Origin of the sequence: Janthinobacterium sp. FW305-128 (assembly GCF_020858135.1) — a bacterium.
Classification (GTDB): domain Bacteria; phylum Pseudomonadota; class Gammaproteobacteria; order Burkholderiales; family Burkholderiaceae_D; genus Janthinobacterium.
On record NZ_JACYMK010000006.1, the window covers coordinates 168,901 to 282,059 of the forward strand.

General features: G+C 63.8%; 105 protein-coding genes and 1 riboswitch (2 of these 106 only partly in view). Of the genes, 65 read left to right on the forward strand and 40 right to left on the reverse strand.

From position 1 onward, the window contains the following. The 4 genes in view from ispD to IGS60_RS14490 are tightly spaced (at most 57 nt apart) and all read left to right on the forward strand, a layout consistent with a single transcriptional unit that may run on beyond the window. Positions 1-207, forward strand: the 3' portion of a protein-coding gene (gene ispD / locus IGS60_RS14475) for a 2-C-methyl-D-erythritol 4-phosphate cytidylyltransferase (RefSeq protein ID WP_230505139.1). It extends 507 nt beyond the left edge of the window; only the last 207 of its 714 coding nucleotides appear in the window; the start codon falls outside the window, past its left edge; its stop codon occupies positions 205-207. 16 nt (positions 208-223) lie between these two features. Then, complete coding sequence (ispF, locus tag IGS60_RS14480) at positions 224-724, forward strand: 2-C-methyl-D-erythritol 2,4-cyclodiphosphate synthase (protein WP_070224100.1); 501 nt, start codon at positions 224-226, stop codon at positions 722-724. Positions 725-761: 37 nt separating this feature from the next. Next, a complete protein-coding gene (locus IGS60_RS14485) occupies positions 762-1,925 on the forward strand; it encodes a PQQ-dependent sugar dehydrogenase (RefSeq protein ID WP_230505141.1) in 1,164 nt (387 codons plus the stop codon). Positions 1,926-1,982: 57 nt separating this feature from the next. Continuing rightward, positions 1,983-2,285 carry a hypothetical protein gene (locus IGS60_RS14490; protein ID WP_070224098.1) on the forward strand — a complete coding sequence of 101 codons (303 nt, stop codon included), beginning with the start codon at positions 1,983-1,985 and terminating at the stop codon, positions 2,283-2,285. A gap of 10 nt (positions 2,286-2,295) precedes the next feature. Here IGS60_RS14490 and IGS60_RS14495 read toward each other — a convergent pair whose 3' ends face one another. Next, positions 2,296-3,510, reverse strand: coding sequence for an MFS transporter (locus IGS60_RS14495; protein WP_230505142.1), 1,215 nt, complete (start codon positions 3,508-3,510; stop codon positions 2,296-2,298). 90 nt (positions 3,511-3,600) lie between these two features. Here IGS60_RS14495 and IGS60_RS14500 point away from each other — a divergent pair, with 90 nt between their 5' ends. Further along, a complete protein-coding gene (locus tag IGS60_RS14500; RefSeq protein ID WP_070224096.1) occupies positions 3,601-4,221 on the forward strand; it encodes a TetR/AcrR family transcriptional regulator in 621 nt (206 codons plus the stop codon). A 173-nt stretch (positions 4,222-4,394) separates the two neighbouring features. Here IGS60_RS14500 and IGS60_RS14505 read toward each other — a convergent pair whose 3' ends face one another. After that, entirely contained in the window at positions 4,395-4,733 is a 339-nt protein-coding gene (locus IGS60_RS14505; protein WP_046683867.1) for an MmcQ/YjbR family DNA-binding protein, read from the reverse strand. A 515-nt stretch (positions 4,734-5,248) separates the two neighbouring features. Between IGS60_RS14505 and IGS60_RS14510 the strand changes: the two genes are divergently transcribed. After that, positions 5,249-5,905: a CCXG family PEP-CTERM protein gene (locus IGS60_RS14510; protein WP_070224184.1), complete on the forward strand. Its 657-nt coding sequence runs from the start codon at positions 5,249-5,251 to the stop codon at positions 5,903-5,905. 94 nt (positions 5,906-5,999) lie between these two features. Here IGS60_RS14510 and IGS60_RS14515 read toward each other — a convergent pair whose 3' ends face one another. The 6 genes from IGS60_RS14515 to IGS60_RS14540 form a co-directional block, all read right to left on the reverse strand. Then, complete coding sequence (locus tag IGS60_RS14515; RefSeq protein ID WP_230505144.1) at positions 6,000-6,980, reverse strand: FHA domain-containing protein; 981 nt, start codon at positions 6,978-6,980, stop codon at positions 6,000-6,002. Then, positions 6,977-8,374, reverse strand: coding sequence for a serine protease (locus IGS60_RS14520; protein WP_121670062.1), 1,398 nt, complete (start codon positions 8,372-8,374; stop codon positions 6,977-6,979). The genes IGS60_RS14515 and IGS60_RS14520 overlap by 4 nt, the downstream gene beginning before the upstream one ends. Before the next feature lie 72 nt (positions 8,375-8,446). Then, positions 8,447-9,100: a GTP cyclohydrolase II gene (ribA, locus tag IGS60_RS14525; RefSeq protein ID WP_070224093.1), complete on the reverse strand. Its 654-nt coding sequence runs from the start codon at positions 9,098-9,100 to the stop codon at positions 8,447-8,449. Between the two features lie 220 nt (positions 9,101-9,320). Then, a complete protein-coding gene (locus IGS60_RS14530; protein ID WP_230505146.1) occupies positions 9,321-11,564 on the reverse strand; it encodes a PhoX family phosphatase in 2,244 nt (747 codons plus the stop codon). A gap of 156 nt (positions 11,565-11,720) precedes the next feature. Continuing rightward, the gene (locus IGS60_RS14535; RefSeq protein ID WP_070311373.1) at positions 11,721-12,107 is read right to left on the reverse strand and encodes a DoxX family protein; all 387 of its coding nucleotides are present in this window, start codon (positions 12,105-12,107) and stop codon (positions 11,721-11,723) included. Positions 12,108-12,134: 27 nt separating this feature from the next. Beyond that, on the reverse strand, positions 12,135-12,836 hold the full coding sequence (locus IGS60_RS14540; RefSeq protein WP_230505147.1) for a pirin family protein: 702 nt from the start codon (positions 12,834-12,836) through the stop codon (positions 12,135-12,137). A gap of 165 nt (positions 12,837-13,001) precedes the next feature. Between IGS60_RS14540 and IGS60_RS14545 the strand changes: the two genes are divergently transcribed. Together IGS60_RS14545 and IGS60_RS14550 are read left to right on the forward strand one after the other, a co-directional pair. Next, positions 13,002-13,928 (forward strand): LysR family transcriptional regulator, encoded by a 927-nt coding sequence (locus IGS60_RS14545; RefSeq protein WP_070224088.1) that lies wholly within the window; start codon positions 13,002-13,004, stop codon positions 13,926-13,928. 154 nt (positions 13,929-14,082) lie between these two features. Beyond that, positions 14,083-16,239, forward strand: a complete 2,157-nt coding sequence (locus IGS60_RS14550) for a bifunctional diguanylate cyclase/phosphodiesterase (protein WP_070288739.1) — start codon at positions 14,083-14,085, stop codon at positions 16,237-16,239. Between the two features lie 11 nt (positions 16,240-16,250). On the opposite strand, the gene IGS60_RS14555 is transcribed toward IGS60_RS14550, so the two are convergent. Both IGS60_RS14555 and IGS60_RS14560 read right to left on the reverse strand, forming a co-directional pair. Further along, a complete protein-coding gene (locus IGS60_RS14555) occupies positions 16,251-16,784 on the reverse strand; it encodes a DUF4256 domain-containing protein (RefSeq protein WP_070224084.1) in 534 nt (177 codons plus the stop codon). 64 nt (positions 16,785-16,848) lie between these two features. Then, positions 16,849-17,757 carry a LysR family transcriptional regulator gene (locus tag IGS60_RS14560; RefSeq protein WP_230505149.1) on the reverse strand — a complete coding sequence of 303 codons (909 nt, stop codon included), beginning with the start codon at positions 17,755-17,757 and terminating at the stop codon, positions 16,849-16,851. Positions 17,758-17,855: 98 nt separating this feature from the next. Here IGS60_RS14560 and IGS60_RS14565 point away from each other — a divergent pair, with 98 nt between their 5' ends. Then, positions 17,856-19,079, forward strand: coding sequence for an MFS transporter (locus IGS60_RS14565; protein WP_230505151.1), 1,224 nt, complete (start codon positions 17,856-17,858; stop codon positions 19,077-19,079). Positions 19,080-19,091: 12 nt separating this feature from the next. Here IGS60_RS14565 and IGS60_RS14570 read toward each other — a convergent pair whose 3' ends face one another. The 3 genes from IGS60_RS14570 to IGS60_RS14580 are packed head-to-tail and all read right to left on the reverse strand — an operon-like array spanning position 19,092 to position 21,144. Then, a complete protein-coding gene (locus IGS60_RS14570; protein ID WP_230505153.1) occupies positions 19,092-19,772 on the reverse strand; it encodes a hypothetical protein in 681 nt (226 codons plus the stop codon). Between the two features lie 5 nt (positions 19,773-19,777). Next, on the reverse strand, positions 19,778-20,557 hold the full coding sequence (locus IGS60_RS14575; RefSeq protein WP_230505155.1) for a MipA/OmpV family protein: 780 nt from the start codon (positions 20,555-20,557) through the stop codon (positions 19,778-19,780). Positions 20,558-20,565: 8 nt separating this feature from the next. Continuing rightward, positions 20,566-21,144 carry a porin family protein gene (locus tag IGS60_RS14580; protein ID WP_230505157.1) on the reverse strand — a complete coding sequence of 193 codons (579 nt, stop codon included), beginning with the start codon at positions 21,142-21,144 and terminating at the stop codon, positions 20,566-20,568. Positions 21,145-21,347: 203 nt separating this feature from the next. On the opposite strand from IGS60_RS14580, the gene IGS60_RS14585 reads away from it, so the two are divergent. Then, positions 21,348-22,025, forward strand: a complete 678-nt coding sequence (locus IGS60_RS14585) for a response regulator transcription factor (RefSeq protein WP_070224073.1) — start codon at positions 21,348-21,350, stop codon at positions 22,023-22,025. Further along, positions 22,022-23,323 (forward strand): ATP-binding protein, encoded by a 1,302-nt coding sequence (locus IGS60_RS14590; RefSeq protein WP_230505159.1) that lies wholly within the window; start codon positions 22,022-22,024, stop codon positions 23,321-23,323. The genes IGS60_RS14585 and IGS60_RS14590 overlap by 4 nt, the downstream gene beginning before the upstream one ends. On the opposite strand, the gene IGS60_RS14595 is transcribed toward IGS60_RS14590, so the two are convergent. Continuing rightward, positions 23,301-24,197: a DMT family transporter gene (locus IGS60_RS14595; protein WP_230505161.1), complete on the reverse strand. Its 897-nt coding sequence runs from the start codon at positions 24,195-24,197 to the stop codon at positions 23,301-23,303. The genes IGS60_RS14590 and IGS60_RS14595 overlap by 23 nt on opposite strands. Positions 24,198-24,274: 77 nt before the next feature. Here IGS60_RS14595 and IGS60_RS14600 point away from each other — a divergent pair, with 77 nt between their 5' ends. Both IGS60_RS14600 and IGS60_RS14605 read left to right on the forward strand, forming a co-directional pair. Beyond that, the gene (locus IGS60_RS14600) at positions 24,275-24,763 is read left to right on the forward strand and encodes an Lrp/AsnC family transcriptional regulator (RefSeq protein WP_230505163.1); all 489 of its coding nucleotides are present in this window, start codon (positions 24,275-24,277) and stop codon (positions 24,761-24,763) included. 10 nt (positions 24,764-24,773) lie between these two features. Next, positions 24,774-25,595 carry an APH(3') family aminoglycoside O-phosphotransferase gene (locus IGS60_RS14605; protein WP_230505164.1) on the forward strand — a complete coding sequence of 274 codons (822 nt, stop codon included), beginning with the start codon at positions 24,774-24,776 and terminating at the stop codon, positions 25,593-25,595. Positions 25,596-25,608: 13 nt separating this feature from the next. Here IGS60_RS14605 and IGS60_RS14610 read toward each other — a convergent pair whose 3' ends face one another. Next, the gene (locus IGS60_RS14610) at positions 25,609-26,151 is read right to left on the reverse strand and encodes a hypothetical protein (RefSeq protein WP_230505167.1); all 543 of its coding nucleotides are present in this window, start codon (positions 26,149-26,151) and stop codon (positions 25,609-25,611) included. Between the two features lie 107 nt (positions 26,152-26,258). Here IGS60_RS14610 and IGS60_RS14615 point away from each other — a divergent pair, with 107 nt between their 5' ends. Next, positions 26,259-26,642: a glutaredoxin gene (locus IGS60_RS14615; protein WP_070224062.1), complete on the forward strand. Its 384-nt coding sequence runs from the start codon at positions 26,259-26,261 to the stop codon at positions 26,640-26,642. Between the two features lie 8 nt (positions 26,643-26,650). Here IGS60_RS14615 and IGS60_RS14620 read toward each other — a convergent pair whose 3' ends face one another. Continuing rightward, on the reverse strand, positions 26,651-26,887 hold the full coding sequence (locus IGS60_RS14620; RefSeq protein WP_034749909.1) for a DUF3820 family protein: 237 nt from the start codon (positions 26,885-26,887) through the stop codon (positions 26,651-26,653). A 144-nt stretch (positions 26,888-27,031) separates the two neighbouring features. On the opposite strand from IGS60_RS14620, the gene IGS60_RS14625 reads away from it, so the two are divergent. From IGS60_RS14625 to IGS60_RS14710, 18 genes are all read left to right on the forward strand, one after another. Continuing rightward, complete coding sequence (locus IGS60_RS14625; RefSeq protein ID WP_070311386.1) at positions 27,032-28,243, forward strand: MFS transporter; 1,212 nt, start codon at positions 27,032-27,034, stop codon at positions 28,241-28,243. A gap of 85 nt (positions 28,244-28,328) precedes the next feature. Continuing rightward, positions 28,329-29,546 carry a YeeE/YedE family protein gene (locus IGS60_RS14630; RefSeq protein WP_230505169.1) on the forward strand — a complete coding sequence of 406 codons (1,218 nt, stop codon included), beginning with the start codon at positions 28,329-28,331 and terminating at the stop codon, positions 29,544-29,546. 47 nt (positions 29,547-29,593) lie between these two features. Further along, positions 29,594-30,232: an SMI1/KNR4 family protein gene (locus IGS60_RS14635; protein ID WP_070288728.1), complete on the forward strand. Its 639-nt coding sequence runs from the start codon at positions 29,594-29,596 to the stop codon at positions 30,230-30,232. A gap of 99 nt (positions 30,233-30,331) precedes the next feature. Continuing rightward, positions 30,332-31,810 (forward strand): sodium:solute symporter, encoded by a 1,479-nt coding sequence (locus IGS60_RS14640; protein WP_230505171.1) that lies wholly within the window; start codon positions 30,332-30,334, stop codon positions 31,808-31,810. 75 nt (positions 31,811-31,885) lie between these two features. Beyond that, a complete protein-coding gene (gene sppA / locus IGS60_RS14645; RefSeq protein ID WP_070224056.1) occupies positions 31,886-33,760 on the forward strand; it encodes a signal peptide peptidase SppA in 1,875 nt (624 codons plus the stop codon). Positions 33,761-33,849: 89 nt separating this feature from the next. After that, positions 33,850-34,383, forward strand: coding sequence for a GNAT family N-acetyltransferase (locus IGS60_RS14650; RefSeq protein WP_230505172.1), 534 nt, complete (start codon positions 33,850-33,852; stop codon positions 34,381-34,383). Between the two features lie 436 nt (positions 34,384-34,819). Further along, positions 34,820-36,181 carry an efflux RND transporter periplasmic adaptor subunit gene (locus IGS60_RS14655; RefSeq protein WP_230505174.1) on the forward strand — a complete coding sequence of 454 codons (1,362 nt, stop codon included), beginning with the start codon at positions 34,820-34,822 and terminating at the stop codon, positions 36,179-36,181. Next, entirely contained in the window at positions 36,178-39,294 is a 3,117-nt protein-coding gene (locus IGS60_RS14660) for an efflux RND transporter permease subunit (RefSeq protein ID WP_230505176.1), read from the forward strand. Before IGS60_RS14655 ends, IGS60_RS14660 begins: the two co-directional genes overlap by 4 nt. Continuing rightward, positions 39,291-42,542, forward strand: coding sequence for an efflux RND transporter permease subunit (locus tag IGS60_RS14665; RefSeq protein ID WP_230505177.1), 3,252 nt, complete (start codon positions 39,291-39,293; stop codon positions 42,540-42,542). The genes IGS60_RS14660 and IGS60_RS14665 overlap by 4 nt, the downstream gene beginning before the upstream one ends. Next, a complete protein-coding gene (locus IGS60_RS14670) occupies positions 42,539-43,960 on the forward strand; it encodes an efflux transporter outer membrane subunit (RefSeq protein WP_230505179.1) in 1,422 nt (473 codons plus the stop codon). Before IGS60_RS14665 ends, IGS60_RS14670 begins: the two co-directional genes overlap by 4 nt. 162 nt (positions 43,961-44,122) lie before the next feature. Next, the gene (locus IGS60_RS14675) at positions 44,123-46,693 is read left to right on the forward strand and encodes a chemotaxis protein CheB (protein ID WP_230505181.1); all 2,571 of its coding nucleotides are present in this window, start codon (positions 44,123-44,125) and stop codon (positions 46,691-46,693) included. Continuing rightward, the gene (locus IGS60_RS14680; protein WP_230505183.1) at positions 46,690-48,813 is read left to right on the forward strand and encodes a PAS domain S-box protein; all 2,124 of its coding nucleotides are present in this window, start codon (positions 46,690-46,692) and stop codon (positions 48,811-48,813) included. Before IGS60_RS14675 ends, IGS60_RS14680 begins: the two co-directional genes overlap by 4 nt. 87 nt (positions 48,814-48,900) lie before the next feature. After that, positions 48,901-51,054, forward strand: a complete 2,154-nt coding sequence (locus IGS60_RS14685) for a S46 family peptidase (RefSeq protein WP_230505185.1) — start codon at positions 48,901-48,903, stop codon at positions 51,052-51,054. Positions 51,055-51,202: 148 nt separating this feature from the next. Beyond that, positions 51,203-53,977 (forward strand): type VI secretion system Vgr family protein, encoded by a 2,775-nt coding sequence (locus tag IGS60_RS14690; RefSeq protein ID WP_230505187.1) that lies wholly within the window; start codon positions 51,203-51,205, stop codon positions 53,975-53,977. A 25-nt stretch (positions 53,978-54,002) separates the two neighbouring features. Continuing rightward, positions 54,003-56,060, forward strand: coding sequence for a phosphatidylserine/phosphatidylglycerophosphate/cardiolipin synthase family protein (locus IGS60_RS14695; protein ID WP_230505189.1), 2,058 nt, complete (start codon positions 54,003-54,005; stop codon positions 56,058-56,060). A 2-nt stretch (positions 56,061-56,062) separates the two neighbouring features. Then, complete coding sequence (locus tag IGS60_RS14700) at positions 56,063-57,655, forward strand: tetratricopeptide repeat protein (protein WP_230505191.1); 1,593 nt, start codon at positions 56,063-56,065, stop codon at positions 57,653-57,655. Between the two features lie 4 nt (positions 57,656-57,659). Further along, the gene (locus IGS60_RS14705) at positions 57,660-58,757 is read left to right on the forward strand and encodes a tetratricopeptide repeat protein (protein WP_230505193.1); all 1,098 of its coding nucleotides are present in this window, start codon (positions 57,660-57,662) and stop codon (positions 58,755-58,757) included. A 128-nt stretch (positions 58,758-58,885) separates the two neighbouring features. Further along, the gene (locus IGS60_RS14710; RefSeq protein WP_230505195.1) at positions 58,886-59,419 is read left to right on the forward strand and encodes a hypothetical protein; all 534 of its coding nucleotides are present in this window, start codon (positions 58,886-58,888) and stop codon (positions 59,417-59,419) included. A 3-nt stretch (positions 59,420-59,422) separates the two neighbouring features. Here the strand turns inward: IGS60_RS14710 and IGS60_RS14715 are convergent, their stop codons facing one another. Beyond that, positions 59,423-59,914, reverse strand: coding sequence for a hypothetical protein (locus IGS60_RS14715; RefSeq protein WP_230505197.1), 492 nt, complete (start codon positions 59,912-59,914; stop codon positions 59,423-59,425). Beyond that, entirely contained in the window at positions 59,896-60,543 is a 648-nt protein-coding gene (locus IGS60_RS14720; RefSeq protein WP_230505199.1) for a TetR/AcrR family transcriptional regulator, read from the reverse strand. The genes IGS60_RS14715 and IGS60_RS14720 overlap by 19 nt, the downstream gene beginning before the upstream one ends. 67 nt (positions 60,544-60,610) lie before the next feature. Between IGS60_RS14720 and IGS60_RS14725 the strand changes: the two genes are divergently transcribed. The 3 genes from IGS60_RS14725 to IGS60_RS14735 all read left to right on the forward strand — a co-directional run bounded on the left by IGS60_RS14725 (position 60,611) and on the right by IGS60_RS14735 (position 62,374). After that, positions 60,611-61,129: a DUF2867 domain-containing protein gene (locus IGS60_RS14725; RefSeq protein WP_086139281.1), complete on the forward strand. Its 519-nt coding sequence runs from the start codon at positions 60,611-60,613 to the stop codon at positions 61,127-61,129. 85 nt (positions 61,130-61,214) lie between these two features. Further along, on the forward strand, positions 61,215-61,826 hold the full coding sequence (gene pnuC / locus IGS60_RS14730; RefSeq protein ID WP_070224181.1) for a nicotinamide riboside transporter PnuC: 612 nt from the start codon (positions 61,215-61,217) through the stop codon (positions 61,824-61,826). Beyond that, a complete protein-coding gene (locus IGS60_RS14735) occupies positions 61,826-62,374 on the forward strand; it encodes an AAA family ATPase (protein ID WP_230505335.1) in 549 nt (182 codons plus the stop codon). Before pnuC ends, IGS60_RS14735 begins: the two co-directional genes overlap by 1 nt. Here the strand turns inward: IGS60_RS14735 and IGS60_RS14740 are convergent. Together IGS60_RS14740 and IGS60_RS14745 are read right to left on the reverse strand one after the other, a co-directional pair. Beyond that, a complete protein-coding gene (locus tag IGS60_RS14740; RefSeq protein ID WP_230505202.1) occupies positions 62,371-64,518 on the reverse strand; it encodes a TonB-dependent siderophore receptor in 2,148 nt (715 codons plus the stop codon). The two genes, IGS60_RS14735 and IGS60_RS14740, sit on opposite strands and share 4 nt — an antisense overlap. A gap of 85 nt (positions 64,519-64,603) precedes the next feature. Next, positions 64,604-64,701: riboswitch (TPP riboswitch) on the reverse strand. Positions 64,702-64,767: 66 nt separating this feature from the next. Beyond that, the gene (locus tag IGS60_RS14745; RefSeq protein WP_230505203.1) at positions 64,768-65,925 is read right to left on the reverse strand and encodes an iron-containing alcohol dehydrogenase; all 1,158 of its coding nucleotides are present in this window, start codon (positions 65,923-65,925) and stop codon (positions 64,768-64,770) included. A 142-nt stretch (positions 65,926-66,067) separates the two neighbouring features. Between IGS60_RS14745 and IGS60_RS14750 the strand changes: the two genes are divergently transcribed. Both IGS60_RS14750 and IGS60_RS14755 read left to right on the forward strand, forming a co-directional pair. Continuing rightward, positions 66,068-66,373 (forward strand): hypothetical protein, encoded by a 306-nt coding sequence (locus tag IGS60_RS14750; protein WP_034750230.1) that lies wholly within the window; start codon positions 66,068-66,070, stop codon positions 66,371-66,373. A gap of 93 nt (positions 66,374-66,466) precedes the next feature. Continuing rightward, positions 66,467-66,946: an Imm26 family immunity protein gene (locus IGS60_RS14755; RefSeq protein WP_230505205.1), complete on the forward strand. Its 480-nt coding sequence runs from the start codon at positions 66,467-66,469 to the stop codon at positions 66,944-66,946. Positions 66,947-67,096: 150 nt separating this feature from the next. On the opposite strand, the gene IGS60_RS14760 is transcribed toward IGS60_RS14755, so the two are convergent. Together IGS60_RS14760 and ompR are read right to left on the reverse strand one after the other, a co-directional pair. After that, a complete protein-coding gene (locus tag IGS60_RS14760) occupies positions 67,097-68,455 on the reverse strand; it encodes a sensor histidine kinase (RefSeq protein WP_099410924.1) in 1,359 nt (452 codons plus the stop codon). Positions 68,456-68,468: 13 nt separating this feature from the next. Further along, complete coding sequence (gene ompR, locus IGS60_RS14765) at positions 68,469-69,170, reverse strand: two-component system response regulator OmpR (protein WP_223278807.1); 702 nt, start codon at positions 69,168-69,170, stop codon at positions 68,469-68,471. Positions 69,171-69,433: 263 nt separating this feature from the next. Between ompR and IGS60_RS14770 the strand changes: the two genes are divergently transcribed. Continuing rightward, positions 69,434-69,823, forward strand: a complete 390-nt coding sequence (locus IGS60_RS14770; protein WP_070224012.1) for a hypothetical protein — start codon at positions 69,434-69,436, stop codon at positions 69,821-69,823. A 269-nt stretch (positions 69,824-70,092) separates the two neighbouring features. Continuing rightward, entirely contained in the window at positions 70,093-71,952 is a 1,860-nt protein-coding gene (locus IGS60_RS14775) for a flagellar assembly protein A (protein WP_230505207.1), read from the forward strand. Positions 71,953-71,955: 3 nt separating this feature from the next. On the opposite strand, the gene arfB is transcribed toward IGS60_RS14775, so the two are convergent. Then, positions 71,956-72,354: an alternative ribosome rescue aminoacyl-tRNA hydrolase ArfB gene (gene arfB / locus IGS60_RS14780; RefSeq protein ID WP_034749850.1), complete on the reverse strand. Its 399-nt coding sequence runs from the start codon at positions 72,352-72,354 to the stop codon at positions 71,956-71,958. 193 nt (positions 72,355-72,547) lie between these two features. Here arfB and IGS60_RS14785 point away from each other — a divergent pair, with 193 nt between their 5' ends. Beyond that, the gene (locus IGS60_RS14785) at positions 72,548-73,048 is read left to right on the forward strand and encodes a chemotaxis protein CheW (RefSeq protein ID WP_230505209.1); all 501 of its coding nucleotides are present in this window, start codon (positions 72,548-72,550) and stop codon (positions 73,046-73,048) included. A 41-nt stretch (positions 73,049-73,089) separates the two neighbouring features. Here the strand turns inward: IGS60_RS14785 and IGS60_RS14790 are convergent, their stop codons facing one another. The 10 genes from IGS60_RS14790 to dapC all read right to left on the reverse strand — a co-directional run bounded on the left by IGS60_RS14790 (position 73,090) and on the right by dapC (position 83,517). After that, positions 73,090-75,084 (reverse strand): ATP-binding cassette domain-containing protein, encoded by a 1,995-nt coding sequence (locus IGS60_RS14790; protein ID WP_230505211.1) that lies wholly within the window; start codon positions 75,082-75,084, stop codon positions 73,090-73,092. Between the two features lie 138 nt (positions 75,085-75,222). Beyond that, on the reverse strand, positions 75,223-76,113 hold the full coding sequence (prmB, locus tag IGS60_RS14795; protein ID WP_230505213.1) for a 50S ribosomal protein L3 N(5)-glutamine methyltransferase: 891 nt from the start codon (positions 76,111-76,113) through the stop codon (positions 75,223-75,225). A gap of 56 nt (positions 76,114-76,169) precedes the next feature. After that, positions 76,170-77,306 (reverse strand): succinyl-diaminopimelate desuccinylase, encoded by a 1,137-nt coding sequence (gene dapE, locus IGS60_RS14800; RefSeq protein WP_230505215.1) that lies wholly within the window; start codon positions 77,304-77,306, stop codon positions 76,170-76,172. Between the two features lie 69 nt (positions 77,307-77,375). Next, on the reverse strand, positions 77,376-77,732 hold the full coding sequence (locus IGS60_RS14805; RefSeq protein WP_070224002.1) for an ArsC family reductase: 357 nt from the start codon (positions 77,730-77,732) through the stop codon (positions 77,376-77,378). A 138-nt stretch (positions 77,733-77,870) separates the two neighbouring features. Next, a complete protein-coding gene (locus IGS60_RS14810) occupies positions 77,871-78,479 on the reverse strand; it encodes an RES family NAD+ phosphorylase (RefSeq protein WP_230505217.1) in 609 nt (202 codons plus the stop codon). Between the two features lie 11 nt (positions 78,480-78,490). Continuing rightward, a complete protein-coding gene (locus tag IGS60_RS14815) occupies positions 78,491-79,183 on the reverse strand; it encodes a hypothetical protein (RefSeq protein ID WP_230505219.1) in 693 nt (230 codons plus the stop codon). A 115-nt stretch (positions 79,184-79,298) separates the two neighbouring features. Beyond that, on the reverse strand, positions 79,299-80,846 hold the full coding sequence (locus IGS60_RS14820; RefSeq protein ID WP_230505221.1) for an FAD-dependent oxidoreductase: 1,548 nt from the start codon (positions 80,844-80,846) through the stop codon (positions 79,299-79,301). Positions 80,847-80,901: 55 nt separating this feature from the next. Beyond that, positions 80,902-81,342 (reverse strand): toxin-antitoxin system YwqK family antitoxin, encoded by a 441-nt coding sequence (locus IGS60_RS14825; RefSeq protein ID WP_230505223.1) that lies wholly within the window; start codon positions 81,340-81,342, stop codon positions 80,902-80,904. A gap of 100 nt (positions 81,343-81,442) precedes the next feature. Beyond that, positions 81,443-82,270, reverse strand: coding sequence for a 2,3,4,5-tetrahydropyridine-2,6-dicarboxylate N-succinyltransferase (gene dapD / locus IGS60_RS14830; protein WP_070223998.1), 828 nt, complete (start codon positions 82,268-82,270; stop codon positions 81,443-81,445). Between the two features lie 17 nt (positions 82,271-82,287). Further along, positions 82,288-83,517, reverse strand: coding sequence for a succinyldiaminopimelate transaminase (gene dapC, locus IGS60_RS14835; RefSeq protein WP_230505225.1), 1,230 nt, complete (start codon positions 83,515-83,517; stop codon positions 82,288-82,290). Positions 83,518-83,703: 186 nt separating this feature from the next. Here dapC and tsaB point away from each other — a divergent pair, with 186 nt between their 5' ends. Genes tsaB through IGS60_RS14855 form a run of 4 tightly spaced genes read left to right on the forward strand, consistent with a single transcriptional unit; the run spans position 83,704 to position 86,720 of the window. Beyond that, positions 83,704-84,429: a tRNA (adenosine(37)-N6)-threonylcarbamoyltransferase complex dimerization subunit type 1 TsaB gene (gene tsaB / locus IGS60_RS14840; protein WP_230505227.1), complete on the forward strand. Its 726-nt coding sequence runs from the start codon at positions 83,704-83,706 to the stop codon at positions 84,427-84,429. After that, entirely contained in the window at positions 84,426-84,917 is a 492-nt protein-coding gene (rimI, locus tag IGS60_RS14845) for a ribosomal protein S18-alanine N-acetyltransferase (RefSeq protein WP_230505229.1), read from the forward strand. Before tsaB ends, rimI begins: the two co-directional genes overlap by 4 nt. Further along, the gene (locus IGS60_RS14850) at positions 84,914-85,789 is read left to right on the forward strand and encodes a uracil-DNA glycosylase (protein ID WP_230505231.1); all 876 of its coding nucleotides are present in this window, start codon (positions 84,914-84,916) and stop codon (positions 85,787-85,789) included. The genes rimI and IGS60_RS14850 overlap by 4 nt, the downstream gene beginning before the upstream one ends. Continuing rightward, complete coding sequence (locus tag IGS60_RS14855; protein WP_230505233.1) at positions 85,782-86,720, forward strand: DUF1853 family protein; 939 nt, start codon at positions 85,782-85,784, stop codon at positions 86,718-86,720. Before IGS60_RS14850 ends, IGS60_RS14855 begins: the two co-directional genes overlap by 8 nt. 36 nt (positions 86,721-86,756) lie before the next feature. Here the strand turns inward: IGS60_RS14855 and lplT are convergent, their stop codons facing one another. Further along, positions 86,757-88,019, reverse strand: a complete 1,263-nt coding sequence (gene lplT / locus IGS60_RS14860) for a lysophospholipid transporter LplT (RefSeq protein ID WP_230505235.1) — start codon at positions 88,017-88,019, stop codon at positions 86,757-86,759. A gap of 259 nt (positions 88,020-88,278) precedes the next feature. On the opposite strand from lplT, the gene alr reads away from it, so the two are divergent. The 4 genes from alr (at position 88,279) to fliD (ending at position 92,886) form a co-directional block, all read left to right on the forward strand. Beyond that, entirely contained in the window at positions 88,279-89,370 is a 1,092-nt protein-coding gene (gene alr / locus IGS60_RS14865) for an alanine racemase (RefSeq protein ID WP_230505237.1), read from the forward strand. A 73-nt stretch (positions 89,371-89,443) separates the two neighbouring features. Further along, positions 89,444-90,820 (forward strand): DNA repair protein RadA, encoded by a 1,377-nt coding sequence (gene radA, locus IGS60_RS14870; RefSeq protein WP_046683923.1) that lies wholly within the window; start codon positions 89,444-89,446, stop codon positions 90,818-90,820. A 131-nt stretch (positions 90,821-90,951) separates the two neighbouring features. Continuing rightward, positions 90,952-91,272, forward strand: coding sequence for a PilZ domain-containing protein (locus tag IGS60_RS14875; protein ID WP_071650264.1), 321 nt, complete (start codon positions 90,952-90,954; stop codon positions 91,270-91,272). 228 nt (positions 91,273-91,500) lie between these two features. Continuing rightward, a complete protein-coding gene (gene fliD, locus IGS60_RS14880; protein WP_099410908.1) occupies positions 91,501-92,886 on the forward strand; it encodes a flagellar filament capping protein FliD in 1,386 nt (461 codons plus the stop codon). A 69-nt stretch (positions 92,887-92,955) separates the two neighbouring features. Here the strand turns inward: fliD and IGS60_RS14885 are convergent, their stop codons facing one another. After that, positions 92,956-93,756 (reverse strand): helix-turn-helix domain-containing protein, encoded by an 801-nt coding sequence (locus IGS60_RS14885; RefSeq protein ID WP_162995742.1) that lies wholly within the window; start codon positions 93,754-93,756, stop codon positions 92,956-92,958. A gap of 100 nt (positions 93,757-93,856) precedes the next feature. Between IGS60_RS14885 and IGS60_RS14890 the strand changes: the two genes are divergently transcribed. From IGS60_RS14890 to IGS60_RS14900, 3 genes are all read left to right on the forward strand, one after another. Then, positions 93,857-95,092, forward strand: coding sequence for an MFS transporter (locus tag IGS60_RS14890; RefSeq protein ID WP_070311415.1), 1,236 nt, complete (start codon positions 93,857-93,859; stop codon positions 95,090-95,092). Between the two features lie 32 nt (positions 95,093-95,124). Next, on the forward strand, positions 95,125-95,619 hold the full coding sequence (gene rraA / locus IGS60_RS14895) for a ribonuclease E activity regulator RraA (RefSeq protein WP_070223974.1): 495 nt from the start codon (positions 95,125-95,127) through the stop codon (positions 95,617-95,619). A gap of 136 nt (positions 95,620-95,755) precedes the next feature. Next, positions 95,756-96,397 carry a choice-of-anchor C family protein gene (locus tag IGS60_RS14900; protein ID WP_070311416.1) on the forward strand — a complete coding sequence of 214 codons (642 nt, stop codon included), beginning with the start codon at positions 95,756-95,758 and terminating at the stop codon, positions 96,395-96,397. Between the two features lie 108 nt (positions 96,398-96,505). On the opposite strand, the gene IGS60_RS14905 is transcribed toward IGS60_RS14900, so the two are convergent. Then, positions 96,506-96,889, reverse strand: coding sequence for a MerR family transcriptional regulator (locus IGS60_RS14905; protein ID WP_070224176.1), 384 nt, complete (start codon positions 96,887-96,889; stop codon positions 96,506-96,508). 82 nt (positions 96,890-96,971) lie between these two features. On the opposite strand from IGS60_RS14905, the gene IGS60_RS14910 reads away from it, so the two are divergent. From IGS60_RS14910 to IGS60_RS14935, 6 genes are all read left to right on the forward strand, one after another. Further along, a complete protein-coding gene (locus IGS60_RS14910) occupies positions 96,972-97,409 on the forward strand; it encodes a hypothetical protein (protein ID WP_230505239.1) in 438 nt (145 codons plus the stop codon). A gap of 89 nt (positions 97,410-97,498) precedes the next feature. Further along, the gene (locus IGS60_RS14915; RefSeq protein ID WP_230505241.1) at positions 97,499-99,316 is read left to right on the forward strand and encodes a DUF4153 domain-containing protein; all 1,818 of its coding nucleotides are present in this window, start codon (positions 97,499-97,501) and stop codon (positions 99,314-99,316) included. Positions 99,317-99,409: 93 nt separating this feature from the next. Beyond that, a complete protein-coding gene (locus IGS60_RS14920; RefSeq protein WP_070288691.1) occupies positions 99,410-100,588 on the forward strand; it encodes a hypothetical protein in 1,179 nt (392 codons plus the stop codon). 127 nt (positions 100,589-100,715) lie between these two features. Further along, positions 100,716-101,300, forward strand: a complete 585-nt coding sequence (locus IGS60_RS14925; protein ID WP_230505243.1) for a LysE family translocator — start codon at positions 100,716-100,718, stop codon at positions 101,298-101,300. 9 nt (positions 101,301-101,309) lie between these two features. Further along, the gene (locus IGS60_RS14930) at positions 101,310-102,776 is read left to right on the forward strand and encodes a PLP-dependent aminotransferase family protein (RefSeq protein WP_230505246.1); all 1,467 of its coding nucleotides are present in this window, start codon (positions 101,310-101,312) and stop codon (positions 102,774-102,776) included. A 147-nt stretch (positions 102,777-102,923) separates the two neighbouring features. Beyond that, positions 102,924-103,322: a VOC family protein gene (locus IGS60_RS14935; protein WP_230505248.1), complete on the forward strand. Its 399-nt coding sequence runs from the start codon at positions 102,924-102,926 to the stop codon at positions 103,320-103,322. A 26-nt stretch (positions 103,323-103,348) separates the two neighbouring features. On the opposite strand, the gene motA is transcribed toward IGS60_RS14935, so the two are convergent. Both motA and IGS60_RS14945 read right to left on the reverse strand, forming a co-directional pair. Continuing rightward, on the reverse strand, positions 103,349-104,212 hold the full coding sequence (gene motA, locus IGS60_RS14940) for a flagellar motor stator protein MotA (RefSeq protein WP_035820336.1): 864 nt from the start codon (positions 104,210-104,212) through the stop codon (positions 103,349-103,351). A gap of 42 nt (positions 104,213-104,254) precedes the next feature. Continuing rightward, a complete protein-coding gene (locus IGS60_RS14945) occupies positions 104,255-105,175 on the reverse strand; it encodes a LysR family transcriptional regulator (RefSeq protein WP_230505249.1) in 921 nt (306 codons plus the stop codon). 105 nt (positions 105,176-105,280) lie between these two features. Between IGS60_RS14945 and IGS60_RS14950 the strand changes: the two genes are divergently transcribed. Beyond that, positions 105,281-106,450: a mandelate racemase/muconate lactonizing enzyme family protein gene (locus tag IGS60_RS14950; RefSeq protein ID WP_230505251.1), complete on the forward strand. Its 1,170-nt coding sequence runs from the start codon at positions 105,281-105,283 to the stop codon at positions 106,448-106,450. 2 nt (positions 106,451-106,452) lie between these two features. Here IGS60_RS14950 and IGS60_RS14955 read toward each other — a convergent pair whose 3' ends face one another. Together IGS60_RS14955 and IGS60_RS14960 are read right to left on the reverse strand one after the other, a co-directional pair. Continuing rightward, a complete protein-coding gene (locus IGS60_RS14955) occupies positions 106,453-106,815 on the reverse strand; it encodes a glyoxalase superfamily protein (RefSeq protein WP_230505253.1) in 363 nt (120 codons plus the stop codon). Positions 106,816-106,855: 40 nt separating this feature from the next. Beyond that, positions 106,856-107,560, reverse strand: a complete 705-nt coding sequence (locus IGS60_RS14960) for a hypothetical protein (protein ID WP_230505256.1) — start codon at positions 107,558-107,560, stop codon at positions 106,856-106,858. 185 nt (positions 107,561-107,745) lie between these two features. Between IGS60_RS14960 and IGS60_RS14965 the strand changes: the two genes are divergently transcribed. The 7 genes from IGS60_RS14965 to IGS60_RS14995 form a co-directional block, all read left to right on the forward strand. Further along, the gene (locus IGS60_RS14965) at positions 107,746-108,804 is read left to right on the forward strand and encodes a DUF4105 domain-containing protein (protein ID WP_230505258.1); all 1,059 of its coding nucleotides are present in this window, start codon (positions 107,746-107,748) and stop codon (positions 108,802-108,804) included. A 218-nt stretch (positions 108,805-109,022) separates the two neighbouring features. Continuing rightward, complete coding sequence (locus IGS60_RS14970) at positions 109,023-110,285, forward strand: DEAD/DEAH box helicase (RefSeq protein WP_070288684.1); 1,263 nt, start codon at positions 109,023-109,025, stop codon at positions 110,283-110,285. 87 nt (positions 110,286-110,372) lie between these two features. After that, on the forward strand, positions 110,373-110,831 hold the full coding sequence (locus IGS60_RS14975; RefSeq protein WP_070223944.1) for a hypothetical protein: 459 nt from the start codon (positions 110,373-110,375) through the stop codon (positions 110,829-110,831). Positions 110,832-110,977: 146 nt separating this feature from the next. Further along, the gene (locus IGS60_RS14980; protein WP_230505260.1) at positions 110,978-111,844 is read left to right on the forward strand and encodes a response regulator; all 867 of its coding nucleotides are present in this window, start codon (positions 110,978-110,980) and stop codon (positions 111,842-111,844) included. Next, entirely contained in the window at positions 111,841-112,173 is a 333-nt protein-coding gene (locus IGS60_RS14985) for a hypothetical protein (RefSeq protein WP_099411175.1), read from the forward strand. The genes IGS60_RS14980 and IGS60_RS14985 overlap by 4 nt, the downstream gene beginning before the upstream one ends. Then, on the forward strand, positions 112,170-113,009 hold the full coding sequence (locus IGS60_RS14990; protein ID WP_230505262.1) for an HDOD domain-containing protein: 840 nt from the start codon (positions 112,170-112,172) through the stop codon (positions 113,007-113,009). The genes IGS60_RS14985 and IGS60_RS14990 overlap by 4 nt, the downstream gene beginning before the upstream one ends. A gap of 14 nt (positions 113,010-113,023) precedes the next feature. Further along, a protein-coding gene (locus IGS60_RS14995; protein ID WP_070223938.1) for an ATP-binding protein crosses the window boundary here: on the forward strand, positions 113,024-113,159 show its 5' end (the start). It continues 1,328 nt past the right edge of the window; the window shows 136 of its 1,464 coding nt (coding positions 1-136); its start codon is at positions 113,024-113,026; its stop codon lies beyond the right edge, outside the window.

Below are 113,159 nucleotides of genomic sequence, written 5' to 3' on the forward strand. Positions count from 1 at the left end.
CTGGCGCAGACGCCGCAAATGTTCAGCTATGCCTTGCTGCACCGGGCACTATCCGAGGCGCCCGATCCGCTGGCGATCACGGACGACGCCAGCGCCATCGAAGCGCTGGGCCTGGCGCCCAGGCTTGTCGAAGGCCACCCGCGCAACCTGAAGGTGACCTTGCCGCGCGACATACACACGGCCGAGCTGTATTTGGCCCATCTTTGACTCCAGAAAGACCTGCATGCACACAACGACTCCCGACCTCCCATTTCGCATCGGCCAGGGCTATGACTGCCACGCGCTGGTGGAGCACCGTGACCTGATCATCGGCGGCGTGAAAATTCCCCATCACCTCGGTTTGCTCGGCCACTCCGACGCGGACGTGCTGCTGCACGCGATTACGGACGCCATCTTCGGCGCCGCCGCGCTGGGCGACATCGGCCGCCACTTCCCCGACACGGACGCGCAATTCAAGGGCGCCGATTCGCGCACCCTGCTGCGCGAAGCCGTGCGCCGCGTGCAAGCGACCGGTTATATCATCGGCAATATCGACGCCACCATCATCGCCCAGCGTCCAAAAATGGCGCCGCATATCGCCGCCATGTGCGCGAACGTGGCCGAAGACCTCGGTGTGACCGTGGGCCAGGTCAATATCAAGGCCAAGACGAATGAAAAACTGGGCTACCTTGGGCGGGAAGAGGGCATCGCGGCAGAAGCTGTGGCCCTGCTGCTGCGCGCCTGAGACGCCAACCATTGATCGATTAACGACAGGAGTCGCCATGTTCCAGTTACGCCGTACCGGTATCGCGCTTGCACTGGCATTGACTGCCGCGCCAGCGGCCTGGGCCGAACTGCAAGCCACGGGCGAGCCGCCCGCCGCCAGACAAGGCTGGAAGGCCGAGACCGTCGCGCAGGGCGTGCGCCAGCCGTGGGGCATCGCCTGGCTGGGCGAGGGCCGCGCCCTCGTCACCAGCAAGCAGGGGACCTTGCATCTGCTCACTGGCAAGACATTCGAGGACGTGGCGCTGGAAGGCATGCCCACGGTGTTTACGGGCGGGCAGGGCGGCCTGCTCGATATCGTGCTGCATCCGCAGGATGCGGGCAAGCCGAACCCGCGCGTCTACATGACGGTGTCGACGGGCACGAATGACGCCAACCGCACGACCCTGGTGCGCGGCGTGTTCGACGGCAAGAAGGTGACGGGCATCGAGACCCTGTTCAAGGTGGCGACCGACAAGAGCGGCGGCCAGCATTTCGGTTCGCGCCTGTTGTGGCTGCCGGACGGCACTTTGCTCATGAGCGTGGCCGACGGCGGCAATCCGCCGCTGCGCATCGGTGACCGCCTGGCGCGCGAGCAGGCGCAAAACCTCGCCACGCACCAGGGCTCCATCCTGCGCCTGACGCAAGACGGTAAACCGGCGCCCGGCAATCCGCTGGCCGCCAAGGGCGCCTTGCCGGAAATCTGGTCGTATGGCCACCGCAACGTGCAGGGCCTGGCGCTCGATCCTGTTTCCGGCCGCGTGTGGGCCACGGAACACGGTCCGTACGGCGGCGACGAGCTGAACCTGGTGGTGGCGGGCGGCAACTATGGCTGGCCCCTGCAAAGCTACGGCGCCGACTACAAGACGCATGAACCCGTCGGCAAGCATGAAGTGGCGGGCATGCTCAATCCCAGCGTGGCCTGGGTGCCGTCGCCGGCCCCGTCGGGGCTGGCCGTCTATACGGGCGACAAGATCGCCGCCTGGCGCGGCAGCATCTTCAGCGGCGGCCTGGCGGCCAAGGATATCCGCCGCATCGCCGTCGATGCGAACGGCAAGGTGACGGGCCAGGACCGCCTGGACATCGGCGCGCGCGTGCGCGACGTGCGCCAGGGACCGGATGGCTACCTGTATGCGCTGACGGACGAAGACAATGGCCGACTGCTGCGCATCGTGCCGCGGTAATACGCCAGGCGCCATCTTCGCTTAAGATGGCGCCTTTATTTCATTCAAGGTGGCGGCATGGCCCGTGATACTTATGCATACCGGCACGTTGCCGTCGAATCGCGCGCGATTCATGGCCGCGTGGAAATCCGCCCCGTGCCGGGCCAGGCCTTCTCTCCCGAACTGGCCGTACAGTGCTCGCGCCGCCTGGTTGACCTGCAGCGCTATCCGCTGGGCAGCCGCTTTTTACTCTTTGCCAAGCTGACGGACCGCCTGGGCGGCACGCCTTTCCTGTATGCCTATCACGGCGATGCGGACGTGCCCATGACGCCGGCCGAAGTGACGAAATTCCTCGGCGAATTCCGCCGCGGCCGCATCTGAAGCCACGGCCCTACGACGCTGGGCAGGCCGCGCCGGCCTTGGCGCTGGCCTGCGCCTTGCCGAACAGCGCGATCGTCAAGGCGCAGCCGAGGGCGAACAGGCCGCCCACCACCATCGCGCTCGACACGCCCAGCCGGTCGACGGCCATGCCGCCGAGCAAGGCGCCCGACGCCAGCGATACTTGCACGATCGCAACGAACAGCGCGCTGCTGCCTTCCATCAAATGGGGCGCCGCCTTGAACATCCACGTCTGGACGGCGATCGGCATGGCGCCGAAACCGAAGCCCCAGACGGCGACCAGCAGCATGGCCGTCACCGAGTGGCTGCCGAACGCGGCCAGGGCCAGGGTGGACAGGCCCAGTACGGCGCCCGTGACCATCAGCGCAGCCCGTTCGTAGCGCCCGGCCGCCCAGCCCCCCACGAGGTTGCCGATGAAGCCGGAAGCGCCGTACACGAGCAGCATGGCGCTGACCGTGCCGGCCGCCAGATGCGAGATTTGCGTGAGGAAGGGCGCGATATACGTGTAGGCGGCGAACTGGCCCGTGAAGAGCATGGCCGTGGCGATCAGGCCCAGCCTGGCCTTGCGGATGCCGAAAATCATCGGCAACTGGCGCAGGCGGATGGCCTGCGTCGGCGGCAGCTTGGGCAGCAGCAAGAGCTGGCCGATGAAGACCAGCACGGCAATGGCGCTGGCCGCGCCGAAGGCGACCCTCCAGCCCACCAGCTCGCCCACGAGCGCGCCGGCCGGCACGCCCGCCACCGTGCCCAGCGAGACGCCGGCGAAGATGATGGACATGGCGCGCGAGGCATGTTGCGGCGCCACCAGGCGCGGTCCGATGGCGCTGCCGATGGCCCAGAAACCGCCCACGCCCACGCCCAGCATGGCGCGGCCCAGCAGTATCCACGCATACGAGGGCGCCAGCGCCACCAGCAGGTTCGAGGCGACGAGCAGGGCGGTGAGCGCCAGCAGCACGATGCGGCGGTCCAGCCGGCCCGAGCCGACGGTGACGAAGATGGCGGCGAACGCGGCAACGATGCCGGGTGTGGTGATCATCAGCCCCGCCTGGCCCTTGCTGATGGCCAGTTCGGCGGCCATGGCCGGCAGCAGCCCGACGGGCAGGAATTCGGAGGTGACGAGGGCGAAGGCGCCGATGCCGACCGATAAGACGGCCAGCCACGGCGCCACGGTGGTATCGTCGGCAGAGGTGTTGGAAGGTGTGTGCATAGGGTTCCTGAAAAGCCGGGAGGTTTTTAACCGGTCGGTATATAATCAGGGCAGGCAGACAGTGTTGTCAATAATTTTTTACCGAACGGTATGAAACAAGATAAAAAAGAGGAAGTCGTCAAGGCGAAAACGGGGCGGCCACGCACGTTCGACGCGGACGAGGCGCTCGATTGCGCCATGAAAGTGTTCTGGGAAAAGGGCTATGAGGGCAGTTCCCTGCCGGAATTGACGAAGGCCATGGGCATGAACCGGCCCAGCCTGTATGCCGTCTTCGGCAACAAGGAGCAATTGTTCCACAAGGCGCTCGAGCGCTACAGCGATACGCGCATGCGGTTTTTCGATGCGGCGCTGGAACAGCCGACGGCGCGCCAGGTGGTGGAAGCCCTGCTGACGCAGTATGTCGACGCGCAAACCATGCCGGACGGCCCGCACGGCTGCATGGGCGTCAATGCGGCGCTGGCCTGCAGCGACGACGCCTTGCCGATCCGCGATGAATTGTTCGCGCGCCGCCTGCGCGGTGAAATCAAGTTGCGCGACCGCTTGCGGCGCGCGAAGGAGGAGGGGGATTTGCCGCCCGATTCCTGCCCGGAGCAGCAGGCGCGCTTTGTCGTGACCTTGTCGCAGGGCATGGCCATCCAGGCGGCCGCCGGCGTCTCGCGTGAGCAATTGCAGCAAATGGTGGGCTTGCTGCTGCGCAATTGGCCGATGTAGCTAAGTAATCCTCGGGAAATTAGTGTGAATTTATGACGAACAGAACCGGATGCTATGCAAGGCGCTCGCTGCGACGCAGTGCGGGCACTGCTAGCAGTGAGCAAGCCTCGTCGGCCACCTTGCAGAGCGCCGATTATGGCAGTCAGAAATCACAATAATTTATTGGGGGTTACTTAGCCCGTTGGGGCGATGGTCTTGGCCAGGTCGCTCGGCGCCTTGCGCCGCCAGGCGGCCGTCAGGGCGGCGGCCAGCATGTCCAGTTCCGCGTCCGCCAGGCACACCGTGATGCCGGCCAGCCGTTCGCCCCACCAGAGTTTCTCGCAGCCGGACGGCGTAATGACGGTGGCGATATGCGCCGCTTCCGCATCGAGCAGCACGTTGATGTGCTCGTCATCGGGCAGGGTGGCAAAGATCTTCCCGCCCACGCGGAAGGCTGGACGGTCGTGGTGTTCTTCCTCGCTCGTGTCGGGAAACGACAGTGCCAGATAGCGTAGTTCTTCCAGGTCGACCATTCCTCTTTCCCCCTCATCGGACAGATAGCAGCGTGACTACATTTTGCCATGCTGTTTCGCCCCGTGGTGCAGCGGCATGCGAAAAGAAATGCGCGCGATGCGACACTGACGGCCTGATCTGTGGTGCCGCCGCGACATGCCGCGCGCCGCAGATGGCCGTCGCGCCAGAGTGGAAGCTGGCGCTTTTCTGCCGCCTGGCAGGTGATTGCCAGAAAAATATCTTTCATGGTCAAAAGAAAAATACTTTTCTTCTGGGGAATTTACGCTAGAATAGCTCCATCGTCTTACCTGACCCGTCAATTGTCTGGCCTTGTCCCGGGAACCCGAACCCTTTCCAGGACGCTTGCAGTGCCGCCATGGCACGCCGCAAGTCCGCATTGTCACGCGGAAGTTCACGCCCCCGACCGCTCATCCTTGCAATTCCTGGCGCTATGCCGACACGCCTCAATGCAGCGTGTATTCAGCTCCAGTGCCCCTTGCTGCGCCCACTGAATACTTACTTACTGGATACCATCATGAAAAACTTGCCTAAAATCGCCCTGTCCCTGATCGTTGTCGGTGCGTTTGCCCACGCGAACGCCAGCACCATCACCGTGTCCACCGGCTATTCGAACGCTGGCGCGCAAAGCTCCGCCGCCGCCTATGAATCCGCAGTGAACGCCGCCGTGGCCACGCCAGGAGCCGGCTATGGCTCGACGACGATTGCCAGCTACGATAACGTCAACAACAGCGGCTTGTTCGGCAGCGGCTCGAACATCGCTTTCAAATCCGTCATCAACTTTGGCGTCAGCGCGGCCGATGCGGGCGCCTGGAGCTTCCGCAGCGGCGTTGACTTCGGCAAGGGCGGCGCCCTGTTCCTGGACGGCGTGGCGCTGGACTTCAAGAGCAATGACATGTGGTGGGCAGGCAACTACAACAATGGCAGCCAGTTCCTCAGCGGTTCGAGCGCCTTGTCGGCCGGCAACCATACCCTGAGCATCTACGGCCTGGAAGGTTGCTGCGATGGCGGCCAGCAAGCGCAGTTCAAGGCGGGCAACAACAATTTCGTCAGCTTCGGCGCCAACGATGGCTTGATCTCGGCCGTTCCTGAGCCAACCACCTACGCCATGCTGCTGGTCGGCCTGGGCTTGCTGGGCTTTACGGCGCGCCGCAAGCAGGAAGCCAAGTTCTAAACAGCGATACGCTGCGCGCCTCGCGGCGCACTTAAAAAAAGCCCGCCGGTCTGTCAGGACACGGCGGGCTTTTTGCATGGCGGCGCTTGCATCGTCAATCGCCGCTGTCTTCGTCTTCGTCGGCGCCCTTGGCCGCCTTGCCCCGTTCGGCGTCGACGGCGCGCTGCAGGCTGGCCGCATCGCGGAAGAAGGCATCCGTCGTGTGATCCGGGCTCAGGCGCAAGGCCGGCGGGTAGATCGCCGACATGTACGCCTCGTCGGCCAGGCGGCCGCTGATCTGCAGGTTGCTCAGCAAAATCAGGCTCGAGCCAAGGATGGCCAGCACGACGGCGACGAGGCCGAAGCGGCGCGGATGCTGGGGCTTGATCGTGCACAAATGGTAGTAGATCATGGCGCAGACGATGACGATGAACATATGCCGTCCGTAGCGCGTCAGCGCTTCCAGCGAAAACGCATACGCCGCCACCTTGCTGCCCAGTTCCCACACTTCCATGGTCAGCAAGCCGCAACCGATGATGAACAGGTGGCGGCCGAAGCGCGCCACATGGCCGAACAGACGGTTCGCCACGGCCCAGATCGACGACCACACGAGGCCGCCGGCCAGCGCTGTGGCGATGATCATCAGGTAGGAAATCGGATCGAAGGCGTCTGCATCGCTGAGCCAGTTGCTGAAGGCGGCCGAAGCGCCGATCATGGCCAGGCCGGCGACGGCCGGGCGCAAGCCTTCCCAGTCATGCCTGGTCGTGTCGCCCAGTTCGGGCGCCACCGGATGGTCGCTGGCGCGCACGCGCAGGCGCGTGTGGCCCAGGCGCACGATGCTGTTGCCGTTCAGGGCCACTTGCGCTTGCCGCTGTCCCCGGTGGATCACGCCGTTATAGCTGCCCAGGTCGCGCAGCAGCAGGCCGCCTGCGCCATCGTCCTCGACAATGGCGTGCTCGGCCGCCGTATGCGGATCGTCGAGGATGAAGTCGTTGTCATAGCCGCGGCCGATGCGGATCGGCAGGGACTCCATCCGCTGGCGCCGCTGCACTTCGCCATTCTCGGCGAGGATTTCAAGGTAATAGGGCGGCTTCATGGCTTGCGGCTGCTTTCCCGCGACAGCGCTTCGAGGAAGGTGCGCGTGACGCGCATGCCGTTGGCGTAGGACACGCCGCGCGCGTCGATGCGGCTTTGCAGGCTCATCAGTGGCTCATCGGTGCTGGCGGCCAGCAGGGCAAAGTCGTACAGGCCCGTAAACTTGCGGTAGGCGCGCACGCACAGCACGGCGCGCAGGGGCAGGGTCTTGTTCTTGACGAACTGTTCGGTGCAATGGGGGCCTGTCAGGTGCGCGCTCTTGTAACTGCCGAAACTTTCATTCTTGAACGAGGCGCTGGCCAGCTCGGAAAAGCGCAGCGGGCCCAGTTCGCTGCTGCGCAGGAATTCGTGGCGCATCGACACCTGCCCCGTCTGCAGGGCGCCGGAAATGAAGATGGCCGACTCCATGGCGCAACTGGTGTTGTCGAGCAAATAAGGCTTGTCGGACTTGACGTTGGAGCGCCCCCAGCAGCGCATCTGGTCGGACTCGCGCACGGGCACGCGGTACGGGCCCATGGCTTTCAGGCTCAACGGCGTGTCGAGCAGGCGCGCCAGCATGACGTCCTGGTGCGCCAGCAGTTGCGCCGTCACCAGCGGCTTGAAGTCTTTCGGCGGCTTGCCTTGCTGCGCGACCTTGGCCAGCAATTGCTGGGCATAGCGGGCCGGCACGAGAAAACTGACGAGTTCGCCGTCGAGGCGTTTTGACACGTTCACGCCCGCGACGTCGCCATTCGCGGTGACGCTGGGGCCGCCGCTCATGCCGGAATTGATCGGTCCCGTAAACATCAGCTGGTCGTAGAAGCTGCGCGTGACGACGCCGTTGTACGAACCTTCCGAAATGGCGAAACCCAGGTCCAGCGGGTTGCCCATCGAATACAGGTACTGGCCCTGCGTCAGCGGTGCCAGCGCTTCCGGCATCTTGAAAAAGCCCGTGCCATGGCGGTTCACGCGCAGCACGGCCAGGTCGTGCAGCACGTCGACGGCCAGCAATTCCACATTGCCCCGCTGGCCGCTGGTGTCGACCCATTCGCCCACATAGGTGTCCGGGTCGAGGGCGAATTGCGACACGACGTGATAGTTGCTCACCACCAGGTCGCCCGTGCCGATCAAAAAGCCCGAACCGACGGACGACTGCGTGCGGCCGTTTTTCAGCAGCACGCGCACTTGCAAAATATCGGCGCGCGCGGCCGTGTACAGTTTTTGCGCGGCCGACGAGGGCGGCGGCAGGGCCGCATGTTCGGTGGCGGCAGGCGCGGCGGTGGCCGGCGGCGGCTTGGCGGGGGGAGTCGAAGCGGCGGTGGCCGCGGCTGGCGCCGGCGCCGGGGCCGGGGCCGCGTGGGCGCCTGCGCCAGCGCACAGGCTGGCCAGCAAGCAGGCGTAGTCAGAGAATTTCATGCATCCTTTGTGCGTGAGCAGGAGCGAAACGGGGGGCGCGCTGCCGCGCCGGCGCGGCTAGCCGCTTGGCAATTACAGGGCGCCGTCTTCCAGCGCCGGCGCCGTTTCCGGCGTCATCATGTGGCCCAGTTTGCTTTGCTTGGTATTCAGGTAGTGCTGGTTGAACGCATTGCGGTTGACCAGCAGCGGCACCCGTTCGGCCACCGTGATGCCCAGCGCTTCCATGGCCGCGATCTTGCGCGGATTGTTCGTCATCAAACGCAGGCTGTGGATGCCGAATTGCGCAAACATGGGCTTGCACAAGGTGTAGTTGCGCGCGTCGGCCTTGAAGCCCAGCTGTTCATTCGCCTGCACCGTGTCGGCGCCCGCCTCTTGCAGGCGGTAGGCGCGGATTTTATTGATCAGGCCAATGCCGCGCCCTTCCTGGCGCAGGTACAGCAAGATGCCGCGGCCTTCCTCGGCGATGCGTTTCAAGGCACCCTCGAGCTGGGCACCGCAGTCGCAGCGCTGGGAAAACAGCACGTCGCCCGTCAGGCACTCGGAATGCACGCGCGCCAGCACCGGTTCGCCGTTGCCGATATCGCCCAGCACCATGGCCAGGTGTTCCTTGCCCGTGGCGTGCTCGACAAAGGCGTGCAGGGTGAACTGGGCCCACGGCGTCGGCAGTGCGCAGGAAGTCGTGTAATCCAATTCGCCTGTCGCCAGGAGGTCTGCGCCGCTTTGCATGGTTGTGCTCATATAAGTAATTGTCAAAAATAAAAGGCGCGCGACACCACTCCGGTGCCGGCGCGCCTTGCCATCATACCAAAAAGCAGGGAAACGTTTTCCCTGGCTGCCATTCGGTCGTTGCAATGTCTGGTGATGAACCTTACTTAGGGGCACTTCCTCCTTTTACAAGGTCGATGGCGGGCTATGCCTGGCGGATGCCGCCGCCAGGCACGTCACATCAACTGCCGATGCGGCCGCCGTCGTTCTTGGTGATCACGATGGTGGCCGAGCGGGGACGCTTACCGGCGCCGTAACCGGCGTTGGCCGGCCATTGGCTCGTGTACTTGGACGGATCGCCGATGTTGGCCAGCGCGGTGTTTTCGCCCGGATGCTGGATATTGATGAACATGGTCTTGCCGTCGGGCGTTTCGCTGATGCCCGTGATTTCCGAGCCGACCGGCCCCACCAGGAAGCGCTTGAGCGTGTCGGCCGTGGGTTTCTTGCCGATGAAGGTGTCGACCGCCAGGTTGCCGCCGGCCGCCGTGGCGTAGTTCAGGGTGGACTTGGCGCCGTCGCCCACCTTGCCGGGGATGGCCGCGAGCATCATGCAGTTGGTCACGTCCGTGTACGCGCCATCGTCCGTCTGGATCCAGCAGATGCCCGTGTAGGGGCTGAAGGCCAGGCCGTCCGGGCTCGAGAAATCCTGGTCGGCCGTCAGGTTCGACAGGTTGATCTTGCTGGCGTCGGCGCCGCTCTCGGCGCCAAACAGGTAGACGTCCCACGTAAAGCTGGTGGCCGCCGCCGCGCCCGTGCCTTCCTTGAAGCGGATGATATGGCCGTTCGGATTGCCGTTCTGCGCGCTGCTGCCCTTCATGTCCGTGTAGGCGCGCGGGTTGGCGCTGTCGGGCGCCAGCTGCGACGAGCCGCTCGGATTGACGGTGCGGTTCGAGTTGTTGGTCAGCGTGTAATAGATTTCGCCATTGGCCGGGTTGACCGAGCACCATTCCGGACGGTCCATCTTCGTCGCGCCCACGGCGTCGGCCGCCAGGCGGGCATTGACCAGCACGTCGGCCAGGTCGGCGAACTTGTAGGCGCCGTACGTCTGGATCTGCGCGTTCGACAGGGACAACTCGATCCACTGGCCCGTGCCGTCGGCGGCCAGCTTGGCCACGTACAGCTTGCCCGAATCGAGGTATTTGTCGCCGGTGGCGATACGGTCCGCAGGCGTCGCATCCGCGGCGGCCCAGACGGCCGTCGTGACGAATTTGTAGATGTATTCGTTGCGCGAATCGTCGCCCATGTAGACGGCCAGCTGCTGGCCCACGGTTGGCACGCTGAAGGCGGCGCTTTCGTGCGCGTAGCGGCCCAGCGCCGTGCGCTTGCGGATCGCCTTGGTCTTGTCGTACGGGTCCATTTCGACGATGTAGCCCATGCCGTTCAATTCATTGCGGTAATCGTCGCTGCCGTCGGCTGATGCGCCGATCTTGCTCAGGTTCCAGCGCGCGTATTTGTCATCGCTGCCGCCCGTTTCCCAGCCGTGGCGCGAGGCGCCGCCCTGGCTGCGGCCATAGCGGTTCAGCGACACCACGGACTTGTCGCCGCGCGCCGCGTTGTCGGTGGCCGAGCGCGTGAAGTAGCCGGCCCAGTTTTCTTCGCCGGAGAGGTAGCTGCCCCAAGGCGACTTGCCCGTGCCGCAGTTGTTGATGGTGCCGCGCGTCTTGGTGCCGGTCGGCGAATACTTGGTCACCACGAGGGCGTTGCCGCGCACGGGGCCGGCAAGCTCGATGTCCGTCAGCGGCGTGACGCGGCGGTTGAAGGCGGAATCGTTGACGGTGGCCCAGGTGCTGCCCGTCTTTTTGACTTCCACCACGCTCAGGCCGTGGACGGCCACTTCCTTGTCGACTTCGGCGGCGGGGCGCGGCAGCGTGGTGGTGCCGCCATTCACGTGCAGGAAGTGCGAGGACAGTTTTTCGTCCGTGGTCGCTTCGTGGTTCATCGCCAGCAAGCCCCGTTCGGTGCCGGAGGCCAGCGGCGCGCCGGCGGCGGACAGGCCGTAGTATTCCATGCCGTCGTGGTGGTCGCCGGCGCGGTTGTCGAAATCGGTATCGCTGCCGTCATTCTTGTAGGCTGGCGTGGCCGCGCGCAGCGAGTCGCCCAGCGCATACAGCGCGGTGGCCGTGTAGCCGGCCGGCACCGACACGACGTCGGCCAGGCTTTTCGGCACGGCCGTGAAGGCCAGCAGTTTTTCGGGTGTCGGCGTTGGCGTCGGCGTGACGGCCGCCGCATCGCTGCCGCCGCCACAGGCGGACAGACCCATCGAACCCATGACGGCGGTAGCGGCCGTGACGGCGCTGCCGCGCAGCCAGTTGCGGCGGCTCAGGCGGGCGTTCAGGATGCTGTTGAAATGGTTGTCGTGGGACGCGTTGCTGTCGATGTCGTTCAGATCGGTGGCGCGGATGGCCAGATCGTTGGGCTTGTTCATGGGCTGCGATGTCCTGTGGTTGCGTGATTTAAAGGCAACCGCATGATAGTCAGCGTATGTGACAGCGCCATGTCAGCTTGATGACAAAACGATGACAGGCTGCCGGCCGGACGGGACGCGTCGGTGACGGGTCCGTCCGGTCAGGCAGCCTTGGCCTCACTTGGTCTGGCGAAAGCCGCGCTCCACCAGCAAGAGCATGCCGCCGAAGATGGACAGGTTCTTCAGGAAGTTCGTCAGCTGGTCCTGGAAGTGGGCCGCATCGGCGCTCCAGAAGGCGTGGAAGATCACGGTGGTCGGAATCAGGAACAGCGCCAGGGCCAGCGCCGCCCAGCGCGCCTGCCACCCTGTGATCAGCAGCAGGCCGCCGCCCACTTCCAGCACAATCACGCCCACAAGCAAGATATTGGCGATCGGCAAACCCTGGCTGGCCATGTAGCCGGCCACCCCCGCAAAGCCGCCGATTTTCAGCAAGCCCGAGACAAAGAACAGCACGCCAAGGGCGGCACGGCCGAGGGGCAGCAATACGTTGGTTCTGTTTTCCATGATTTTCTCTTTCTTTGTATTTATCAATTATTTCGGTAAATCGAAGACCAGAAACTCTGCGTCCTCTGCTTGCGTGAGGATCACGGCCGCTTCCTGCGTCAGTTTCAGCGCATCGCCCGCTTTCAAGGGCGTGCCGTTGACGACCAGGCTGCCGCGGATCAGGTGCACGTAGGCGAGGCGGCCTTCTTCCAGCGCATGTTCGGCTTGCTCGCCTTCCTGCAGGATGCTGGCGTAGATGGCCGCATCCTGGTGGATCAGCACGGAACCCTGGCGGCCGTCGGGCGAGGCGATCAAGCGCAGCTTGCCCCGTTTGCTTTCCGGCGTGAAGTGTTTCTCTTCATAGCTGGGGGGAATGCCCGTCACGTTCGGCTGGATCCAGATCTGCAGGAAGTGCAAGCCATCCGTGTTTGAATGGTTGAACTCGCTGTGGCGCACGCCGCTGCCGGCGCTCATGCGCTGGACATCGCCGTAGTGCAGCACGGAACCGGTACCCATGCTGTCCTTGTGCTCGAGCGCGCCGTCGAGCACATACGAAATGATTTCCATGTCGCGGTGGCCGTGCGTGCCGAAACCCTGGCCTGGCGTGACCCGGTCTTCATTGATCACCAGCAGGGGACCAAAGCCCATGTGCAGCGGATCGTGGTAGCTGCCGAAGGAAAAGCTGTGGTGGGAATTGAGCCAGCCGTGGTTGGCGGCGCCGCGTTCTTCGCTATGACGAATCTGTAACATGGTGAACTCCGTTTCTAAAGGTTAATGTGCGATAATTTCGAAGGGCCGTTGCCTGCGCTATGCCTTGGCTTCTCTCTGCCCTTCGCTGTACGATGAACAAAGTATAGGCGCCTCAGAAGAGAAAGAAAAACGGAAAATCTTGCGACCTATGATCGAAAAAATCGAATGTTAAGACTGAGCCTGGAAGCGCTGCAAATCGTCGACGCCATCGACCGCCGTGGATCGTTCTCGTCGGCCGGCAAGGAGTTGCATAAAGTCCCGTCCACCATTTCCTATACGGTGGCCAAGCTGGAGGACGACCTGGGCGTGCAGGTGTTCCAGCGCAATGGCCCGAAAGTCATGCTGACGGCGGCCGGCCAGGAATTGCTGAAAGAGGGCAGGTATTTGCTGAAGGCGGCGCAGGACCTCGAGCACCGCGTGCGCAGGGTGGCGTCCGGCTGGGAAACGGAATTGTCCATCGGCATCGATTCCATGTTTTCCGCCGTGGCCTTGGCCGACGACGTGCGCGCCTTTTACGACGTGGCGCAGCAGACGCGCTTGCGCCTGTCGCAAGACACCCTGTCGGGTACCTGGGAGGCGTTACTGGACCGGCGCGCCGATTTGCTGGTGGGCGCGCCAGGCGACGGGCCGGCGGGCGGCGGCTATATCGCGCAGCCGATCGGCATGCTCGACTTCGTTTTTACCGTGGCGCCCACGCATCCGCTGGCGCAGGTGGCCGAACCCTTGTCGCGCGGCCATTTGCAGCAGCACCGGGCCGTGGTGGTGGCCGATTCGGCGCGCCAGATGGCGCCGCGCACGGTGGGGCTGCTGCTGGGGCAAGATGCCTTGAGCGTGCCGAACATGCAGGTCAAGTTCGATTACCAGGTGCTGGGGCTGGGCTTTGGCTTCCTGCCGGGGCCGTGCGCGCGCGCCGCCATCGCGCGTGGCTTGCTGGTGGAAAAGGCCGTGGAAGAGCCGAAACCGTCGGAAACGTTTTACCTGGCCTGGAGAGTGGGCGAGGATGGCGCCGCGCTGCGCTGGTGGATGGCGCGCATGCGCGAACCCGATGTGTTTGCTCGCCTGGCGCAACATCTGCCCGGCCATTCGGCGTAGGCCTTAAAATGTTGACATACGCCAACACTTTTAAGTTACCATATTCACAGTATTTCCCGCCCGACCTCCACGCCCCACAGTGGGATTTTGATGATTACACACACCGCAGCGCCCCTGATACCTTCCCCTGACCTGGTCCAAGAGTGGGGTTGCCATGCTTGAGGCGAAGGTCGCGCTGTGCCTGCGCCTGGCCCAGGATGCCCGTGAACAGGCGGGGCCGCAGCAGGCCGCCACCCTGGCGCGGCTGGAGGAAGAGCTGGAGCGGCTGCGCGGCGCCAGCCGGCCCGTGGTGCGCGTGGCGCCCCCTGACGCCTTGCTGGAAATCGATCCCGACGGCTTTTTGATCGGCTGGAACCATGGCGCCGAACAGATGTTCGGCTATTCCGAACTGGAAGCACTGGGCCAGCACATCCTGTTTTTGTATCCGGAAGACGACGCGGAAGCGAGCGTGCTGGAACTGCATTTCACGCAGGGCGACGTGGCCACCGATGTGCGCCGGCGCAAGAAGTCGGGCATGGTGACATGGCTGCGCATGCACCGCCATGTGATCCACGACCAGGCGGGCAAGGGCTGCGGCATGGCCGTGCGCCTGTCGGCCATGAGCGAGCCGCTGTCCGACGTGGACAAGGTCCGGTTGCACGCCCGCATCATCGAAGACAGCGAGCAAGCCGTGCTGATCACGGATGCGGAAGAGCGCATCGTCTCGATCAACAGCTCGTTTTCCCGCATCACCGGCTATTCGCCGGCCGAAGCCATCGGCCGCACGCCGGACTTGCTGCGCTCGGGCGTGCACGACCCGGATTTCCGCGCCAAGGTGCGCGCCGCCATGCGCGGCCACGGTTCCTGGCGCGGCGAAATCATCGGCAAGCGCAAGAATGGCGAACTGTTCCCGCAAGACGTCACCATCAGCGTCGTGCGCGACGAATTTGGCGAAATCAGCCATGTATTTTCCCTGTTTTCCGATATCTCGGTGCACAAGGATGCCGAGGCGCGCATGCAGCGCATGGCCAACTACGACAGCCTGACGGGATTGCCCAACCGCTGCCTGCTGAACCAATTGGTCGACCAGGGCCTGGCCGAAGCGAAACGGCAAGGCACGCATGGCGCGCTGATGGTCATCGACATCAGCCGCATCGGTTCCATCAGCGACACCCTGGGCCATGAAGTGGGCGACCAGCTGGTGATCGCCATCGGCCAGCTGTTCCGCGGCGCCCTGCGCGACGCCGACATCCTGGCGCGGGTCGACAACAGCAAATTCGTCGTGGCCCTGCTGCACATCGAAAAGCGCGAACACGCGGCCAACGTGGCGCAAAAGCTGCTCAACCTGCTCGAGGCGCCGATCAATATCGACGCGCACGCGCTGCACGTGGGCGCCAGCATCGGCATCACCGTGTATCCGGAAGACGGCCTGGAAGCGCCGGCCCTGTTCCGCTTTGCCGACGTGGCCGTGGCCAAGGCGGGGCAGACCATCGAATCGACCTTCCTGTTCTACCGCGAAGACATGAACCGCAGGGCCAAGGAGCATCTGCGCCTGGAAAGCGAAATGCGGCTGGCGCTCGGCGACAAGGAGCTGGAATTGCATTACCAGCCGAAAGTGAGCCTGGCCAGCGGACGCATCGTGGGCGCGGAAGCCTTGCTGCGCTGGAAGCATCCGATGCGCGGCATGGTTTCGCCCGGCGTCTTCATCCCCGTCGCCGAGGAAACCAGTCTGATTCTGGAGCTGGGCACCTGGGTGCTGGACGAGGCGTGCCGCCAGATCCGCAGCTGGGAAGACCGTGGCCTGCACATGCCGGCCATCGCCGTCAACCTGTCGGCGCGCCAGTTCGATGAACAGTTGCCGGCGCGCATAGCGGCCGTACTCGAGCGCTACCAGGTGCGGCCCGACCAGATCATGCTGGAAATCACGGAAAGCCTGCTGATGCGCGGCGCCGACAAGGTCATCGGCATCATGAACCAGCTGGTGGCCATGGGACTGGCGCTGGCGCTCGATGATTTCGGCACCGGCTATTCCAGCCTCGCCTACCTGAAGAAATTCCCCATCAGCACATTGAAAATCGACCGCTCCTTCGTCATCGGCTTGCCCTTCGAGGAAAACGATTGCGCCATCGCCCGCGCCATCGTCACCATGGCGCAGCAGCTGCGCCAGGAAATCGTCGCCGAAGGGGTGGAAACGGCCGAACAGATGCGCTTCCTGCGCGAACTCGGCTGCGACCAGCTGCAAGGCTATCTGTTCAGCCCGGCCGTGCCGGCGGCCGAATTCGAGCTGATGCTCGATGAAGGCCGGCAGTTGCGCCTGGAAGAGGCGGTCTGAACCGGCGTCGCTCAGACGCGCAGCAGTCCGCGAAAGCCCCGGCTCGCATAATACGATTCGGCGCCGTTGTGATAGACGAAGACCTGGTCATAGCGGCGGTCGCCAAACAGGGCGCCGCCCAATGCCCGGATGCTGTCCGGCGTGGCGATCCAGCTCGAGGTCTTGCGGTCGAACGGTTCCAGCTCTTGCAACTGCCGGTACTGCGCCTGCGTCAGCAAGGCGATGCCCATCGCCTGCGCCATGGCGAGCGCGCTGCCGGCCGGCTTGTTGGCCTTGCGCGCAGCCAGGGCCGCCGCGTCGAAACACAGGCTGCGCCGGCCGATCGGGCTTTCTGTTGAGCAATCGCAAAACGTGACGGCATCCGTCTCGCCGGCGTGCCCGATGACGTCCGGTTCGCCGCCCGTGTCTTCCATTTTCTGCAATGCCACCAGGCTGGCGGGAGCGGCGTTCAAGCGCGCCAGCACCTTGTCCCAGGTCCATCCCGGATGGCGGTGCATGTGCCGGCTGAAGCGGGTTTGCAAGGTGCGGATCAAGTCGTCATGCATGGCGCGGCTCCCTGGGGTTTCAACGATATGGCCGATTATAAGACGCGATGCCGGCGGGCGGCGCTCATCCCAGCTGCACTTTTTCCAGCAGATAATCGAGCATCACGCGCACCCTGGCCGGCACTTGCAGGCCCGGTCCCACGAAGACGGCGTGCACGAGTTCCTTGTCGCCGGGATTGTAGTCCTGCAGCACTGGCATGAGTCGGCCTTGCTCGATGTCGCGCTGCACGTGCTGGCGCGAAAAGCGTCCCAGCCCCATGCCGGCCAGCGCCAGCTGGCGCATGCTTTCGCCATCGCTGACGCAGGTATTGCCCTGCGGCGCCACCTGCAAGGTGCCGCCGCTCCCGTCGAGGAAGGGCCACGTTTCGTTCTGGCAGCGGAAGTTGAAGGCCAATAAATTGTGTTCAGATAATTCCTGCGGCGTGCGCGGCAGGCCGTGCCGCGCCACGTAGGCTGGCGAGGCGACGACGACCATCGTGTCTTCGCCCAGTTTGCGCGCCACCAGGTTCGATGCCTTCAGCGTGCCCGTGCGGATGGCGATGTCGGTGCGGTCTTCCAGCAGGTCGACGATGGCGTCGCTGACGACGACGTCGAGCACGATGTCGGGATAGCGCTGCGCGAACTCGGGCAGGATGGGCAGCAGGTGGCGCACGCCGAACGGCACGAAACAGTTGATGCGCAGGCGTCCGCGCGGCGCGGCGCCCTGCGATGCTTCGCGCTCGGCGCCATCGATATCGTCGAGGATGCGCTTGCACTGCACGAAGAAGGCGTCGCCCTCGGGCGTCGTATGCAGCTGGCGTGTGCTGCGCTGGAGCAAACGTGCGCCGAGCCGCGCTTCCAGGCGATTGACGAGCTTGCTGACGGCCGACGGCGTCAGGGCCAGGCGGCGCGCGGCGGCGGAAAAGGCGCCCGTTTCCACCACGGCCACGAACACGGCCATCTCGAACGCGCGGTTGATGTCTTGCCTGGCCATTATTGAATCCATTTCACAGGTGTTTCCATTATCGGAGTCTATATCAAAAGTATTTATCTCGATACACTGGCCCGCTTGAACTATTTGTTGGAGCCATCATGACCACCGCACACCCTGTTTCCCCTTCAGCCAGCACCATGCCGCCCGGCGTGCTGGCGCTGGCCGTCGGCGCCTTTGCCATCGGCGTGACCGAATTCATCGTCGTCGGCATCTTGCCCGCCATTGCAAAAGATTTGCACATTTCCATCGAATCGGCCGGCTCGCTGGTGAGCCTGTACGCGCTGGCGCTGGCCATCGGCACGCCGCTGCTCGTGTTATTGATGTCGCGCCTGCCGCGCAAGGCGGCCTTGCTGGGGCTGATGAGCGTGTTCCTGGCCGGTAATTTGCTGGCTGCCTTTTCCCACACGTTTGAATTGCTGCTGGCGGGACGGGTCATCACGGCCGTGGCGCACGGCACCTTCTTTGCCATCGGCGCCACCGTGGCCGCCAGCCTGGTGAACAAGGCGCAGGCGGGCAGGGCGATTTCCGTGATGTTTGCGGGACTGACGCTGGCCATGGTGATCGGCGTGCCTCTGGGCAGCTTCCTCGGCAACCTGATGGGCTGGCGCCTGCCGTTCTTTGCCGTGGTGGTCCTGGCTGCGCTGGGTTTGGGCGCCATGGCGCGCTGGCTGCCGGCCGGTTTGCAGCAGGGTAAGGGCGGCAAGGCCATGACGCAGCTGGCAGCCCTCGGCAGCGGCCCCATCCTGACGATGATGGCGGTGACCACCTTCGGCTTCGGCAGCAGCTTTGCCGCGTTCACGTTCATTACGCCCATCCTGACGGATGTGACGGGCTTTTCCGCCACCATGGCCAGCGCCCTGCTGATCGTGTTCGGCGTCGCCACCTTTGCCGGTAACCTGGCGGGCGGCTACCTGACGAGCCACCTGGGCTGGCAAAAAGCGCTGCGATCGATGCTGCTGTTGCTGGCCGCCACGCAAGTGGGCGTGGCGCTGGCCATCACGTCCCAGTGGCTGATGACGGTGATGCTGTTCGTCTGGGGCGTGTTCGCCTTCGGCCTGTCTCCGGCCCTGCAGGCGGGCATGCTGGCCACGGCCGAGCGCTACACGCCGCAAGCCGTCGATTTTGCCTCGGGCCTGAATATTTCCGCGTTCAACCTCGGCATTTCCTTCGGTTCCATGCTCGGTGCGCTGATGGTCTCGCGCCAGCTGATGGCGTCGTCGCCATGGGCCGGGGTGGCGGCTGCCTTGCTGGCCCTGCTGCCGCTGGCCTGGCTGGCGCGCAGGAACCTGGCCGCCCACGTGGCGGGGGCGGCCGCGCACTGAGCGCGGTCCGCCTTATTCCAGCAGGGCGGCGATCGCCAGCGGCGTGCCGCCGGTGAGTACCTGGCCCCCGTCCGGATGCGCATGGAAACGGAAGGCGTAGACGCGAAAGCCGCTGGCGGCGTCGCCGGGAAAGGCGGGGCCGTCCTGCGCCGCCAGCGGGAACGCCGCGCCATCGCCGCCCTGATAGCGCACTTGCGCCGCATCCGTCCTCGCATAGGCAAACTGCACGCCGACGCAGCGCTTGCCGCCAGCGCTGCCGGCATAGCGCGTATAGGCGAGGAATTGTTCGCAGGCGGCGCGCAGGTCGGCCGCCGCATACACGCCATCGGGCCGCGTGACGATGGAGACCCAGGCGCTTGACGAGATCTGCCCCGGCTTGCGGTTCCAGGTCAGCTCCGCGTTGTCGTCATAGGCGGCCTTTGAAAACGGGAAAACGGCGCGCCCCAAAGCATCGAGCGGCAGCGCCAGCTGCGCGTCCTTGCCGTGCAAGGCCAGGCGCAAGCCCTCCGTGGACACGCCGGCGTCGCGCGGACGCAAGCGCAGATGCTGCTGCAGCAATTGCTTGGGTTTGCCGTACTTCTCGAACCAGATCATGTGGCGGTAGGCGTCGCGATACGCGGTCCAGTCGCTGCCTTCCTGGGCGCCTGCGAACGCGGGCAGCAATGCCAGGCCGAGAAGCAGGGGCTTGAGCATGCCGCTTAAAACCGGTAGCCGAGGCCGGTGGACCAGCTGATGACGTTGCGCCGTTCGATGACGGGACTGCCGGCCGGCCCGCTGCCCAGCCGCGTGCCCGTGACGGCGCTGTTGAGCAGCCACTTGCTGCTCAGCGCCCAGTTCCAGTTGACGCCTGCCTCGATGGCGGTGACGCCGCCGGCCGGGCGGTAGTCGCGCGCGCCGCCGGCAGCAACGCTGACGGCGTAGCGCTCCTCCATCACGGCGCCGCTGGCCAGCGACACGCCGGCCGACACGGTCACCGTATGATGGGCCGCCAGCGAGGGCAGGGTCTTTTGCACGGCGAACTGCGCGCGCCAGCCGTGCGCGCTCGTGTCGTACACCAGGTTCGACGTGACGCGCATCTGCTCGCCCAGGTAATAGCCATAAAAGCCGCCCACGTCGGGCGAGCCCTTGATGCGCCGCGTGCCGCGCAGGCGCCAGCCATCTTCCGGATCGCGCGCGTTGCTGGCGGCCAGCAGCGGGCCGTATTCAATGCCCGGCGTGGCCGACAGGTGCATGCCCGCCACGCCGCTGGCCGAGACGAACACGCCATTGCTCCACTGGACCTGCAGCAGCGGCCGCAGGACGGCGGCGCGCGGCGCGCCATCGGCCGTCGCGGAGCTGCCCGTGACGGCCGCGCCCACGTACATGTCCCGGCTCCCGTCGGGCATCATCTGCGCGCCGGCGCCGCCGGCCAGCAGCAGCGCCGGCAGCAATAACCGGGGAGAAAACCGGGGAGAAAAACGGGGAGCGAACTTGTGCATGCCATCCTTTAAAAACCGAAACGGACACCGAGCGCGATGCGGTTCATCGTGCTGTCGAGTCCTTCGTATCTGACTGTCGGGGCGTGCTCCCATTCGAGCTGCAGCGCCACGTCCTTGTTGATCTGGTAAGCCGCTCCCACGCTCGCGTACAGGCCCGTCTTGCCGGCCGATTCACCGGGCGGCGCATTCCTGCCGTCGATGGAGAATTTGACGCGGCTGCGCGCCATGCCCGCCTTGGCGAACAGCGACCAGTCCTCGTCCAGACGCCAGGTGCCGCGCGCCGCCAGGTAGGCGGCGCTGGCGCGCACCCTGAGCCGGTAGCCGGGGTCGAGGTCGAAGCTGGTCGCGCCGCCGCTGGCGCGGTAGCCGCCCTCCAGCGCCCAGGCCGGCGTCAGTTCATAGCCGGCGAAGACGCCGAAAGGCAGCGCCTTGCCGCTGGCGTCGCGCTGGCTTGTCGCGCCACCGGCCGCATACTGGATCTTGCCGTCGCTGGCCGGGCTGATGTTGGCGCCCACGTACATGCCTTCGGCGTGGACGAGCGAGGTGGCGGCGACGGCGAGCAGGGTGCTGCATGCAAATTTTTTCATGTTCGGATTCCGGTTGAGGTAAGAGCCATGAATGTTAGGCAAACAGCGTCCCGGAATCCGCCCGTGTTTGTCTTCGAATTGTCCTCAATTTGTAGGCCGCATTTGTATAGAAAGTGTAGCAATGTGTACGGGATTGTCGAATTTGCCACAGGCGCGCCGCGCTCCACTACAATACGCCACAAAAATGGCGGCGCGGAGGAGCGATGCAAGGTGTCATGCTGGTGGAGGACGATGCGCGGCTGGCCGCGCTGGTCAAGGAATACCTGGAGCAATACGACTATGCGGTTGACGTGGTCACGCGCGGCGACCAGGCCCTGGCGCGTTTTCGCGATACCCAGCCCGAGCTGGTGATACTCGACCTGACCCTGCCCGGCGTCGACGGCCTGGTGGTGTGCCGCCAGCTGCGCCAGCTCAGCGCCGTGCCCATCCTGATACTGACGGCGCGCGAAGACACCTTCGACGAAGTCTCGGGCCTGGAGCAGGGCGCCGACGACTACGTGAACAAGCCGATCCAGCCGCGCGTGCTGCTGGCCCGCTTGCGCGCGCTGCAGCGGCGCGGCAGCGCGGCGGCCGGCAGCGATATCGTCATCGGCCAGCTGCGCGTGTCGCGCGAGAACCGCGCCGTGCACTGGCGCGGTCAGGAAATCGCCATGAACAGCGCCGAATTCAAGCTGTTCGCCATCCTGGCCGATGCCGCGGGCAAGGTCATGTCGCGCAACGACATCCTCGTCAAGATGCGCGGCATCGAATTCGATGGCCTCGACCGCAGCATCGACAACTGCATCTCGCGCCTGCGCCGCAAGTTCGACGACACCGCCGCCGAGCGCATCAAGACGGTGTGGGGCGAAGGCTACCTGCTCACGCCCTCGGCCTGGGAATGAACCGCCTGTTCTGGCGTTTCGCGCTGCTGGTGCTGCTGGCCATCGCGCTGGGCAGCGGCGTCATTTACTTCACCTTCAGCCGCCTGTTCGGCGATCCGCTCGAGCATATCGCGCGCGACCAGGCGGCCGGCCAGATCTTCCTGCTGGAGCAGTACATCGACCAGGCACCCGCCGACGAATGGCTGCCGCGCCTGAACAAGGTGCGCGAAGTGTCGGACGTCACGCTGGAACTGCAGCCGCTGGCCACGGTATTGGCGGCGCTGCCGGCCGTCCGGCGCGCGCCGCTGTTGCAAGGCGCTGTCGTGATGGACGTGGGCGGCAAGGGCTTTTACCGCCGCGTCGACGTCACGGGCGCGCGCTATGCCGGCAGCGACGACGACGTGCTCCACGCGCAGAAGCTGCCCATCGACGTGGGCCAGGCGCTGCGCATGGAAGCGATCCGTTTCGCCGTCATCGCGCTATGCCTGCTGCTGCCGCTGGGCTGGTGGACGCGCGCGCACGGCCGCAGCCTGGCGGCGCTGTCGCGCATGGCCGACGATTTCGGACAGGGCGACCTGGCCGCGCGGGCGCGGGTCAGCCCCGCATCGAGCATCGCGCCGCTGGCGGGCCGCATCAACGACATGGCCGGGCGCATCGGTTCGCTGCTGGAGGCGCGCAAGCATTTGCTGCTGTCGGTCTCGCACGAGCTGCGCACGCCGATCGCGCGGCTGGAATTCGGCCTGGAACTGCTGGCCGCGCGGCATGCGGACGGCCAGCCCGACCTGCAGCGGCGCGTCGACGCCATGGGCGCCGATGTCGATGAACTGAAAACCCTCGTCAATGAGCTGTTGGGCCTGATGCAGCTCGATCATGCGCAGGCGCTGCCGCGCCAGTCCTTCGCGCTGGCGCCCCTGCTGCACGCCTGCCTGGCGGCGGCCTTGCCGCGCCAGGTGGACGCCAGCATCGCCGCCGACCTGGGCGAGCTGCGCGGCGACCCCCGCCTGCTGGCGCGCGCCGTCGGCAACCTGCTGGGCAATGCGGCCAAATATGCCGTGGCGCGCGTGGCGCTGTCGGCCGTGCGCGATGGCGAGGCGCTGCGCATCGTTATCGAGGACGATGGTCCCGGCATTCCCGCCGACCAGCGCGAACGGGTGTTCGCCCCGTTCTACCGCCTGGAGCGCGAGCAGGACCATGCGGCCGCAGGCCACGGCCTGGGACTGGCCATCGCCGCCAGGGCTGTCGCGCTGCACGGCGGCGCCATCGCCGTCGACGATTCACCGCTGGGCGGCGCGCGCTTCACGATTTGTATTCGGGCCTGAGCGCTGCCGCGCCGCGTCTCTGCCGCTGCGCCATGTACGAGCTGCCCATGGACGCGGCCATGATCATGGCAATCGCCAGCCACTGCCCGGCACCGAGCCGTTCATCGAGCAGGATGTAGGCCAGCATGGCGGCCACGGCCGGTTCCATGCTGCTCATGATGCCGAACGCTTGCGGCGTCAGCCGTTTCAGGGCGACCATTTCCAGCGAGATCGGTATCGCGCTGGAAATGAGGGCCACGCCCAGGCCGATGCCCAGCACGGCGGGCGAGAGCAGGGCGGCGCCGCTGTGCATCACGCCCACGGGCACGACCACCAGCGCGGCCATGGCCAGGCCCAGCGAGACGGAATGGCCCGCATGCAGATGGCTGGCGCGCTTGCCGAAGACGATGTACGAGGCCCAGCAGACGGCCGCGCCCAGGGCGAACAGCACGCCCGTGGGATCGAGATTGCTGATGTCGTGGCCGAGCGGCAGCAGCAGCGCCAGTCCCGCCACGGCCAGGGCCACCCAGACGAAGTCGAGCGCGCGGCGCGAGGCCAGCAGCGCCACGGCCAGCGGGCCGGAAAACTCGATGGCCACGGCGATGCCGAACGGGATCGTGCGCAAGGCCATGTAGAAGCACAGGTTGGTCAAGCCCAGCGCCGCGCCGTACAGGGCCACCGTGCGCAGGTCGGCGTGGCTCAGCTGCCAGCGCCACGGGCGCCAGAACAGCAACAGCAGCAGCGCGGAAAAGCCCACACGCACGGCCGTCGTGCCTTGCGCACCGACCAGCGGGAACAGGCTGTGCTTGGCCCATGAGGTGCCCAGCCCCAGCGCGGTGACGGAGCCGAGGATGGCGAGCAGGGGAATGAACGAGGAATAGCGGCGTAATGGCATGGTGATAAAAGGCTTGATATCGGAATGGTGAAAGTTTATTGTGTCTGCTCCGATATTTGCACTGCATTTTGACCTTCATGACGCAACTTTCGCTCACGCCTTCGCCCGACCTCGATGCCTTCGACCTGGCCATCCTCGACATCCTGCAGCGCGATAACACGACCTCGCAACGCGAAATCGCCCAGGCCGTGCATTTGTCGGCGCCGGCCGTGCAGCGGCGCATCCGCCGCCTGCGCGAGAGCGGGGTGATCCGTCATGAAGTGGCCGTGCTCGACGCGAGCCGGTTGGGCCGTCCCTTGATCTTGACGGTGGAAGTGCATTTGCACGACGAGCACCCGCAGCGCACGGCCGGCATGCGCGCGCGCATCATGGCCGAACCTGCCATCCAGCAATGCTATGGGATTACCGGCGAGGCCGATTACCTGCTGGTCATCACCGCCAGCAGCATGGCCGAATACGAGGCACTGACGGAACGCCTGTTCGGCGGCGACGACAATATCCGGCGCTACCGTACCTCGGTGGCGCTGACCTGCCTCAAGATGGGCTTGCACGTGCCGCTGGCATAGGATCGGACGGATGACGATCTCGAACAAGAGGCAAGCGGCCGTGACGGCAGCCATGCCCGCCAGCCTGCGCGCCGCCGTGGCCGGCTATCGATGGGTACGCGACAGCGCCGGTGAATCGGACGCTGCCGTCTATAGGCTGCAGGGCAGGGACGGCGCGCCGGACCTGTTTTTGAAGCATGGCAAGGGTGTTGCCGCCGCCGAGCTCGCCGATGAACTGGCGCGGCTGCGCTGGCTGGCGCAATACCTGCCCGTGCCGGTCGTGCTCCAGTTCGCCCAGGCGGCAGACCCGCAGCAGGCATGGCTGCTGACGGCGGCGCTGCCGGGCAAGACGGCGCACGAATTACTGGAAGCCAATCCCGAGATTGGCCCCGCCGTGGCCGACGCGCTGGCAGCCTTCCTGCGCCGCCTGCATGCGCTGCCCGTCGATGCCTGCCCGTTCGACGCCAGCCCTGCCGTGCGGCTGGCCCAGGCATGCCAACGCATCGATGCGGGCCTCGTCGACACCGATGATTTCGATATCGCGCGCCAAGGCTGGACGGCGGAACAGGTGTGGGCGGCGCTGCAGGATTGCCAGCCGCTCACGCCCGACCTCGTCGTCACGCATGGCGACTTCTCGCTGGAAAATATCCTCCTGCACGAAAGCGCCGTCGTCGGCTGCCTCGACGTGGGACGGGCCGGCGTTGCCGACCGCTACCAGGACATGGCCATCGCCTGGCGTGCTCTCGGTCAGTTGGACGCCGCGCTACAGCAAAGGTTTGCTGAGCAATATGGGCTCCTTGATATCGATCAAGGCAAGCTGGAATTCCATTTGCTGCTCGACGAACTGTTTTGAAGGCTGCCAGCCATCAAGGCTCTTCGCGCTCGGCATCGCGTTCGCGGCAGCTCAAGGACGCGTAATGACCTTGGGGCAGCCGGGCCTGGATGGCAACCTCGCTCAGTGCATGTCCGATATCGACGGGGTCGGTCAAGGTGCAGCGCTGGGCGATGGCGAACTCCTGCAGCTTCTGCGTGCTGCCCTGCACCTTGAGCGTCACGCCCGCCCCGGGGCTGACGCAGCAGCCGATGTATTGCGTGATGTATTCTTCCTCGATCAGCACCAGTGCATGCCCCATGAAGCCGGCCGGCTTTTTCAACAGGTAATAATCGGTGTAGTCGAAGCGCTGGTCCGGGTGCTTGCCGACGTAGCCTTCGCGCATGTAGGCGGCGATGGCCTTGCCGGAGGTGCCCACTCTTTGCGTCGTGCCCTTTTTCAGGTGCAGCGCCTGGATCAGACCGCTTTCAAGCCCGGGATCGGCAGCGGCCAGGGCGCTGGAGGCGCAGGCGGCGAGAAAAAGCGAGCCGAGCAGGCGGCGGGTGCGGCATGCCGGCATGGGAGTGATTGCTTGCATATATTTCAGGTGAAGGGGGAGAAGACGCGCAGTGTAGCCCACGCCAGCCTGAGTGCGTGGCACAATGCGTGATCGGCACGCCACGTGCCACTGCCCCCAGGACTTTCATGACCCGCGCCATCCTCGACGAAGCCCAGATCCATCCCGCCGCCCGCCCTTTGATCGGCAGCAAGCACCAGGACATCGTGCGCGAGGTGCAGGCGGCCATCGCCGCGCACCAGGTCGTGGTGGTCGGCATGGCGCTCAATCCGTTTCCGCGCAAGGCGCGCAAGATACTCGACGTGCTGGGCACGCCCTACCAGTACCTGCAATACGGCAGTTATCTGAACCAGTGGCACCGCCGCAATGCCTTGAAAATGTGGACGGGTTGGCCCACGTTTCCCATGATTTTCGTCAATGGCGTGCTCATCGGCGGCGCCAGCGAGCTGCAAAAGCTCGTGGAAAATGGCGAGTTCAGCGCCATGCTGGCAAAGAAGCTGCGCCAGTTCTGACCTGTTCCTTACTCGCCCGGCCGCCACGGCGACTTGCGCGTGCGCAAGGGGTCGAGCAAGCTGCGTAAATCGTTGTGGTCGAGTTCGTACATCAACGCGATTAAACTGCCCAGTTCGCCCGAGGGAAAGCCCTCGCGCGCGAACCAGCCCAAGTAATGTCCCGGCAAGTCGGCCAGCAAGCGTCCCTGATATTTCCCGTATGGCATTTCGCGCGTGACCAGCAGCGCCAGTTTTTCTGAATTCATGGTGGTGACCCCGTGTTGATGCGGCCAGTGTAGCAGACCATTACATTGTTGAGTTAGGCGCAATTATCTTCTGTCCGATCAGGTATTTTTCGGAATAAAGAAAACCCCGATACTGCATGCCAACATCATTGATCGGAGTTTGCCATGCCCATTGCCTTGCTCGCGCTGACCCTCAGCGCATTTGCCATCGGAACCACCGAGTTTGTCATCGTGGGGCTGTTGCCCACCATCGCCGCCGACCTGGGCGTCAACCTGCCGTCGGCCGGCCTGCTGGTCAGCCTGTATGCGCTGGGCGTCGCCGTCGGCGCGCCCGTGCTGACCGCCCTGACGGGCAAGATTCCGCGCAAAACCCTGCTGCTGTCGCTGATGGTCTTGTTCACCCTGGGCAATTTGCTGGCGTGGAAATCACCGGGCTATGCAACCCTCGTCGTCGCCCGCATCCTGACGGGGCTGGCGCATGGCGTGTTCTTTTCCATCGGCTCGACCATCGCCACCTCGCTGGTGCCGAAGGACAAGGCGGCCAGCGCGATTGCCATCATGTTTACGGGCTTGACCGTGGCCCTGGTGACGGGCGTGCCGCTGGGCACCTTCATCGGCCAGCATTTCGGCTGGCGCGAAACCTTCCTCGCCGTCTCGGCCCTGGGTCTGGTGGCGTTCATCGGCAGCCTGTTGTACGTGCCGTCGACCATCAAGCACAGCAAGCCCGCCTCGCTGCTGCAGCAAGTGCAGGTGCTGGGCCAGCCCCGGCTGCTGCTGGTGTACGCCATGACGGCCGTCGGCTATGGCGGTTCCTTCATCGCCTTTACCTATCTGGCGCCGATCCTGCAGCAAGTGTCGGGTTTCAGCGCCGGCGCCGTGGGTGCGGTGATGCTCGTGTATGGCGTGTCCGTGGCGTTCGGCAATATCTGGGGCGGCAAGCTGGCCGACAAGAAGGGGCCAGTGCGCGCCCTGAAACTGATCTTTTTGCTGCTGTCCGCCGTCTTGCTGCTGCTGACCTTCACGGCGCCGCATCCCGTGCTCGTCGTCATCACCGTGCTGCTGTGGGGTGCCGTGGCCTTCGGTAACGTGGCCGGTTTGCAAGTGTACGTCGTGCAGCAAGCGGAACACTTCACGCCCCGCGCCGTCGACGTCGCTTCCGGCCTGAATATCGCCGCCTTTAATCTTGGCATCGCCGGCGGCGCCTGGGGCGGCGGCTTGATCGTGGAACACCTGGGCCTCGTGCACACGGGCTGGATCGGCGCGCTGGTCGTGCTCGGTGCCTTCGGCTTGACGGCCCTGAGCGGCCGGATGGACCGTTTGAATCCCATCCCCGTGCGCAGCGGCGGCGAGAAATCGATGCATGCGGTGGGGCACTAAGCCTGCTTGATCTGCAAGCAAGTTGCTGGCACGGGCGAGAGCAGGGTTTACAATGGTGTTTCCCTTTCTCTCGCCCATACTCCCCATGTCCGATACCGCAATGTCACCGCTGCGCCTGCGCGCCGCCATCAACCCGAAACCGCTGGGCGTCGCCCTGTTGCTCATCGTGCTAGGCGCCTGGTACCTGGCGCTGACGGTGGGCGCCACCCAGTCCGCGCTGTACGTGGTGGGCGCCTTGCTCGGCATCACCCTGTATCACGCGGCCTTCGGTTTTACATCGGCCTGGCGCGTCTTCATTGCCGATGGCCGCGGCGACGGCTTGCGCGCGCAAATGCTGATGCTGGCCGTGGGCGTGGCGCTGTTCTTCCCCGCGCTGTCGGCCGGTACCCTGTTCGGCACGCCCGTGGCGGGCCTGGTGTCTCCCGCCGGCACGTCCGTCATCTTCGGCGCCTTCATCTTCGGCATCGGCATGCAGCTGGGCGGCGGCTGCGCCTCCGGCACCCTGTACACGGTGGGCGGGGGCAGCACGCGCATGCTCATCACCTTGGCCGCCTTCATCGTCGGCTCCGTGATCGGCACGGCGCACATGCCGTTCTGGACGGCATTGCCGCAATTGAAACCCATTTCCCTCGTCACAAGCCTGGGCCTGGTACCCGCGCTGGCGCTGAACTGGCTCGTTTTTGCAATGATCGCCAGCATCACGGTGCTGGTGGAAAAACGCCGTCATGGCAAGCTCGTCGCGACACCGCTGCGCCCGTCGCAGGCGTCGCCCTGGCTGCACGGCCCCTGGCCGCTGGTGGCGGGCGCCATCGCGCTCGTCGTACTCAATTTCATCACCCTGGCGCTGTCGGGCCGTCCGTGGGGCGTGACGTCCGCGTTTGCCCTGTGGGGCGCGAAAGCCGCGTCTGTGGTCGGCATCGACACGGCCAGCTGGGCCTATTGGTCGACCAAAGCCAACGCGGCCGCCCTGGCCGCGCCGCTGACGCAGGACAAGACTTCCGTGATGGATATCGGCATCGTGCTGGGCGCCATGCTGGCGGCGGCCCTGGCTGGCCGCTACGCGCCCGTGTGGCGCATCCCGCGCCGCTCGGTCATCGCCGCCGTCGTCGGCGGCTTGCTGCTCGGCTACGGCGCGCGCCTGGCCTACGGCTGCAATATCGGCGCCTACTTCAGCGGCATCGTCTCGGGCAGCCTGCACGGCTGGCTATGGCTGGTCTGCGCTTTCCTGGGCAACGTCATCGGCACGCGCTTGCGCCCGTGGTTCGGCCTGGAAGTGGAGAAAGTCAAACCGACCGGCTGCTGAGTTATCCACCGTCAATGACCGTACCGAAAACTAATGGAGCAATGTGCATGGATGTCGAGTACCAGGCGTTTTTACACGCGTTTCCCCCGGCGCAGCGCGTGAGCGCCGATGCCGGCAAGCTGGCTGCCTTTACGGAGCACGTACTGGGCGTGGCCTTGCCCGACGACCTCGCGGCATTTCTGCGGCAGGTGGGCGGCGGCTATTTCGGCCGCAACGATCTGTACTTTTTTGGTGACGGCGCAACGCCGGCGCCGCGCGATTGCCTGCAGGAGTGGAACCGTCAAGATTTCTGGACGGAGATTTTCCCGTGCCCGGCAGAGGGCGGTCCCGTGTTCTTTGCCGAAACCTGCTTTGGCGATCAGCTCGGCTACCGCCACGATGGCGACAGCGTGCTCTATTTGCTGTTCGCCATCGATACCTTCGAATCGTTCGTGCTTGCGCATAGCGCACAGGAACTGTTCGCACAGGTGCTGACCGAGCGCTTTGCCCTGGTCGATGCGCGTCGCCTGCAGGCCGTCGAAAGCCAGCTTGGCCCATTGCGCCAGGGCATGCATTATGCGCCGCTGGTGAGCCCGCTGCTGGGCGGCAGCGGCGCGGCGGACAACTTCTGCCAGGAAACGCCGAATGTGCACTTCAGAACGGCGCTGGCCGCGCTGCATGCCGCGCGGCGCGCCTCGGGCGGCTAGTGTGGCGGCTGGCTGGGGGGCGCTTTTAGCCGCCTCCAGCAACGGGCGCGGCAATCCGGTGTATATTGCCGCCCACCTTAGCTCAGTACCGTATCTGCCATGTCCCCAGCGATCCTGTTTGCCGTCGTCCTCGCGTATTTCCTGATCCTGCTGGGCGTGGCATGGCGCACCTCGCGCCACGCCACCAATGAGAGTTTCTTCATCGGCAACAAGGACAGCAACTGGATGCTGGTGGCCTTCGGCATGGTCGGCACCACGCTCACGGGCGTGACCTTCATCAGCGTGCCCGGCGCCGTGGGCAGCAACGGTTTCGGCTACATCCAGCTGATGATCGGCTACGTGCTCGGCTACCTGGCTATCACGTTTATTTTGCTGCCGCTGTATTACCGGCTGCAGCTCACTTCCATTTACCGCTACCTGGAACTGCGCCTGGGCCGGCGCTCCTACCAGAGCGGGGCGGCGTTTTTCATCGTCTCGCGGCTGCTGGGCGCCACGGCGCGGCTGTATCTGGTGGTCAATATCCTGCAAGCCACCATACTCGACAGCCTGGGCGTGCCGTTCTGGCTGACGTCGTGCGTCGTGCTGCTGCTGATCCTGCTGTACACGTACGAGGGCGGCGTGAAAACCATCGTCTGGACCGATACCCTGCAAACGGCGTGCATGCTGGCCGGCCTCGTCATCTGCAGCGTGTTTTTGCTGCACGCGATGGACCTGTCGCTCGTCGACAGCCTGGAGCGCATGCGCGCGCAAGGGTTCACGCGCATCTTCACCGTCGATCCGGACAGCCCCGCCTATGTGTGGAAGCACATTCTTGCCGGCATGTTCATCACGATTGCCATGACGGGCATGGACCAGGAAATGATGCAAAAGAACATTTCCGTGCGCACCTTGCGCGACTCGCAAAAGAACATGCTCAGCCTGACCGTGGTGCTGACGGGCGTGCTGCTGCTGTTCCTCTTCCTCGGCGGCTTGCTGCACCTGTATGCGCCGCTGGCCGGCGTCAGCGCGACAGGCGATAAACTGTTTCCCGCCGTCGTGCTGGGGCACTTTCCCGCCGTGGTGCAGCTGATTTTTTTCATCGCGCTCATTTCCGCCCTGTTTCCCAGCGTGGATGGGGCATTGACGGCGCTCACGTCCACCTTCTGCATCGATATTTTGGGCGTGCAGCGCAGGCCGGACTTGAGCGCGGCCGCGCAGATGCGCTGGCGCCGCCGTGTCCACCTGGTTTTTTCCGCCCTGTTCCTGATCCTGATCATGGCCTTCAAATGGCTGGACGACCCCAGCATGATAGGCGTGATCCTGAAGCTGGCCAGCTATACCTATGGTCCGCTGCTGGGTCTGTTCGCCTTCGGCCTGCTGAGCCGGCGCGGCGTACGCGACCGCTGGGTGCCGCTGGTGGCCGTGGCCGGGCCGCTGCTGTGCGCGCTGATCGAAGGGGAGCAGGCGCGGCTGTTCGAGCATTACCGCATCGGCCTGGAACTGCTGATCCTGAACGGCGCCCTGGTACTCGCAGGCCTGTTCCTCATTTCCACGCCCCCGGGGCAGGGCGGCCAGGACACGCAATACTTGTCAAAATAAGACGAATCCCAAGGCGATCGCGGCCATTTTCAGCTATATTGATTTCCTTTAGGTACATAACCTCACGGAGCATCGATGTCACTCAACCCCTTCCCGCCGCTACGCCGCGGCTTTGGCGCATTCTGGCGCGCGCTGGACGCCACCCGCCGCGCGGTCATCAACCTGATTTTCCTGCTGATCGTCATCGCCATCCTGATCGCCATCTTTGGCGGCGGCGCCAAGCCCCTGGCGGACAAGACCACCCTGGTACTCGACTTGCAAGGCCCGCTGGTCGAGGAAACCCCGGGCGGCGTGCGCGAAGCCGTGCTGGCCAATGTCAGCGGCGAAGTCAAGAAAAGCGTGCAGCTGCGCGACGTGCTGGCGGTGCTCGACACGGCCGGCAAGGACAAGAACATCGGTTCCATGGTGATCCTGCTCGACGAATTGCAGGGGGGCGGCCTGGCGTCGCTGCGCGAAGTGGCGGCCGGCGTGGAGCGTTTCCGCGCCACGGGCAAGAAAGTGACGGCCTGGGGTTCGAGCTACAACCAGCGCCAGTACCTGGTGGCGGCGAAGGCCGACGAGGTGTTCCTGCACCCGATGGGCGGCGTCATGCTGGAAGGCTTTGGCCGCTACCGCAATTACTACCGCGACGCGCTCGACAAGGTGGGCGTGACGGTCAACCTGCTGAAGGTCGGTACGTATAAAAGCGCGGCCGAGCCTTTCATCGCCAACGGCCCGTCCGAAGCGGCGGCTGAAGCGGACCGCTACCTGAACAACGGCCTGTGGACCACCTACACGACGGACGTGGAAAAGGCGCGCAAGCTGCCGGCCGGCGCGATCATGCAAACGATCGACAACCTGCCAGCCTTGATGACGGCTGCCGGTGGCGACATTGCCAAGCTGTCGCTCAATGGAAAACTGGTCGACGGCCTGAAAACGCGCGATGAGCTGCGCCAGTTCATGATGGCGCGCGGCGCCAAGAACACGGAAGGCACGAACTTCCGCCAGGTGAACTACACCGATTACCTGGCGCGTCTGCGCCCCGTGCACATCGGCGATGCCGTCGGCGTGGTCATCGCCTCGGGCGAAATCGGCGACGGCATCGCGCCGCCGGGCGCCATCGGCGGCCTGTCCACCTCGCGCTTGATCCGCCAGGCGCGCGAAGACAAGTCGATCAAGGCCGTCGTGCTGCGCGTCGATTCGCCGGGCGGCAGCGCCTTCGGCTCGGAACTGATCCGCCGCGAACTGGAACTGACGCGCGCCGCCGGCAAGCCGGTGGTCGTCTCGATGGGCAACGTGGCCGCTTCGGGTGGCTACTGGATCAGCACCTCGTCGGACGAAGTGATCGCCGACGCGGCTACCATCACCGGTTCCATCGGCGTGTTCGCGATTCTGCCGACGGCCGACAAGGTGGTGGAAAAGCTGGGCATCCACACGGCCGGTTCGCCGACCACCTGGCTGGCCGACGCGGGCAACCCCTTGCGTCCGCTCGATCCCCGCTTCGCCGAAGTGATCCAGGGTTCGATCAACCACGTGTATGGCGACTTCCTGAACCTGGCGGCCAAGGCGCGCAAGACGACGCCGGAAAAGATCGATGCAGTGGCGCAGGGCCGCGTCTGGACGGGCTTGCAGGCGAAAGAGCGCAACCTGGTCGACCGCATCGGCAGCTATGGCGATGCGCTGGCCTCGGCCGCCAAGCGCGCCAATCTGGGCGCCGACTACCGCGTGACCTACCTGGAACAGGAAACGTCGAACGTCGATCGCCTGATCGGCATGTTCGGTTCCAAGGCCATGGCCTCGCTGGGGCTGGGCGAACACGTGAAACTGGGCCTGGCCGGCACGGGCTTGCCGGCCGACGCGGCGCTGGGCATGGCGCAGGACCTCTCCTGGCTGTCGGGCATCACGCGCGAGCGCAAACCGTTCATGGCGCTTACGCACTGCCTGTGCGAGGTGCCCCTGGGCGGCAAGTAAGGTCAGGCCTTACACGGCAATATAGATGACATCCCCAAGCCGGCTTCGCCCGGCTTGTTTTCCTTGAGGAGCAGACTATGGCAAGCGACATGAGTGCACCCACGGGTATCACCATCCGCCCTTGCATCAAGGGCGATGAACAGGCGCTGGCGCTGGTGGGTCAGGCCACCTTCCTGGAAGCGTTCGCCGGCATCCTCGATGGCGCCGACGTCATCGCCCATTGCCAGCGCCAGCATGACGCGCAGCTGTACCGCGACTGGCTGGCGCTGCCGGCCATGCGTTTATGGCTGGCCGAGGCCATGCCCGGCGGCGCACCCGTCGGTTATCTGGTGCTCAGTCCTGCCAGCCTGCCGGTCGCGGACCCGCGTCCGGACGACCTGGAAATCAAGCGCATCTACCTGCTGCACCGCTTCCAGGGCCGGCGCGTGGGCCAGCGCCTGATGCAGGCGGCGCTGAGCCAAGCGCGCGCCGGCGGGGCAGGGCGCGTGCTGCTGGGCGTGTACGCGGAAAACCACGACGCGCTGGCGTTTTATGCGCGCTGCGGCTTTGCGCAGGTGGGACGGCGCACCTTCCGCGTCGGCCGCACCGACTACCAGGATGTCATCCTCGGCATGACCATGTAAATTCAGGTAAAGAATCGCCGCCGTCTGTGACCACTTGATCCCCGCGCGGCGCCGGGTCAAGGCGGCTGGCGGGAGATTTGTAGCGAGTTTGTATCTGCATGCGAGTCGCCCGCGTCTGGCGCACGCCGGGCGATGACGCCCCGCAAGCCTGATTTTTCCACCGTTACCCCACAGGGTCGGCCCGCCTGCCGGCCCGCCTGGTCCTCCCGTGCCTGCCAGGCTGTGTGTAATTGTTTCAAGTAGAAATGAAACAGTTACATGACTATGCTAGAGTCGTTTCACGCTGGAGAGCGATGTTTTTTCAGCTGATTTTCAGCTCTTGACTCCCCGGCTGTGTACCGAAACAACCCCGAAAAACGGTCGTCCGGCCTGAGTGTGTTCCACCTCGGCCGGCGCCACAGAATCGCCGTGCCAGCGGCCACTACAAGGATAAGCGATGGATTCGCAGACAACACCCCATACCCCACGGCGCAGCCGCCGTTCGAAAATCGTCGGCACGGTCATCGCGCTGGCCGTGATGGCGGCGCTGGGGGGCGGTGCCTGGTATCTGACCCATTCCGGCGCCAGCGCCCAGGGCGGTGCCGGCGGTCCCGGTGGCCCGGGCGGACCCGGCGGGCCTGGCGGACGCCGCGGCGCTCCCTCGACCACCGTCGGCGTGGCCACGGCCGTCAAGTCCGACCTGCCCGTGGTGCTCGATGCGCTGGGCACGGTGACGGCCGCATCCACCGTGACGGTGCGCCCGCAAGTGTCGGGCATTTTGAAGGAATTGAAATTCAAGGAAGGCGGCATGGTCAAGGCGGGCCAGGTGGTGGCGCAGATCGATCCGGCCCAGTTCGAGATGGCGCTGATGCAGGCCACGGGCCAGCGCCAGCGCGATGAAGCGCAGCTGGAAAACGCGCGCCTGACCCTGAAACGCTATCAAACCCTGCTGGGCCAGGATTCCATCGCGCGCCAGGACGTCGACACGCAGGCCGCATTGGTAAAACAGCTGGAAGGCACCGTCATGACGGACCGCGCGTCCGAAGGCACGGCCAGGCTGAACCTCGGCTACACCAAGGTGGTGTCGCCGATCAGCGGCCGCGCGGGCCTGAAGGTGGTCGATATCGGCAACCTGGTGAGCACCAGCGACACGGGCGGCGTGGTGGTCGTGACGCAGCTCTCGCCCATCGACGTGGAATTTTCCGTGCCGCAGGATAAGGTGCAGACCATCCAGGAGCGCCTGAATGGCGGCTCGGCCCTGGCGGCGCTGGCGCTGGACCGCACGCGCACGCATACGCTGGACAAGGGCAGCCTGACGGCGCTCGACAACCAGGTCGACGTGCAGACGGGCACCGTGCGCGCCAAGGCCCGTTACACGAACGACAAGATGGCCTTGTTCCCCAGCCAGTTCGTCAACGTGCGTCTGGAACTGGGCAACATCACGGGCGCCGTGCTGGTGCCCGTCACGGCTTTGCGTCACAGTAACAACGGCGACTTCGTGTATGTGCTCAAGGCCGACAAGACCGTCACCGTGCGCATGGTCACGCGGGGCCAGGCCACCACCGACATGGTGGAAATCCGCGCCGGCCTGGAAGCGGGAGAGCAAGTCATCACGGAAGGCGCCGACCGCCTGAAGGAAGGCGCGAAGGTCATGCTGGCGGGCGACAAGCCGGCCATGGGCAGCGCAGGTGCTGCCGGCGCGAACGGCGAACGCCGCCACCGCCGCCAGCATGCTGAGGGCGCGGCCAGCGCTTCGGCCACCGCCTCCGCTCCCGCCAGTGCGCCGGCGACCGCTCCGGCGAAGGGCGCGGCGCAATGAGTCCATCGACGCCGTTCATCCAGCGCCCCGTCGCCACGGCGCTGCTGATGCTGGCCATCGTGCTGGCGGGGCTGGTCGGCTTCAAGTTCCTGCCGCTGGCCGCCTTGCCGCAGGTGGACTTCCCCACCATCCAGGTGCAGACCCTGTACCCGGGCGCGAGTCCCGAAGTCATGGGACAGACGGTGACGGCGCCGCTGGAGCGCCAGTTCGGGCAGATGTCGGGTTTACAGCGCATGAGTTCCACCAGCGCGGCCGGCGTTTCCCTCATCACCCTGCAATTTACCCTGGGCCAGACCCTGGACGTGGCCGAGCAGGAAGTGCAGGCGGCCATCAACGCGGGCGGCTCCTTGCTGCCCACCGATTTGCCGGCGCCGCCCGTGTACGCGAAGATCAACCCGGCCGACGCGCCCGTGTTGACCCTGGCGATCACCTCCGACACGATGCCGCTGACGCAGGTGCAGAACATCGTCAACACGCGTCTGGCGCTGAAGATCAGCCAGGTCAACGGCGTGGGCCTCGTCTCGCTGTCGGGCGGCCAGCGTCCCGCCGTGCGCATCCAGGGCGACACCAAATTGCTGGCCTCGTACGGCCTGGGCCTCGACAGCCTGCGCACGGCCATCGCGGCGGCCAACGTCAACAGCGCCAAGGGCAGTTTCGACGGACCCACGCGCTCGTTTACCATCAACGCCAACGATCAATTGGTGACGGCGGAAGACTACAAGCGCCTGATCATCACGTATAAAAACGGCGCGCCCGTGCGCCTGGCTGACGTGGCGAACGTCGTCGACAGCGCGGAAAACACGCGCCTCGGTGCCTGGTCGGGCAAGCAGCCGGCCATCATTCTGAACGTGCAGCGCCAGCCCGGCGCCAACGTCATCAAGACGGTGGACGCCATCAAGGCCCTGTTGCCCGACCTGCAGGCCAGCCTGCCGGCGGCCATGAAGCTCGACGTGCTGAGCGACCGCACGACGGGCATCCGCGCCTCCGTCGAGCACGTGGAAATGGAACTGCTGTTGTCCGTGCTGCTGGTGGTGCTGGTGATCTTCGCCTTCCTGCACAGCCTGCGCGCCACGGTGATCGCCAGCCTGTCCGTGCCGATTTCGCTGATCGGCGCCTGCGGCGTCATGTATTTGCTCGGCTATAGCCTGAACAACCTCTCCTTGATGGCCCTGACCATCGCCACGGGCTTTGTCGTCGATGACGCCATCGTCATGATCGAAAACATCGCCCGCTACATCGAGGAGGGCGAAACGCCGATGGCCGCCGCATTGAAGGGCGCGTCGCAGATCGGCTTTACCATCATCTCGCTGACGGTGTCCCTGATCGCCGTGCTGATTCCCCTGCTGTTCATGGGCGACGTGGTGGGCCGGCTGTTCCGCGAATTTGCCATGACCCTGGCCATCACGATCTTGATTTCCGCCTTGGTGTCGCTGACCCTGGTGCCGATGATGTCGGCGCGCTGGCTGAAAAGCCACGCCGATGAAAAAATCAGCGCCACGGGCCAGCGCATCCAGGCTTTCCTCGACAAGGTCATCCATCAGTACGACCTTGCGCTCGTGTGGGTGCTGAAACGCCAGGGACTGACCCTGCTCGTGGCCTTGGCCACCTTGCTGCTGACCGTCGTCCTGTATATCACCATCCCCAAAGGCCTGTTCCCCACGCAGGACACGGGCCAGCTGCAGGCGCGCATCGAAACCTCGCAAGCCGTCTCGTACGCGCGCATGGCCGCCTTGCAGCAGGCCGCCGCCAGCGCGCTGCTGGAAGACCCCGCTGTCGATACCTTGAGTTCCCTCGTCGGCGTCGATGCGGCCAACAACACCATGCTGCACACGGGCAGCATGCTGATCAACCTGAAGCGTCCGCGCAGCGGCAGCCAGGACGAGATCATGGAACGCCTGCGCAACCGCGTGGCCAAGGTGGCCGGCGTGACCCTGTATCTGCAGCCGACGCAGGATTTGACCATCGACGCGGAATCGGGCCCGACGCAATACCGCGTTTCGCTCGAAGGGGCCGACACGGCCACCGTCACGGAGTGGGCGGGCAAGCTGGCGGCCCGCATGCGCGAGCAATCGCAGTTGCGCAACGTCGTCACGGATGCGGGCGCCACGGGCGCCGCCGTGACGGTCGCCATCGACCGCGACAGCGCCGCGCGCATGTCGGTGACCACGGCCACCGTCGACGACGCCTTGTATAACGCCTTCGGCCAGCGCATCATTTCGACGATTTTCACGGAAACCAACCAGTACCGCGTGATCCTCGAAGCGCAGCCGGGCATCGTCACCACGCCGTCCGACCTGTCGGACCTGCAGGTGCGCACGGGCTCCGGCAAGTCGACGCCGCTGTCCGCGTTTGCCAGCGTCAGCGAAAAACAGGCGCCGCTGCAGATCACGCATGTGGCGCAGTATCCGGCCACGACCCTGGGCTTCGATACGACGCAGGGCGTGGCGCTGGGCAGCGCCGTCGACGCCATCCGCCAGGCGGCGAAAGACATCGCCTTGCCGCCATCGGTGACATTGACCTTCCTCGGCGCGGCCGGCGCGTATGAAAACTCGCTGTCGAACCAGCTGTGGCTCATTTTGGCCGCCGTCGTCTGCGTCTACATCGTGCTCGGGGTGCTGTACGAAAGCTACATCCATCCGCTGACGATTTTGTCGACCCTGCCGTCGGCCGGCGTGGGCGCCTTGCTGGCCCTGATGATCTCGGGCCAGGACCTGGGCGTGATCGGCATCATCGGCATCATCCTGTTGATCGGCATTGTGAAAAAGAACGCCATCATGATGATCGACTTCGCCATCGAGGCCGAGCGCGACGAGGGAAAAAGCCCACAGGACGCCATTCACCAGGCGGCGCTGCTGCGTTTCCGCCCGATTTTGATGACGACCCTGGCGGCCCTGTTCGCGGCCGTGCCGCTGATGCTGGGCTGGGGCGAGGGCGCCGAGTTGCGCCGTCCGCTGGGCCTGGCCATCTTCGGCGGCCTGATCGTCAGCCAGGTGCTGACCTTGTTCACCACTCCCGTCATCTACCTGGGCTTCGACCGCCTGGGCCAGCGCTTCGCGGGCAAAGGGAAGAACGCTGTCAGTCTCGATAAGCCGGGTGCGGGGAGCGCCGCGTGAACCTGTCCGAACCGTTCGTCAAGCGTCCCATCGCCACCGTGCTGCTGACCATCGGCATCGCGCTGGCGGGCATCGGCGCCTTCTTCGTGCTGCCCGTCTCGCCGCTGCCGCAGGTCGATTATCCGACCATTTCCGTCAGCGCCAGCCTGCCTGGCGCCAGCCCCGCGACCATGGCCACCTCGGTGGCCACGCCGCTGGAACGCCGCCTGGGCGTGATCTCGGGCGTGAACGAGATGACGTCGTCGTCGGGCACGGGCTCGGCGCGCATCAATTTGCAGTTCGACCTGAACCGCAAGATCGATTCGGCCGCGCGCGAAGTGCAGGCGGCGATTGCCGCCGCGCGCGTGGACTTGCCGGCCACCCTGCGCAGCAATCCCACCTACCGCAAGGCCAATCCGTCCGACGCGCCCGTGATCATCCTGGCGCTGACGTCGAAAACGCGCACGCCGGGCCAGATCTACGATGCCGTGTCGAACCTGGTGCAACAAAAGGTGGCGCAAGTCAAAGGCGTGGGCGACGTGGAACTGGGCGGCGGTTCGCTGCCGGCCGTGCGCGTGGAACTGCTGCCGTACCAGCTCAATCACTACAGCTTGTCGATGGAGGACGTGCGGGCGGCCATCCAGGCCAGCAACGCCAACCGCCCCAAGGGAGCCATTTCCGGCGACGAGCGCAGCCTGCAGATCTATTCGGGCGCGGCGACGGCGTCGGGCGGGCGCTCAGCAAACGACTACCGCAGCCTGGTCGTGGCCTGGCGCGACGGCGCCGCCATCCGCCTCGACGACGTGGCCGACGTGGTCGACGGCGTGGAGAACAACAATACCCTGGGCCTGTTCAATGGCGACCCGGCCGTCATCGTGCTGATCACGCGCCAGCCCGGTGCCAACGTCATCGCCACGGTGGACGGCGTGCGCGCGCTGCTGCCGCAACTGCAGGCGCAGCTGCCGGGCGACATCAAGCTGCAGGTGGCGTCCGACAGCACCAATTCCATCCGCTCGTCGCTGCACGAGATCGAATTCACCCTGATCCTGTCCATCGTGCTCGTCGTGCTGGTGGTCAGCGCTTTCCTGCGCAGCGTGCGCGCCACCATCATTCCCGCCGTGGCCACCATCGTCTCCCTGTTGGGCACCTTCGGCGTGATGTACATGCTGGGCTTTAGCCTGAACAACCTGTCCCTGATGGCGCTGACGGTGGCCACGGGCTTCGTCGTCGACGACGCCATCGTGGTGCTGGAAAACACGCAGCGCCACATCGAGGCGGGCATGGACCGCTTCAAGGCAGCCCTGCTGGGCGCGCGCGAAGTGGGTTTTACGGTGCTGTCGATCAGTCTGTCGCTGGTGGCCGTCTTCATCCCGCTGCTGTTCATGGGCGGGCAGGTGGGGCGGCTGTTCCGCGAATTCGCCGTCACCCTGTCGGCCGCCGTGATGATTTCGCTCGTCATCTCCCTCACGACCACGCCGATGATGTGTGCCTGGCTGCTGAAAAGCGGCCAGCAGCATAAAAAGCCGGGTGCGGTGGCGCGCTGGTTCGAGCGCGGTTTCGAGCGCATGCTGAAAGTCTACGAGCACTGCCTGGACTGGGCGCTGTCGAGCGCCGCGCTGGTGATGACCATCCTCGTCTTCGTCGTCGGCTTGAACGTGTACCTGTTCGCGGCCGCGCCCAAGGGCTTCTTCCCGCAGCAGGACACGGGCCAGATCAACGGCGGCATGCGCGCCGACCAGAGCATCTCGTTCCAGGCCATGCAGAGCAAGTTGCGCCAACTGGTCAACATCATCAAGGACGACCCGGCCGTCGCCACCGTCGTGGGGTTTACGGGCGGCGGACGGGCAGGGGGCGGCTTCATGTTCATCGACTTGAAGCCGGCCTCGCAGCGCACGGACAAGGGGCAAGCCGTGATCGCGCGCCTGCGTCCGCAACTGGCCAAGGTGACGGGCATTTCGCTGTTCCTCAACCCCGTGCAGGATTTGCGCATGGGCGGGCGCTCGAGCAATTCCACCTACCAGTACACCCTGATCAGCGACAACCAGGCGGACCTGAAGAAGTGGGCGGCGAAACTGGCCGACCAGATGAAGCTGCAGCCGGCCCTGATCGACGTGGACACGGACCAGGCGGAAAACGGCGTGGAAACCTTTGTTTCCATCGACAAGGACCGCGCCACGCAGCTGGGCGTGCAAGTGAAGGATATCGACAATGCGCTGTACAACAGCTTCGGCCAGCGCCAGGTGGCGACCATCTACGATGAGCTGAACCAGTACCACGTGATCATGGAAGTGGCGCCCCGCTATGCGCAAAGCCCGGAAGCGCTGCGCTCCGTGTATGTGCCGGCGTCGAATGCGGCGGCCGTCGCGGCCACCAGCACGACGGCGACGGCCAGCACCACCGCTGCGGCGACGGGCGCGGCGACGTCCAACACGACGGCGGCGCGCGACCCGTCCAGCGGCTCGGCCCTGTCCACGACCCTGGCGCACATGGTGCCGCTGTCCTCGTTCAGCAGCTTTGCGGAAAGCTCGACCGCGACCTCGATCAACCACCAGGGCGGCGAGCTGGCCACCACCGTGTCGTTCAACCTGGCCGACGGCTATCCGCTCAGCGACGGGCAGGCCGCCGTGGCCCAGGCGGAGTCGGAAATCGGCATGCCCGTCAACGTGCGCGGCAGCTTCCAGGGCTCGGCCAAGAGCGCGCAGGACAGCAACAAGGAGCAGCCGCTCTTGATCCTGGCGGCCATCGTGGTCATCTACATCGTGCTGGGCATCCTGTACGAAAGCCTGATCCACCCCGTCACCGTGCTGTCGACCTTGCCGTCGGCAGGGGTGGGCGCCGTGCTGGCCTTGCTGCTGTTCCGCATGGAGTTTTCCATCATCGCCCTGATCGGCGTGTTCCTGTTGATCGGTATCGTCAAGAAAAATGCTATATTGATCATCGACTTCGCGCTGGAGGCCGAGCGTTCGCGCGGCTTGACAGCCGTGGAGGCGGTGCGCGAGGCATGTTTGCTGCGTTTCCGCCCCATTCTGATGACCACCCTGGCGGCGGCGCTTGGCGCCTTGCCGCTGGCGATCGGTTTCGGCGAGGGGTCGGAGCTACGCCAGCCCTTGGGGGTCGCCATCATCGGCGGCCTGATCGCCAGCCAGTTACTCACATTGCTGACCACCCCGGTGGTCTACATCCTGCTCGACAAGCTGCGCACGCGCAGCGCCGACGAGCAGCAATTGAGCCGCATTCCTGGGCCAGATAACCCGAGCACACAATCATGAAGCAAGTAAAACCTATTTCCTCCGCCGTCCCCGCACGCCGCCTGCTGGCTTTGGCCGCAGCAGTTCTCCTTGCCGGCTGCGCCGTCAGCCCCGCGTATGAAACGCCGACGGCCGCCGCGCCGCAAACGTTCAAGGAGGCGGCCGGCTGGCAACCGGCCGCGCCGGCCGACACCCTGGAGCGCGGTCCCTGGTGGACCCTGTTCGGCGACGCGCAGCTGAACCAGCTGGCCGAAGGCATCGACATCTCGAACCAGAACGTGGCCGCCGCCATCGCTTCGTACGAGCAGGCGCGCGCGCTGGTGCGCGAACAGCGCGCCTCGCTGTTCCCCACCGTGAGCCTGACGGGCAGCGGCGCCCGTTCGGGTGGCGGCGGCGAGCAGCAGACGAACAACAACTTCAAGGCCGCCATCGGCGCCTCGTGGGAACCGGACGTGTGGGGCAAGCTGCGCGCCGGCGTGACGGGGGCCGATGCCAGCGCCAGCGCCAGCGCGGCCGACCTGGCCGCCGCGCGCCTGTCGGCGCAGGGCGAGCTGGCCACCAATTACTTTTCGCTGCGCCAGAGCGATGCGCAGATCGCGCTGCTGAACGCCACCATCGATGGCTACAAGCGCGTGCTCGAGATCACCGGCAACCGTTTTAACTCGGGCATCGCCGCCAAGTCCGACCTGCTGCAGGCGCAGACGCAGCTGGCCAATGCGCAGATCGACCTGTCGAACCAGACGCGCGCCCGCGCCCAGCTCGAACACGCGATCGCCATCCTGCTGGGCCGCGCGCCGTCCGACTTCAGCCTGGCCGTGGCGCCGTGGACCCTGACCGTGCCCGAGGTGCCGCTGGGCGTGCCATCGACCCTGCTGCAGCGTCGTCCCGACATCGCCGCCGCCGAGCGCAGGGTGGCCGTGGCCAATGAGCAGATCGGCATCGCCCGCTCGGCCTACTATCCGAGCCTGAACCTGACGGGTTCCTACGGTTCCGGCGCCAGCAAGGTGGGCGACCTGTTCAACGCTTCAAGCAGCTTGTGGTCGTTGGGCGTGTCGGCCGCGCAAACGCTGTTCAACGCGGGCGCCACGACGGCCAGCGTCGATGCTGCCAAGGCGGGCCATGAAGCGGCCGTCGCGCGCTACCGCCAGACGGTATTGAGTGCCTTTGGCGCCGTGGAAGACCAGTTGTCGGCCACGCGCGCGCTGGCCGAGCAATTGGCCTTGCGCCAGCAGGCGTCGTCGGCCGCCGACCAGGTCGAACAGCAGATGTTGAACCGCTACAACGCGGGCCAGGTCGGCTACACGGATGTGGTGACGGCGCAGGTGACGGCCCTGTCGGCGCGCCGCTCGCTAGTGCAGGCGCAGGCGGACCGCCAGACGACGGCCGTGGCCCTGATCCAGTCGCTGGGCGGCGGCTGGCATGCGCCGCAGGCGCAGTAAGGGGGCGATCAGGGGCAGGCCGGCGCAGGCGAAAACCCCTGCGCCAAATTCGCGTTTTCCTGCGCATCTTGAGTGCTAGAATGCAAGATTATCAATTCCCAGCCTGACGGTCCCGCCGTGGCTGCTTTCTTGCAGACGATGACACGCAGCAAACACAGTAATATGTCCGTTCCCGACGTGGCCACCATCGTTTTTCCCGTGGTGGCCATCGGCGCTTCCGCCGGCGGGCTCGATCCCATCGTCGCTTTCCTGGCGAACGTGCCGCAGGAAAGCGGTATTGCCTATGTGGTGATCCAGCACCTCGATCCCACGCAAAAGGCCATGCTGCCGGAATTGTTGCAGCGCGCCACCAGCATTCCCGTCACGGAAATCACGCACCAGGCGGAGTTGCGGCCCAATCATATCTATGTGATCCCGTCGAATGCCGACTTGGGCCTGGCCAAGGGGCGTTTCGTGCTCAGCGAGCCGGTGCAGCTGCGCGGACACCGCCTGCCCATCAATACCTTTTTCGAAAGCCTGGCCAGCGAGCTGGGCGAACTGGCCGTCGGCGTGATTTTTTCCGGCATGGGCAGCGACGGCACGCGCGGCTTGCAGGCGATCAAGCAGGCGGGCGGCCTGACCCTGGCCCAGCATCCCGATACGGCCAAGTTCGACATGATGCCGCAAAGCGCGATTGCCGCCGAAGTGGTGGACCTCGTCGATTTCCCCGACAAGATGCCTGACAAGATCATCACCTATCTGTTCCGCAGCAGTTTCCTCAGCTTGCCGGGGCATGAGCCGAACGGCCGCAATTCGCTGCAGGAAATCGTCGCCCTGCTGTCCGAGCACACGGGCAACAGTTTTACCGACTACAAGATCAACACGGTGCTGCGGCGTATCGAGCGGCGCATGAGCTTGTATCAAATGACGTCGATGGAAGAGTACGTTCCCTACCTGCGCGAGAATCCGGCGGAAATCGACTTGCTGTTCAAGGAATTGTTGATCGGCGTGACGAGCTTTTTCCGCGATCCGAAAGTGTGGGAATACCTGAAGATGGTGGTCTTGCCGCAAATGCTGGCGGCCCACCCGGACGGGCGCGCCTTCAAGGCCTGGGTGCCCGCCTGTTCCACGGGCGAGGAAGCGTATTCGCTGGCCATGGTGTTCCATGAAGTGGTGGCCGGCATCAACCCGCCGTCGAAATACAGCCTGCAGATCTTCGCCACCGATCTGTCGGCCGATGCCATCGACCGCGCGCGCCAGGGGCGCTTTCCGCACAGCATCATCAGCGACGTATCTGCCGAGCGGCTGGAGCGTTTCTTTGTCAATGACAAGCACGGCTACCATGTGAAGAAAGAGATCCGCAACACGATCATCTTCGCCCAGCAAAACATCATTTCGGACCCGCCGTTCACCAAGCTCGACATCCTGTGCTGCCGCAACCTGTTGATCTATCTGAATGCCAAGCTGCAGCAGCGCCTCATTCCCCTGTTTCATTACGCCTTGAACCGCGATGGGATTTTACTGCTGGGCAGCGCCGATACGCCCGGTCATTTTTCCGAGCTGTTTTCGCCGCTGACCACGTCGACCCGGCTGTACCGCCGCCTCGACAATCTGGCGCGCCAGCGCCTGCCCACGTATTTTCCCACCAAGGTATCGTTGGCATCCCCCCCCACACCTAGCGACACGAGAGAAGTCAGCATGACTGGAAAGATTCAAGCCCATGTCGAGCAATTATTGCTCCAGAAATATTCGCCGGCCGCCGCGCTGCTGAACCAGGATGGCGACATTCTTTACATCAACGGCCGCACGGGCGCCTTCCTGGAACCGGCGGCCGGCAAGGCCAACTGGAATATCCATGCCATGGCGCGCGAAGGCTTGCGTTACGAGCTGGCCAGCCTGATCAAGCAGGCGCTGCAAAGCGAAAGCGTGGTACGCCTGAAGGGCCTGGTCGTCAAGGACCACCTGGGGCAATCGCTGGGCGTGGACCTGAGCGCCGAAGCCCTGAGCCAGCCCGAATCCCTGCGCGGCATGGTGTTTGTCACGTTTTCCAGTGCGCCTCTGGTGGCCGAGGCGCGGCGCGGCCGTTCGCCTAACCCCAAGGTGCTGGAGCTGGAACAGCAGCTGGCGCAGGCGCGCAATGAAATCCAGGCCGTGCGCGATGAAATGCAGACCTCGCGCGAGGAATTGAAATCGGCCAACGAAGAATTGCAGTCGACCAATGAAGAGCTGCAGTCGACGAACGAGGAATTGACCACCTCGAAGGAAGAGATGCAGTCGCTCAACGAGGAGTTGTACACGGTCAATGCCGAGCTGCAATCGAAAGTCGATGATTTGTCGCTCGTCAATAGCGACATGAAAAACTTGCTCAACAGCACCGATATCGCCACCATCTTCCTCGACAGCGATTTGCGCATCCGCCGCTTCACGGCGCCGGCCACGCAAATCTACAAATTGATCCAGACGGACTTGCGCCGCCCGCTCAGCGACATCGTCAACGACCTCGATTATCCGGGCCTGGAAGACGATGCGCTCGAAGTGATCCGCAGCCTGGTGTTTTGCGAACGGCAAGTACCGACCAAGAACGGGCGCTGGTACAACGTGCGTATCATGCCGTACCGCACGATCGAAAACGTGATCGATGGCGTGGTCGTGACCTTCATCAACATCACGGAATCGAAGCTGCTGGAAGCCCAGCTGCGCCAGATCCAGTCCGGCGTCGCGGCAGACGGGAAAGCAGGGGAGAGCGCCTCATGAGCGAACCATTCGACGAGGAGAGCGTGCCGGCCCGATTGCGGGAGCAGGCCGAACAACTGGCGGCGCAGCAGCGTCAGCCCGTGCCGCAGTCGAATGAAGAGGTGATACGCCAGCTGCATGAGTTGCAGGTCAGCCAGATCGAGCTGGAAATGCAGAACGCGGCCCTGGCCGAGCTCGAGCAGCTGAAGAATGAATATGAAAGCAGCCGCGACCGTTATGCGCAGCTGTATGAACAGGCGCCCGTCAGCTACTTCTCGCTGGCGCGCGAGGGCGTGATCACGCGTGTCAACGTGGCCGCCTGCGGCTTGCTGCAGCGCGACAAGAACCAGCTGCTGGGGCGGCGCTTCGAGCAATTCGTCGCGCCCCAGGCGCAGGGCGGCTTCCGCCGCTTCCTCGACACCGTCTTTACCTGCGGCGCGCGCCAGGTGCTCGAGGCGCAACTGTTCGAAGGCGAGGCGGGCGGCATGGGCGGCATGGTGCGCATCGAAGCCAATTTCGACGCGGACAGCGCCACGGCGCGCATGCTGGTGACGGACCTGGGCGATGAGCATGCGCGCGAATCGGCCTTGCGGCGCGCCTTCGTCATCCTCGACAGTATCCGCGAAGGCGTGCTGGTGACGGACAGCGCCAACCGCATCATTTCCGTCAACCCCGCCTTCACCACCATCACCGGCTACCAGGCCGAGGAAGCCATCGGGCGCGATCCGTCCTTCCTCGGCGGCGGCACGCATTTGCCGCATTTCTATGAAACCATGTGGCGCAGCCTGCACGAGGAAGGCAGCTGGTATGGCGAACTGGTGAACCGGCGCAAGAATGGCGAGCGCTTCGTCGAATCGCTGTCGATCACGCCCATGCGCACGGCCGATGGCGCCATCAGCCATTTTGTCGGCGTGTTTTCCGATATCACCGAACGCAAGCTGGCCGAGGCGGACCTGCGCGAACTGCACCGCGAGCTGGACCAGCGGGTCATCGACCGCACGGCCGAACTGCTGCGGGCCAACCAGCACCTGCAGCTGGAAGTGCACCAGCGCGAGCGGGCGCAGGAAGCCTTGCGCGATGCCGAGCGCTTCTTTCACGCCACCATCGATTCGCTGACGGACCGCGTGCTGGTGCTGGACCAGGCGGGCAGCATCGTGCATGCGAACCAGGCGTGCCTGGCCTTCGTCGGGCAAATCCCGCGGCCGCTGAACTACCTGGAATTTTGCGAGACCGACCCGCGCTGGCAGCGCAGCGCCGGACGCGAGCTGGCCGCCGGCATCCGCTCCGTCATTGCCGGTACTGCCGACACGTTTGCGCTCGAATACGAGTTTGCCACGCGCTCGGGGCCCCGCTGGTCGCAGGCCCGGATCAGCCGTTTCCTCGGCGAAGGGCCGTTGCGCGTGGTGGTGGCGCACACGGACATTACGGAACGCAAGCTGATGGATGGCGCTTTGCGCCAGTCGCACGCGCAGCTGCGCCAGCTTGCCCTGCACCTGGAAACGGCCAAGGAAGACGAGCGCAAGCGCATTTCGCGCGATATCCACGATGAACTGGGGCAAAACCTGCTGGCGCTGCGCATCGATATCTCCATGCTCAGCGCCCGCACCGAGGGTTCCCATCCGCGCTTGCACGGCCGCGTCGGCGCCGTGCTCAGCAACGTCGACACGACCATCAAGAGCGTGCGCGGCATCATCAACGAACTGCGCCCGATGGCGCTGGACCTGGGTTTGCAGGCCGCCATCGAATGGCAGGTGGGCGACTTCCGCAAGCGCAGCGGCGTCGCCTGCCGCCTGCTGATACGCGACGAGGCGCTGTTTGCCGCCATCGGCAGCCAGGCCGAGATCGTGCTGTTCCGCATCGTGCAGGAAGCGCTCAGCAACGTCATGCGCCATGCCCAGGCCAGCCAGGTCGAGATCGAGCTCAGTTCGGATGCCTGCGCCGTGTACGTGACCATCAGCGACAACGGCATCGGCATCACGCCGCAGCAGCAGCGCAAGAAGCAGTGTTTTGGCCTGATCGGCATTGCCGAGCGGGTGACGGCGCTGGGCGGGCACTTCGAGGTGGGCTTGCCCGCATCGGGCGCCGGCTGCCGCCTGGCCCTGCAGATTCCCCTGCAGGGAGTGAGGCAGCCTGCCGCCTGATACAGAAATTGCAATGGTTTGATTTTTGCCGACTCAGGTCCCTTGGACAGGCTATACTTTCGCCTGCTATTTACGGAGGGGCATATCTTGTTCAAAACAATCGTTTTACCAGTCGCCTTGTTGGGCGCGTTCGCCGGCGCACACGCCGACGAAGGGCAGTGGCAACCACACCAGCTGCCACAGCTGAAAGCCGAGCTCAAACGGGTCGGCATCGACATTCCTGCAGAAAAACTCGCCGACCTGAGCAAGCACCCGATGAGCGCCATCGTGTCGCTGGGCGGCTGCTCGGCCGCTTTCGTCTCCGACGCGGGCCTGGTGGTGACGAACCACCATTGCGCCTACAGCGCCGTGCAGCGCAATTCCACGCCGGAACACAATTACATCACCGACGGCTTTCTGGCCAAGACGCGCGCCAGCGAGCTGCCGGGCGGTCCGAACAGCCTCGTGTATGTGACGGACAAGGTGGAAAACGTCAGCGAGCGCGTGCTGAAAGGCTTGACGGCCAACATGAGCGGCCGCGCGCGCCACGAAGCCGTGGAAAAGCGCATCAAGGACCTGATCGCCGAATGCGAGACGGACAAGATGTACCGCTGCTCCGTGCCTGCCTTCCACCGCGGCCTCGAGTACTACCGCATCCGCCAGATGATGATACGCGACGTGCGCCTCGTGTATGCGCCATCGGACAAGATCGGCAACTTCGGCGGCGACACCGACAACTACGAATGGCCGCGCCACACGGGCGACTACTCGTTCCTGCGCGCCTACGTGGGCAAGGATGGCCGTCCGGCCGACCCGTCGCCCGACAACGTGCCCTACAAGTCGAAGGACTTCCTGGTGGTGTCGGCCGAAGGCTTGAAGGCCGGCGACGGCATCTTGCTGGCGGGCTACCCCGGCCGCACCAGCCGCTACAAGCTGCCGGCGGAAATCCGCTTCGCGCGCGATACGGCCTTCCCCCTGAAAGTATCCGAACTGCAAGCCGACCTGGCCGTGATGGCCGCCGCCACGCAGGGCGATGCGGCCGCCGCCGTGCGCTATGCGAGCGTGGTGAAAAGCATCAACAACGTGCTGAAGAAAACCCAGGGCTTGCTCGACGGTTTCGCCCGCAAGGACATCGCCGCCATCAAGGATGGGCAGGATGCCGAGTTCCGCGCCTGGTACGCGAAACAGCCGAACGTGTCGGCCACCCTGCTGGCCGAACTGGACGCGGCGATCGCCAGCGACATGGCCTTGAGCGAAGAGGAGTTCGCCTGGACGGTGGCCACCAACAGCGACCTGCTGAAAAGCGCGCGCACCGTCTACCGCCTGTCGCAAGAGCGCCAGAAGCCGGACGCCGAGCGCGAATCGGGCTTCCAGCAGCGCGACCTGGCCTTCATCAAGGCCCGTCTGGCCCGTTTGGAACAGTCGTATGTCAACAAGGTCGACCAGGCGCGCTTTGAAGCGGGCCTGAAGCGTTACGCGCAGCTGGCGGCGAAGAGCCATCCGCAAGGCCTGGACGCGCTGCTGCCGGCCCCAGCGGCCGTGGCGGCCCTGTACCAGCAGACGCAACTGGCTGACACGGCCAAGCGCCTGGCCTGGCTGGACAAGGACCAGGCTGCCGTTGCCCAGTCCGACGACGCTTTCATGCAGCTGGCCGTCAAGCTGTATCCGGTGGAACTGGCGCTGGAAGAGCGCCGCAAGGAAATCGACGGCAACCTGGAACGCGTGATTCCGCAATACATGCAAGCCGTGATTGCGTGGAAGAAATCACAAGGCAAGCCGGTCTATCCTGACGCCAACTCGACCCTGCGCGTGACCTACGGCACGGTCTTGCCGTACTCGCCGCGCGACGGCATCACCAAGGGGCCGTTCACGACCGTGGAAGGCATCGTCGAGAAAGTCACGGGCAAGGCCCCGTTCGAAGCGCCGCAAGGCTTGATCGATGCCGTCAAGCAAAAACGCTACGGCCAGTTCCGCGACCCGGTGCTGGGTACCGTGCCGGTCAACTTCCTCACCAGCGCGGACACCACGGGCGGCAATTCCGGCTCGGCCGTGATGAACAAGCGCGGCGAACTGATCGGCCTGAACTTCGATTCGACGTATGAATCGATCACCAAGGACTGGTACTTCGACACGGCCATCACGCGCGCCATCCACCTCGACATCCGCTACATGCTGTGGGTGATGAAGGAAGTGGACCACGCGGATAACTTGCTGCAGGAAATGACCATCAAGTATCCGAAAGCAGTCAAAGCCGCGAAGTAATCAGTTTTAGCAAGCGCTGGTACAAAGCCGCATCCGCCCCAGGGCCGATGCGGCTTTTTTGCGTATGGGCAACTGGTTTGAGTTCCATCAATATGCCAGCGTCCACCATGGTTAGCATGGACCAGGGAAACTATGGGATGGAGGCAACATGGATGATGGCGAGCTGGCAGCCGATCTGGCGCGGCTTTTCGGGGCGGACAGGCGAGTCCAGGACAGCCGCTTGCTGCGCATGGATTTTCCGCGCGAGGACGGTCCGCCCGATACCGCGCTGCTGGTCAACAGCTTGCGGGCACACGAGGAAATGTCGCGCGACTTCCGCTTCGACGTCGAACTGCTGTCCGACAATCTCCACGTCCCCCTGACGGCGATGATGGGACGCATGGTCACGATTTCGCTGGTGCGCGATGATGGCAGCTTGCGCTATTTTAATGGTTATGTCGGCGAATTTCGCCTGTTGCGCAGCGATGGCGGTTTCGCGTTCTACCAGATGGTGCTGCAACCCTGGCTGGCGTTGTCCAGGCTGCGCATGGACAACGTCTCGTTCCACGAGCGCACGGTCATCGACATCAGCGAAACGACCTTCGATCATTATGTGCAGCGCGACTGGCAAAACCGGCTGCATGAGGAAAAAGCAATTTTAAGCTGCGCCAACCAGCATAATGAAACCGATTACAACCATCTGCACCGGCGCTGGGAAGACCAGGGTATCCATTACTGGTATGAACATCGCGCCGACGGTCATACGCTGTGTTTGGGCGACAATACCTGGCTGAGCGACAGCATCGATCCAGGCGACGGCCATGCCAGCGAAGCCGACGAGATGGTGTATCGCAGCGGCGCGGGCTCGCTGGAGCGCGACGGCATACGCGATTGGCAGGCAATACGCAAGATCGCTTCAGGCTCGCTCACGCTGGCCAGCTTCAACTACAAGCATCCGTATGCCAGCCGCGCCAGCGCCTATGCGCTGCACGAGCAGGGCGACGTGTTTGCCCATGAACTGTATCAAAACACCGGCTATGGCTATGCCGGCATGGGCGACGGCGAAGCGCTGGCGCAACGCCGCCTGGAGGAGCAGAACTGCCAGGCGCAATACTTCGAAGCTGGCGGCAATCACCGCTGCGCCCAGGCCGGGCGCAGTTTCACGCTGGGCGGACACTTCAGCGCCCAGCAATCCATGCCGGCCAGAGGTGAGGAGGCGCGCCCGGACATCGGCGCGCGCGAATACCTGATCCTGTCCGTCGATCATATCGCCAGCAACAATTACCAGGCAGGCACGGGCGCGAAGTCGCATTATGAAAACCGGTTTAACTGCATCCGCAAGAGCATCCGCTGGTATCCGGGGCGGCACTTCAACAGCAGGCCTTGCGCGTTGCCCGGCGTGCAGACGGCGATCGTCACCGGGCCGGCAGGCGAAACCATCCATACCGACGGGCTGGGCCGGGTGAAGGTGCAATTCCACTGGGACCGGCTGGGCAAGTTCGACGCGGGCAGTTCGCCATGGATCCGGGTCATGACGCCATGGGCGGGCCAGGCGTTTGGCCAGATCGCGCTGCCGCGCATCGGCCAGGAAGTGCTGATCCAATTTCTCGACGGCAATATCGACCGTCCCGTCATCGTCGGCGCAGTGTACAACGGCAACCATGCGCCGCCGTGGAATTTGCCGGGGCAACGCATGCTGGGCGGCTGGCGCAGCGCCGAGCTGATGCCTGGCGGCGGCTGCGGCGTGCGCGGTAATCAGTTGGTGCTCGACGACACGCACCAGCGCATCCAGGCGCAACTGAAAAGCGATCATCAGCACAGCCAATTGTCGCTCGGCTGCATCAGCCGCATCGAAGACGCCAGCGGGCGCAAGGATGCGCGTGGCGAGGGCTGGGAACTGGCGTCAGACGCCTGGGGCGTGGCGCGGGCCGGCCGCGGCATGTTGCTGACCACCGAAGCGCGCCCTGGCGCCGCCTCGCATATCAAGAGCATGGATGAAACCTTGCGCCGGCTGGCCGAGGCTGCTGAACGGCACAAGGCGCTTGCCGCCCTGGCGCAGCATTACGGCGCGCAAGAAAGCGCCGCCCAGCAGGGCGCCGCCGCCGATGTGCTCAATGACCAGCATGCCGGGATCAAGGGCGGTGCCGGCAGTGGCGAAAGCGCATTTCCCGAACTATCCAAGCCGCATCTGGTGCTGGCCAGTCCGGCCGGTATCGAAACGACGAGCGCGCAATCGACGCATATCGCCAGCGCCGAGCACACGGCGCTGACGACCGGGCGCGACCTGTCGCTGGCGGCCGGCGGCGGCCTGTTCGCCAGCATCGGCGCGGCGTTCCGCCTGTTCGTCCACAAGGCGGGCATGAAACTGATCGCCGCAGCCGGCCCGGTGCAGATCGCGGCGCAAACCGATGCGGTCGATATCGTTGCTCACAAGGTGCTGGAATTGATCAGTCAGACCGACTGGGTGCATATTCGCGGCCGCAAAGGCGTGCGTCTGCATGGCGCCAATTGCATGCTTGAAATTAGCGACAAGGTACAGTTTTTTACCGCGTCGCCGACGCTGTTCCATGGAAACCTGGAAACCTTGGCGCCAAAGAACCGGCCGCAGCCGGAGCTGGAACCGCCCGTCGCGCCGGTAGCGGGGCAATTGCAGCATACGATACAGGCCCATGCGGATGGCGGCCAGTACGCCAATGTGCCGTACACGCTGTACAACGGGGAAGCCGAAGTCGAACGCGGCTTGACCGACGAATTCGGCCGCATCCTGATCGCGCATCAGGACGGCACGCCGCGCTACCGTGTCGTCCTTGGCAATGGCGAAGAGTTTTCATTGCAGGCGAGCACACGCTTCGACCCGGCCGCGGCGCCGGGCGGCGAACACACGCTGTCGAACCGCGGCTTGCGCGCGTTCGACGACACCAGCGACAGCCGCTGGGTTCAATGATTCACGACACTGACTGGAGAGCGCCATGCCGGAGTCGAGCGGCCGCATCGAAACCACCCATATCGACGAAGTCGGACGGACTGCGACCAGTTCGCTCCAGTGGCTGCTGGAAAACCGCAACCTGAAGGGCAAGGCCACTCATCCGATTACGCACAACAACAAGCTGACACTGTTCATTTGCGGACAGGAAGGGTTCGCCGACATCGCCGGCGAGATCGCCAAGGCTAAACATTCGATCGACCTGTGCTGCTGGGGTTTCGACCCGGGCATGGAACTGGTGCGCGGCAACAGCGCCACCTGGCCGCGCGGTGAAACGTTTGGCGACTTGCTGATCGCCGCCGCACGGCGTCACGTCAGGGTGCGCCTGCTGATCTGGTATGACCGTATCGGTTCGCCGATGGTGCGCAATATGCCGGGCTATTCGCATGACGCCTCATCATGGAAAGCCGATGGACAACGCTTTGATGACATCAGCGCAAAAGCCAGCCTGGCGATGTTGCACGATGCTGTCAAAAAAAAGAAACATATTTTAGGCAACGGTTATTGGGGCGAATACCTCCGGCCTGAGTCTATTCCGATGATGGCGCGTCAAGAATATTGTTACAGCTGGTATACGGCCGCTTTCAAGGGCCTGTTCGGGGGGCTGGAGATTCGTTTGCGGCACGGCGACAGCGCCGCGATCAGCAAGAGTATCGCGACCGAAATAAACCAGCCGCACGGCTTGACGATGGGGGAAATCGAAAAGCCCGGCATGCAATACCTGGGTACGCATCACCAGAAACCGGTCTTGATCGATTTCGACCACGAAGAAGGGGCCAAGGCCGTCGGTTATGTGATGGGCCTGAACTCGGTGACCGATTATTGGGACACGACGGCCCATCTGCTCGACGATACGCGCCGCGAACAGGGCGGCGTCAACGAGCGGCGCGAGTGTGTGCAGGGAGTGGCCGAGGACGGCGGGTTCGCCACCTTGAAGCCCTATCAGGATTACGCCTGCCGCATCGACGGCGGCCGTGCGCTGATCGCGCTCTACAACAATTTCGTGAAGGCGTGGGATCGCGCGATCAACGACCGCACGCGTTCGGCTTCCACCGACTGTGTTAGCCGGGAGTTGCCATGTGGCAGCCCGCCGGCGCGGCTGTTGCGCAAGGCCGGGCCGGATGACTCCACCGTGCAGATCGTCCTGACGCAGCCCGAGGAGCAGGACAAGACGATCAAGGAAACCTATTTTCGCGCCGTGACCCAGGCCAGCCTGGCGGCCGGCTACCTGTACGTGGAAAACCAGTATTTCCAGTATGAAGAATGGGCCCGGCACTTGCTGGCCGAGCGCAAGAAGGTGGTCGCCGCGTGGAAGGCCGGCAGTGTCAAGGCGGGCAAGAGTCTTGAAGACATGCCGGTCATGCACGTATTCATCGTCATTCCCGTGCCGGAGCGCGCGCAGATGGTGCCGCGCACCCACGACACGCTGGCGACACTGGGGCAGCAGGCTGGCATGACGGGGCAAAACACCATGATCGACGACTACAACAAGCAGCCGAAAACCCGGCATGTCAGAGGCGGATTCGGCATCACCAACGAGGTGGAAGTCAAGTTGCCCGACGTGGTGCAGCATGCCAACGGCATCAACAAACCCGGCGTGATGACACTCGAAAGCGAATTCGGGCTGAAGGTATCGGTGGCCATGCTCAATGTCAGCGCGTTTGACAAGGACCGCTGGCGCTACCGTGAAATCTACATCCATTCCAAATTGATGCTGGTCGACGACGTGTTCATGACGCTGGGCAGCGCTAACCTGAACCAGCGCAGCATGGCCGTCGACAGCGAGATCAATATCGCCACCGACGACCACCGCGTGGCCCGCGATTTGCGCAAGCGGGTGTGGCGCATGCATAGCGGGGGATTGGTTGATGGCGGGGAGGGGACGAAGGCGGAGATTGTGGATGCTTATCGGAAGTGGGTGGAGCTGATGGGCGCAAATCGCAAGAAAAAATGGGATAAATCTGAAAATGCACTTTTAAAGAAAATGACCGGTTTCCTGCTGCCATTGGAAGACAAACGCAGCTCCACCATACGCCTAGGCTGATCATGAGTAAAAAAAATACTGTCTTCTTTCGCCTGCCATTTTTTGCGTTGGCAGTTCTTTTCTTTGTTCCTTTGATTGCTTGCAAAATGCCTAACGACAAAGTCCTGCCACGCAACCAAAGCCTGCCACTTTTTAATCCCCATGTCGCGGACTTTATCTGTGAAACCGAGGCGAGCAAGGTGCCGCCCATCGATGCGCAAGCCGAGGACTGGTTTCTCGAAGCACGCGCTTTGGAAGATCCTGAAATTTTCGTGGAAGACCGCGATTACAAAAAAATCGTTGATCTGACGCGTCAGGCGGCAGAGCGATTGCACTGGAAGGCGATGCTCAATCTGGCCAGCCTGTATGTGGAAGGGCGCGATCCTGTATATGGTGAGGAAGACGCGGTGCAACTGGTGGAAAAGGCGATGCGCCTGGGCATACCTGCCGCCTATGACCGGATGGGGACGTATTACGCGAATGGCACGGGCGTTAACGGCGACATCACGCGTGCCTATGCCTTTTGGCAAAAGGCGGCGCAGATGGGTAACCCCCAAGCGCTGGGTTTTTTAGGAGAAAAACTCACTGCGGGGAAGGATTATCCGGGTGCTGAAATGTGGGGGAATATTCCTGTGGCAATCAAGATGATGGAGTGTGCACTGGGGCAGGGATATGGCCCATCCGCATATGATTTATCTTATTTATATGTTGTATTAAGAACGCCTGACGGCACGTCTGATGGGGAAAGAACAACTGAAACCAAAGAGCGTGCCTTGCAAGTATTACATACCGGAGTAAGGCTGGGCTGCGAGAAATGCGCAAACAAACTCACGATTGAATTCGGCGATCCGTTTGATCTTGCAAATATGCTGGTTCCGTACATTGATAAAGCGCGAGCGGAACGTTACGGCGTACTTAGTCGTGCCCTCGGCTTCAACCCCAATCGCCGCTTTCCCAACCTCGATAAAATCTTGCCATTGCCACCAGCCGATCTGCCGCCCTGGGATGGTCAACGAAAGAGCCTGCTTGACGCGGCCATGGGCGTCCGCTCGCCGCCAGCCACCCCGCAGCCAAGCGCCGCCTCGCTGTTACAAAAACCATATTTCCTGGCCGCCGACTATGCGCTGCGTCCCACCGGCTTGCACAGCGACGCACCGACTGCGCCGTTTTCCGCATACTGGCAACCGGCCGCTGGGCAGGATTTGACGGAACCGGCCCGGCTGTTCAGTGAAGGCGAAGCGTTCCGCCATTTCAGCGTGCTCGATGCTGACGGAAACAGTCGTTATGGCCCCGTGACGTGGGAGCAGTGCCTGACGATACGGCACAACCATGGCGCCGTGGAACCGCGCACGGTGCAGGGTTTGCTGCGCGAGGTGGCGCGGCCCGAGCCTTTGTTGAGCTGCGCTTGCGGCCAAGCCTGTCCGGTCAGCGGCGTCTGGCAACCGTGGGTGGCGGCCGACCATCCGCTGCAGGCCATCGTCAACCAGTACTGGCGCCAGGCGTGGCTGAACCAGGGCGCGCCGTTCCCGCGACCGCGCCGCGACTGGCTGCTGGACTTGCCAGATGGCGACGTGAGGTGGCATTTGATGGATGCGTCCCTTCCTGATCTTGGATAAGGCAATGGATAGCAATCAATCCAGCATGGCTGCCACAAGAGGACGCTTTGCATCGCTGATTGTCTTGTGCTGCCTGCTTGCCTGCAAAATGCCTAACGACAAAGTCCTGCCACGGAACCAGAGTCTGCCCCTCTTCAATCCCCATGTCGCGGATTTTATCTGTGAAACCGAGGCGAGCAAGGTGCCGCCCATCGATGCGCAAGCCGAGGACTGGTTTCTCGAAGCACGCGCTTTGGAAGATCCTGAAATTTTCGTGGAAGACCGCGATTACAAAAAAATCGTTGATCTGACGCGTCAGGCGGCAGAGCGATTGCACTGGAAGGCGATGCTCAATCTGGCCAGCCTGTATGTGGAAGGGCGCGATCCTGTATATGGTGAGGAAGAGGCGGTACAACTGGTGGAAAAGGCGATGCGGCTGGGCATACCGGCGGCCTATGACCGGATGGGGACTTATTATGCGAATAGCACCGGCGTTGACGGCGACATCACTCGCGCCTATGCATTCTGGCAAAAGGCTGCTGTCATGGGAAATCCTCAGGCGATGGCATTTTTAGGAGAGAAATTAAGAGCGGGAAGAGATGGTGCGATTCCAGGATATTGGGCCAATATTCCTGTAGCGATAAAAATGATGGCATGTGCGCTTTCTCAAGGATACGGGCCTGCTGCGTTTAACCTGCACTATTTGTATGCAATACCAAGAGCTGCGAATGGCGATGAGATTGGCGATCGAACTCCTACAACCAAACAGCGTGCTCTAAATGTATTGCATGAGGGAGTCAAGTTTGGCTGCGCCGAGTGCGCGAGCGCATTGGCAATTGAATTTGGTTCACCTTTTGATCTTGCCGATATGCTAGCGCCATATGTGGACAAGGCTCGCGGCGAACGTTATGCGGTACTTAATCGTGAACTGGGATTCAATCCCAATGCGCGCTTTCCTAATCTGGACAAGGTCTTGCCGCTCCCGCCCGCCGATCTGCCGCCCTGGAATGGCGACAGGGATACCTTGCTGCATGCCGCCAAGGGCATCAGCCCACCACCAGCTACCCCGCAGCCAAGCGACGCCTCGCAGTTACAAAAACCGTACTTTCTGGCTGCCGGCTAGGCGCAGCGTCCCGCCGGTTTGCCGTCCCGGCATCGCTCGCACTGTGCACGCGCCACGGCCTGCCGCATGGGCTGCGCCACGTATAATTCCGCGCACTATCCACCGCTATTCTTTTTCGACAGGTTCCCATGCCCCAGACTCCCGATTTACCGCCGGATTGGCACGCGTTTGAAACAGCCTATGACGTTGAAGCAACCTGGTTCAGGCTGGCCAATGCCTCGCTGGCGCTGCTGGGCGCGTCCGCTTTCAAGGATCAGGCATTTTCAGCCTTTGCCTTCAATGCCGTATCGTTCCCCTCCATTTCGCTGAGCTTTGACACCGATCCCGGTAACAGGGCGCGCGATTACTATCCTCCGGACTGGTCGAACGAGTGCATGGAAGCCGACGTGCCGGAAATCGGGCAATTGTGGGAGGAGGGCTACGCAAGGATCGAAGATGCTTTAAGCGAGCTGATCGACGCTGCCGATGACGAGCTGCTCTGCGCCATCGAGGAAGGCTATCTGCACAGCCTCAGGAAAACCATGGTGCGGCTGGAAACGAGCCGTGCTTTCGAGCAGATCAAGACGTGCGCGCCGTTCTGGACCGTGGTCACGCAAGTCGATGCCGATACGGATGAAGAGGAGCGCCTGCTCGATCAGGTGCGCCAAGACTTTCTGGCGTGAGCGCTATATCAGGGCTTGCCACGCCCTGACTTCTTCGTCCGTGAGCGCCGGCCCCCAGCCGCCGCGCAGCGCCGCATCGTGCTGCGCATAGTGCCCAAGCTGCGGCACGGCGACGTCATGCCTGGCACAGATATCAAGGACGGCTTCCAGCTGGCGCCTGCTGGCCGCAAGGTCATCGCCATGCCAGGTACAGGCGCTCGTTTCCAGCACATGCTGCGCCAGTGCTTCCAGCGTGCCCAGCAGGTGCCCCGGCAGTGCCGCGCGCACGTCTTCCGGCCAGGGATCGCCCATGCCCGTCATAGCCAGGGACGCAAAGCCCCGTTCCCAGGCAGCAAAATCCCCAGGCGCGAGCTGCGCCACTTTCCACACGTGAGCGGCGAACGCGGACAGGGCAGGATGATCCACATCAAAGCGCCGGCAAAAGCGTTGCAGGCACGTGACGGCAAGGCATTGCCTGGCGATTACGGAGAGCGTGTCTATCGAGATGTTGTGCATGAGTCAAAAGCTCCTGACGGCGCCTGCCGCAGCGCCTCGACCGGCAATTGAAAAAAGCGCGGCACCATGGCCGGCGACAGCGCGTCGTCGCCGTCCGCCATGGCCAGGCGGCCACTGAGCAGCAGCATCACGTAGCCATGGCCCAAGGACCAGCCGGCGCTGGCGGCGGCCTTGTCCCAGCGCGCATCGAGGCCCGCTTCGCGCACGGCCGCGCCTGCCGTCTGCAGCACATATTGAAAGCACGCTTGCGCCGCTTCCTGCAGGGCGGGGAACTGGCGCACGTCCTGGTGCTCGAACATCAGCCGGTAGTGGGCTGGCGCGGCCAGGGCGAATTCGATGTATTGCTGGCCCAGCAATTGAAAGCGCTGTTCGGCGGGCAAGCTGCCCGGCGGCGGCAGCTGCGTTTCCCATTTCTGTATCAGGCTGGCGAAGCCGGCCGCCGCCACCTCGGCCAGCAAGGCTTCCTTGCTGGGGAAGTGGCGGTACACGGCGGCGACCGAGACGCCCACCGTGCGCGCCAGTTCGCGCAGCGAGAGGGCGGCGTCATGCTGCTGCGCCAGTTGCGCGATGACGGTGGCGACCAGGGTGTCGCGCAAGTTGCCGTGATGGTAGGTGCTCGTTGTTGTCATTCGATGTTATCGCTGTTCACATTGTCGTGTATGATGGGCATGTTATCACTGAAAACATGGAGAGCACATGCATGAGATGAACATTGCCGTCCGCACCGTGGACTTGCCGCCAGGCGCCAGCATCGCCCCGCTGTATCCCGGCAGCAACCTGGCCGACGCGTACGCCGTCGATTTGCCCACCGCGCAGGCGCGCCAGATGGACATGCAGAGCCTGGCGCGCCAGCTGCTGGGCAAGCAGCCGGGCTGGGCGCGCAAGCTGATGGTACTGCGCGACGCCATCGTGGCGCGTTTCGGCATCCGGACGGCAAAACAGATGGAAGCGCGGCCCGGCAAGCGCATCGGCATCTTCCGCATCTATGCCGTCAGCGACGACGAGATCATCCTGGGCGAGGATGACAGCCACCTCGATTTCCGCCTGTCGGTGCTGCGCAACCGCGACGCGGGCCGCCATGGCAGCGTGACCGTCTCCAGCGTCGTGCATTGCCATAACCGGGTGGGGCGTGCCTATATCATGCTGATCCGCCCGTTTCACAAGCTGATCGTGCGGCATTCGCTGGCGCGCGCCGCCAGGGCAGGCTTCGCCTGAGGCAGGGAGGGGCGGACGGCAAGGGCAATCTTGCTTATTCATGGCCGGTATTGCATACTGCACCACCAGCCTCATCACGATTCCCATGAACGATACGCTTCTCCTGCTGGGTTTTGCCACCACGCCGCTTGAACTGATTTCCTTTGTCCTGGCACTGACAACCGTTGCGCTGAACATCCGCCAGAATCACTGGGCGTGGCTGTTCGCCATCATTTCCTCGGCCGCCTACGGTTTCGTGTTTTTCGAATCGCGCCTGTATGGCGACATGGCCTTGCAATTGCTGTTCATCAGCGTCTCGTTCTGGGGCTGGTACCAGTGGCTGCATCCGGCCAGCGGCGGCAAGACCCTGCCCGTCACGCGGCTGGGCATGCGCGGCTGGCTGGGCAGCGCCCTGGCGTGGCTGGCGGGCTTTGTGCTGCTGGCCTGGCTGCTGACCTCGACCGACACGGACGTGCCTCACGCGGACGGTTTCCTCACGGCAGGCAGCCTGGTGGGGCAATTCCTGCTGTCGCGCAAGAAGCTGGAAAACTGGATCGTCTGGATCGTCGTCGACGTGCTGTACGTGTGGCTGTACCTGCACAAGGACCTGACCCTGACGGCCATCCTGTATGCCGTGTTTGTCGTCATGGCCACGATCGGCTTGCTGGCGTGGAAAAAAGCGGCGCCGGCCGCGCCCGATGCAATGGTCCTCAAGTGATGGGCCGCTGCGTGCGCGTGGCCATCCTGGGCGCGGAATCGTCGGGCAAGTCGACCCTGGCGGCCGCGCTGGCCGAGCGCTACGGCACCGTCTGGGTGCCTGAGTATTTACGTGAATTCGTCGCCACGCAGGGCAGGGTGCCTGTGGCGGAAGACCAGTATGGGATTGCGCGTACGCAAGTTGAACGCGAAGCGGCCGCGGCCGCACAGGCGCGCAACTTCCTGTTCTGCGACACGACGCCCTTGATGACGGCGGTCTACAGCCGCCATTATTTTCACGGTGCCGACGCGCAACTGGCGGCGCTGGCCGATGCCACGCGGTACGACCTGACCCTGGTGACGGCGCCCGACAGCCCGTGGGTGGCGGACGGCTTGCAGCGCGAGTCCGAAGCAGTGCGCCAGCTGATCTACCGCTACCTGCTCGACGAGCTCGACGCGCGTGGCATCGCCTATCACGTGCTGCACGACAGCCTGGACGCGCGCCTGGAACAGGCGGCGCCCTTGCTGCAACAGGCGCTTGCTGCAGCGCCTGCCATTTCCCTCAATTAAAAATCGAACTGCGCCGACACCTTGAACGTGCGGCTGGCGCCCGGATACAGATAGCCGTCCGATTCCGGCGTCACGTCGCGCCAGTAGAACTTGTCGGCCACGTTGTTGACGGCGGCGCGCAGCACGGCGCGCGTGCCGGCGATGCGCGTGGCGTAAGCGGCGCCCAGGTTGAACACGTGGTAGGACGGCACGAAGGTCGTGTTGTTGTACTCAAATGCTTTCTTGCCCGCATATTCCCAGCTGCCATTGACGCTCAGGCCCGCCACTTGCTGCACGGCGTAGTCCGCATGCACGGCCGCCTTGAAGGCGGGCACGTTGGGCACGCGCTTGCCGTCGAGGTCCGCATTGCCCGTGCCCGACTGCTGGCTGTTCAGGGCCGTCACGGAAGCGCCCAGGCTCAGGTTGGCGCTTGCCTTGCCCTGGGCCGACAATTCCAGGCCGCGGTGCTGGGCCTGGCCTTCGCGCACGAAGTAGCCGGCCGTGTTCTGGAATTCCAGGCCTTTGCGGATCTGGAACAGGCTGGCCGCCAGCATGAAGTCCGGCGTCACATCCATCTTGGCGCCGAGTTCGATCTGCTTCGAGCGGCTCGGTGACAGTTCTTCATTGGCATTCATCGCCTTGCGGTCGGCCGTGCCGCCATGTTCCATGCCCTGCGAATAGGCCGCATACACGGACACATTGTCGAGCGGGGTGTAGACGAGCGATACATTCGGCAGCAGGAAATCGTGCTTGGCGCGGATTTCCGTGTCGGCCTTCAGCACGTACTGGTAGCCATCGACATTGATATGGCGCAAGCCGCCATGCAGTTTCCAGTTCGGCGCCAGGCTGACGATATCCTGCACGAAGACGGAGTTTTCCGTATCCTTGCGCACCAGCCGCACGGGGCCAGTGACGCCGGGCGACGTGCCGACGATCTGCGGCTGGTAGATGTTGCTCACGCCCACCCAGTCGTACACGTACAGGCCGGCGCGGTCCTTGCGGCGGAAGGTCGAGACGCCGGCCGTGAAGTCGTGGCGCAGGGAGCCGGTGGCGAACTTGCCCTGGATCATGGCTTGCGCGCTCAGCGGCTTTTTCGTCTCGCCCAGGCTGCGGTAGTCATACACGTCGTAATCGCCATTGCCGCAGAAGCCGGGGTACAGGTCCTGTCCGCTGCAGCCATACGGGAAGGCCGTGTAGTCGTCGCGCTTGAACGAGTGCTGGTTGGCCGACACGGTGGCGTGCCAGTCGTCATTGAACGCGTACTGGAAGCGCAGGCCGATATTGCTGGTGACGGTTTCCACGGGGCGCGTCCACGGCTGCAGGTTGAGCATGGCGTCGGCACTGATACCGGTCGGCAAGGTCTTATTGTTCAGCAGCTGGAAGCCGGGCGCCGTGGCCTGCGCCTTGTCCTGGTAGTCGGCGTCCAGTTGCAGCAGGGCTTGCGGCGAAATCTGCCAGTCGAAGGCGCCGGAAATGAACTTGCGGTTGCCGTCCGCGCCCTTGATGTAGGAGCGCAGGCGTTCTGCCGCCACGTTGACCCTGTAGCCGAAGCGCGTGTCTTCCAGACGGCCGCCCAGGTCGACGGCGCCGTATAGGGTGCCCCGCTCGCGCGCTTCCACGGTGACCGTGCGCAGCGGCGCGGCGATGGGGCGCTTGACGATGAAGTCGATCACGCCGCCCGGCGCGGCCACGCCCGCCTGCAAGCCGGCCAGGCCTTTCAGCACTTCGATGCGTTCCTTGTTTTCCAGCGGAATTTGCGTGTCGCCAGGAATGGCCACGCCATCCTTGCGGTAGCTGGAATTGTTGTCGAGCTTGAAACCGCGGATCGTGAACTGTTCCGCATAGCCGACGGCGTTGTAGGCATCGTTGATGCTGGCGTCGAGCTTGACGGCATCGCTGAGGTTGCGAATTTGCAAGTCCTGCATGTCTTTCTGCGAAATGACGGTGACGGACGCGGGCGTCTGCAGCAGCGGCGCGTCGCTGAAACCGCCCACGGAGGCGCGCTTGGCGGCCGGCGCCTTGCTGGCCGTGACGACGACTTCGGCCATATTCTGGGCCTGCGGCTCGGCGGCTTCGACGGCGTCATTTGCGGCCAGGGCAGGCGCGGCAAACGCGTGCAGGATGGCCAGGGTCAATACAGAAACGGATAAATTCGGTGTGGACATAGAGTGCTCGTGGTTCAAGCCGTCTCGGGAAAGAGCACGGCAGGCTGCTTGTTCGGCTGGCGCCAACGCAGGAGCTATCAAAGGAGGGAGGTACTTTGCGCTTTCCTTCGCTGGCATTATCCAGATCAGGTACGAAGGGTATCTCTCACCCGGATGACTGCTCCAGGACCCCTAGCGGTTGACAGCTTAGCATGAAGCACGGCCAGCTGTCCCACCCGGCTGACCGTTTTACAACACTGTGACGCGAATCTACAAACTGAGTTCGAGCACCTTGCGGCTGACGGCGGGCGTCACTTCGCGCTGTTCGCCCAGCGTCGTCATGCCGTGCGCTTCCAGGGCGGACACGACGGCGTCCACGCTCGCGTGGTTCAGACCGTAGTCGGCCAGGCGCGTCTTGACGCCCATGTGGCGGAAGAAGAATTCCGTGCGCGCGATGGCCGCCTCGATGCGGCCGTCCTCGTCGCCGCCATCGAGGCCCCACACGCGGGCCGCGTATTGCAGCAGCTTGGCGCGCTTGGCCTGCTTGCGCACGCGCAGCATGCTGGGCAGGATGATGGCCAGGGTCTGCGCATGGTCGAGCTCGTACAGGGCCGTCAATTCGTGGCCGATGGCGTGCGTGGACCAGTCCTGCGGCACGCCTACGCCGATCAGGCCGTTCAAGGCCAGGGTGGCGCTCCACATCACGTTGGCGCGTACGTCGTAGTCGTCCGGGTGCGACAGGGCTTTCGGGCCTTCCTCGATCAGGGTCAATAAAATCCCTTCCGCGAAGCGGTCCTGCACGGAGGCGTTCACGGGATAGGTCAAATACTGTTCCATCACATGCGCGAACGCATCGACGACGCCGTTGCCCACCTGGCGCAGCGGCAAGGTGAACGTTTTCGACGGGTCCAGCACGGAGAATTTCGGATACACCTTGCGGCTCATGAACGAGCGCTTTTCCTGCGTGGCCTTGCGCGTGATCACGGCCGAGCCATTCATTTCGGAACCCGTGGCCGGCAAGGTGAGCACCGTGCCGAAGGGCAGGGCGGCCTCGACGATCTTGCCGCCTTTGGCCAGGATGTCCCATGCCTCGCCTTCATGCAGGGCGGCGGCGGCGATGAACTTGGTGCCATCGACCACGGAGCCGCCGCCGACGGCCAGCAGGAAATCGATGCGCTCGCTTTTCACCATGGCCACGGCCTGCATCAGGGTTTCATAGCTGGGATTGGGTTCGATGCCGGCAAATTCCAGTACCGTGTGGCCGGCCAGTGCCGCCTTGACTTCATCGTAGACGCCGTTCTGCTTGATGCTGCCGCCGCCATACGTCATGAGCACTCGGGCCTGCGGCGGGATCAGGCCGGCGATGGCGGCGATCTGGCCCTGGCCGAAGAGGATTTGCGTCGGATTGTAAAAATCGAAATTGAACATGGGGCTCCCGCTGCCGAGGTGTAGGCTGTTGCTGAGGCATGATTATGGCCGAACGGGTGAAATCGTGTTGTGGACGCTTGAGCTTTTCGTCGGCGCGGTGGAGAATGCAGCCGATGTCACCACCACGCGAAAAGGAATGCGCATGACCACCGTCCCACTGGAAGAATCCGGCTTGCCGGCCACCGCGCTCGACATGCACCGCGCCATCGGCGCCACCATCGCCGCGCTGCAGGCGCTGGACTTGAACAGCCAGCGCTTCGAGGCGTGCACGGACCCGGAACTGCGCCGCGTGCTGGCGCATGCGGGCGACACGAGCCGCAAGGAAGCGGCCATGCTGCTCGAATGGATGCGCCGCCGCGACGCGCGCCTCGATACGGCCATGAAGGAAGCGCTGTTCAAGGCGGGGCCAATTGTTGCCCAGTATCACTATGACGAGAAAATATTGTAACTATTGGTTTGTTGTTGTGGCGTACCATGCGCCATTTAACCTTTGCTTCGCGTAGACTGTGCCCCGAACACGATTTTGGGGGAGTCTGCAGAAATGAAATCATTACCATACCGAGAAGGCAGCTGGTTTGCCGTGCCCCTGCCGGGCGGCGGTTATGCCGTCGGCGTGGTGGCGCGCAGGGCGCCTGCCGGGCGCATCATGCTGGCGTATATGTTCGGGCCGAAGCGCGACACTTTGCCCACACTGGAAGAGCTGGAAGGCTTGCGGCCGGAACAGGCCGTGCGCCGCCTGCGCACGGGCGACATGGCCCTGCTCAACGAACGCTGGCCCCTGCTGGGCGACAGCCTCCACTGGGAGCGCGATGCCTGGCCCATGCCGGCCTTTATCCGCCGCAATGAATCCTTGCAGCGCGCCTGGCGCGCCAGCTATGCGGACGCCGATCCTGCCAAGCTGAACCGCGAGGAATCTATCCCCTTCGACACGCCGGGCATGGAAAGCGATTCCCTGTACGGCTACGGGGCGACGGAATTGTTGATGAGTAAATTGTTGGCGCAGGAGCAGGCGTCGGCTTGATGGCTGCCGGGCGGCCTTGGTGCCGGAACCTGCATCGGACGGCGTAGGTCGGCTTAGCGCAAAGCGCGTAAGCCGACACCACCAGCGGCCCAGGTCAACAATGTTGTCGGATTACGCGAGGCAAGGGCTCGCTAATCCGACCTACGCCGCTTATGCCGCCGGCAAGCTGATCTGAAACGCCAGGCCGCCGCCTTCGCGGTTGCGCACCTGCAATTCGGCGCCGTGGCGCAGCAGCACGCGGTCGACGATGGCCAGGCCAAGGCCAGCGCCGTTGGCTTGTCCGCGCGCCGTGTCGAGGCGGGTGAACGGCTTCATCAGCTGCTCGATCTTTTCCGCCGGCACGCCCGTGCCGTGGTCCTGTACCTCGATGATGACCTTTTTCGCGCCGTGGCTGGTGCGCACCTGGCAGGCGATGTCGATTTCCGTCACGTCGCTGCCCGGCGTCTTGCCATAGCGGCGCGCATTCTCGATCAGGTTGTTCAGCACGCGGCGCAAGTCGGTGGGGTTGCCCATCGCATGCGCGCCATCGGCGATAGTGGCGTTGAGCTTCACGTCCGACAGGCGCATCGCTTCGCGCGTCATATCGTGGAGCAAACCGCTGAGGTCGACGTCGGTAAAGCTCGACGCTTCCGTCGGCTTGGCGTAGTCGAGGAACTGGCCGATGATGGCGTCCATCTGCCCGATATCGGACTGGATGCCTTCGCGCGCCTCGTCCGACAGGTTGGCCATTTCCACTTCCAGCTGCATGCGCGCCAGCGGCGTGCGCAAGTCGTGCGAAATGCCGGCCAGAATCACGGCGCGGTCCGATTCCACCTGTTTCAGATCATCGACCATCTGGTTGAAGCTGCGGTTCGCCTCGATGATTTCGATCGGCCCTTTTTCCGGCAGCGGCGCCGGCTGCTTGCCCTTGGCGATGTCGCGCGCGGCCGCCGTCAGACGCGACAGCGGCAGATTGATCAGGCTGGAAATGATGGCCGCGCCCAACAGCGACAGCAGCGATACCAGGCTGGCCCAGCCCAGCCACTGGAAGCCCGTGAGGCCGCGCAGGCGCTCGCGGTCCAGCATCAGCCAGTATTCGTCGTCGTCGATCTTGAAGCTGACCCAGAAGCCGGCCACGCCGTTGACGCGCGCGGAAAAGCGCGTGTCCTTGCCCAGTTTGGCCTTCACCAGCGCCTCGATCTCGGGCATCAGGTAATTGTCGGGCGGCGGCTCGATGCGGTCGTCCTCTTCCAGCGAGAAGATGCGGATGCCTTCGTTGCTGACGAGGTCGAACAGCAGCTCGCGGCGCAACTCGGGCGCCGAGTGCGTCAGTGCCGCATGCGTGATGGTGACGACGGAAATGATCTGGGCGGAAATCTGCTGCGCCTGCGGCTCGCGCTGGATGACGGAAATCATGCCGATCCAGGTGATCATGCTGACCGTGGTCAAGGTGCCGAGCAGCAAAAAGGTGCGCCAGAACAGGCCGCTTTTCAGCCGCGCCAGGCTGATATCGGGAACAAGCTTCATCATGCCTCGCCAGCGATCAGCGCGGCTGTCCGTCCGGGATGAAGACGTAGCCGAGGCCCCACACGGTCTGGATGAAGAGCGGGCTCGACGGATCGGGTTCGATCAGTTTGCGCAGGCGCGAAATCTGCACGTCCAGGCTGCGGTCGAACACTTCGTATTCGCGTCCGCGCGCCAGTTCCATCAGTTTTTCGCGCGACAGCGGCTGGCGCGCATGGCGGGCAAACACTTTCAATACGGAAAATTCGCCCGTGGTCAGCGGCACCGTTTCGCCGTTCTTTTTCAAGGTGCGCGTGCCCAGGTCCAGCACGAAGTCGCCGAACTCGAAGGTTTGCGGCGTTTCCGACGGCGCGCCCGGGATTTCATCGGGACCCTTGCGGCGCAGCACGGCGCCGATGCGGGCCACCAGCTCGCGCGGATTGAACGGTTTCGGCAGGTAGTCGTCGGCGCCCATTTCCAGGCCCACGATGCGGTCCACGTCCTCGCCCTTGGCCGTCAGCATGATGATCGGCGTCTGGTCGCCCGCGCCGCGCAGGCGGCGGCAGATCGACAGGCCGTCTTCGCCGGGCAGCATCAGGTCGAGCACCAGCAAGTCGTAGCGTTCGCGCAGCCACAGCTTGTTCATGGCCGTCGCGCTCTCTGCCGTGAAGACATTGAAGCCCTGTTCGGTCAGGTAGCGCCGCAGCAGGTCGCGCAGGCGCACATCGTCATCGACCACCATGATTTTTGCCTGGTGGCCATGGATCGATTGCGTTGTTGTATTGCTGCCGGTAGTGGAGGTTGTGGTCATTTAGGGTGTCGTGTTATCTTATATTAGTTGCTATAGTAACGCCTCGCGCGGCGTCGGCAAGGGGCTGTGGCGACCCATTACAAAGTGTTACAAACTTTACCCAATTACTCTTACTGCACCGTGTAAAGCATCATACACTGGGGCCACAGTGGAAATCAGCTTTAGTTTATACGGCATCGCGGAAGAGGAACTCAATGAATATCTTTACTAAAAAAATTCACGCCGCTCCCAGCGCAGCTATTGCCGCACGTACGACTGTGCTGTCCGCATTTGCCGTTTGTTCCGTGTTTGCCGCCAGCCTGGCGCTGGCGCAAAACCAGCCGCCGCCACGCCGTGACGACCAGCAGCAAATGCAGGCCCAGCGGTATGAACAGGTACAGCGCAGCAATAGCAATGATACGCGACTGCGCGAACAGCGTGACGCACGCAGTTTCGACACCCGCGCCGAAGAGCAGCGCCGCGCCAACGAGGGCGCGGACGCCTCACGCCGCACGGGCCGCATGACGCCCGACGAGCGCCGCGACCTGCGCCGCCAGATCAACGAAGTGGGCCAGGATATTTACTCGAATCCGCCGCGTCGTTGATGACATCCGGCAATACCTACTGCGCGTCGCGACTTGTGGCCTGCGATGCTCACTGTACTAAAGTACAGTTCCGCTTCTCGGCCACAATTCACTTCCGCTCGCTACGGTCTTGCCAGATGTCGTGACTTTACCTGAAACATCCATCTCCATTTTTCATTCCCCTGTTTGTTGCGCCAGGATTATGCTAATCCGGCATACCGCCACGCCCCGTGATATTGTTCTAGTGCACTGAGACAATTCTCTGAATGTGTTGCAGGGGGAGGCAAGTGGTGAGCGACGACGACACACCCGTTCCTGATGCGGCCCCCGCAGGCGGCCTGCCGTACGGCCTGGTCCAGCGCGACGGGGGCGTGTTCCTGGACCTGTCGCTGGCGCCGGCGCAGCTGCGCGCCGCCGTCGACCAGCTGTTCCAGTCGGGGCAGTTGCTGGCTGGCCTCGATTACGGTTTGTTCCTGCTGACCCTGTTTCATGCCCCCACGCCCCGCGCCGCGCCCAAGGGTGACGCCTTGCTGCGCATCGCCGTGCGCGTGGCGCCATTTTCACCCCAGCGCCGCGCCCTGTATAAACAGGTCAAGATCCACGGCGACAGCGCCGAGTTTTACTTTGAAGCATTGCTTCCTGACGCCGATGGCCAGGTGCCTGTGCGCCGCGAGTTTGACGAGCTGGTGGCTGACCTGTGGTGCAAGGGTGTGCACTACGGCATCGATAGTGTGGCCGTGCGCGCCATTCTCGCCAGCGGCAAGGCCGAGCGCATCACGGTGGCGCGGGTGCTGCCGCCGCAGCCGGGGCGCGACGCCCAACTGGTCGAGGTGTCGCAAGGCATCCACCGCGACGATGCGCCGCGCGAACGCTCCGATGGCCGCCTCGATTTGCTCAGCTTCAAGAACCGCTTTCCGCAAGTCAAAAAACACGCGCGCCTGCTGCGTCTGCTGCCAGGTGCGCCCGGCTTGCCCGGCTATGACCTGGCCGGCAAAGCCCTGCCGCCGCCCGCGCCGCTGGCGCTGGACCTGGCCACAGTGGCGGGGCCGGGGACGACGGTCGAACATTTCAGCGATGGCGATTTCGTCGTGGCCACCCAGGCTGGTTACGTGAATGTCGATGAGGGCGGCAAGATCTCCATCGAGAACAAGATCGTCAGCCGCGAAGGCGTCAGCAGCCGCACCACGGGCAATCTGAAGCTGCGCGCCGCCTACGAGGAGTATGGCGACGTGCAGGAGCAGCGTCAGCTCGACGGCAGCGATATCACCATCCATGGCGACGTGTATGGCCATTTGCACTCGCATGGCGGACTGATCTTGTTGCAGCGCAACCTGGTGGGCGGCACGGCGTTCAATGAACACGGCGATGTGCGCGTCGAGGGCGTCGCTTCCGGTTCCGTGCTGCAGGCGCTCAGCGGCGAAGTGCATGTGAAGCGCGCCGAAAGCTGTGTCATCGCCGGCACGCGCGTGGTGATCGACAGCGCCAGCAATTGCGAGATCATCGCCGACGAGGTCGTCATCGAACTGGCCGAAGGCTGCGCCGTGGCGGCGCGCACCATCCGCATCGGCAGCGCCGGCCCGCGCAAGCAGGTGGAAATGCTGCTATTTCCCCTCGTGCCCGATTTGAGCGCCCTGGAGCAACAGATCGCCGAGAGTCTGGCCAAGGCCGCGCAGTACCAGCAGGTGCAGCACAAGCGCCAGCAGGAAATCGATGCCATCGCGCAGTTGCCGGAAGTGCGCAACTACCTGACCCTGGCGGGCCAGCTGCGGCGCGGCGAATTGCAGCTGCAGCCGGCGCAACAGCTGCAATACGACAAGCTGGCCGCGCGCATCGCTCCCGTCCTGAAGGAAGTGGCGCGGCTGCGCGTGGAAGTCAAGCAGTCGGAAATTCTGCAGGCGCAAATGCTGTCCTTGGTGGCGCAGCTGCGCCAGGAGCGGCAGGCGACGGCTGGCCAGTCGCGCTGCAGCCTGGGCCTGGTCGATGGCGAGACGACGGTGCGCGCCCTGGTCGTGCCGCCCGGGCCGGCCAAGGTCTACGACCGGCCGCCGAAAGAGATCAAGGCCTTGCTGCGCAGCGCCACGCCGGCCACGCAAGCCGTGTTTGCGAACAGCACGGGCAGCCTGGACTGGACGTATGCGCCGCCGCCCTAGCGTTTAATCCGTGACCTTGCCGCGCGACTGCTTGAGGACGCTGTGCGTGCTCTTGCTGTCGAGGCGGCGCCGCTGCGAACTGCGCGTGGGCTTGGTGGCGCGCCGTACGGCGGGCAGGAACGTGACGCTGTCGATGATTTCCTGCAGCCGGCGCAAGGCTTCTTCCTTGTTCTGCTCCTGGCTGCGCGACTGCTGCGCCTTGAGCACCAGTACGCCATCCTTGCTGATGCGGCTGTCGCGCAGGGCCAGCAGACGCTCCTTGTACGCTTCCGGCAGCGACGAGGCGGCGATGGGGAAGCGCAGATGGATGGCGCTGGACACCTTGTTGACGTTCTGCCCGCCCGGGCCCTGGGCGCGGATGGCGGAAAATTCAACTTCAGCGGGGTTGACGAGGTGTTGCATGGCCTGCCTGTAGGGAGTGATGTGGGTATTGTAAGGGAAGATGGCTGCGCCGGCGCAAGGGCGGGCGGCCAGTCGATGATGTCTTCCGGGAAAGTTGATGTTTCTCAACGCTGGAGGCGGGGATGCTGGTTAGCATGGGCCAACGTTGCGCCACTGCGCATCCTGGCAGCGCTTACCGGATGAAAGGAACACCATGCAGCCCACGACCACGCCTGGCGCCGCAGCGACGGCGGAACGCGGCACCGCGCAATCCCTGACGCAGTACTTGAGCTTTCGGCTGGGCGGCCTGGAATACGGCCTCGATTACCGCTGCGTGCGGGAATTGCGTGCCATCAAGGAGCTCGACCGTTTTTCTTCGGAAGGGGAAGTGCTGCACAGCGTGGCCGTCTCGCGCGGCGTGATCATCCCCATCGTGGATATGCGTGCCGCGTTCGGCAGCGCCCACGGCGCGCCAGACCCGGCCACCGACGTGATCATCCTGCAGCTGAGTAATGGCGTGATGGGCATGGTGGTCGACGGCGTCACCGATATCGTCAGCCTGGCGCCCGCCGACATCGCCGCCGTGCCCGGCCTTGGCGAGGCGGAGGCCGATTACCTGCTGGGCCTGGCCACGGTGGCGGGACGCCGCTTGATCCTCGTCGACATCGACCGCCTGATGGCAATCCGCAGCCCCGGTCCCATGCAGGTGGCCTAAAAAAAAAGACGACCTGAAGGTCGTCTTTTGTCGCTGCTTGATTAACCGAGTTTTTCCAGCTGATCCTGCAAGTCCAGCCATTCCGCTTCCAGCTGCGCCAAGTCCTTGGTGAAGAAGGTCTGGTCGGCCAGCAACTGTTTCAGCTTGGCCTTGTTGGCCGCGTCGTAGATGGTCGGCTCGCCCAGCTTTTCTTCCGTTTCCGCCTTTTGCGCGTTGCGCTTGGCGATTTGCTCTTCCTGGCGCTTGATCTTGTTTTCGATCGGCTTGCGCAGGGCGGCCGCCTTCTGGCGCTCTTCCGCTTCCTGGCGCTTGTCGCGCACGGGCGCGGCAGGGGCGGCTGCCGGCGCAGGTACGGAAGAAGTCACGGGGAAGTCGGTCTTGTTGGCCTTGCCGGCGGCCGGCAGCACATCGGTACCCTTGCCCAGCTTGGTCTTGAACAGCCAATCCTTGTAGTCGTCCAGGTCGCCGTCGAACGGCTGCAGCTTGCCGTCGGCGACGATGATGAATTCGTCCGTGGTGGCGCGCAGCAAATGGCGATCATGGGATACGACGACCAAGGTGCCTTCGAACTGGGCCAGCGCTTCCGTCAGCGCTTCGCGCGTTTCCAGGTCCAGATGGTTGGTCGGTTCATCGAGCAGCAGCAGGTTCGGACGCTGCCAGACGATCAGGGCCAGCGCCAGGCGGGCTTTTTCGCCGCCCGAGAACGGCGCGATCGACGCGGTGACCATGTTGCCGGGGAAGTTGAAGCCGCCCAGGAAGTTGCGCAGTTCCTGCTCGCGCACGGTCGGGGCGATCTTCGCCAGATGCCACAGCGGCGATTCGTCGTGGCGCAGCATTTCCACCTGGTGCTGGGCGAAGTAGCCGATGTTGAGGCCCTTGCCCATGGTGGCGTCGCCCGTCAATGGCATCAGTTCGCCGGCGATGGTCTTGATCAGCGTCGATTTGCCGGCGCCGTTCTGGCCCAGGAGGCCGATACGCTGGCCGATCTGCAGCGAAAACTTGATGCCGTTGACGATGGTCTTGTGCGTGATCTCGCCCGTCGCTTCGTTTTCGATCTTGTAGCCCGCATCGACGTCTTCCATCACCAGCAGCGGGTTCGGGGCGCTCAAAGGCTCGCGGAATTCGAACGAGAATTCGGCGGCGGCGCGCAGCGGCGCCAGTTCTTCCATCTTCGCCAGCGCCTTCATGCGGCTTTGCGCCTGGCGGGCTTTCGAGGCTTGCGCCTTGAAGCGGTTCACGAACGATTCCAGATGGGCACGCTTGCGCTGCTGCTTTTCCAGCGCGCCGGCGGCCAGGATCATCTGCGCTGCGCGTTGGCGCTCGAAGCTCGAATAGTTGCCCGAATAGCGTTTCAGCTTGCGCTCGTCGATATGCACGACGACGTTGACCACTTCATCGAGGAAGTCGCGGTCATGGGAAATGATCAGCAAGGTGCCGGCGTAGCGCTTGAGCCAGTCTTCCAGCCAGATGATGGCGTCCAGGTCCAAGTGGTTGGTCGGCTCATCGAGCAGCAGCAGGTCGGACGGGCACATCAGCGCTTGCGCCAGGTTCAGACGCATGCGCCAGCCGCCGGAGAAACTGGCGACAGGCTGCTGCATCTGGTCCAGGGTAAAGCCCAGGCCCAGCAGCAATTGCTCGCCGCGCGACTGCACGGTATATGCATCGGCATCGGCCATGGCGCTGTAGATCTCGCCGATGGCGATGCCGTTTTCCGACGTGGCCGGCTCCGATTCCAGGCGCGCCAGTTCCGCTTCCAGCTTGCGCAAGGTCACGTCGCCGTCGATGGCGTAATCGAGCGCGGCACGGTCCAGCGGCGGCGTTTCCTGCGCCACGTAAGCCACGCGCCATTTGGCCGGGAAATCGATCTCGCCCTGGTCAGGGTGCAATTCGCCGCGCATCATGGCGAACAGGCTCGATTTGCCCGCGCCATTGGCGCCGATCAGGCCGATCTTGTCGCCCGGATTGAGGGTGACATCGACTTGTTCGAGCAACGGTTTGATGCCGCGCATCAGGCTTACTTGTAGGAAACGTATCATTTTTTTCTTTGTAAAGGCTGGGCTTTACCCCTCGCCGTAAAAACATCGTGTAGGTCGGATTAGCCCGAAGGGCGTAATCCGACGGGTGCCGCACAGGCATGTCGGATTACGCTACGCTAATCCGACCTGCCAAGTCGATCAAACCAGCTTGAGCTGCTCGGCCGTCAGCAGGAATACCATGTCGTCGCCGGCGCTCGTCGTCAGCCAGGTCAGGCCCAGCTCGCCGAAGGCCGCTTCCGCGTAGGCGCGCTCGTTGCCGATTTCAATCATCAGGATGCCGTCGTCCGTCAGGCGCTCGGCTGCGCCGGCGATGATCTTGCGCACCAGGTCCATGCCGTCGCTGCCGCCGTCGAGGGCGATTTGCGGTTCGGCCAGGTATTCCTGGGGCAGGGCGCCCATCGACGCGGAATTCACGTACGGCGGGTTGCTGATGATCAAATCGTATTTCTTGGCCGGCACGTTCGTGTACAGGTCCGATTCGATCAGGTTCACGCGGTCTTGCAATTTGTACGTGTCGACGTTGCGCTTGGCCACGGCCAGCGCGTCGGCGGAAATGTCCACGGCGTCGACCTGGGCGTTCGGGAAGGCGTCGGCCATCATGATGGACAGGCAGCCCGAACCGGTGCACAGTTCCAGGATGTTTTCCACGGCTTCCGGTTCCGCCACCCACGGCGAGAAGTATTCAGGGATCAGCTCGGCGATGAAGGAGCGGGGCACGATCACGCGCTCGTCGACGTAGAAGTTATACGTGCCCAGCCAGCCTTCCTTGGTGATGTAGGCGGCTGGCACGCGGTCGATGCTGCGGCGGTCGATGACGCTCATGACGCTGGCCACTTCCGACGGCAGCAGCTTGGCGTCGAGAAACGGTTCGAGCTTGTCGAGCGGCAACTTCAAGGTGTGCAGGATCAGATAGGCCGCTTCGTCGAACGCTTCGGCGCTGCCGTGGCCGAAAAACAGCTTGGCGGTATTAAAACGGGTAACGGCGTAGCGCAGCAGGTCGCGTGGCGTGGAAAACGGGTTCGGGGTCATGGCATTCTCGAAAAGACGGTGTTCTGGCCCGCCGTGACGGGCCTCGGTATTCTGGTTCAGACGGGCAGCAAATGCTCCAGCGTGCGCCGGTAAATATTCTTCAGGGGATCGATGTGGCGCAGTTCGATGTGCTCGTCGATCTTGTGAATACTGGCATTGGGCGGCCCGAATTCTATCACTTGGGGGCAGATTTGCGCGATAAACCGGCCATCCGAGGTGCCGCCCGTGGTCGACAGCTCCGTCGTGAGGCCCGTTTCTTCGAGGATGGCCGACGACAGCGCATCGCTCAAGGTGCCGCGCGGCGTGAGGAAGGGCAGGCCGCTCAGGGTCCACTGCAAATCGTACTGCAAGTCATGCTTGTCGAGGATGGCGTGGACCCGTTCCTGCAAGCCTTCGGCCGTGCTGGCCGTGGAAAAGCGGAAGTTAAAGTCGATCACCATGTCGCCCGGGATCACGTTGTTGGCGCCCGTGCCCGCGTTGATGTTGGACATTTGCCACGAGGTCGGCAGGTAATACTCGTTGCCCGCGTCCCATTTTTCCTCGACCAGGTCGGCCAGCGCCTGCGCCGCTTCGTGGATCGGGTTTTTCGCCAGGTGCGGGTAGGCGATATGGCCTTGCACGCCCTTGATGGTCAAGCGGCCCGACAGCGAACCGCGGCGGCCGTTCTTGATCATGTCGCCCAGCTGCGCGCTCGAGGTCGGCTCGCCCACGAGGCAATAGTCGATCTGCTCGCCGCGCGCCTTCAGTTGCTCGCAGACGATGACGGTGCCGTCCGTGGCCGGGCCTTCCTCGTCGCTGGTGATCAAAAAAGCGATGGAACCGGTGTGCCCGGGCGTGGCGGCAATGAATTCCTCACAAGCGACCACCATGGCGGCGATCGAGGTCTTCATGTCGGCCGCGCCACGGCCGTACAGCTTGCCGTCGCGGTGCGTGGGAATGAACGGTTCCGAGCGCCATTGCTCGACGGGGCCGGTCGGCACCACGTCCGTATGGCCGGCAAAGACGAACACGGGGGACGTCGTGCCACGGCGCGCCCACAGATTGGTGACGTCGTTCGACTGGATCGTTTCGCAGACGAAGCCCAGCGGCGTGAGGATATCGATCAGGTGCTGCTGGCAGCCCTTGTCGTCGGGCGTGACCGAGGACAGGGCGATCAGTTTTTCGGTCAGGGCGAGGGTTTTGGAGGTGGTCATGGTGTGGAGCGGGAGCGTACCCTTGGGACTCGGCGTCCCCGTACGACCCCAGCTTTGCAGGTGTCGGGTTTAAACTGAAAAAATGCTCTTGTACTGGGCATCGGAAAACGCCACGCTGAACTGGCCATCCTTGTCCAGCACGGGGCGCTTGATGATGGACGGGTTTTCCAGCATCAGTTCCAGGGCGCTGGCGGCGTCGACGGTGGCGGCTTTGCGCTCGTCGGACAGGGCGCGCCAGGTCGTGCCTTTCTTGTTGACCAGCACATCCCACGGCAATTGCCCGAGCCACGCTTCCACTGTGGCGCGTTCCAGGCCCTGCTTCTTGAAGTCGTGGAAGGTGAAATCGAGTTGCTGCGCGGCCAGCCAGGTGCGGGCCTTTTTGACGGTATCGCAGTTGGGGATACCGTAGAGTGTAATGGTCGTCATGGGTAGGGCTAAGGGGAATGAATGCGGTTCGCTTGATCGCGGCGCTTGCGCCAGGTCAAAATGCGATGGTAGCCGCCATTATACAGTCGATGCGCAGTCGATGCGGCAGTGCAACACGGTTGCATGTTACGGGCAGATTCAGGGCCAGGCGCTGCGAATGCCCAGTTGCGTCGCCACCTGGCCGAAGTCGCGGTGCGCGGATAGCGGCGTGGCGGACGCCATCGCCAGCTTGGGCGCGGCGCGGTGGAACAGTACCACTGCCGTTTCATCATTCTTGTGGCGCGACATGTAGAGCATGCCATCGACCTCATCCGGATGCGCATGGATGGCGGCCGACCAGGCTTTGGTCGTTTGATACGACGCTGTGCCGCCGAGTCCCGCGTGGCCGCCCAGCTTCCGGAGGGCGGCACCCGTCAAGTCGGCCAGGACGAGTGCTTCTCCCGTGAGCAGTATGACAAAGCGCGCCTGTATCACGGCCAGGCCGATGATGAAGTGGTTGCGGATGGGCTTGCGGTCGTGCATCAGGGTTTCAGCCAGCGCCACGGCCAGCGACATGCCCAGGTAGCAGGTGCCGAAGCGGGCCGCCGCTTGTGGGTGGGGATCGTCGAAGCGGTAGGTATTCGCCCTGCCGAAGTACGGTTCACCCGTGGCATGGCCGGAAACCCGGTACAAGGTGGCAGGATCGCAGCGCACCGTTTGCAGCGATGCGGGCAGTTGCGGCAAGCGGGGCAGGCGCAAGGTTGCCACGGGGGGCGCCGCTATTCGTCGGCGTAGGCGCGGGCGGCCGCCATCACAGCGTCGAGTTTTCCTTTTGCCAAGGCTTGCAGCGGCGACTTTCCGCCCAGCGACAGGCGCGGGGCGGTAAAAAAGTCCCATTTTGCGGCGCCGGGCAAGTCACCTAGAATTTTGCTGATTTTTTCCAGGGTGTGCCGGTCGTGGCGGGGGGCGGCGAAAAATGCCGGATAAACATATTCGCCGGAGGCGCCGCGCAAGGCGAACAGGCGTCTGGCTTTCAGTGCCGCACTGAGTGCCTGCGGCGTGACTGCCAGCCGGGCGCGCAATTCGGGGCCGGACAGCAAGCTGTGCGAGGCCACGTCTTTTTCACGCTGATGCCGTTCCTGTTCTTCCAGGCCGCGCATGAATTGCCGGGTGCTGACGTGGCCTGTCTGCGTATCGTTGCCGGAAGCCATGCTCAGCTCCCGCTCGGCCACGATATCGAGGTCGCGCCGCATTTGCGCCAGCAGCGCGGGGCGGTCGTCGCGCGGCACGGCATCCAGCAGCGATGCATAGGCTTCCTGGAAGGTGTCTTGCGCAATGTTGAAGCGCAAGCCTGTGGCGCTGGCAGCCAGTGTGGCGGCCAGCTGCTCAGCCAGCGGGGATGCCGATTCAGCATCTTCGGCTTCGCAGGCGGGCTGGTCAGTTGTTGAGTGGTTGCGATGTGTGTTCGACATGGCCGTATCCTTGAAACGCAAGTCTCAGCATAGGATAGCAAGTCAAACAAAGCAAACAAAGCAAGGAGATTAACTCTATCTGCCTTGATGCAGCACAAACCTGCGGCGTTGTCTCTTACACCGGCCGGGGCGCCGCCTTGCCCGGTTCGACGGGACCGAAATGCAGGCCCAGCCGCAAGGCCAGGGCGCGCAGGGCGCCGCTTTCCTGCAGGTGCAGGGCCAGCGCGATGTGGCCGTCGGGGCGCACGAGGTAGGCCGCGTCGCGGCCCAGGCCGGCCAGCTTGGCGGCCACGTTATAGGTATAGCAATGCACGGGCAGTTTCAGCACGCGCGCCTCGTCGAGCAGTTCGGGCGCCGGCTCGCCATAGATGTGCAATTGCCAATCCATGCTGCGCAGGGCGATAAAATTGTCTTGCGTGCCGTCCGAGAACCAGGGCAGGCGGTCGCCGCCGCGCAGGTATTCCGCATGGCCGGCAGACAAAGCGCTGTCTTCATAGCTGATCTCGATTTGCGACACGGTCTTGAACAGCAAGCGGCGCGCCCGCGCGAAGCCGGACAGGAAGGGCAGCGCGTGCGGCACCAGCCAGCGCCGCAGGAATTGCCCGGCGATGCCCTGCGCGACGATGGCCTGGAAGGCGCGGTCGGTGGTGGCGACGAGCTTGCGGGCAAAAACGATGCGCTCGCTTTCATAGGTGTCGAGCAGGGCATCGTTGCTTTGGCCATGCAGCTTTTGCGCCAGCTTCCAGGCCAGGTTGACGGCATCGCCCAGGCCCGTGTTCATGCCCTGGCCGCCCACGGGACTGTGCAAGTGGGCCGCGTCGCCCAAAATGAAGCAGCGGCGCGCACGGAACTGGCCCGCCACGCGGTGATGGACTTTATAGGTGGAAAACCAGTTCACGTGTTCGACGTGGATACCCAGCAGGGTTTCCACGTCGCCGCGCACATCGTCGAAGACGGGCGCGGGCGCGCCTTCGGGGCGGTCGGGCAGGATGCCGATCAGGCGCTGCATGCCGCTGGTGCGCACGGGCAGCATCAGCGCAAAAGAGTTCGCGCCCAGGTGGGCGTGCAAATCCGTATTCTTGCCGGCTACTTGCGCGTCCGCCACGTAGTACAAGTGGTCGTAGGTGCCGCCGGAAAAGTCAAAGCCGGCGATCTCGCGGACCTTGCTGCGGGCGCCGTCGCAGCCGCAGATATAGTCAAATGTACAATATTGTCGTTCGCCATTGTTGAGCAGGATGGCTTGCACTTCGCTATCGTCCTGCGTCCACAAGTCCAGCGTGACATTCCATTCCACGTGCACGCCGGCCGCCGCCAGCTTGCTGATCAGAAAGCGTTCATGCTCGTCCTGGGGCAGGCTCAGCACGAAAGGATAGGGGCTCAGGCCTTCGCCGATCTCGCCCAGCGCCAGTTTTACCAGCTCCTCGCCCCCTTCGTGGATGTGCATGGCATTGATCTTGATGCCCAGGCTGACCAGTTCGTCGGCAAAGCCCAGCTGCTGGTAAAACTCCAGGGTGCGCGCATGCACGGCCATGGCCCGCGACGCCTGCCCGGGGCCGCTGTCTTTATCGATGATGCGGCAATCGACGCCATGGCGCGCGAGGCGCAAGGCAAGCATGAGGCCGGTAGGACCGGCGCCGACGATCAATACGGGAGGAGTATTCATGCCATCCAGTATAGGACAGGATGGCGTAAGGCTGCGGGACGATTGGAGACGGTGCTCAGGCGCTGTTCAGGAGATGCGCGGCGCCTGCAATGGCGCCAATCTGACTGCTTCGCAGTTTTTTCAGCGTTGCAAATTGCGCGCCTGCTTCATCTATCCGATAGTTCTTGAGCTGAGTGCCCTGCGCGTCCCACACTTGTTCCTGGATACATATTCCGAGTTCATAGCGGCCATCGGATTTGCATGCGCCATTATCATGCCATTCACGGGCCGGGCCGTGTAGTATGTTCAGAGCAAACCATTCTTCGCGAATAAGTCTGCTCGCAGCCGACCATTGCCGGGAGATCCCGCTTTTCTGGCCATCGATAAAACTGGTTTCTGTCATTAATACGCCATCGGCATCGTTTTCAAATGCCATGCCGCTAAACGGCTTGCCGGCGTAGCACATCAGCAGGAAATCCTTTGATGGTTCCAACGCTTCGTAATCGACTCTGGACATGCTTTACCTTTAACAAGTGTTGCACTGGCGTGGACAGAAACGACAATGTCCCGCCGGAGCGGGACATTCAGGGTATTGCGTGCGCCTTGCGGCGCATTAATTAAATGCCGCGCAGGAGTTCGTTGATGCCGGTCTTGGCGCGGGTTTTTGCATCCACGCGCTTGACGATCACGGCGCAGTACAGCGAGTACTTGCCATCTTCCGAAGGCAGGTTGCCCGAGACCACGACGGAACCGGCCGGCACGCGGCCGTAGGTCACTTCGCCCGTGGCGCGGTCGTAGATCTTGGTCGACTGGCCGATGTACACGCCCATCGAGATGACGGAATTTTCTTCGACGATCACGCCTTCGACGATTTCCGAACGGGCGCCGATGAAGCAGTTGTCTTCGATGATGGTCGGGTTCGCTTGCATCGGTTCCAGCACGCCGCCGATGCCGACGCCGCCGGACAGGTGGACGTTCTTGCCGATCTGCGCGCAGGAACCGACGGTGGCCCAGGTGTCGACCATGGCGCCTTCATCGACGTAGGCGCCGATGTTGACGTAGGACGGCATCAGCACGACGTTCTTGGCGATGAAGCTGCCGCGGCGGGCAACGGCTGGCGGCACCACGCGGAAACCGCCTTTGGCGAAGTCTTCGGCCGTGTAGTTGGCGAACTTGGTCGGCACCTTGTCGTAGAACTGCATCGTGCCGTCGGACGGCAGGACGACGTTGTCTTCCAGGCGGAACGACAGCAGCACGGCTTTCTTGACCCACTGGTTGACGACCCAGTCGCCCGAGGTTTTTTCCGCCACGCGGATGCTGCCGTTGTCCAGGCCATTGATGACGTGGGAGACGGCGTCGCGCAGTTCGGCCGTGCCGTTGCGCGGATTGATCTCGGCGCGGTTTTCCCAGGCCTGGTCGATGATGGTTTGCAGTTGTTGGCTCATGATGATGTCTTATTCATTTAGTTGGTTGATGCGGATGCGGAAAGCTGCTGGCAGAATTTTACTATGCGCAACGCCGCTTCCAGCCCTTCGGCCGTTTCGGCCACCAGGGCCATGCGGATACGGTTGCGGCCGGGATTGATGCCGTGCGCGTCGCGCGCCAGATAGCTGCCAGGCAATACCGTGACATTATATTCGGCGTACAGGCGTTGCGCGAATTCGGTGTCGGACAGTCCCGTGCGGCTGACGTCGGCCCACAGGTAGAAGCCGGCGTCCGGCAATTGCACGTCCATCACCGATTGCAGCAGCGGCGTGATGGCGTCGAACTTGGCGCGGTACTTGGCGCGATTTTCCTCGACATGGGTTTCGTCGTTCCAGGCCGCGACGGAGGCCGCCTGCACGGCAGGGCTCATGGCGCCGCCGTGGTAGGTTCGGTAGAGCAGGAATTTTTTCAGTACTTCCGCGTCGCCGGCAACGAAGCCCGAGCGCATGCCCGGCACGTTCGAGCGCTTCGACAGGCTGGAAAACACCACCAGGCGCGCATACGGGCGCTCGATGGTGGACAGGCCCAGCATGTGGGCCGCCTGCAGCGCGCCCAGCGGGGGCGTGTCGCCGTGGTAGATCTCGGAATAGCATTCGTCGGCGGCGATGACGAAATCGTAGCGCTCGGACAGGGCGAACAGGTGTTCCCAGTCCGTCAGGGTCAGCACGGCGCCCGTCGGGTTGCCCGGCGAACACAGGAACAGCAGCTTGACCTTTTCCCACACGCTGGCCGGTACGCTGTCGTAGTCGCAGCCGAAATTGCGCGCCGGGTCGGAATTGACGAAATATGGTTCGGCGCCGGCCAGGTAGGCCGCGCCTTCATAGATCTGGTAAAACGGATTCGGGCTGATCACGAGCGAACCGGCTGCCGGATCGATCACCGTTTGCGCCAGCGCAAACAGCGCTTCGCGCGAACCGTTCACGGGCAGGATTTGCGTGGCAGGATTGAGCTTGGGGATGCCGTAGCGGCGTTCCAGCCAGCCGGCAATCGCGCTGCGCAAGGCTTCCGAACCGATGGTGGTCGGATAGCTGGCCAGGCCGTGGATATTGTCGACCAGCGCCTGCTCGATGAAGGCCGGCGTCGGGTGCTTGGGTTCGCCCATGCCCAGGCTGATGGGCGCATACTCGGGATTGACCGTCACGCCGGCAAACAGCTGGCGCAGCTTTTCGAATGGATATGGTTGCAGTTTAGCAAGAAGTGGATTCACGGAGCGGACCAGGGCAAGAGTGGGGTGATAGTGTCGCGTATGGATTGCCTGGCATGGCGCAATGACGCCGGTCAAGCAATCAGCTTAGCCTTTTATTATAGCCGTCCTCGGGCGCGGGCTGTGCAAGTGGGCTGTTGTTGACCTGTACGGCATGTCGCTCCCGGGCTTGGCAAGGTAAAATACGGCATGCCTATCTTACTTCCCACCCTGCTTGCCATTGAAACATCGTCCGAACTCGCGTCCTGCGCCTTGTTGCGCGGCGATGTCGTCCTGTCCCGCGCCTCGTCGGGCGTGCGCACCCATTCCCAGTCGATTCTGCCCATGGTGCAGGAATTGCTGGCCGAAGCGGGCGTGACCCTGGCCGACGTCGACGCCATCGCCTACGGCTCCGGCCCCGGCTCGTTTACGGGCGTGCGCACGGCCTGCGGCATCGCGCAGGGTCTGGCCTATGGCGCCAATTTGCCTGTCGTGCCCGTCGTCACGCTCGACGCCATGGCCCTCGCGTGCCACCAGCAGCATGGCTCACAGCGCATCGTGACCGTGCTCGACGCCCGCATGGGCGAAGTGTACTGGGCGCAATATGACTATCAAGATGGCTTGCAAGCCGTCTTGCCGCCGGCCTTGAGCGCGCCGGCCGGCGTGGCGCCGCAAGGCGACGTGACCGGCTGCGGCAACGGCTTTGGTGCCTACGCCGAAGCGCTGGCCGCGTTGCCGTGCGCCGCCACGGCCGACGCCGCCATCATGCCGCACGCCGTGCAAGTGGCGCAGCTGGCGCGCATCGCCTTTGCGGCCGGCCAGTGCGTGACGGCGGCCGATGCGCAGCCTTTGTACTTGCGCAACAAGATCGCTTATACCAGTGCCGAGCGCCTCGACATGCAACAGGCCAAGGCCGCTGCGGAGTCGGCGCAATGAGCGTAGCGGGCCAGGACAATGCTGCAGGCTGGGACTTGCTGCGCCTCGACTATCAGCCGATGCAGGAAGCGGACTTGATTGAGGTGCTGGCGCTGGAACAGCGCGTCTACCCGCATCCCTGGACGCACGGCAACTTTGTCGATTCCCTCAAGAGCGGCTACCCGGCCTGGGTGCTGCGCGACGTGGACGGCACCTTGCTTGGCTATTTCTTGCTGATGCTGGTCGTCGACGAGGCGCACTTGCTCAACGTTGCCGTCGAGGGCGCCATCCAGGGCCAGGGGCTGGGCCGCTTCCTGCTGAACCAGTCCTGCGCCTGCGCGCGCCAGCTGGGCATGGAATCGATGCTGCTGGAAGTGCGTCCGTCGAATGTCCGCGCGCTCGATATTTACCAGCGTTTTGGATTTGAACAGATAGGCCGGCGCAAGGGATACTATCCTGCCAGCAACTCGCAACGTGAGGACGCCATCGTGATGCGTTATACCTTATGAGCCGCAGCGCCGTTTTTCTCGATGAAATGGGCGTCGGCCCCTTGTGGCGCTTGCGCCAGGGCGCCGCGCCCGAGGTCGTGGATATTGTCGTCGAGGCTGCCGTGGAGGTGGAAGTCGTCGTGGCGGAGCCCGTGGCTGAGATGGCTGCACCTGTGGTCGAAGTGCTGGCCGAGGTGGCAGTCGTGGAGGCCGAGGCGCCCGTCGTCGTTGCCGCTACGCCAGTGCCTGCCGCCGCGCCTGACGACACGGCCTGGTTCGACGATGCGCCCCCGCCGCCGCCTGCCAGACAGCTGAGCGATATTGACATCGCCGCCCTCGACTGGGAAGGCTTGACGTCGGCGGTCGCCAAGTGCGCGCGCTGCGACTTGTGCAAGACGCGCAAGGGCGTCGTCATGGGCCGTGGCGACCGCCAGGGTGCGTGGCTGATGCTGGCCAGCAGCCCTTCGCGCCTGGAAGAACGCGAAGGGCGCGCCTTGCCGGGCGAGCAGGGCAAATTGCTCGACAATATGTTGAAAGCCATCGACGTCGACGCGGGGCGCGACGTGTACATCACGCACCTGCTGAAATGCCGTCCGCTTGACGAGACGGGCCAGGAACGCTTGCCCACCGAGGCCGAGTCGGCCGCCTGCCGTCCGTATTTTGACCGCGAACTGGCCCTGCTGCAGCCGCGCACCATCGTCACCCTCGGTTCGATGGCCGCCGCCGGCATCAATCCCGGCGAAAAACCCGTACGGGGCAAGGTGCGCCAGCTGGGCAGTGCGTCCGTCGTGGCCACCTTCCACCCAGAGCAACTGTTGCAGGACGGGACGGGCAAGGCCAAGGCGCGTGCCTGGGCCGACCTGTGCCTGGCGAAAAGCACGCACGGTGGTTGATACGGCCGTCTCTACCTTCCAAGCCCGCTTCGAACGCCGCTGGGGCCATCTGACGCACCCCCGCGTGCGGGCGCTGGCCTGGCTGCTCGATTCGCCCGACTTGCTCGATCCTGCCAGCCCCTACTGGGGCGGGCGCATCGCCAGCTTGCCCCCCGTCACGCCTGCCGTGGCGGCGTGGCTGGGGGCGCTGCAGGATGACCCGTCACCGCTCGATGCGGCGCTGGGGCCCCGATTCTATTCCCGCCTGGGCCTGTACGCTGAAAAGCTGCTGGCCTTTTATTTTGAGCAGCATGGAGTATTGCAAGCGCATGGCTTGCAAGTGCAGGTCAACCGCAACGACACGGTGGGCGAGTTCGATTTCCTGTTGCATGACGGAAATGACCTGCTGCACTGGGAATTTGCCACCAAGTTCTACCTGCTCGAAGGCGCGTCCGATCCCGGCGACTTCAACCATTTGATCGGCCCCAACCTGGCTGACACCCTGGGCTTGAAGATGCGTAAGATTCTCGACAAGCAACTGGCCTTGTCCCGCCATCCGGCCGCGCAAAGCCTGCTGGCGCAGCCCGTGCGCGCGGCGCACGCGCTGGTCAAGGGCTGGCTATTCTATGCGGCAGGCGCCACGCTGGCCATGGACGGTATTTCCCCCGAACACGGTCACGGTTTCTGGTGTACGCCGGCCCAACTGCCCGAGCAGCGCTACGTTGTGCTGCCGCGCCTGCAATGGCTGGCGCCGTTCAAGGGCCGCGACGTGGAAGTGCTCGACGTGGAGGCCCTGCGCACGCAGTTGTTTGATCTGGCGCAACCGGTGATGGTCGCCACCGTGGATACTATCGAAGGCTGGGAAGTGGAGCGCACGCGCGGTTTTGCCGTGCCGCATGACTGGACGCAGCAGGCTGCCGCGCGGCGGATAGCGGGTGCGCTACCTGCGTAATGTTGGGGTCAGACCCGGCGGGTCTGACCCCGGAAGTTAATGCTTCTGCTCGCCAATCAATGACAAGTTGTCATGCTCAGCCTGGTTCAGCTTGTGCTTGCGCATGATGGCGTACATGGTGCCGGCAACAAACAGACCGAACAGGGTGATGATGATATTGAGCGGCAGGTGCAAACGGATCATGATCGAATACACGGCCAGCATGGTGAGAATCGACAGGTTTTCATTGAAGTTCTGCACGGCGATGGAATGGCCTGCACTCATCAGCACGTGGCCGCGGTGTTGCAGCAGGGCATTCATGGGAACGACGAAGAAGCCGGACAGGGCGCCGATCAGGATCAGTAGCGGGTAGGCGATCCACACGGAGTGTACTTGCGTCATCATCATGACGATCACGCCCATGGCGATACCGAGCGGAATGACGGTCAGCGATTTGCGCAGCGGAATGAAGCGTGCCGACAGCACGGCGCCGGCGGCCACGCCGATGGCGACCACGCCCACCAGGCTGGTCGCCTTGTCGAACGGCATGTTCAGCGACTGCTTGGCCCATTCCAGCACGATCAGCTGCAAGGTGGCGCCGGCGCCCCAGAACAGGGTCGTCACGGCCAGGGTGATCTGGCCCAGCTTGTCTTTCCACAGGATGGAATAGCAATTGGCAAAATCGGTAATCAGTTTGATAGGATTGCGTTCCTGGTGCGGATACACGCAGCCCGTGTCGGGAATCTTCAGGTTGGCCAGGGTCGCCAGCGCATAGATGCCCACCACGACGCACAAGGCCGCTTCCGTCTTGCTGGTGATGCCCGTGTCGATCAGCGGAATGTCGATCGACAGCAGCATGTCGGACACGTGGCCGCTGACGAGCGCGCCGCCCATGACGGTGCCGAGGATGATGGAAGTGACGGTCAAGCCTTCGATCCAGCCATTCGCCGCCACGAGCTTTTCCGGCGGCAGCAGTTCCGTCAGGATGCCGTACTTGGCGGGCGAGTACACGGCCGCGCCGAAACCGACGACGGCGTAGGCCAGCAGCGGATGCACGTGGAAGAAGACGAGGGCGCAGCCGAAGATCTTGACCATGTTGGCGATGAACATGACCTTGCCTTTCGGCAGAGCATCCGCGAAGGCGCCGACAAAAGCGGCCAACAGCACGTAAAACAGCACGAACGACAATTTGAGCAGCGGCGTGATCCACGCCGGGGATTTCATGGACACCAATAAATCGACGGCGACAAAAAAGAGGGCGTTATCTGCCAGCGAGGAAAAGAACTGCGCCGCCATGATGGTATAAAAACCACGATTCATTCTGGATTGCCTGAAATCATATCTGGCTTGCTTTATACCACGAAAAAACAGCAAACCCCAAGTTTGGCAGGGGCTGCTTTGCATAGTCTTGCCTAAGCGAAGCTTAATTTTTCTGCCGTAGAAAAATACACATATATGTGAGCATTTTATACATGGTGTCCTGCGCGCCGGTCTCGGGCGCGCTGCGGACCTGCTTGCGGCTCCCGCTTGCGGCCCATCCGGTAAAATACGGCTTTCCCACCTGCCGTGAACGACGCATATGCCCAGGCCCCTCTTCGCCACCATCCATCTCGATGCCATGCAACACAATCTGGCGCGCGCCCGTGCCGGCGCCCGCGGCGCCAAAGTGTGGGCCGTCGTCAAGGCGAATGCCTATGGCCACGGCCTGGAACGGGCCATGCGGGGCTTTGCCGACGCCGATGGCCTGGCGCTGGTCGAGGTCGATTACGCCGTGCGTTTGCGCGAACTGGGCTGGACCAAACCCATCCTGCTGCTGGAAGGGTTTTTCGACGCCAGCGATTTGCCTGTCATGGCGCAATATGGATTGAATGGCAGCGTGCATTGCGAAGAACAGATCGCCATGCTGGCAGCGGCCCGCCTGCCGCACGCCATCGACGTGCACCTGAAAATGAATACGGGCATGAACCGCCTGGGCTTCACACCGCACGCCATCGCCGCCGCGTATGCGCGCTTGCGCGCCATGCCGCATATCGGCACGATCACCCTGATGACGCATTTCGCCAATGCGGACGAGGCGGGTCCCACGCGCTTGCCGTTGGAACAGCAGATGCTGCGTTTTGAGGCGGGCGCCTCCAGCATCGGTACGCCGCTGCCGCGCAGCCTGTGCAATTCGGCCGGCGTGCTGATGCACCATCTGGACAGCGACTGGGTGCGCCCCGGCATCATGCTGTATGGCGGCACGCCCAGCGGCGCCCCGGGCGGCACGTCCGCGCAGGCGTTCGGCTTGCTGCCCACGATGACCTTGCGCAGCAGCATTATCGGCATCCAGGACATCGCCGCCGGCGACGTGGTCGGCTACGGCAGCCGCTATGAAGCGGCCGGCAACGTCAAGGTGGGCGTGGTGGCCTGCGGCTACGCGGACGGCTACCCGCGCCACGCCCCCGAAGGCACGCCCGTGCTGGTCGACGGCGTGCGCACGGGGCTGATCGGCCGGGTGTCGATGGACATGCTGATGGTCGACCTGACCCACGTGCCGGGCGCCAAGGTCGGCAGCAGCGTCACCTTGTGGGGGCAGGGCATGCCGATCGACGAGGTGGCGCTGGCCGCCGGCACCATCGGCTACGAGCTCATGTGCGCACTGGCGCCGCGCGTGCCCGTGATCAAAGCGTAGGGTGACGCGGAAGCGCGGTTTGTATATACTGTATATATAACCAGTTATTTCATTTACCCGGGCAAAGTACACCATGGCAAAAGTCAAGACCATCTACACCTGCAGCGATTGCGGCGCCATCAGCAACAAATGGATGGGGCAATGCACCTCGTGCAACCAGTGGAATACCATGGTGGAAACTCTGCCCGAGACGGGCGGCAACAACCGCTATTCGAATCCGCAGCACATGTCGCTGGCGCAGACGGCGCCCGTGCTGTCGCTCGACGATATCGACGCCATCGACGTGCCCCGCTTCGGCACGGGCATCGAGGAATTCGACCGCGTGCTCGGTGGCGGCATGGTGGCGGGCGGCGTCGTGCTGATCGGCGGCGACCCCGGCATCGGCAAGTCGACCCTGCTGCTGCAGGCGCTGGCGAACATGTCGCACCACAAGCGCGTGCTGTACGTCAGCGGCGAGGAATCGGGCGCGCAGATCGCCCTGCGCGCCAAGCGCCTCGTCATCGACGCCAAGGAACTCAAATTGCAGGCGGAGATCCAGCTGGAAAAAATTCTCTCCACCTTGAACGACCTGAAGCCGGAAGTGGTGGTCATCGACTCGATCCAGACCGTGTATTCGGACGCCCTCAGCTCGGCGCCCGGTTCCGTGGCGCAAGTGCGCGAATGCGCGGCGCAGCTGACGCGGGCGGCCAAGCAGACGGGCGTGACGATCATTCTGGTCGGCCACGTGACGAAAGAGGGCGCGCTGGCCGGCCCCCGCGTGCTCGAGCATATCGTCGACACGGTGCTGTATTTCGAGGGCGACGCCCATTCCAGTTTCCGCCTCGTGCGCGCCATCAAGAACCGTTTCGGCGCCGTCAATGAGCTGGGGGTGTTCGCCATGACGGAAAAGGGCTTGAAAGGGGTGTCGAACCCGTCCGCGCTGTTCCTGTCGCAGCACGACAACCAGGTGCCTGGCTCGTGCGTGATGGTGACGCAGGAAGGCACGCGCCCCTTGCTGGTGGAAATCCAGGCCCTCGTCGACACGAGTCACTTGCCGAATGCGCGCCGGCTGTCCGTCGGCCTGGAACAGAACCGCCTGGCCATGCTGCTGGCCGTGGCGCACCGCCATGCGGGCATCGCCGCCTTCGACCAGGATGTGTTCATCAACGCCGTCGGCGGCGTCAAAATCACGGAACCGGCGGCCGACCTGGCCGTATTGTTGGCGATTAACTCGTCGATGCGCAACAAGCCCCTGCCGCGGGGACTCGTGGTGTTTGGCGAAGTGGGGCTGGCCGGCGAAATCCGCCCCGCGCCGCGGGGCCAGGAGCGCTTGCGCGAAGCGGCCAAGCTGGGCTTTACCCTGGCCGTGGTGCCCAAGTCCAACCTGCCGAAGCAAGTCATCGAAGGCCTCAAGGTCATCGGCGTCGAGCGCATTGACGAAGCGTTCAATAAATTGCGCGACCTGGAGTAAGAGTTGGTATGGTTTAAATGCCAAGCTTGAGGTAAGTCAAACAAAGTTTCCGTTTGGAACTATAATATTTGTCCGATGAATTCGCGTAGCGAGTTCGCGTCGACAATGAATTGATAGAGAAGCGGAATATAGTGTTAGTTGAGCAAAGGCAGGGCGCACGCAAGATATTGCGTGCCAAGGCAATGTTGGTGATGGACGGCGCGGACCCCGTGGCGGCGCGCACCCTTGACGTGGGGCCGGGCGGCATGACGGCCGTCATCGCGGAACCGCTGCCGACAGGCAAGCAGGGCAAGGTGCTGTTCGAGCTGTTTTACGATGGCGCGGCGCACATCATTGAGGCGCGCGTGTCCGTCTCGCACTGCATTTTCAGCAGTGCAGGTTTCAAGGTGGGACTCACTTTCCCGCAGCTGGACATGGCTGTCAGCAGCGCCATTTCGAGATTCATGCGCTGAAACAAGACAAGATCGGCTGCAAATGAAATGCGCTAAAATGGTGCATATGGGTTTGCAGTCAGGAAAAACCTGTTCTGTTCGCTGTTTTGATATTCCGGTAATACTGCATAATTATCAACCAGAAGAGGGACCTTGCCGCGCCACGCGCGCCTGCCGTCCGTTTCCAGCGCAGCACGGTCAAGACCTGAACCGTGTGCCATGACCATACACCCGACGGGAATGCCTACCATGTTTAATTCGACCATCAACAGCAGGGCTTACACCAACAACACGCAGCAGACGACGCAGGGCAATATCTCGGCCGATGTGTATGCGAAGGTGGAGCGCCAGATGCAGTCGCAGAACACGGGCGTCGTCAAGCTCAACGCCAGCCTGGCGCGCGACCAGGCCAAATTCTCGGGCCTGGGCCAGCTGCAATCGGCGCTGGCAAAATTCCAGACCGTGGCCAAGAACATGGCCGGCAGCGGCCTGGCCACGTCGGCCACGTCGAGCACCAAGGATGTGCTGAGCGCCACCACCACCGACAAGGCCGTCAGCGGCAGCCATGAGCTGAACGTCAAACAACTCGCGCAGGGACAGACCCTGCTCAGCGGCGCGCAGAAATCGTCGAGCGCGGCCATCGGCACGGGGGCGCCGGCGCTGGTCAAAATCGAAGTGGGCACGGCCGACGGCAAGCAATTTACGCCCGGCAGCGGCAAGGTCATTTCGCTGACGATAGACAGCAGCAACAATAGCCTTGACGGTATCGCCGCCGCGCTCAAGCAGCAGGGCGTCGATGCCAGCGTGGTGAAGGGCGCCGATGGCTATTCGCTGGCCATCAATGGCAAGAGCGGCGCCGACAGCAGCATGCGCATCAGCGTGTCCGGCGACGCTGCCGTCAGCAACCTGCTCAGCTATGCACCCGGCGCCGGCAAGGGCCTGCAGCAGACGGCCGCCGCGCAGGATGCGCTGCTCACCGTCGACGGCAAGGAGATCAAGAGCGCCACGAATACCTTGACGACGGCGGTCGAGGGCGCCACCATCGAATTGAAGAAAAAGGGCACGACCGATCTCGTCATCGCCAAGGACAGCAGCCAGATCGCGACCAATGTGGCCAGCTTCGTCACGGCCTACAATGAACTCAACAGCAAGCTGCAAAGCCTGCAGCAGGGCGACTTGAAATCCGACACGGCCCTGGGTCAGGTGCGTTCGCAGATGGAGCAAGTGCTGCGCACGGCCAGCACGGGCGTGCCCGCCTCCATCCTCAGCAGTGCTGGCGTGACCTTGGGCAAAAGCGGAGAACTGGTGCTCGACGATAAAAAACTCAAGGCCGCCATCGCGGCCGATCCGGATGCCGTCAGCAAGTTGTTTACGAATAACGGCAAGGGCGTGGCCGACCAGTTTTCCAGCAAGATCGGCGAGCTGACAGGTGAAACGAGCATCATCCGCAAGGAAGTGCAGACGGTCGGCAAGGACATCACCACGCTGACCAACAAGAAAGCCGTGCTGGCCAAGGCGCTGACGGCCCAGGCGCAGGCGCTGATCAAAGCCTATTCGGCCCAGGAACAGATGGGAACGAACTCGGCCTTGCCGGGCTATACGGGCAAGAATTCCCTCTTCGACTTCATGGCCTGAGGGCGCACCGCTAAAGCGCCCATGGCGGTGTTGCACCGCCTTGCCCTGAGCACGATATCGGCGCGCTTGCTATATTCGTTCGCCCTGCGCAAAGAAGGCCGATGGCGAACTGCCGAAGGTTTTCTTGAACATGGCGGAAAAGGCCGACTGGCTGGCGTAGCCCAGTTCTTCGGCCACCTGCGACAGCGGCACGCCGCGCGCGATCAGGGGCGCCGCGTGCGCCAGGCGCACCTGCTGGCGCCACTGGCCAAAACTCATGCCCAATTCGCGTTCGAACAGCCGCGCCAGGGTGCGTTCCGAGGCGCCGACCAGCTGTGCCCAGTGTTCCAGGGTCTGATTCAGACCCGGTTTCTCGATCAGGCTGTCGCACAGGGTCTTCAGGCGCTTGTCGCTGGGCAAGGGGACGCGGATGGGGCGCGTGGCCGAGCGTTTCAATTCATCGAGGATCAGTTCGGCCAGCAGCGCTTCGCGCGCCGGTTCCTGGCCCGGGTCCAGCTGTTCCAGTGCCATGATCAGCTGGCGCAGCAGGTTCGACACTTCCAGCACCTTGCAATCCTGGCCCGCGAACGGCGCGCGTGCGGCGTGGATGCACAGGGGGCGCAAGCGGGTTTTTTCCAGTATCGTGACGGCATGCTCCACGTTGGGCGCGATCCAGATGGCGCGCATGGGCGGCAGCACCCAGCTGCTGTTGTTGGCAGTGATGCGCAGCACGCCTTCGAGCGCCATCGTGACCTGGCCCCAGGGGTGGGTATGCGGTAACAAGAATTCATCGGGTTGCAGGTCGCGCGCGATCATCGTCACGGGGATGGTCGCGCTGGGCGCTTCCCGCGGCGGACACATGCGGGTATGGTGGAGGATAGGTACACCCATCAGCTTGGCCTTAATTCGATAAATTATGTCATCCTGTCGGAAAACAGACGATGATATTTTGCATACACTTGAGCTTCACCAGTATAAGACAGGGTATGACATGATAACAACTAACTCAGCATCCGAACTTCCAACCTTGCGCAGCGATGCGCGCGTCATCGCCCTGGTGGGGCTGGCGCATGGCGTGTCGCACTTCTACCATCTGATCCTCGCGGCCCTGTTCGTCTGGCTGAAACCCGCATTCGACCTGTCGTATGCGGAGCTGGGCCTGCTGATGACGGTGTTTTTCATCATCTCGGGCGTGGGGCAGGCGCTGGCCGGCTTTGTCGTCGATCGCTTCGGCGCCCGCGCCGTGCTGTTTTCCGGCGTCTTTCTGCTGGGCGTGTCGGCGCTGGCCCTGTCCACCGCGCACAGCTATGCGGCGCTGATGCTGGGCGCCATGCTGGCCGGCATGGGTAACAGCGTGTTCCATCCGGCCGACTATACCATCCTCAACCAGCGCGTTTCGGCGGCCCGCGTGGCCTACGGTTTTTCCGTGCATGGCATCAGCGGCAACATCGGCTGGGCCCTGGCACCGCTGTTCATGACCTATGTCGCCACCCATTATGACTGGCGAATCGCGCTGCAATGCGCGGCCGTGCTGCCGTTCGGCGTGCTGCTGATCCTGTTCCTGAACCGTCATGCCATCCGCCCCGAGCCTGTCAAGAAGGCCGCAGCGGGTCAGCCGGCTGGCGGCGAAGGCACCCTGGATTTCCTGCGCCTGCCCGCCGTGTGGATGTGCTTTGCCTTCTTCTTCATTACCGCCATCGCCCTGGGCGGCATCCAGAGCTTTGCCAGCGTGGCCCTCGTCAAGCTGTACGGCATGAGCCTGGCGTTGGCCACCAGCGCCTACACGGCCTATATGCTGGCCTCGGCCGTGGGCATGCTGGCCGGCGGCGTGGTGGGCGCGCGCAGCAAGCAGCCGGACCGCAACGTGGCGATCGCCTTTTCCGCCGCCGCGCTGCTGGCCGTGCTGCTGTCCATGGCCGTCGTGCCGGCCTGGGGCGCGGTGGTGCTGATGGGCGCCATCGGCTTGACCTCGGGCGTGGCGGGGCCGTCGCGCGACCTGATGATACGCGCGGCGGCGCCGAAGAATGCCACCGGGCGCGTGTATGGCGTCGTGTATTCGGGCCTCGACAGCGGCCTGGCCGTCGGTCCGCTGTTCTTTGGCGCGCTGATGGATGGCGACCATCCGGCTCTGTTGTTCGTGTTCATCGGCCTGTTCCAGGCGCTGGCGATTGCCACGGCCGTGGGAGTGGGCGGCAAAACACGTGCCGCCGCGCTGCAAAAAGCATAGAATCGTTGCCATCTGCTACGAAAGGAATCCCCATGACCTTTGCTACCACCGACCTGTGCGACGACTATGCGGCCATGCTCGACGACGGCACTCTGGCCGTGCTGCCGCCCGTGTACCGCGCTTTCGGCCAGCGCGTGCGTTTCAGCGGGCCCGCCACCACCTTGCAAGTGTTCGAGGACAACGCCCTCGTGCGCAGCACGCTGGAAACGCCGGGCCAGGGCCACGTGCTGGTCATCGATGGCGGCGGCAGCCTGCGCCGCGCGCTGGTGGGTGGTCAACTGGGCGTGCTGGCCGAAAGCAATGGCTGGGCCGGCATCGTTGTCGATGGCTGCATTCGCGACAGCGAGGAAATCAATGTCTGCCAGATCGGCGTGCGCGCCCTGGCCACGCATCCGCGCAAGAGCAACAAGACGGGCGCCGGCCAGCGCGACGTGCGTGTGCAGCTCAGCGGCGTGGCCGTGCATCCGGGCGACTGGATCTATGCCGATGCGGACGGCATCCTGGTAGCGCGGCAGGAACTCGATTGACGGCGCAGCGCGCCTGAAAGCGTTGCAAATTATCTACATTCAATATATTTCTGTAAAGTTCTTTGATTTTCATCAAGGCTGAGATATGATTTCACTTAAGGAAACTTTAATATTAATAAGGCAAGGAAATCAGATCATGAAAATCGCCACCATCGCAGCAGTTGTCGCCCTGTTTGCCGCAGGTACCGCCAGCGCCAGCCCCGTCAACCTGATTACGAACGGCAATTTTGACACGGTCGCTTCCGGCTACACCTTCGACAGCGGTTTTAAAGTCGTCAACAGCGGTTCTTCGGCCATCACGGGCTGGACCGTGGGCGCCAGCTCCGTCGACCTGATCCGCAATGCGTATAACGCCATCGATGGCTACAGCATCGATATGCTGGGCACGCCTGGTCCTGGTTTCCTGTCGCAAAATTTCAATGTCGTTGCCGGCCAGACTTACAATCTGAGCTTTGACATGGCGCGCAATTCCGGCGGCCCCGCAGGCCAGGGCGTGAGCGTCAATTTCGGTGGCGCGGCCGGTAATTTCTACTCGACCGCTGCCGCGTCCAACACCTTGTACAGCAACACCCTGAGTTTCACTGCCGCTTCCACCGGCCTGGCGACCCTGTCGTTTGCCAGTGCCGCCAAGGCCGGCACGTCATTCGATAATTACTCGGGCGCCGTCATCGACAACGTGTCCGTGATGGCCGCCGTGCCGGAACCGGAAACCTACGCCATGCTGCTGGCCGGCCTGGGCCTGATGGGTTTCCTGCGCCGCCGCAAGGCTGCCAAGTAAGCCGGGGTTGCCCGACATCAAACCGCCTGCTGCCATGCACAGGCGGTTTTTTGACGTCAGGGGTCTTGCGCGTTGCCCGCGCCCAGCAGGAACATCCACGGCAGCAGTTCAGGGATTCGCACCGGCATCGCCGCGCAACGGGCACGCCGCCGCTGCCGCCCCCATACGCCGCACCAGTTCGCCACGCAACTGCGTCAGTCCATCGATGCGCGCATCGATTTCACCGAGCTTGCGCGCCAGCGCCGCGCGCAGCAGGTCCGCCGTGGCGGGATCGCCGGCGGCCGCCAGCAGCGGCATGTCGGCTTCGATTTCCGCCAGGGTAAAGCCCAGCTGCTGCGCCGTGCGCAGGTAGCGCAGCCAGTCGGCCGCTTCGGGCGGGTAGTCGCGGTAGCCATTCGCGCCGCGCCGCGCGCGCAGCAAGCCCCGTTTTTCATAGAAGCGCAGGGTATCGCGGCTCAAGCCCGTCGCCTGCGCCATTTCGCCGATCTGCATGGTTCTTTTCTTTCATAAAATGCTTGACCCTGGAGTGTACTCCAGCCTCGATCATGGGCGCTTTCCACTGACAGGAGTTCCCATGTTGTCCCTTTCCGCCTTCCGCCGCGTGGTGCGCGCCAGCGCCATTTATGATGTGCTCATGACGGCCCCGTTTCTCACGCCGTGGACGTTTTTGCTGCTGCGCGAGCACTTGAACGTCCTCAATGTGGGCCTGGGCGGCGCGCCGCTGCCTCTCTTCGAGCCCTTGCATCTGCTGATCAGCAGCTTGTTTGGCAGCGTGGTGATGGTCTGGTCCGTGCTGCGCATGCTTGACCCGCAGCCGCGCTTCGGCCGCTACGACGCGGCGGCGCGCTACCTGTTTTCCACCTGGATGGCGTGGGCCTTGCTGGAGACGGGCCAGCCTTTGTTGTGGCTGTTCCTCGTGCCGGAACTGGCCTGGGGCCTCGCGCAGAGCCTGCCATTGCACCGCGCCGGGGATGGGCGGGAAGGGCGCGCGCACGAATCGCTGTTGAGATGAATATAACGAAATGCAATAATGGGCGTGCTTTACAGCAATAAACGACTATTAAAGGAATGACTATGCAGCAGGATGCCGCAGGAAAAAACATGGCGTTGCTCGATCCGGTGGTGGCGCCGCGCATCGCGTTAACGCGCCTGGTGACGGGCCTGCTGCAAGGCTTGCTGCTGTACTGGCTGTACAGCACCGCGCAGGACAAGGTGTGGCCCGCCACGGAAGCCTACCTGCTGGGGCCGCTGATGCTGATCAGCTTGCTGCTGCCCATCCTGCTGGTGTCCAGCCTGGGCCATATGTCGGTGAAGCGCATCGCGCTGTGGATGGCGGGCGCGGCCGTCGTGCTGGCCGTGCTGGCCTGGCATGACGTGGCGCGCGGCGCTGAACACGTGATCTGGGGCAATTACAAGCCGGGCGCGCCCCTGCGCGTCATTTCCGCCCAGCTGTTCGGTTTCTGCGTCGTCGGCTTGTATATCGCCCACGCGCTGGTGCTGGCCAGCGCCCAGGATGGCCAGCGCATCGCCCGCTATCCGACCTACTTTGAAATCGCCTGGAAGCTGGGCATCCAGTTGCTGTTCTCCCTGCTGTTCGTGCTGGGCCTGTGGCTGGTGCTGTGGCTGGGCGGGCAGCTGTTTCTGCTGATCAAGCTCAGTTTCCTGAAAAAGCTGCTGGGCCAGGCCTGGTTCGTGATTCCCGTCATCTGCTTCGCGTTCTCGTTCGCCATCCACATCACGGACGTGCGCCCATCCATCGTGCGCGGCATCCGCACCTTGCTGCTGGTGCTGCTGTCGTGGCTGGTGCCGATTGCCGCCGTGCTCGTCTCCGGCTTCCTGCTGACCTTGCCATTCATCGGCTTCGAGCGCCTGTGGGCCACGCGCCATGCGGCGTCCGTGTTGCTGGGCATGGCCGGCGTGCTGGTGGTGCTGATCAATGCCGCCTTCCAGAATGGCGAAGTGGGCCATGGCGTGGCGCGCGGCATCCGCCTCGGCACGCGCCTGGCATGTTTGCTGCTGCCGTGGGTGGTGGGCATCGCCATCTATGCGCTGACCCTGCGCGTGATGTCGCATGGCTGGACGTCCGACCGCTTGATCGCCGCCGCCTGCCTGCTGATCGCCACCTGCTACGCCGCCGGCTATGCCTGGGCGGCCAGCAAGTACGGCGACTGGCTGCACCTGATCGCCAACGTCAACGTGGCGACCGCCTTTGTTACCCTGCTGGTGTTGTTCGCCCTGTTCTCGCCGCTGGCCGACCCGGCGCGCATTTCCGTGGCCAGCCAGATGGCGCGCCTGGAAAGCGGCAAGGTTGGCGTGGACAAGTTCGATTTCGAATACCTGCGCTTCCAGGGCGCCCGCTACGGCCAGGCCGCCTTGCAGGAACTCAAGACGCGCACGACGGGCCCGGATGCCGCCATCGTGCGGGCCCGTGCCGAGGCCATGCTCAAGCGCCAGAACCGTCTCGACGAGACGGGCGCGCTGAGCGACGTGTCGATCAACCTGACCCTGCGCCCGGCCACGGCCAAGCTGCCGCAGAGTTTCCTGCGCCAGGACTGGACGCAAGTGAGCCCGGCCTGGCGCCTGCCTGCCTGCCTGAAGCGGGCAGGACCCCAGTGCGACGCCTACCTGCTCGATTTCGATGGCGACGGCAAGCAGGACGTGCTGCTGATCAGCAATGACCCGCGGGCCTCATCCGTCTTGCTGGCCGAGAAGGACGACGGCAGCTGGACCGCGCGCGGGCAAATCCCCACCGACGCCCTGCGCTGCAAGCCCCTGCGCGAAAAACTGCAGGCGGGCGAGTTCCAGCTGGTGCCGCCGAAAGTGCGCGAGCTGGAAGTCGACGGCCAGCGCGTACCGATGACCTTGTATACGCCAGAGGACGAGGTCAGCTGCCCGGAGGAGACGGCGCCGGGTCCCTGAATGGCCATCCAGGTCAGGCCGTTGGCAAGCACGCTGGTCATGATGCTGGAGTCGCTCAAGGTGATTATTTCGATATTCTTATAGGTTTGCACAATGGCATATGACAGGATTGATTGGCATTCTGGTGGAAAATATCCCGATGATTTGCCGGAAGAGCATGGCGGCATCCATATCGGCATGTTCCTGGCCTGGCTGGTTCACCAGGACATGGCGAGCAATTTCCACCGCACGGATTCCGCCGGGGAGTTAAGGCGCCTGCTCAGTCGGGAAATTACCGGACTACAATTTCTGATTGATGCTTGCGATGGCAAACTATGGGAAGAAGATCTCAACGATCAGGGCAATGCTTTCGCCGTTGACTATTACGACGCAAAGTCGGCATTTGCCCGACAGCATGGCAGTTTTCTGCAAGACTATTGCGACGTGTTCAACCGTCACGCCGCCGCGCACGGCTTTGAGTATCCGAGCGTCTATCACGTCGAGAATACCTGGGAGAAATTCGATCAACTGAAACCCATCCTCGACCAGCGCTACAGCCAATGGCAAGCGTGGTCGGCCGATCCCGTCAACCGTCATGGCGATCCAAAAGCCCAGTTTCTTCACGCTTGCCAGGAAGTCGGGAAATTTCTCGCGCCCCATGGCTTTAAGCCCAACAAGGCAGGAACCGTTTGGAAGAAGGTGGCTGCCGATAAGGACACCGTTTTCGAGGTGTCGTTCGAGCCCGAGCGCTATAATTCCCGCAGCGATGTCCGCATGAAGGTCGACCTTTCCATCGCCAGCAAGGCCCTCAAGAAGTGGCTTGCGGAGAAGGGCGGCGGAGCTGGTTACGATGGCGCCGTTCTGTTCGGCGGCCTGCTTCGATCCGAAAAAGATGCCAGCGCCATGATCTGGCAGGTGGCGGGTTCGACGGCGCGTTCCTCGATTGAGCAGATGTGCCACTTGCTTGCCGAACGCGCGCTGCCGCTGTTCTCCTTGTTCGCCGATCGTCCGCGGGCGCTTGAACATCTTGCGTCGCATGGGGGCGGTTTTCCCGCCATTTGCGATCCATCGTCTACCCCTTTGTCATTCCTGTTGTGCTTCGGGACGCAGGAACAGGCGCAGCGTTTTTTCACTGGATACTTTTCTTCCAGGCCATCCCCATGGCGGCGCAATATCATCCAGACATTCACCAGGCTTCAAGCAGGCGAGGTGTGGGCATCTTCTGCCTACTCGAACGAAAGCGACATCAAGCTGGCGTTTCAAAGCGGCCTGATGTTGCCGCAAAAATCCTGACTTTCGTATCGCCGCTGTAGCAGTCGTCCGGCTGATACAGCATGTGCCTGTACACGCCGCCTTGTGCCTTGTCGCCGCCGTACCGCGCTTCTAGACTGGGGCCTTCTCCACGCTGCGACTGCCTGCCATGACCGAACTCCTGCCCCTGATGAGCTATTGCTTTGTGATGTCCGCCACCCCCGGGCCGAATAACGTCATGCTGGCCACCACGGGAGCCAATTTCGGCTATCGGGGGGCGCTGCCGGTGATCCTCGGCATCCAGGCCGGCATCTTTGTGCAGACCATGCTCATGTGCGTGGGGCTGGGCAGCGTGTTCGTTGCGTATCCGATGGCGCAGCAGCTGCTGCGCATCGCGGGCGCGCTGTATCTGGTGTTTTTGGCGTGGAAGCTGGCCGGCGCCTCGGTGGCGGGAAGCAGCGCACCGAAGGCCGTGTCGTTTGCGCAGGCGGCGCTGTTTCAGGCGCTGAACCCCAAGAGCTGGCTCAAGGCGATCACCATGGCGTCGGTCTTCATGCCGGCGCACGGCAACATGCTCGCCAGCGCGCTGCTGGTGTCCGTGACCGGCACCGTGGTGGGCATGCCGTGCAACGCCATGTGGGCGCTGTTCGGCGTGTCGATCCGCAGCGTGCTGAAAGCACCGCGCAACCAGCGCATCTTCAATCTGGCGATGGGCGCCATCCTGCTGGTCCTCGCCCTGACGTTTTTACGCTAGACTTGCGCCATGTTCGCCATCGACCGCTCCTCACCCATTCCCCTGTTCAAGCAGATCGAGGCCGCACTGCGCCAGCAGATCGCGCAGCGCGTGCTGCCTGGCGGGACCAGGCTGCCGTCGATCCGCCAGCTCGCCACGCAGCTTGCGGTGAGCACCAACACCGTGGTGGTCGCGTATGACCGGCTGGTGGCTGCAGGCGTCATCGATACGCAAGGTACGACAGGCTTCTTCGTCTGCGCACCGGCCGACGCCGGCCGCGCCATTCCCGACGAGGTGGCGCTGGAAGCGGGACAGGAGCAGGAGCCGGTCTGGCTGAGCCAGCAAGTGAACGACCAGCGGCCGGGCGTGCTGCTGGCCAGCAGCGGCGCCTTGCCGCCCACCTGGCTGCAGGACGCGCTGCCGGCGGCCGCCGTGCAACGCGGTCTGGCGCGCAGCGCGGCCGGCATGGCCTCGCGCTGCCCGCCGCAAGGGCTGGCCGAACTGCGCGAGCAGATCGCGCTGCTGTTGCGCGGCATCGGCATCGCGGCGGACGCCAGCCACATCCTCACCACGTTCGGCGGCACCCATGCCATCGATCTGATCTGCCGCACGTTCCTGCAGCCCGGCGATACGGTGCTGGTGGAAGACCCCGGATACTTCCTGATGTTCGGCAGGCTGCGCCAGGACGGCGTGCGCCTGGTGCCCATCCGGCGCCGCCCCGATGGCCTCGACCTGGACGAGCTGGAGGCGGCCTGCCGCACGCACCGTCCGCGCCTGCTGTTCATGCAGACGGCGCTGCACAATCCCACCGGGTGGAGCAGCAGCGCCGCCAACCTGCACAAGGTGCTGATCATGGCGCAGCAGTACGGCTTCCTGATCGCCGAAGACGACGTGCACGGCCATTTCCAGCCGGGCCACAGCACGCGGCTGGCTTCGCTGTCCGGACTGGATGGCGTGATCTACTATTCCAGCCTGTGCAAGGCGCTGAGCCCGGCCCTGCGCATGGGCTACCTGGCCGCGGCGCCTTCCCTGCTCAAGCCCTTGATGCGCACCAAGATCCATTCCATCATGACCTTGCCTGCGCTGAACGAATACGTGCTGCTGGAAGTGCTCAAGGCCGGCAATCTGCGCAAGCACCTGGAGCGGCTGCAACGCAAGATCATGGTGGCGCGCAACGCCAGCGCGCGTCAGCTGAGCGCGGCCGGCGTGCTGTTCGAGCAGCCCGGCGACGCAGGCATTTTCCTGTGGGGCTCCATGCCCGAAGGGCTGGACGTGGACTTGCTGGTGCAGGACGCCTACCGCAACAAGATCCTGCTGATGCGCGGCGCCGCGTTCTCGGCCAACGACACGCCAGACCAGCACATCCGCTTCAACGTCGCCTTCAGCCAGCATCCGCGCGTGAGCGCCTACCTGGAAGAACGCCTGCGCGCGGTGGCTGGCGCGTGCTCAAGCCTGGCCCGCGCCCGCGCCGCCGCCAGCATCGAGGGCAAGTCCTGAGCATAGTCCGCGCCTTTCTTCAGTATTTATTGATATTCTGGAGGAACGCTTTTTTCGTAAGCGTGTCAATTTGGTATGCCGTCCCCCGTCGCAGGGAAGGCGCACCGCTTGCCCATCCCACCTTCACCAAGGAAGCAAGGAACCGCCATGAACAAACAGATCATCCTCAACCTGCCCGTAAAAGACCTGGATAAATCCAGGGCCTTCTTTTCCGCGCTCGGCTTCACCTTCAATTCCCGCTTCAGCGGCGAGAACGCGGCGTTCATGAACATCGTCGAAGGCAGCATCGAGGCCATGCTGACGACCGAACCGTTCTTCCAGTCCCTGATCGACAAGCCGCTCGCGGATGCCCGGCAAGCCAATGAAGTCGTCATTTGCCTCAGTTGCGAAAGCCGGGAAGAGGTGGACAGCCTGATCGCCAAGGCCGCCGCCGCGGGCGGCCGCATACCGCATCCGCCCGAAGACCATGGCTTCATGTATGACCAGGGCTTCGAGGATATCGACGGCCACCTGTGGAACCTGGTCTGGACGGCGCCGCAAGCCTGACGCGCCGGGTAAGCAGACAGGCGGGATCAGTTCTTCGTGCGCACCTGGCGCACGTGGTTTTCCAGTTCGCTGAACGAGGGGCGTTCCGTGGCGGAAATGACCTTGCGGCCGAATTCCACGGCCAGCGCCGGCGCGTAGCCATTCAGGCTGGCCAATAACGTCACTTTCACGCACTGGTACATCTTCGCCGTTTCATGGTGCTTGCGGCGCAGCAAGCTGGCCAGCGGCGCGATGAAGCCGTAGGCCAGCAAAATGCCGATGAAGGTGCCCACCAGCGCCTGTGCGATCAGCACGCCCAGCTCGGCCGGCGGCAAGCCGACGGAGGCCATCGTGTGCACCACGCCCATCACGGCGGCCACGATGCCGAAGGCCGGCATGGCGTCGGCCAGCTGCGAAATTGTCTGGATCGGCATTTCCGCGTCTTCATGGTGCGTCTCGATCTCGTTATCCATCAGATTTTCGATCTGGTAGGCGTCCATATTGCCCGACACCATCAGGCGCAGATAATCGGTGATGAATTCCAGGATGTGCTCGTCACCGAGCGTGTACGGGTACTTCACGAAGATGGCGCTGCGGTAGGGGTCGTCGATATCGTCCTCGACCGACATCAAGCCTTCCTTGCGGATCTTGCTGAGGATTTCATACATCAGCCCCATCAGCTCCATGTAGCGCGCCTTCGTGTATTGCGAGCCGTGGAACAGGGTGGGCAGGGCGGCGAACGTGGCGCGGATGGCCTTGGCGTCATTGCCGACAAAGAAGGTGCCCAGCGCGGCGCCGCCGATCATCAGCAGTTCCAGCGGCTGGAACAGGGCGCCCAAGTGTCCCCCCTGCATGGCGAAGCCGCCGAAGACGGAAAACAGCACGACGAGAAATCCGAGTATGACTAGCAAAACCTACTCCTTCATAATATTGCCATATCGCAATATTATAGTTTAACCTGATTCTGCCGCTGTGGCCGCTTCCGGCTGCAATTGCTGGATGAGAAAATTGATAAAAGCGCGCACTTTGGCGGGCAATTGATGGCGGCTCGGGTAGTAGGCGTACAGGTCGGCCGGCGCCAGCGTATAGTCGGCCAGCACCACGCGCAGGCGGCCGCTGTCGAGGTAGCGCGCCAGGTCCCATTCCGAACGCAGCAGGATGCCGTGCCCGTCCAGCGCCCAGCCCAGCACCACGTCGCCATCGTTGCTGGCCACCGTGCCGCGCACCTTCACCGTGTGGCTGGCGCGGCCACGGCTCAAACGCCAGATGCCGTAGGCGTCGTCGTTCTGCCGGTGCACGATGCAGCGGTGCTGCGCCAGGTCGTCCGGTGTCCGCGGCGTGCCGTGCGCCTGCAGGTAGGCGGGTGAGGCGCACAGGAAGCGCCGGTTCGACATGATCTTGCGCGCCGACAAACGCGTGTCGGGCAGCTCGCCGAAACGGATGCCCAGGTCGTACGCCTGCTCGACGAGATTGATGGGGCTGTCCGTCAGCTGCAGCTGCACTTCCAGCTGCGGGTGGCGCAGCGCGAATTGCGACAGCAGGGGCGCGATCACCGTGCGCCCGAAGCCCAGGGTGGCATTCACGCGCAGCAGTCCGCGCGGCTCCGCGCCGCCGCTGGCCAGCGACTCCTCCATGGCGCGGATATCGTCGAGGATCTGCCGCGCCTGCCGCAGATAGCTTTCGCCGTCGCCCGTCAGGCTGATGCGCCGCGTGCTGCGGTTGAGCAAACGCACGCCCAGGCGCTGCTCCATCAGTACCAATCGCTTGCTGACGGCGGGCGGCGTGATGCCCAGCTCGCGCGCCGTGGCCGACAGGCTGCCCAGCTTGGCCAGCAGCACAAAGAAGGCCATTTCCGTGGTGGCATCCGTTTTCATGGTTCATCTTTCACTTCAAGTGAATAATGCTTTAAATTGAGATCGATTATATGGCTTTGTATCGCGGTAAGCTGGCGTCATTGTTTTCATCCATAGGAGAGCCGCATGAAAATCGTCGAGATCCGCGAAAAGACCATCCCCATCTCTTCCCCCATCCGCAACGCCTACATCGATTTCACGAAGATGACCTTGAGCCTGGTGGCCGTCGTCACCGACGTGATGCGCGACGGCAAGCCCGTCGTCGGCTACGGCTTCAATTCGAACGGCCGCTACGGCCAGGGCATGCTGATGCGCGAGCGTTTCATTCCCCGCATCCTCGACGCAGATCCCGCCTCGCTCGTCACGGACGACGGCGCCAACCTCGATCCGCACAAGGTGTGGGATTGCATGTACACCAATGAAAAGCCGGGCGGCCACGGCGAACGCTCGGTGGCCATCGGCACCATCGACATGGCCATCTGGGATGCCGTGGCGAAGATCGAGAACAAACCGCTGTTCCAGCTGCTGGCCGAGCGCCACGGCACGGGCGTGCCCGACAAACAGGTGTTCGTGTACGCGGCGGGCGGCTATTACTACCCGGGCCAGAGCCTGTCCGCCCTGCAGGACGAGATGCGCAGCTATGTCGACCGCGGCTACACGGTGGTCAAGAAAAAGATCGGCGGCGCTTCGCTGGACGAGGACTTGCGCCGCATCGACGCCATCATGGAGGTGCTGCAGGATGGGCAGAAGCTGTGCGTGGATGCGAACGGGCGCTTCAACCTCGACACGTCGATCGCCTACGCCAAGGCGCTGCGCCAGTACGATCTGTTCTGGTATGAAGAGGCGGGCGATCCGCTCGACTTCGAGCTGCAAGCGACCTTGCGCAGCTATTACGACAAGCCCATGGCGACGGGCGAAAACCTGTTTTCCATGCAGGATGCGCGCAACCTGATCCGCTACGGCGGCATGCGCGCCGACCGCGACTGGCTGCAGTTCGACTGCGCCCTCAGCTACGGCCTGGTGGAATATTTGCGCACCCTGGACATGCTGCACCAGCACGGCTGGTCGCGCAGCCGCTGCATCCCGCACGGCGGCCACCAGATGTCCTTGAATATCGCGGCGGGCCTGGGCCTGGGCGGCAATGAATCGTACCCGGATTTATTCCAGCCGTTCGGCGGCTTTCCCGACGGCGTGCGCGTCGAAAATGGCCACATCACCATGCCGGATCTGGTCGGCATCGGCTTCGAGGGCAAGGCGAACCTGTATGCGGAAATGCGTGCGCTGAGTGGCCAATAGGGTTACTCGCTACGCTGCCAGAAGCGCAGCCGGTTGCCGAACGGGTCCGCCACTTCCAGGATGCGGCCCCAGTCCTCGTCACGGATGCCGGGCCGCGCATACGGATAATCCCTGGCCTGCAGTTCCGCTTGCAGGGCGGCGACGTCGTCGACGGGAATCAACAGCGCCGACCCCGGCGTGGCGTCGCCGTAGTGCTCGCTCAGGTGCAGCACCAGGTCGCCCCGCGTCACTTGCAGGTACAGCGGCGCCGTGGGCTCGAAGCGATGCTCCCAGTCCAGGGTAAAGCCGAGGAAGCCGAGGTAGAACTCGCGCGCCTTTTTTTCCGAGAAGATGCGCAGGATGGGGATGGCAGGGGATAGGTGCATGGCGGCGCTTTCAATCGGTGGCGATGCCGCCATTCTAGCGTCAGGCTGGCGCCTGCCGTTTGACCTGCGCGGCGCGGCTGCTCTTCTCCCAGCGGAACAGCCACATGATGATCAGCTTGGTCGTGGCGCTGACGCTGGCGAGCAGCAGCAATGGCCAGCCCGTCGACAGGCCCATGACGCAGGCAAAGAAGATGGTGCTGACATCCATCGCCAGGATGAACTGGCTCATTTTCAGGGATACGGCGCCCGTCCTGCCAGAGCGCCAGATCAGGCGGATCTGGTGCGCATAGCCCTGCGCCAGCATCACGGTGACGGCGACGATCAGGCTTTGCGAGATCACGCGCTTTTCATCGCTGAACGTGGGGCCGAAGGCCAGCCCCGCCACGCCCGCGCACAGCAGCAGCGCGCAGGCCAGCAGCGCATGGCGCGATGCCCGGCTGCGGCGGTCGCGGTCGATTTCATACAGGATGGCCAGCGCGATCAGGGAAGCGAGCAAACGGGGCCAGACGATGTAGTGGTTGAACGGCGTGATCGAATAACCGTAGACGAAGAAGGCGCAGTAGGCGAGGAAGCTGACGGTGAACTGGTTGATCGACAGGATGTCCGTCGTCTTGCCGGCGCCGATGCCCGCATCGCGCTTGCGCCGCCAGATTTTTTGCAGCTGCGACCACAGGCCGAACAGGCTGACGATGATGAACAGGGAATTGAGGCTGCCGGCGAGGGCGTAGAGGGAAGGGGCTTGCAAAGGTGTCTCCGGAAATCGGCAAGGCCGCACTGTGGTGACAGGATGCCTTGTCTATACATTTTATTTTTGCAATATGCTCTCATGAAATAAATTAGCAGGCAAGCAATGATGTGCGGCCAGTGCCTGTTGTTCGGCTGTACTTGCTCGGACGCACCTCTTCCTGCGCTTGCCCTTATAATCAGGGCATGACTTTCTTATCACACCATGCCCGCTCCGTGCTGGCCAGCATTGGCAAAATGGCCGTTTCCCTGATTATCCTGTTGACCGCACTGTGGGGTGCGCTGGCGCTGTGGTACCAGCTGTCCGGCGGCACGGCGGCGCAAGCCATCGGCGCCTTGCTGTGGGCCGCGCTGGGCGTGGCCAGCATCGCGCTGTGGTGGACGCGCGGCGACGCGCGCGTGCTGTTGCCGTATGCGGCCGGTTTCATCCTGCTGCTTGTGTGGTGGAGCCTGATCGCGCCGAAACAGCAGCGCGTGTGGGCCGACGACGTGGCGCGCAATGTCACGGGCACGCTCAAGGGCAATCTCGTCACGCTGGACAATGTGCGCAATTTCGACTGGCGCAGCGACGACGATTACACGGTCAAGTGGGAGCAGCGCAGCTACGACCTCGACGAGCTGCGCACGGTGGATACGGCGCTGTCGTACTGGACGGGGCCGTACATCGCGCACACCCTCATTTCCTTCGGCTTCGCCGACGGCCGCTTTCTGACGTTTTCCATCGAGATCCGCAAGGAGAAGGGCGAGAGCTTTTCCGCCATCGGCGGCTTTTTCAAGCATTTTGAAATGAGCCTGATCGCCGCCGACGAGCGCGACATCCTGCGCGTGCGCACGAATGCGCGCGGCGAGGACATGCATCTGTACCGCGTGATGATGCCAAAAGCGGCCATGCGCTCGCTGTTCCTCGCCTACCTGGACGAGGCGCAGGCGCTGAAGGCCCAGCCGCAGTTCTACAACACCCTGACGGCCAACTGCACCACCATCGTCTTCGAGATGGTGCGCCGCATCGTGCCGGGCCTGCCGCTCGATTACCGGCTGATGGCCTCGGGCTACCTCGACCGCTATCTGTTCGACGTCAAGGGCCTGGTACCTGGCCAGACCTTCCAGCAGTTGCGCGATGGCGGTCACATCACGGCGCGCGCGCGGGCCGCCAACGACGATGCGGACTTTTCGCATACGATCCGGCGCGGCATGCCGGGCTACGATGACGCGGGTCATCCGACGCTGCAAATGCCCAAGCAATGATCTACTGTCGCAACGACGCTCAATCAAACCGTAGCGAGCGGAAGGAAGAGGTGGCCGAGAAGCGGAACTGTACGAATAGTACAGTGAGCATCGCAGGCCGCCTATGCCGACGCGCAGTAGGTTTGGTTGGGCGTTAACGGTCATTGCCTTATACTGTCGCTATTCCGACCGGCCGCACATTGCGGCCGGTCTCACTTTACGAATAAAGAAGGCCCGCTATGCCATTTTCCTCCCTGGGTCTGATTCCCGCCCTGGTCCGTGCCGTCGACAAGGCCGGCTATGCCGCGCCGACGGCCATCCAGGCGGCCGCCATTCCCGCCATCCTGCGCGGCAGCGACGTGCTGGGCGCGGCCCAGACGGGTTCCGGCAAGACGGCCGCCTACGCGCTGCCGCTGCTGCAGGCGCTGATGGCGCCCGCTTCCGGCCCGCGCCAGGTGCGCGCGCTGATCCTCGTGCCCACGCGCGAGCTGGCCGCGCAAGTGGGGCAGACGGTGCACGCGCTGGCCAAGCCGCTGCCCGTGAAACTGAAGATTTCCGTGCTGTTCGGCGGCGTGTCGATCAATCCGCAGATGATGGACTTGCGCGGCGGCGCCGATATCGTCGTCGCCACGCCGGGCCGCTTGCTGGACCTGGTGCGCCAGAACGCCGTGAAGCTGGGCGGCGTGTCGCTGTGCGTGCTCGATGAAGCCGACCGCCTGCTGGACATGGGTTTCAGCGACGAGATCAACGCCATCCTGGCGCTGCTGCCCAAACAGCGGCAAAACCTGTTCTTTTCCGCCACCTTCCCCGACAGCGTGCAGGCGCTGGCCGACAGCCTGCTCCGGGACCCCGTGCGCATTGAGGTGGCGTCCGAAGCGCAGGACAAGCCCGATATCGTGCAGCGCGCCATCACGGTCGACGTGCCGCGTCGCACGCAGCTGCTGCGCTACCTGATCCTGCAGCAGCAGTGGGAGCGCGTGCTGGTGTTCGTCGCCACCAAGTACGCGGCCGAACATGTGGCCGACAAGCTGCAGCGCGCGGGACTGCACGTGGGCGCCTTCCACGGCGAATTCAGCCAGGGCACGCGCAGCCAGTTGCTGGCCGACTTCAAGGCCTGCCGGCTGCAGGTGCTGGTGGCCACCGACGTGGCCGCGCGCGGCATCGACATCGCAGGCCTGCCCGCCGTCGTCAACTACGACTTGCCCCGTTCGGCCGTCGACTACACGCACCGCATCGGCCGCACGGGCCGCGCCGGCGAAAGCGGCACGGCCATCAGTTTCGTCACGGCCGACACGGAAGCGCATTTCCGCCTGATCGAAAACCGCAATGACTTGCGCATCGTGCGCGAAGTGGTGGCCGGTTTCGAGCCGACGGAACTGCCTGCGCCCGTGCATCCCGTCACGGACACGGTGAACGGCGGCGTGAAGGGCGCGCGCAAGAGCAAGAAGGACAAATTGCGCGAAGCGGCTGCCATGGCGGCGAAGGCGGCCGGGGACAATTAAATTGGCCTTATGTGCGCTGGCCGCTTGAACGGCCAGCCATCCCGCTTTAAGATTGTGTTTCTATAAAGCAAGGGGACGGCAATGCACATGATATACACCATACGCGCGGGCGTGCTGGCGGGCGCGCTGGCGCTGGCCGGTTGCGCCGGCCTGGGCGGCAAAACTGACAGCACCGGCATGCAGATGCCGGGCAAGACGCCGGCCGATGCCGCCGTGGCCGCCACCTGGTACAACCCGCCCAGCGAATTTCCCGGCATTTGCCTGACCCAGTTCAAGGATGGCAGCCTGCGTTTCGACGGCGGCTTCGCCTTTTTCAACCCGGGCCGCTGGACGTATGACGCAGCCACGTCCGAACTAAGTCTGGCATTGGCGCCGACCCCATCATTGGAACTGTCGCACGCGCAAACGGTGCTGCACAAGAATCTGCTGAGGGTCGATGCGGCCAGGAACACGCTGGTGTACGCCGTGAAAGCCGACACGCAGGCCATCGGCCTGGGCGGCTTTGTGTTCTACCGCAACACGCCTTGTCCGGCGCGGCGCGGATAAGTGCAGGATAAGTGCAATGAAGGAATATTTAGTCGTATAATTTCAACGCAAGCTGGCTGCCGCGCAAGACTCGCAAGACTGTCTCGCGCGGCAGATTCCCCTCCAGGCAAGCTCCGATATCGCCATGGCGATGAGAGGATGGTCCGATGGATGTGCACGACGAGCATGGCATGCCGGGTATGGCGGCGCTGGCGGCAGACGCCGGGCAGCAGCCTGCGGCGGCGCCGCGCACCTTGCTGCTGGTCGATGACGAGCCCAATATCCTCGCTTCCCTCAAGCGCCTGCTGCGGCGCGATGGCTACTATATCATTACGGCCAACAGCGGCCAGGAAGGGCTGGACGTGCTGGCCAGCCATGCCGTCGACGTGATCGTGTCGGACCAGCGCATGCCGGGCATGCTGGGCGCCGACTTCCTGCGCAAGGCCAAGCTGCTGTGTCCGCAAACCATCCGCATCATGCTGTCCGGTTATACCGAGTTGCAGGCCGTCACGGACGCCGTCAACGAGGGCGCCATCTTCAAGTTTCTCACCAAGCCCTGGGAAGACCATCAGCTGCGCGAGCATATCGCCGAAGCCTTTCGCCTGAAGGGCATCGACGACGACAATGTGCGCCTCAATGCGCAGCTGCGCGACGCCAACCAGGCGCTGGCGGCGGCCAATGCCGCCATGCAGGCGCTGGTGCGCCAGCAGCAGCATCAGATCAGCCGCGACGAGGTCAGCCTCGGCATCGCGCGCGAATTGCTGCAATTTCTGCCGCTGCCCGTGATCGGCCTCGATGAGGACGGCATGATCGCCTTCATCAACGCGGCGGCGGCCAACCTGTTCGAACGGGGTGCGGCCCTGCTGGGCAACGAGGCGGCGATCGTCTTGCCGCAATTGTTCGACGGGCAGGGCGCGCCTTGCCTGGCAGCCATCGATGGCCAGCCGTATACCGTGGCGGTCCATCCGATGGGCCTGCATTCGCGCTCGCGCGGCAGCCTGGTCACCCTGAGTCGTCATGGAGCGGATACATGAGTGAAAGCGGACGCGAAATTTCCATGGAGCAGGCGCAGGAAGGCATGGTGCTGGCGCAGGCCTTGAACGACGCCAGCGGCGCCGTGCTGCTGGCCCAGGGCGCCACCCTGACGGCGGCGAACCTGGCGGCTTTGCGCCGGCGCAATGTGGAACGCTGTCACGTCGTCATGGATGAGGCGCCCGACCCCGCCGCGCAGGCGCACGCCGAGCAGGAACGCTTGCGCCGCCTGGAACGGCTGGCCGTGCTGTTCCGCGCCACGCCGCCCGATTCCGCCGGGGCCGAACTGCTGGCGCTGGTGCAGCGCTACCGGCAAGGGGGCGCGGCATGACACGGCTCAGCTTTGAACATATCATCCGCCAGATACAGGAACTGCCTTCGCTGCCGGTGGTCGTGCTGGAACTGCTGTCGAGCATGGATCAGGACGACACGGACGTGCACGTGCTGGCGCAAAAGATCGAGCTGGACCAGGGCCTGGCGGCGAAGACCCTGCGTATCGCCAATTCCTCGTTCTACGGCATGCAATCGAAGGTCACCAGCATTCCGCAAGCCGTATCCGTGCTGGGCTTTCACAGCATCCGCACCGTCGTCACGGCCTGCGCCTTGACGGGCAGCTTCGCGCCCGTGAACGGCGGCTTCGATTTCCAGGCGTTCTGGCGCCATTCGCTGGCTACGGCCATCGCCGCGCGCCTGCTGGCGCCGCACTTGCGCGTCAATCCCGAAACGGCATTCACGGCCGGCCTGCTGCACGACCTGGGCACCCTGGTGCTGGTGACGCGCTTCCCGGCCGAGCACGCGCTCGTGCGCAGCTACCGCCAGGCGCACGACTGCCAGATGGCCGAGGCGGAACTGGCCGTCATCGGCATCGATCACGCGCAGGTGGGCCGCGCTCTGGCCGCCTACTGGAAGTTTCCCGAGGCAATACAGCAGGCGGTGGCCGACCACCATGCCATCGACCGGCTGGAAGCGGGCGGCCTGCCGCTGGCCGTGCACATGGCCAATGCCGTCGCCCTGGCGCTCGACCTGGCCGGCGTCGACGATGCGCTGGTGCCGCCGCTGTCGCCGGCGGGCTGGCGCAGCATCGCGCTGGACGAGCAGGCCTGGCTGGCGCTGCTGGCGCAAACGGAACACACCTTCGATGAAATGTCGCGGATCATGCTGGCATGAACAGGATAGAGGCCATGGAAACAGATGCAGGACAGGCGCTGCCCGCCATGCCGGAACGCCGCCAGGGCGACACCATCGCGCTGTCGGCATTTTTCGACGGCCATCCCGTGGCCACTTTCGCCATCGATACGAACCACGTGGTGACGCACT

Excerpts from the sequence above, each read along its gene's own strand:
- ispF (WP_070224100.1), top strand. The coding sequence starts at position 224 with ATGCACACAACGACTCCCGACCTCCCATTTCGCATCGGCCAGGGCTAT.
- IGS60_RS14485 (WP_230505141.1), top strand. The coding sequence starts at position 762 with ATGTTCCAGTTACGCCGTACCGGTATCGCGCTTGCACTGGCATTGACT.
- IGS60_RS14490 (WP_070224098.1), top strand. The coding sequence starts at position 1,983 with ATGGCCCGTGATACTTATGCATACCGGCACGTTGCCGTCGAATCGCGC.
- IGS60_RS14495 (WP_230505142.1), bottom strand. The coding sequence starts at position 3,510 with ATGCACACACCTTCCAACACCTCTGCCGACGATACCACCGTGGCGCCG.
- IGS60_RS14500 (WP_070224096.1), top strand. The coding sequence starts at position 3,601 with ATGAAACAAGATAAAAAAGAGGAAGTCGTCAAGGCGAAAACGGGGCGG.
- IGS60_RS14505 (WP_046683867.1), bottom strand. The coding sequence starts at position 4,733 with ATGGTCGACCTGGAAGAACTACGCTATCTGGCACTGTCGTTTCCCGAC.
- IGS60_RS14510 (WP_070224184.1), top strand. The coding sequence starts at position 5,249 with ATGAAAAACTTGCCTAAAATCGCCCTGTCCCTGATCGTTGTCGGTGCG.
- IGS60_RS14515 (WP_230505144.1), bottom strand. The coding sequence starts at position 6,980 with ATGAAGCCGCCCTATTACCTTGAAATCCTCGCCGAGAATGGCGAAGTG.
- IGS60_RS14520 (WP_121670062.1), bottom strand. The coding sequence starts at position 8,374 with ATGAAATTCTCTGACTACGCCTGCTTGCTGGCCAGCCTGTGCGCTGGC.
- ribA (WP_070224093.1), bottom strand. The coding sequence starts at position 9,100 with ATGCAAAGCGGCGCAGACCTCCTGGCGACAGGCGAATTGGATTACACG.
- IGS60_RS14530 (WP_230505146.1), bottom strand. The coding sequence starts at position 11,564 with ATGAACAAGCCCAACGATCTGGCCATCCGCGCCACCGATCTGAACGAC.
- IGS60_RS14535 (WP_070311373.1), bottom strand. The coding sequence starts at position 12,107 with ATGGAAAACAGAACCAACGTATTGCTGCCCCTCGGCCGTGCCGCCCTT.
- IGS60_RS14540 (WP_230505147.1), bottom strand. The coding sequence starts at position 12,836 with ATGTTACAGATTCGTCATAGCGAAGAACGCGGCGCCGCCAACCACGGC.
- IGS60_RS14545 (WP_070224088.1), top strand. The coding sequence starts at position 13,002 with ATGTTAAGACTGAGCCTGGAAGCGCTGCAAATCGTCGACGCCATCGAC.
- IGS60_RS14550 (WP_070288739.1), top strand. The coding sequence starts at position 14,083 with ATGCTTGAGGCGAAGGTCGCGCTGTGCCTGCGCCTGGCCCAGGATGCC.
- IGS60_RS14555 (WP_070224084.1), bottom strand. The coding sequence starts at position 16,784 with ATGCATGACGACTTGATCCGCACCTTGCAAACCCGCTTCAGCCGGCAC.
- IGS60_RS14560 (WP_230505149.1), bottom strand. The coding sequence starts at position 17,757 with ATGGCCAGGCAAGACATCAACCGCGCGTTCGAGATGGCCGTGTTCGTG.
- IGS60_RS14565 (WP_230505151.1), top strand. The coding sequence starts at position 17,856 with ATGACCACCGCACACCCTGTTTCCCCTTCAGCCAGCACCATGCCGCCC.
- IGS60_RS14570 (WP_230505153.1), bottom strand. The coding sequence starts at position 19,772 with ATGCTCAAGCCCCTGCTTCTCGGCCTGGCATTGCTGCCCGCGTTCGCA.
- IGS60_RS14575 (WP_230505155.1), bottom strand. The coding sequence starts at position 20,557 with ATGCACAAGTTCGCTCCCCGTTTTTCTCCCCGGTTTTCTCCCCGGTTA.
- IGS60_RS14580 (WP_230505157.1), bottom strand. The coding sequence starts at position 21,144 with ATGAAAAAATTTGCATGCAGCACCCTGCTCGCCGTCGCCGCCACCTCG.
- IGS60_RS14585 (WP_070224073.1), top strand. The coding sequence starts at position 21,348 with ATGCAAGGTGTCATGCTGGTGGAGGACGATGCGCGGCTGGCCGCGCTG.
- IGS60_RS14590 (WP_230505159.1), top strand. The coding sequence starts at position 22,022 with ATGAACCGCCTGTTCTGGCGTTTCGCGCTGCTGGTGCTGCTGGCCATC.
- IGS60_RS14595 (WP_230505161.1), bottom strand. The coding sequence starts at position 24,197 with ATGCCATTACGCCGCTATTCCTCGTTCATTCCCCTGCTCGCCATCCTC.
- IGS60_RS14600 (WP_230505163.1), top strand. The coding sequence starts at position 24,275 with ATGACGCAACTTTCGCTCACGCCTTCGCCCGACCTCGATGCCTTCGAC.
- IGS60_RS14605 (WP_230505164.1), top strand. The coding sequence starts at position 24,774 with ATGACGATCTCGAACAAGAGGCAAGCGGCCGTGACGGCAGCCATGCCC.
- IGS60_RS14610 (WP_230505167.1), bottom strand. The coding sequence starts at position 26,151 with ATGCAAGCAATCACTCCCATGCCGGCATGCCGCACCCGCCGCCTGCTC.
- IGS60_RS14615 (WP_070224062.1), top strand. The coding sequence starts at position 26,259 with ATGACCCGCGCCATCCTCGACGAAGCCCAGATCCATCCCGCCGCCCGC.
- IGS60_RS14620 (WP_034749909.1), bottom strand. The coding sequence starts at position 26,887 with ATGAATTCAGAAAAACTGGCGCTGCTGGTCACGCGCGAAATGCCATAC.
- IGS60_RS14625 (WP_070311386.1), top strand. The coding sequence starts at position 27,032 with ATGCCCATTGCCTTGCTCGCGCTGACCCTCAGCGCATTTGCCATCGGA.
- IGS60_RS14630 (WP_230505169.1), top strand. The coding sequence starts at position 28,329 with ATGTCCGATACCGCAATGTCACCGCTGCGCCTGCGCGCCGCCATCAAC.
- IGS60_RS14635 (WP_070288728.1), top strand. The coding sequence starts at position 29,594 with ATGGATGTCGAGTACCAGGCGTTTTTACACGCGTTTCCCCCGGCGCAG.
- IGS60_RS14640 (WP_230505171.1), top strand. The coding sequence starts at position 30,332 with ATGTCCCCAGCGATCCTGTTTGCCGTCGTCCTCGCGTATTTCCTGATC.
- sppA (WP_070224056.1), top strand. The coding sequence starts at position 31,886 with ATGTCACTCAACCCCTTCCCGCCGCTACGCCGCGGCTTTGGCGCATTC.
- IGS60_RS14650 (WP_230505172.1), top strand. The coding sequence starts at position 33,850 with ATGAGTGCACCCACGGGTATCACCATCCGCCCTTGCATCAAGGGCGAT.
- IGS60_RS14655 (WP_230505174.1), top strand. The coding sequence starts at position 34,820 with ATGGATTCGCAGACAACACCCCATACCCCACGGCGCAGCCGCCGTTCG.
- IGS60_RS14660 (WP_230505176.1), top strand. The coding sequence starts at position 36,178 with ATGAGTCCATCGACGCCGTTCATCCAGCGCCCCGTCGCCACGGCGCTG.
- IGS60_RS14670 (WP_230505179.1), top strand. The coding sequence starts at position 42,539 with ATGAAGCAAGTAAAACCTATTTCCTCCGCCGTCCCCGCACGCCGCCTG.
- IGS60_RS14675 (WP_230505181.1), top strand. The coding sequence starts at position 44,123 with ATGTCCGTTCCCGACGTGGCCACCATCGTTTTTCCCGTGGTGGCCATC.
- IGS60_RS14680 (WP_230505183.1), top strand. The coding sequence starts at position 46,690 with ATGAGCGAACCATTCGACGAGGAGAGCGTGCCGGCCCGATTGCGGGAG.
- IGS60_RS14690 (WP_230505187.1), top strand. The coding sequence starts at position 51,203 with ATGGATGATGGCGAGCTGGCAGCCGATCTGGCGCGGCTTTTCGGGGCG.
- IGS60_RS14695 (WP_230505189.1), top strand. The coding sequence starts at position 54,003 with ATGCCGGAGTCGAGCGGCCGCATCGAAACCACCCATATCGACGAAGTC.
- IGS60_RS14700 (WP_230505191.1), top strand. The coding sequence starts at position 56,063 with ATGAGTAAAAAAAATACTGTCTTCTTTCGCCTGCCATTTTTTGCGTTG.
- IGS60_RS14705 (WP_230505193.1), top strand. The coding sequence starts at position 57,660 with ATGGATAGCAATCAATCCAGCATGGCTGCCACAAGAGGACGCTTTGCA.
- IGS60_RS14710 (WP_230505195.1), top strand. The coding sequence starts at position 58,886 with ATGCCCCAGACTCCCGATTTACCGCCGGATTGGCACGCGTTTGAAACA.
- IGS60_RS14715 (WP_230505197.1), bottom strand. The coding sequence starts at position 59,914 with ATGCACAACATCTCGATAGACACGCTCTCCGTAATCGCCAGGCAATGC.
- IGS60_RS14720 (WP_230505199.1), bottom strand. The coding sequence starts at position 60,543 with ATGACAACAACGAGCACCTACCATCACGGCAACTTGCGCGACACCCTG.
- IGS60_RS14725 (WP_086139281.1), top strand. The coding sequence starts at position 60,611 with ATGCATGAGATGAACATTGCCGTCCGCACCGTGGACTTGCCGCCAGGC.
- pnuC (WP_070224181.1), top strand. The coding sequence starts at position 61,215 with ATGAACGATACGCTTCTCCTGCTGGGTTTTGCCACCACGCCGCTTGAA.
- IGS60_RS14735 (WP_230505335.1), top strand. The coding sequence starts at position 61,826 with ATGGGCCGCTGCGTGCGCGTGGCCATCCTGGGCGCGGAATCGTCGGGC.
- IGS60_RS14740 (WP_230505202.1), bottom strand. The coding sequence starts at position 64,518 with ATGTCCACACCGAATTTATCCGTTTCTGTATTGACCCTGGCCATCCTG.
- IGS60_RS14745 (WP_230505203.1), bottom strand. The coding sequence starts at position 65,925 with ATGTTCAATTTCGATTTTTACAATCCGACGCAAATCCTCTTCGGCCAG.
- IGS60_RS14750 (WP_034750230.1), top strand. The coding sequence starts at position 66,068 with ATGACCACCGTCCCACTGGAAGAATCCGGCTTGCCGGCCACCGCGCTC.
- IGS60_RS14755 (WP_230505205.1), top strand. The coding sequence starts at position 66,467 with ATGAAATCATTACCATACCGAGAAGGCAGCTGGTTTGCCGTGCCCCTG.
- IGS60_RS14760 (WP_099410924.1), bottom strand. The coding sequence starts at position 68,455 with ATGATGAAGCTTGTTCCCGATATCAGCCTGGCGCGGCTGAAAAGCGGC.
- ompR (WP_223278807.1), bottom strand. The coding sequence starts at position 69,170 with ATGGTGGTCGATGACGATGTGCGCCTGCGCGACCTGCTGCGGCGCTAC.
- IGS60_RS14770 (WP_070224012.1), top strand. The coding sequence starts at position 69,434 with ATGAATATCTTTACTAAAAAAATTCACGCCGCTCCCAGCGCAGCTATT.
- arfB (WP_034749850.1), bottom strand. The coding sequence starts at position 72,354 with ATGCAACACCTCGTCAACCCCGCTGAAGTTGAATTTTCCGCCATCCGC.
- IGS60_RS14785 (WP_230505209.1), top strand. The coding sequence starts at position 72,548 with ATGCAGCCCACGACCACGCCTGGCGCCGCAGCGACGGCGGAACGCGGC.
- IGS60_RS14790 (WP_230505211.1), bottom strand. The coding sequence starts at position 75,084 with ATGATACGTTTCCTACAAGTAAGCCTGATGCGCGGCATCAAACCGTTG.
- prmB (WP_230505213.1), bottom strand. The coding sequence starts at position 76,113 with ATGACCCCGAACCCGTTTTCCACGCCACGCGACCTGCTGCGCTACGCC.
- dapE (WP_230505215.1), bottom strand. The coding sequence starts at position 77,306 with ATGACCACCTCCAAAACCCTCGCCCTGACCGAAAAACTGATCGCCCTG.
- IGS60_RS14805 (WP_070224002.1), bottom strand. The coding sequence starts at position 77,732 with ATGACGACCATTACACTCTACGGTATCCCCAACTGCGATACCGTCAAA.
- IGS60_RS14815 (WP_230505219.1), bottom strand. The coding sequence starts at position 79,183 with ATGTCGAACACACATCGCAACCACTCAACAACTGACCAGCCCGCCTGC.
- IGS60_RS14820 (WP_230505221.1), bottom strand. The coding sequence starts at position 80,846 with ATGAATACTCCTCCCGTATTGATCGTCGGCGCCGGTCCTACCGGCCTC.
- IGS60_RS14825 (WP_230505223.1), bottom strand. The coding sequence starts at position 81,342 with ATGTCCAGAGTCGATTACGAAGCGTTGGAACCATCAAAGGATTTCCTG.
- dapD (WP_070223998.1), bottom strand. The coding sequence starts at position 82,270 with ATGAGCCAACAACTGCAAACCATCATCGACCAGGCCTGGGAAAACCGC.
- tsaB (WP_230505227.1), top strand. The coding sequence starts at position 83,704 with ATGCCTATCTTACTTCCCACCCTGCTTGCCATTGAAACATCGTCCGAA.
- rimI (WP_230505229.1), top strand. The coding sequence starts at position 84,426 with ATGAGCGTAGCGGGCCAGGACAATGCTGCAGGCTGGGACTTGCTGCGC.
- IGS60_RS14850 (WP_230505231.1), top strand. The coding sequence starts at position 84,914 with ATGAGCCGCAGCGCCGTTTTTCTCGATGAAATGGGCGTCGGCCCCTTG.
- lplT (WP_230505235.1), bottom strand. The coding sequence starts at position 88,019 with ATGAATCGTGGTTTTTATACCATCATGGCGGCGCAGTTCTTTTCCTCG.
- alr (WP_230505237.1), top strand. The coding sequence starts at position 88,279 with ATGCCCAGGCCCCTCTTCGCCACCATCCATCTCGATGCCATGCAACAC.
- radA (WP_046683923.1), top strand. The coding sequence starts at position 89,444 with ATGGCAAAAGTCAAGACCATCTACACCTGCAGCGATTGCGGCGCCATC.
- fliD (WP_099410908.1), top strand. The coding sequence starts at position 91,501 with ATGTTTAATTCGACCATCAACAGCAGGGCTTACACCAACAACACGCAG.
- IGS60_RS14885 (WP_162995742.1), bottom strand. The coding sequence starts at position 93,756 with ATGGGTGTACCTATCCTCCACCATACCCGCATGTGTCCGCCGCGGGAA.
- IGS60_RS14890 (WP_070311415.1), top strand. The coding sequence starts at position 93,857 with ATGATAACAACTAACTCAGCATCCGAACTTCCAACCTTGCGCAGCGAT.
- rraA (WP_070223974.1), top strand. The coding sequence starts at position 95,125 with ATGACCTTTGCTACCACCGACCTGTGCGACGACTATGCGGCCATGCTC.
- IGS60_RS14900 (WP_070311416.1), top strand. The coding sequence starts at position 95,756 with ATGAAAATCGCCACCATCGCAGCAGTTGTCGCCCTGTTTGCCGCAGGT.
- IGS60_RS14905 (WP_070224176.1), bottom strand. The coding sequence starts at position 96,889 with ATGCAGATCGGCGAAATGGCGCAGGCGACGGGCTTGAGCCGCGATACC.
- IGS60_RS14910 (WP_230505239.1), top strand. The coding sequence starts at position 96,972 with ATGTTGTCCCTTTCCGCCTTCCGCCGCGTGGTGCGCGCCAGCGCCATT.
- IGS60_RS14915 (WP_230505241.1), top strand. The coding sequence starts at position 97,499 with ATGGCGTTGCTCGATCCGGTGGTGGCGCCGCGCATCGCGTTAACGCGC.
- IGS60_RS14920 (WP_070288691.1), top strand. The coding sequence starts at position 99,410 with ATGGCATATGACAGGATTGATTGGCATTCTGGTGGAAAATATCCCGAT.
- IGS60_RS14925 (WP_230505243.1), top strand. The coding sequence starts at position 100,716 with ATGACCGAACTCCTGCCCCTGATGAGCTATTGCTTTGTGATGTCCGCC.
- IGS60_RS14930 (WP_230505246.1), top strand. The coding sequence starts at position 101,310 with ATGTTCGCCATCGACCGCTCCTCACCCATTCCCCTGTTCAAGCAGATC.
- IGS60_RS14935 (WP_230505248.1), top strand. The coding sequence starts at position 102,924 with ATGAACAAACAGATCATCCTCAACCTGCCCGTAAAAGACCTGGATAAA.
- IGS60_RS14945 (WP_230505249.1), bottom strand. The coding sequence starts at position 105,175 with ATGAAAACGGATGCCACCACGGAAATGGCCTTCTTTGTGCTGCTGGCC.
- IGS60_RS14950 (WP_230505251.1), top strand. The coding sequence starts at position 105,281 with ATGAAAATCGTCGAGATCCGCGAAAAGACCATCCCCATCTCTTCCCCC.
- IGS60_RS14955 (WP_230505253.1), bottom strand. The coding sequence starts at position 106,815 with ATGCACCTATCCCCTGCCATCCCCATCCTGCGCATCTTCTCGGAAAAA.
- IGS60_RS14965 (WP_230505258.1), top strand. The coding sequence starts at position 107,746 with ATGACTTTCTTATCACACCATGCCCGCTCCGTGCTGGCCAGCATTGGC.
- IGS60_RS14970 (WP_070288684.1), top strand. The coding sequence starts at position 109,023 with ATGCCATTTTCCTCCCTGGGTCTGATTCCCGCCCTGGTCCGTGCCGTC.
- IGS60_RS14975 (WP_070223944.1), top strand. The coding sequence starts at position 110,373 with ATGATATACACCATACGCGCGGGCGTGCTGGCGGGCGCGCTGGCGCTG.
- IGS60_RS14980 (WP_230505260.1), top strand. The coding sequence starts at position 110,978 with ATGGATGTGCACGACGAGCATGGCATGCCGGGTATGGCGGCGCTGGCG.
- IGS60_RS14985 (WP_099411175.1), top strand. The coding sequence starts at position 111,841 with ATGAGTGAAAGCGGACGCGAAATTTCCATGGAGCAGGCGCAGGAAGGC.
- IGS60_RS14990 (WP_230505262.1), top strand. The coding sequence starts at position 112,170 with ATGACACGGCTCAGCTTTGAACATATCATCCGCCAGATACAGGAACTG.